119 protein-coding genes, 1 other RNA gene and 1 pseudogene (2 of these 121 only partly in view) are annotated in these 109,742 nt (G+C 65.3%); 52 read left to right on the top strand and 69 right to left on the bottom strand.

The genetic code is table 11. The features are described from left to right. The 5 genes from ACAH01_RS03800 to ACAH01_RS03780 form a co-directional block, all read right to left on the bottom strand. Positions 1-727: the 5' portion of an FG-GAP repeat domain-containing protein gene (locus ACAH01_RS03800; protein WP_372480282.1), read on the bottom strand. It extends 542 nt beyond the left edge of the window; 727 of the gene's 1,269 nt are visible here — the first part of the coding sequence; its start codon is at positions 725-727; the stop codon falls past the left edge of the window. A gap of 60 nt (positions 728-787) precedes the next feature. Then, complete coding sequence (locus tag ACAH01_RS03795) at positions 788-1,786, bottom strand: TIGR00269 family protein (RefSeq protein ID WP_372480281.1); 999 nt, start codon at positions 1,784-1,786, stop codon at positions 788-790. 41 nt (positions 1,787-1,827) lie between these two features. After that, complete coding sequence (locus tag ACAH01_RS03790) at positions 1,828-2,529, bottom strand: alpha/beta fold hydrolase (protein ID WP_372480280.1); 702 nt, start codon at positions 2,527-2,529, stop codon at positions 1,828-1,830. 66 nt (positions 2,530-2,595) lie between these two features. Next, entirely contained in the window at positions 2,596-3,654 is a 1,059-nt protein-coding gene (locus ACAH01_RS03785) for a DUF2332 domain-containing protein (RefSeq protein ID WP_372480279.1), read from the bottom strand. A 61-nt stretch (positions 3,655-3,715) separates the two neighbouring features. Further along, on the bottom strand, positions 3,716-5,335 hold the full coding sequence (locus tag ACAH01_RS03780) for a cache domain-containing protein (protein ID WP_372480278.1): 1,620 nt from the start codon (positions 5,333-5,335) through the stop codon (positions 3,716-3,718). Between the two features lie 82 nt (positions 5,336-5,417). Between ACAH01_RS03780 and ACAH01_RS03775 the strand changes: the two genes are divergently transcribed. From ACAH01_RS03775 to ACAH01_RS03765, 3 genes are all read left to right on the top strand, one after another. Continuing rightward, positions 5,418-6,071, top strand: a complete 654-nt coding sequence (locus tag ACAH01_RS03775) for a hypothetical protein (protein WP_372480277.1) — start codon at positions 5,418-5,420, stop codon at positions 6,069-6,071. Between the two features lie 130 nt (positions 6,072-6,201). Continuing rightward, a complete protein-coding gene (locus ACAH01_RS03770; protein ID WP_372480276.1) occupies positions 6,202-6,618 on the top strand; it encodes a CopD family protein in 417 nt (138 codons plus the stop codon). Next, on the top strand, positions 6,611-7,135 hold the full coding sequence (locus ACAH01_RS03765; protein WP_170092502.1) for a hypothetical protein: 525 nt from the start codon (positions 6,611-6,613) through the stop codon (positions 7,133-7,135). Before ACAH01_RS03770 ends, ACAH01_RS03765 begins: the two co-directional genes overlap by 8 nt. Here ACAH01_RS03765 and ACAH01_RS03760 read toward each other — a convergent pair. Further along, positions 7,110-7,901, bottom strand: a complete 792-nt coding sequence (locus tag ACAH01_RS03760; RefSeq protein ID WP_372480275.1) for a class I SAM-dependent methyltransferase — start codon at positions 7,899-7,901, stop codon at positions 7,110-7,112. The two genes, ACAH01_RS03765 and ACAH01_RS03760, sit on opposite strands and share 26 nt — an antisense overlap. A 37-nt stretch (positions 7,902-7,938) precedes the next feature. Further along, entirely contained in the window at positions 7,939-8,682 is a 744-nt protein-coding gene (locus tag ACAH01_RS03755; protein ID WP_372480274.1) for a TrmB family transcriptional regulator sugar-binding domain-containing protein, read from the bottom strand. A gap of 92 nt (positions 8,683-8,774) precedes the next feature. Between ACAH01_RS03755 and ACAH01_RS03750 the strand changes: the two genes are divergently transcribed. Next, the gene (locus ACAH01_RS03750; RefSeq protein ID WP_372480273.1) at positions 8,775-10,310 is read left to right on the top strand and encodes an ATP-binding protein; all 1,536 of its coding nucleotides are present in this window, start codon (positions 8,775-8,777) and stop codon (positions 10,308-10,310) included. A 39-nt stretch (positions 10,311-10,349) separates the two neighbouring features. Here ACAH01_RS03750 and ACAH01_RS03745 read toward each other — a convergent pair whose 3' ends face one another. Continuing rightward, positions 10,350-11,180: a deoxyribonuclease IV gene (locus tag ACAH01_RS03745; RefSeq protein ID WP_170092506.1), complete on the bottom strand. Its 831-nt coding sequence runs from the start codon at positions 11,178-11,180 to the stop codon at positions 10,350-10,352. An 80-nt stretch (positions 11,181-11,260) separates the two neighbouring features. Here ACAH01_RS03745 and ACAH01_RS03740 point away from each other — a divergent pair, with 80 nt between their 5' ends. Beyond that, positions 11,261-11,551, top strand: coding sequence for a hypothetical protein (locus ACAH01_RS03740; RefSeq protein WP_372480272.1), 291 nt, complete (start codon positions 11,261-11,263; stop codon positions 11,549-11,551). 12 nt (positions 11,552-11,563) lie between these two features. On the opposite strand, the gene ACAH01_RS03735 is transcribed toward ACAH01_RS03740, so the two are convergent. Continuing rightward, positions 11,564-12,394, bottom strand: a complete 831-nt coding sequence (locus ACAH01_RS03735; RefSeq protein ID WP_372480271.1) for a biotin/lipoate A/B protein ligase family protein — start codon at positions 12,392-12,394, stop codon at positions 11,564-11,566. A 116-nt stretch (positions 12,395-12,510) separates the two neighbouring features. On the opposite strand from ACAH01_RS03735, the gene ACAH01_RS03730 reads away from it, so the two are divergent. The 3 genes from ACAH01_RS03730 (at position 12,511) to ACAH01_RS03720 (ending at position 15,214) form a co-directional block, all read left to right on the top strand. Continuing rightward, a complete protein-coding gene (locus tag ACAH01_RS03730) occupies positions 12,511-14,142 on the top strand; it encodes an NADH-quinone oxidoreductase subunit D (protein ID WP_372480270.1) in 1,632 nt (543 codons plus the stop codon). A 122-nt stretch (positions 14,143-14,264) separates the two neighbouring features. Continuing rightward, positions 14,265-14,795, top strand: a complete 531-nt coding sequence (msrA, locus tag ACAH01_RS03725) for a peptide-methionine (S)-S-oxide reductase MsrA (protein WP_372480269.1) — start codon at positions 14,265-14,267, stop codon at positions 14,793-14,795. Next, positions 14,792-15,214 (top strand): thioesterase family protein, encoded by a 423-nt coding sequence (locus ACAH01_RS03720; RefSeq protein WP_012807721.1) that lies wholly within the window; start codon positions 14,792-14,794, stop codon positions 15,212-15,214. The genes msrA and ACAH01_RS03720 overlap by 4 nt, the downstream gene beginning before the upstream one ends. On the opposite strand, the gene ACAH01_RS03715 is transcribed toward ACAH01_RS03720, so the two are convergent. Continuing rightward, complete coding sequence (locus ACAH01_RS03715) at positions 15,211-15,564, bottom strand: hypothetical protein (protein WP_372480268.1); 354 nt, start codon at positions 15,562-15,564, stop codon at positions 15,211-15,213. The two genes, ACAH01_RS03720 and ACAH01_RS03715, sit on opposite strands and share 4 nt — an antisense overlap. A gap of 55 nt (positions 15,565-15,619) precedes the next feature. Here ACAH01_RS03715 and ACAH01_RS03710 point away from each other — a divergent pair, with 55 nt between their 5' ends. Further along, a complete protein-coding gene (locus ACAH01_RS03710; RefSeq protein ID WP_372480267.1) occupies positions 15,620-16,291 on the top strand; it encodes a hypothetical protein in 672 nt (223 codons plus the stop codon). A gap of 195 nt (positions 16,292-16,486) precedes the next feature. Further along, entirely contained in the window at positions 16,487-17,392 is a 906-nt protein-coding gene (locus ACAH01_RS03705) for an RIO1 family regulatory kinase/ATPase (protein WP_372480266.1), read from the top strand. Between the two features lie 543 nt (positions 17,393-17,935). Here the strand turns inward: ACAH01_RS03705 and ACAH01_RS03700 are convergent. Then, positions 17,936-19,545: pseudogene (locus tag ACAH01_RS03700) on the bottom strand (transposase). Positions 19,546-19,788: 243 nt separating this feature from the next. Here ACAH01_RS03700 and ACAH01_RS03695 point away from each other — a divergent pair. The 4 genes from ACAH01_RS03695 to ACAH01_RS03680 all read left to right on the top strand — a co-directional run bounded on the left by ACAH01_RS03695 (position 19,789) and on the right by ACAH01_RS03680 (position 24,385). After that, entirely contained in the window at positions 19,789-20,904 is a 1,116-nt protein-coding gene (locus ACAH01_RS03695; RefSeq protein ID WP_372480265.1) for a FecCD family ABC transporter permease, read from the top strand. Further along, positions 20,904-21,809, top strand: a complete 906-nt coding sequence (locus ACAH01_RS03690; protein ID WP_372480264.1) for an ABC transporter ATP-binding protein — start codon at positions 20,904-20,906, stop codon at positions 21,807-21,809. The genes ACAH01_RS03695 and ACAH01_RS03690 overlap by 1 nt, the downstream gene beginning before the upstream one ends. A 219-nt stretch (positions 21,810-22,028) precedes the next feature. Next, a complete protein-coding gene (locus ACAH01_RS03685; RefSeq protein WP_372480263.1) occupies positions 22,029-23,288 on the top strand; it encodes an ABC transporter substrate-binding protein in 1,260 nt (419 codons plus the stop codon). Positions 23,289-23,440: 152 nt separating this feature from the next. Then, positions 23,441-24,385 carry an NAD-dependent epimerase/dehydratase family protein gene (locus ACAH01_RS03680; protein ID WP_372480262.1) on the top strand — a complete coding sequence of 315 codons (945 nt, stop codon included), beginning with the start codon at positions 23,441-23,443 and terminating at the stop codon, positions 24,383-24,385. Positions 24,386-24,401: 16 nt separating this feature from the next. Here the strand turns inward: ACAH01_RS03680 and ACAH01_RS03675 are convergent, their stop codons facing one another. The 5 genes from ACAH01_RS03675 to ACAH01_RS03655 form a co-directional block, all read right to left on the bottom strand. Further along, on the bottom strand, positions 24,402-25,286 hold the full coding sequence (locus tag ACAH01_RS03675) for a DUF4350 domain-containing protein (RefSeq protein ID WP_170092515.1): 885 nt from the start codon (positions 25,284-25,286) through the stop codon (positions 24,402-24,404). Then, positions 25,273-26,196, bottom strand: coding sequence for a S49 family peptidase (locus tag ACAH01_RS03670; protein ID WP_170092516.1), 924 nt, complete (start codon positions 26,194-26,196; stop codon positions 25,273-25,275). The genes ACAH01_RS03675 and ACAH01_RS03670 overlap by 14 nt, the downstream gene beginning before the upstream one ends. A gap of 51 nt (positions 26,197-26,247) precedes the next feature. Next, a complete protein-coding gene (locus ACAH01_RS03665) occupies positions 26,248-27,213 on the bottom strand; it encodes a C-terminal binding protein (protein WP_372480261.1) in 966 nt (321 codons plus the stop codon). Between the two features lie 146 nt (positions 27,214-27,359). Next, positions 27,360-28,691, bottom strand: coding sequence for an Hvo_1808 family surface protein (locus tag ACAH01_RS03660; protein WP_372480260.1), 1,332 nt, complete (start codon positions 28,689-28,691; stop codon positions 27,360-27,362). Further along, entirely contained in the window at positions 28,684-30,129 is a 1,446-nt protein-coding gene (locus ACAH01_RS03655; protein ID WP_372480259.1) for an Hvo_1808 family surface protein, read from the bottom strand. The genes ACAH01_RS03660 and ACAH01_RS03655 overlap by 8 nt, the downstream gene beginning before the upstream one ends. A gap of 84 nt (positions 30,130-30,213) precedes the next feature. On the opposite strand from ACAH01_RS03655, the gene ACAH01_RS03650 reads away from it, so the two are divergent. Beyond that, complete coding sequence (locus ACAH01_RS03650; RefSeq protein WP_372480258.1) at positions 30,214-30,786, top strand: cysteine hydrolase family protein; 573 nt, start codon at positions 30,214-30,216, stop codon at positions 30,784-30,786. Here the strand turns inward: ACAH01_RS03650 and ACAH01_RS03645 are convergent, their stop codons facing one another. Continuing rightward, on the bottom strand, positions 30,787-31,629 hold the full coding sequence (locus ACAH01_RS03645; RefSeq protein WP_372480788.1) for a hypothetical protein: 843 nt from the start codon (positions 31,627-31,629) through the stop codon (positions 30,787-30,789). A 193-nt stretch (positions 31,630-31,822) separates the two neighbouring features. Between ACAH01_RS03645 and ACAH01_RS03640 the strand changes: the two genes are divergently transcribed. Together ACAH01_RS03640 and ACAH01_RS03635 are read left to right on the top strand one after the other, a co-directional pair. Then, entirely contained in the window at positions 31,823-32,524 is a 702-nt protein-coding gene (locus ACAH01_RS03640) for a lipoate--protein ligase family protein (protein WP_170092521.1), read from the top strand. Between the two features lie 24 nt (positions 32,525-32,548). Further along, complete coding sequence (locus ACAH01_RS03635) at positions 32,549-33,820, top strand: dihydroorotase (protein WP_372480257.1); 1,272 nt, start codon at positions 32,549-32,551, stop codon at positions 33,818-33,820. On the opposite strand, the gene ACAH01_RS03630 is transcribed toward ACAH01_RS03635, so the two are convergent. Further along, the gene (locus ACAH01_RS03630; RefSeq protein WP_372480256.1) at positions 33,821-34,147 is read right to left on the bottom strand and encodes a hypothetical protein; all 327 of its coding nucleotides are present in this window, start codon (positions 34,145-34,147) and stop codon (positions 33,821-33,823) included. 100 nt (positions 34,148-34,247) lie between these two features. Between ACAH01_RS03630 and ACAH01_RS03625 the strand changes: the two genes are divergently transcribed. Then, positions 34,248-35,078 (top strand): IS5 family transposase, encoded by an 831-nt coding sequence (locus tag ACAH01_RS03625; RefSeq protein ID WP_372480255.1) that lies wholly within the window; start codon positions 34,248-34,250, stop codon positions 35,076-35,078. A gap of 242 nt (positions 35,079-35,320) precedes the next feature. Here the strand turns inward: ACAH01_RS03625 and ACAH01_RS03620 are convergent, their stop codons facing one another. Then, positions 35,321-35,983 carry a DUF5806 family protein gene (locus ACAH01_RS03620; protein WP_372480254.1) on the bottom strand — a complete coding sequence of 221 codons (663 nt, stop codon included), beginning with the start codon at positions 35,981-35,983 and terminating at the stop codon, positions 35,321-35,323. Between the two features lie 129 nt (positions 35,984-36,112). On the opposite strand from ACAH01_RS03620, the gene ACAH01_RS03615 reads away from it, so the two are divergent. Together ACAH01_RS03615 and ACAH01_RS03610 are read left to right on the top strand one after the other, a co-directional pair. Next, positions 36,113-36,481 (top strand): universal stress protein, encoded by a 369-nt coding sequence (locus ACAH01_RS03615; RefSeq protein ID WP_153554377.1) that lies wholly within the window; start codon positions 36,113-36,115, stop codon positions 36,479-36,481. Beyond that, entirely contained in the window at positions 36,478-37,002 is a 525-nt protein-coding gene (locus ACAH01_RS03610) for a GNAT family N-acetyltransferase (protein ID WP_170092531.1), read from the top strand. The genes ACAH01_RS03615 and ACAH01_RS03610 overlap by 4 nt, the downstream gene beginning before the upstream one ends. Positions 37,003-37,199: 197 nt before the next feature. Here the strand turns inward: ACAH01_RS03610 and ACAH01_RS03605 are convergent, their stop codons facing one another. Beyond that, complete coding sequence (locus ACAH01_RS03605) at positions 37,200-37,646, bottom strand: universal stress protein (RefSeq protein ID WP_153554379.1); 447 nt, start codon at positions 37,644-37,646, stop codon at positions 37,200-37,202. A gap of 67 nt (positions 37,647-37,713) precedes the next feature. Between ACAH01_RS03605 and ACAH01_RS03600 the strand changes: the two genes are divergently transcribed. The 4 genes from ACAH01_RS03600 (at position 37,714) to ACAH01_RS03585 (ending at position 40,952) form a co-directional block, all read left to right on the top strand. After that, entirely contained in the window at positions 37,714-38,175 is a 462-nt protein-coding gene (locus ACAH01_RS03600; RefSeq protein WP_170092532.1) for a universal stress protein, read from the top strand. Between the two features lie 5 nt (positions 38,176-38,180). Beyond that, positions 38,181-39,212: a hypothetical protein gene (locus ACAH01_RS03595; protein ID WP_372480253.1), complete on the top strand. Its 1,032-nt coding sequence runs from the start codon at positions 38,181-38,183 to the stop codon at positions 39,210-39,212. Positions 39,213-39,350: 138 nt separating this feature from the next. Next, positions 39,351-40,433 carry a DHH family phosphoesterase gene (locus ACAH01_RS03590; protein ID WP_372480252.1) on the top strand — a complete coding sequence of 361 codons (1,083 nt, stop codon included), beginning with the start codon at positions 39,351-39,353 and terminating at the stop codon, positions 40,431-40,433. Positions 40,434-40,496: 63 nt separating this feature from the next. Further along, positions 40,497-40,952, top strand: coding sequence for a hypothetical protein (locus ACAH01_RS03585; RefSeq protein WP_372480251.1), 456 nt, complete (start codon positions 40,497-40,499; stop codon positions 40,950-40,952). A 7-nt stretch (positions 40,953-40,959) separates the two neighbouring features. Here ACAH01_RS03585 and ACAH01_RS03580 read toward each other — a convergent pair whose 3' ends face one another. Continuing rightward, a complete protein-coding gene (locus ACAH01_RS03580) occupies positions 40,960-41,391 on the bottom strand; it encodes a DUF5807 family protein (protein WP_372480250.1) in 432 nt (143 codons plus the stop codon). 90 nt (positions 41,392-41,481) lie between these two features. Between ACAH01_RS03580 and ACAH01_RS03575 the strand changes: the two genes are divergently transcribed. Further along, a complete protein-coding gene (locus tag ACAH01_RS03575; RefSeq protein WP_170092536.1) occupies positions 41,482-41,658 on the top strand; it encodes a hypothetical protein in 177 nt (58 codons plus the stop codon). 431 nt (positions 41,659-42,089) lie between these two features. Here the strand turns inward: ACAH01_RS03575 and flaJ are convergent, their stop codons facing one another. From flaJ to ACAH01_RS03485, 18 genes are all read right to left on the bottom strand, one after another. After that, complete coding sequence (flaJ, locus tag ACAH01_RS03570) at positions 42,090-43,838, bottom strand: archaellar assembly protein FlaJ (RefSeq protein WP_372480249.1); 1,749 nt, start codon at positions 43,836-43,838, stop codon at positions 42,090-42,092. After that, the gene (locus ACAH01_RS03565) at positions 43,838-45,511 is read right to left on the bottom strand and encodes a type II/IV secretion system ATPase subunit (protein WP_170092538.1); all 1,674 of its coding nucleotides are present in this window, start codon (positions 45,509-45,511) and stop codon (positions 43,838-43,840) included. Before ACAH01_RS03565 ends, flaJ begins: the two co-directional genes overlap by 1 nt. Then, the gene (locus tag ACAH01_RS03560) at positions 45,511-46,272 is read right to left on the bottom strand and encodes an ATPase domain-containing protein (protein ID WP_153554388.1); all 762 of its coding nucleotides are present in this window, start codon (positions 46,270-46,272) and stop codon (positions 45,511-45,513) included. The genes ACAH01_RS03565 and ACAH01_RS03560 overlap by 1 nt, the downstream gene beginning before the upstream one ends. Continuing rightward, a complete protein-coding gene (locus ACAH01_RS03555) occupies positions 46,269-46,721 on the bottom strand; it encodes a flagellar protein G (RefSeq protein WP_153554389.1) in 453 nt (150 codons plus the stop codon). Before ACAH01_RS03555 ends, ACAH01_RS03560 begins: the two co-directional genes overlap by 4 nt. Position 46,722: 1 nt before the next feature. Next, positions 46,723-47,166, bottom strand: a complete 444-nt coding sequence (locus ACAH01_RS03550; protein ID WP_170092540.1) for a flagellin — start codon at positions 47,164-47,166, stop codon at positions 46,723-46,725. Further along, positions 47,150-48,805: a FlaD/FlaE family flagellar protein gene (locus tag ACAH01_RS03545; RefSeq protein ID WP_372480248.1), complete on the bottom strand. Its 1,656-nt coding sequence runs from the start codon at positions 48,803-48,805 to the stop codon at positions 47,150-47,152. Before ACAH01_RS03545 ends, ACAH01_RS03550 begins: the two co-directional genes overlap by 17 nt. A gap of 245 nt (positions 48,806-49,050) precedes the next feature. Further along, positions 49,051-49,569, bottom strand: a complete 519-nt coding sequence (locus ACAH01_RS03540; protein ID WP_170092542.1) for a chemotaxis protein CheD — start codon at positions 49,567-49,569, stop codon at positions 49,051-49,053. 2 nt (positions 49,570-49,571) lie between these two features. Continuing rightward, positions 49,572-50,783 (bottom strand): chemotaxis protein CheC, encoded by a 1,212-nt coding sequence (locus ACAH01_RS03535; RefSeq protein ID WP_208627153.1) that lies wholly within the window; start codon positions 50,781-50,783, stop codon positions 49,572-49,574. A 1-nt stretch (position 50,784) separates the two neighbouring features. Next, a complete protein-coding gene (gene cheY / locus ACAH01_RS03530) occupies positions 50,785-51,144 on the bottom strand; it encodes a chemotaxis protein CheY (RefSeq protein WP_012807767.1) in 360 nt (119 codons plus the stop codon). A 108-nt stretch (positions 51,145-51,252) separates the two neighbouring features. Then, complete coding sequence (locus tag ACAH01_RS03525) at positions 51,253-53,277, bottom strand: hypothetical protein (protein ID WP_372480247.1); 2,025 nt, start codon at positions 53,275-53,277, stop codon at positions 51,253-51,255. After that, positions 53,274-53,759, bottom strand: coding sequence for a hypothetical protein (locus ACAH01_RS03520; protein WP_170092545.1), 486 nt, complete (start codon positions 53,757-53,759; stop codon positions 53,274-53,276). The genes ACAH01_RS03525 and ACAH01_RS03520 overlap by 4 nt, the downstream gene beginning before the upstream one ends. Positions 53,760-53,805: 46 nt before the next feature. Beyond that, a complete protein-coding gene (locus ACAH01_RS03515; protein WP_372480246.1) occupies positions 53,806-54,366 on the bottom strand; it encodes a hypothetical protein in 561 nt (186 codons plus the stop codon). A 90-nt stretch (positions 54,367-54,456) separates the two neighbouring features. Next, positions 54,457-55,119, bottom strand: coding sequence for an archaellin/type IV pilin N-terminal domain-containing protein (locus tag ACAH01_RS03510; protein ID WP_372480245.1), 663 nt, complete (start codon positions 55,117-55,119; stop codon positions 54,457-54,459). Positions 55,120-55,439: 320 nt separating this feature from the next. Beyond that, complete coding sequence (locus tag ACAH01_RS03505) at positions 55,440-56,102, bottom strand: archaellin/type IV pilin N-terminal domain-containing protein (protein ID WP_208627157.1); 663 nt, start codon at positions 56,100-56,102, stop codon at positions 55,440-55,442. Between the two features lie 213 nt (positions 56,103-56,315). Continuing rightward, positions 56,316-56,594: a hypothetical protein gene (locus ACAH01_RS03500; protein ID WP_012807774.1), complete on the bottom strand. Its 279-nt coding sequence runs from the start codon at positions 56,592-56,594 to the stop codon at positions 56,316-56,318. A 107-nt stretch (positions 56,595-56,701) separates the two neighbouring features. Continuing rightward, positions 56,702-57,037, bottom strand: coding sequence for a helix-turn-helix domain-containing protein (locus tag ACAH01_RS03495; RefSeq protein WP_153554399.1), 336 nt, complete (start codon positions 57,035-57,037; stop codon positions 56,702-56,704). A gap of 148 nt (positions 57,038-57,185) precedes the next feature. Next, on the bottom strand, positions 57,186-57,911 hold the full coding sequence (locus tag ACAH01_RS03490) for an ATPase domain-containing protein (protein WP_153554400.1): 726 nt from the start codon (positions 57,909-57,911) through the stop codon (positions 57,186-57,188). A gap of 72 nt (positions 57,912-57,983) precedes the next feature. Continuing rightward, positions 57,984-58,409: a chemotaxis protein CheW gene (locus ACAH01_RS03485; protein ID WP_170092549.1), complete on the bottom strand. Its 426-nt coding sequence runs from the start codon at positions 58,407-58,409 to the stop codon at positions 57,984-57,986. 179 nt (positions 58,410-58,588) lie between these two features. On the opposite strand from ACAH01_RS03485, the gene ACAH01_RS03480 reads away from it, so the two are divergent. The 5 genes from ACAH01_RS03480 (at position 58,589) to ACAH01_RS03460 (ending at position 64,596) form a co-directional block, all read left to right on the top strand. Beyond that, entirely contained in the window at positions 58,589-59,665 is a 1,077-nt protein-coding gene (locus ACAH01_RS03480) for a chemotaxis response regulator protein-glutamate methylesterase (protein WP_170092550.1), read from the top strand. 1 nt (position 59,666) lies between these two features. Beyond that, positions 59,667-61,616 (top strand): chemotaxis protein CheA, encoded by a 1,950-nt coding sequence (gene cheA, locus ACAH01_RS03475; protein WP_372480244.1) that lies wholly within the window; start codon positions 59,667-59,669, stop codon positions 61,614-61,616. Positions 61,617-61,629: 13 nt separating this feature from the next. Next, positions 61,630-62,439, top strand: coding sequence for a protein-glutamate O-methyltransferase CheR (locus ACAH01_RS03470; RefSeq protein ID WP_153554404.1), 810 nt, complete (start codon positions 61,630-61,632; stop codon positions 62,437-62,439). Further along, positions 62,436-63,662, top strand: a complete 1,227-nt coding sequence (locus tag ACAH01_RS03465; RefSeq protein ID WP_170092553.1) for a HEAT repeat domain-containing protein — start codon at positions 62,436-62,438, stop codon at positions 63,660-63,662. The genes ACAH01_RS03470 and ACAH01_RS03465 overlap by 4 nt, the downstream gene beginning before the upstream one ends. A gap of 70 nt (positions 63,663-63,732) precedes the next feature. After that, a complete protein-coding gene (locus ACAH01_RS03460; protein ID WP_170092554.1) occupies positions 63,733-64,596 on the top strand; it encodes a CheF family chemotaxis protein in 864 nt (287 codons plus the stop codon). Between the two features lie 12 nt (positions 64,597-64,608). Here ACAH01_RS03460 and ACAH01_RS03455 read toward each other — a convergent pair whose 3' ends face one another. The 7 genes from ACAH01_RS03455 to ACAH01_RS03425 form a co-directional block, all read right to left on the bottom strand. Then, positions 64,609-65,487, bottom strand: a complete 879-nt coding sequence (locus ACAH01_RS03455) for a CheF family chemotaxis protein (protein ID WP_372480243.1) — start codon at positions 65,485-65,487, stop codon at positions 64,609-64,611. 89 nt (positions 65,488-65,576) lie between these two features. Next, positions 65,577-66,005, bottom strand: a complete 429-nt coding sequence (locus ACAH01_RS03450; protein WP_170092555.1) for a hypothetical protein — start codon at positions 66,003-66,005, stop codon at positions 65,577-65,579. Position 66,006: 1 nt separating this feature from the next. Further along, positions 66,007-66,399 carry a 30S ribosomal protein S6e gene (locus tag ACAH01_RS03445; RefSeq protein WP_153554409.1) on the bottom strand — a complete coding sequence of 131 codons (393 nt, stop codon included), beginning with the start codon at positions 66,397-66,399 and terminating at the stop codon, positions 66,007-66,009. A 132-nt stretch (positions 66,400-66,531) separates the two neighbouring features. Then, positions 66,532-66,948, bottom strand: a complete 417-nt coding sequence (locus tag ACAH01_RS03440; protein WP_372480242.1) for a dCTP deaminase — start codon at positions 66,946-66,948, stop codon at positions 66,532-66,534. 41 nt (positions 66,949-66,989) lie between these two features. Continuing rightward, the gene (locus tag ACAH01_RS03435; protein ID WP_372480241.1) at positions 66,990-68,069 is read right to left on the bottom strand and encodes an aminopeptidase; all 1,080 of its coding nucleotides are present in this window, start codon (positions 68,067-68,069) and stop codon (positions 66,990-66,992) included. A 250-nt stretch (positions 68,070-68,319) separates the two neighbouring features. Further along, positions 68,320-68,544: a hypothetical protein gene (locus tag ACAH01_RS03430; protein ID WP_372480240.1), complete on the bottom strand. Its 225-nt coding sequence runs from the start codon at positions 68,542-68,544 to the stop codon at positions 68,320-68,322. Positions 68,545-68,626: 82 nt separating this feature from the next. After that, positions 68,627-69,610, bottom strand: coding sequence for a Gfo/Idh/MocA family protein (locus ACAH01_RS03425; RefSeq protein WP_372480239.1), 984 nt, complete (start codon positions 69,608-69,610; stop codon positions 68,627-68,629). 204 nt (positions 69,611-69,814) lie between these two features. On the opposite strand from ACAH01_RS03425, the gene ACAH01_RS03420 reads away from it, so the two are divergent. The 6 genes from ACAH01_RS03420 (at position 69,815) to ACAH01_RS03395 (ending at position 75,852) form a co-directional block, all read left to right on the top strand. Beyond that, positions 69,815-70,078 carry a HalOD1 output domain-containing protein gene (locus ACAH01_RS03420; RefSeq protein WP_372480238.1) on the top strand — a complete coding sequence of 88 codons (264 nt, stop codon included), beginning with the start codon at positions 69,815-69,817 and terminating at the stop codon, positions 70,076-70,078. A 260-nt stretch (positions 70,079-70,338) separates the two neighbouring features. Next, complete coding sequence (locus ACAH01_RS03415) at positions 70,339-73,533, top strand: methyl-accepting chemotaxis protein (RefSeq protein ID WP_372480237.1); 3,195 nt, start codon at positions 70,339-70,341, stop codon at positions 73,531-73,533. 84 nt (positions 73,534-73,617) lie between these two features. Next, positions 73,618-74,787, top strand: coding sequence for a nicotinate phosphoribosyltransferase (locus tag ACAH01_RS03410; RefSeq protein ID WP_372480236.1), 1,170 nt, complete (start codon positions 73,618-73,620; stop codon positions 74,785-74,787). 25 nt (positions 74,788-74,812) lie between these two features. Further along, positions 74,813-75,189, top strand: an RNA gene (gene rnpB, locus ACAH01_RS03405) — RNase P RNA component. Positions 75,190-75,268: 79 nt separating this feature from the next. After that, complete coding sequence (locus ACAH01_RS03400) at positions 75,269-75,463, top strand: hypothetical protein (protein WP_372480235.1); 195 nt, start codon at positions 75,269-75,271, stop codon at positions 75,461-75,463. A gap of 95 nt (positions 75,464-75,558) precedes the next feature. Further along, positions 75,559-75,852, top strand: coding sequence for a hypothetical protein (locus tag ACAH01_RS03395; protein ID WP_153554417.1), 294 nt, complete (start codon positions 75,559-75,561; stop codon positions 75,850-75,852). A 64-nt stretch (positions 75,853-75,916) separates the two neighbouring features. On the opposite strand, the gene ACAH01_RS03390 is transcribed toward ACAH01_RS03395, so the two are convergent. The 3 genes from ACAH01_RS03390 to ACAH01_RS03380 all read right to left on the bottom strand — a co-directional run bounded on the left by ACAH01_RS03390 (position 75,917) and on the right by ACAH01_RS03380 (position 78,157). After that, complete coding sequence (locus tag ACAH01_RS03390; RefSeq protein ID WP_018256486.1) at positions 75,917-76,039, bottom strand: hypothetical protein; 123 nt, start codon at positions 76,037-76,039, stop codon at positions 75,917-75,919. Between the two features lie 98 nt (positions 76,040-76,137). Continuing rightward, the gene (locus ACAH01_RS03385; protein WP_372480234.1) at positions 76,138-76,983 is read right to left on the bottom strand and encodes an aldo/keto reductase; all 846 of its coding nucleotides are present in this window, start codon (positions 76,981-76,983) and stop codon (positions 76,138-76,140) included. A 202-nt stretch (positions 76,984-77,185) separates the two neighbouring features. Continuing rightward, positions 77,186-78,157, bottom strand: coding sequence for a hypothetical protein (locus ACAH01_RS03380; RefSeq protein WP_372480233.1), 972 nt, complete (start codon positions 78,155-78,157; stop codon positions 77,186-77,188). Between the two features lie 272 nt (positions 78,158-78,429). Here ACAH01_RS03380 and ACAH01_RS03375 point away from each other — a divergent pair, with 272 nt between their 5' ends. Together ACAH01_RS03375 and ACAH01_RS03370 are read left to right on the top strand one after the other, a co-directional pair. Continuing rightward, on the top strand, positions 78,430-79,659 hold the full coding sequence (locus tag ACAH01_RS03375; RefSeq protein WP_372480232.1) for a PGF-CTERM sorting domain-containing protein: 1,230 nt from the start codon (positions 78,430-78,432) through the stop codon (positions 79,657-79,659). 47 nt (positions 79,660-79,706) lie between these two features. After that, positions 79,707-80,795 (top strand): aminomethyltransferase family protein, encoded by a 1,089-nt coding sequence (locus ACAH01_RS03370; RefSeq protein ID WP_372480231.1) that lies wholly within the window; start codon positions 79,707-79,709, stop codon positions 80,793-80,795. 30 nt (positions 80,796-80,825) lie between these two features. Here ACAH01_RS03370 and ACAH01_RS03365 read toward each other — a convergent pair whose 3' ends face one another. The 3 genes from ACAH01_RS03365 to ACAH01_RS03355 form a co-directional block, all read right to left on the bottom strand. After that, on the bottom strand, positions 80,826-81,209 hold the full coding sequence (locus ACAH01_RS03365; protein WP_372480230.1) for a type II toxin-antitoxin system VapC family toxin: 384 nt from the start codon (positions 81,207-81,209) through the stop codon (positions 80,826-80,828). Further along, positions 81,206-81,430 carry an antitoxin VapB family protein gene (locus ACAH01_RS03360; RefSeq protein ID WP_012807798.1) on the bottom strand — a complete coding sequence of 75 codons (225 nt, stop codon included), beginning with the start codon at positions 81,428-81,430 and terminating at the stop codon, positions 81,206-81,208. Before ACAH01_RS03360 ends, ACAH01_RS03365 begins: the two co-directional genes overlap by 4 nt. A 93-nt stretch (positions 81,431-81,523) precedes the next feature. Beyond that, positions 81,524-82,609: a geranylgeranyl reductase family protein gene (locus tag ACAH01_RS03355; protein WP_372480229.1), complete on the bottom strand. Its 1,086-nt coding sequence runs from the start codon at positions 82,607-82,609 to the stop codon at positions 81,524-81,526. Between the two features lie 73 nt (positions 82,610-82,682). On the opposite strand from ACAH01_RS03355, the gene ACAH01_RS03350 reads away from it, so the two are divergent. The 3 genes from ACAH01_RS03350 (at position 82,683) to ACAH01_RS03340 (ending at position 85,241) form a co-directional block, all read left to right on the top strand. After that, the gene (locus ACAH01_RS03350; RefSeq protein ID WP_170092567.1) at positions 82,683-83,069 is read left to right on the top strand and encodes a hypothetical protein; all 387 of its coding nucleotides are present in this window, start codon (positions 82,683-82,685) and stop codon (positions 83,067-83,069) included. A 74-nt stretch (positions 83,070-83,143) separates the two neighbouring features. Further along, positions 83,144-83,419: a hypothetical protein gene (locus ACAH01_RS03345; RefSeq protein WP_372480228.1), complete on the top strand. Its 276-nt coding sequence runs from the start codon at positions 83,144-83,146 to the stop codon at positions 83,417-83,419. Positions 83,420-83,927: 508 nt separating this feature from the next. After that, the gene (locus tag ACAH01_RS03340; protein ID WP_170092568.1) at positions 83,928-85,241 is read left to right on the top strand and encodes a ribonuclease R family protein; all 1,314 of its coding nucleotides are present in this window, start codon (positions 83,928-83,930) and stop codon (positions 85,239-85,241) included. A gap of 227 nt (positions 85,242-85,468) precedes the next feature. Here ACAH01_RS03340 and ACAH01_RS03335 read toward each other — a convergent pair whose 3' ends face one another. Beyond that, entirely contained in the window at positions 85,469-85,834 is a 366-nt protein-coding gene (locus tag ACAH01_RS03335) for a helix-turn-helix domain-containing protein (protein WP_208627175.1), read from the bottom strand. Between the two features lie 283 nt (positions 85,835-86,117). Here ACAH01_RS03335 and ACAH01_RS03330 point away from each other — a divergent pair, with 283 nt between their 5' ends. Next, positions 86,118-86,291, top strand: a complete 174-nt coding sequence (locus ACAH01_RS03330; RefSeq protein ID WP_170092570.1) for a hypothetical protein — start codon at positions 86,118-86,120, stop codon at positions 86,289-86,291. Between the two features lie 254 nt (positions 86,292-86,545). Then, positions 86,546-87,511: a phytoene/squalene synthase family protein gene (locus tag ACAH01_RS03325; protein WP_372480227.1), complete on the top strand. Its 966-nt coding sequence runs from the start codon at positions 86,546-86,548 to the stop codon at positions 87,509-87,511. Between the two features lie 137 nt (positions 87,512-87,648). Here the strand turns inward: ACAH01_RS03325 and ACAH01_RS03320 are convergent, their stop codons facing one another. Continuing rightward, positions 87,649-88,239, bottom strand: a complete 591-nt coding sequence (locus tag ACAH01_RS03320; protein WP_170092572.1) for a 50S ribosomal protein L15e — start codon at positions 88,237-88,239, stop codon at positions 87,649-87,651. Positions 88,240-88,466: 227 nt separating this feature from the next. On the opposite strand from ACAH01_RS03320, the gene ACAH01_RS03315 reads away from it, so the two are divergent. Then, on the top strand, positions 88,467-89,375 hold the full coding sequence (locus ACAH01_RS03315) for a cobalamin-binding protein (RefSeq protein ID WP_372480226.1): 909 nt from the start codon (positions 88,467-88,469) through the stop codon (positions 89,373-89,375). A gap of 33 nt (positions 89,376-89,408) precedes the next feature. On the opposite strand, the gene moeB is transcribed toward ACAH01_RS03315, so the two are convergent. The 3 genes from moeB to ACAH01_RS03300 form a co-directional block, all read right to left on the bottom strand. Next, positions 89,409-90,230 carry a molybdopterin-synthase adenylyltransferase MoeB gene (gene moeB / locus ACAH01_RS03310; RefSeq protein WP_372480225.1) on the bottom strand — a complete coding sequence of 274 codons (822 nt, stop codon included), beginning with the start codon at positions 90,228-90,230 and terminating at the stop codon, positions 89,409-89,411. A gap of 36 nt (positions 90,231-90,266) precedes the next feature. Further along, positions 90,267-91,256, bottom strand: a complete 990-nt coding sequence (locus tag ACAH01_RS03305) for a methyl-accepting chemotaxis protein (RefSeq protein WP_372480224.1) — start codon at positions 91,254-91,256, stop codon at positions 90,267-90,269. Between the two features lie 81 nt (positions 91,257-91,337). Continuing rightward, entirely contained in the window at positions 91,338-92,855 is a 1,518-nt protein-coding gene (locus ACAH01_RS03300) for a carboxypeptidase M32 (protein ID WP_372480223.1), read from the bottom strand. Positions 92,856-93,207: 352 nt separating this feature from the next. On the opposite strand from ACAH01_RS03300, the gene ACAH01_RS03295 reads away from it, so the two are divergent. Then, positions 93,208-94,323, top strand: coding sequence for a hypothetical protein (locus tag ACAH01_RS03295; protein ID WP_372480222.1), 1,116 nt, complete (start codon positions 93,208-93,210; stop codon positions 94,321-94,323). A 454-nt stretch (positions 94,324-94,777) separates the two neighbouring features. After that, positions 94,778-95,731, top strand: coding sequence for a M48 family metallopeptidase (locus tag ACAH01_RS03290; RefSeq protein ID WP_372480221.1), 954 nt, complete (start codon positions 94,778-94,780; stop codon positions 95,729-95,731). Between the two features lie 87 nt (positions 95,732-95,818). On the opposite strand, the gene ACAH01_RS03285 is transcribed toward ACAH01_RS03290, so the two are convergent. Next, positions 95,819-96,349 (bottom strand): hypothetical protein, encoded by a 531-nt coding sequence (locus tag ACAH01_RS03285; RefSeq protein ID WP_372480220.1) that lies wholly within the window; start codon positions 96,347-96,349, stop codon positions 95,819-95,821. Between the two features lie 108 nt (positions 96,350-96,457). Here ACAH01_RS03285 and ACAH01_RS03280 point away from each other — a divergent pair, with 108 nt between their 5' ends. The 3 genes from ACAH01_RS03280 (at position 96,458) to ACAH01_RS03270 (ending at position 99,568) form a co-directional block, all read left to right on the top strand. Next, positions 96,458-96,844 (top strand): RidA family protein, encoded by a 387-nt coding sequence (locus ACAH01_RS03280; protein ID WP_372480219.1) that lies wholly within the window; start codon positions 96,458-96,460, stop codon positions 96,842-96,844. 125 nt (positions 96,845-96,969) lie between these two features. Next, on the top strand, positions 96,970-98,757 hold the full coding sequence (locus ACAH01_RS03275) for a PAS domain S-box protein (RefSeq protein ID WP_372480218.1): 1,788 nt from the start codon (positions 96,970-96,972) through the stop codon (positions 98,755-98,757). 49 nt (positions 98,758-98,806) lie between these two features. Continuing rightward, positions 98,807-99,568, top strand: coding sequence for a response regulator receiver protein (locus ACAH01_RS03270; protein ID WP_372480217.1), 762 nt, complete (start codon positions 98,807-98,809; stop codon positions 99,566-99,568). Between the two features lie 36 nt (positions 99,569-99,604). Here the strand turns inward: ACAH01_RS03270 and ACAH01_RS03265 are convergent, their stop codons facing one another. After that, the gene (locus tag ACAH01_RS03265; RefSeq protein ID WP_372480216.1) at positions 99,605-100,732 is read right to left on the bottom strand and encodes a M20 family metallopeptidase; all 1,128 of its coding nucleotides are present in this window, start codon (positions 100,730-100,732) and stop codon (positions 99,605-99,607) included. 92 nt (positions 100,733-100,824) lie between these two features. Between ACAH01_RS03265 and ACAH01_RS03260 the strand changes: the two genes are divergently transcribed. Both ACAH01_RS03260 and ACAH01_RS03255 read left to right on the top strand, forming a co-directional pair. Further along, positions 100,825-101,826, top strand: coding sequence for a DUF368 domain-containing protein (locus ACAH01_RS03260; protein ID WP_372480215.1), 1,002 nt, complete (start codon positions 100,825-100,827; stop codon positions 101,824-101,826). A 132-nt stretch (positions 101,827-101,958) separates the two neighbouring features. Further along, positions 101,959-102,105: a hypothetical protein gene (locus tag ACAH01_RS03255; RefSeq protein ID WP_208627186.1), complete on the top strand. Its 147-nt coding sequence runs from the start codon at positions 101,959-101,961 to the stop codon at positions 102,103-102,105. Between the two features lie 99 nt (positions 102,106-102,204). On the opposite strand, the gene ACAH01_RS03250 is transcribed toward ACAH01_RS03255, so the two are convergent. The 10 genes from ACAH01_RS03250 to ACAH01_RS03205 all read right to left on the bottom strand — a co-directional run bounded on the left by ACAH01_RS03250 (position 102,205) and on the right by ACAH01_RS03205 (position 109,434). Then, the gene (locus tag ACAH01_RS03250) at positions 102,205-103,467 is read right to left on the bottom strand and encodes an MFS transporter (protein ID WP_372480214.1); all 1,263 of its coding nucleotides are present in this window, start codon (positions 103,465-103,467) and stop codon (positions 102,205-102,207) included. Next, positions 103,467-103,862, bottom strand: coding sequence for a PIN domain-containing protein (locus tag ACAH01_RS03245; protein ID WP_170092584.1), 396 nt, complete (start codon positions 103,860-103,862; stop codon positions 103,467-103,469). The genes ACAH01_RS03250 and ACAH01_RS03245 overlap by 1 nt, the downstream gene beginning before the upstream one ends. After that, positions 103,859-104,092 carry a hypothetical protein gene (locus tag ACAH01_RS03240; protein WP_170092585.1) on the bottom strand — a complete coding sequence of 78 codons (234 nt, stop codon included), beginning with the start codon at positions 104,090-104,092 and terminating at the stop codon, positions 103,859-103,861. Before ACAH01_RS03240 ends, ACAH01_RS03245 begins: the two co-directional genes overlap by 4 nt. An 88-nt stretch (positions 104,093-104,180) precedes the next feature. Further along, positions 104,181-105,776 carry a gamma-glutamyltransferase gene (gene ggt, locus ACAH01_RS03235; protein WP_170092586.1) on the bottom strand — a complete coding sequence of 532 codons (1,596 nt, stop codon included), beginning with the start codon at positions 105,774-105,776 and terminating at the stop codon, positions 104,181-104,183. Positions 105,777-105,862: 86 nt separating this feature from the next. After that, positions 105,863-106,237, bottom strand: a complete 375-nt coding sequence (locus ACAH01_RS03230; protein WP_372480213.1) for a VOC family protein — start codon at positions 106,235-106,237, stop codon at positions 105,863-105,865. 145 nt (positions 106,238-106,382) lie between these two features. Continuing rightward, positions 106,383-106,790: a hypothetical protein gene (locus tag ACAH01_RS03225; RefSeq protein WP_372480212.1), complete on the bottom strand. Its 408-nt coding sequence runs from the start codon at positions 106,788-106,790 to the stop codon at positions 106,383-106,385. Between the two features lie 97 nt (positions 106,791-106,887). Then, positions 106,888-107,694 carry an energy-coupling factor ABC transporter ATP-binding protein gene (locus tag ACAH01_RS03220; protein ID WP_346775204.1) on the bottom strand — a complete coding sequence of 269 codons (807 nt, stop codon included), beginning with the start codon at positions 107,692-107,694 and terminating at the stop codon, positions 106,888-106,890. Beyond that, positions 107,691-108,488, bottom strand: coding sequence for a cobalt ECF transporter T component CbiQ (gene cbiQ, locus ACAH01_RS03215; RefSeq protein ID WP_372480211.1), 798 nt, complete (start codon positions 108,486-108,488; stop codon positions 107,691-107,693). The genes ACAH01_RS03220 and cbiQ overlap by 4 nt, the downstream gene beginning before the upstream one ends. Next, positions 108,488-108,796: a PDGLE domain-containing protein gene (locus tag ACAH01_RS03210; RefSeq protein WP_372480210.1), complete on the bottom strand. Its 309-nt coding sequence runs from the start codon at positions 108,794-108,796 to the stop codon at positions 108,488-108,490. Before ACAH01_RS03210 ends, cbiQ begins: the two co-directional genes overlap by 1 nt. Next, on the bottom strand, positions 108,793-109,434 hold the full coding sequence (locus ACAH01_RS03205) for an energy-coupling factor ABC transporter permease (RefSeq protein WP_170092591.1): 642 nt from the start codon (positions 109,432-109,434) through the stop codon (positions 108,793-108,795). Before ACAH01_RS03205 ends, ACAH01_RS03210 begins: the two co-directional genes overlap by 4 nt. A 106-nt stretch (positions 109,435-109,540) precedes the next feature. Here ACAH01_RS03205 and nikR point away from each other — a divergent pair, with 106 nt between their 5' ends. Then, positions 109,541-109,742, top strand: partial view of a nickel-responsive transcriptional regulator NikR gene (gene nikR / locus ACAH01_RS03200; protein ID WP_012807829.1) — the 5' portion only. The gene runs 209 nt beyond the window's last position; 202 of the gene's 411 nt are visible here — the first part of the coding sequence; it begins with the start codon at positions 109,541-109,543; the stop codon falls past the right edge of the window.

Below are 109,742 nucleotides of genomic sequence, written 5' to 3'. Positions count from 1 at the left end.
CGAAGAAGACCGACCGCGGCTGTCCGTCCCAGCGACCCGTGGCCAGCCGCGTCTTGCTGGTCTCGATGGAGCCGCCGATGTCGCTGCTGGAGGCGAGTTCCGTCACTTCACCCTCGGCGTCGACGACTCCCACCGTCTCGCTGCCGTCGACGTATGGGATGTCTTCGGTACCGTCACCGGACACGTCGGGCCCGATCGCGCCGATCGCTTCGACGGTGTCCGTGTTCGGAATCGTCGTCACACTGCCGCCGTCACCCTCGACAGCACGGACGCCGGCAGTACTGCCGGTAAAGACCGTGCCGTCGCCCAGCCCTTCGACGACGGCTCCAGGATCGAGGTCGAACTCGGCGAGGATGTACGATGAGGGGTCGTCCGAGCCGTCCTGCCAGACGAGACGGATCGTCTCGCGTCTGGGCAACAGCGGAACGTCGGTCCCAGCGACCAACTCCTCGCCGGCCAGTGTGTCGGGGTCGTCGACGCCACGGACGGTGACACGGGTGCCGTCGATCCGGTCGCCCGAGTGGTGAACGAGGGCGTACTGTTCGCTGTCCGCGATCGGTTCGAGCGAGAGTTTCGCCGTCGGCGCGGGAGTCTGTTGGTCGGCCAGACCGAACACGAACGTCCCCGCCGCCGCGACAAGCAGGACGACGATCGCGACCAGCAGGACGACACCGACGACCGGCGAGACGCTTCGATCACCGAGCCCAGAGAGTCGTGGACCGCCCATTTCGTACAGGGTAGAGACTCGAACGACAAAGAAGCCAGTGTCGGCTCTTCGAGAGAGCGATCAGACAGCTTCGAGTGCGTCGAGCAGATTGCACTTGCGACAGCGGTCTCGACCCGTTGGAGCCCCGCACCGCTCGCACTCGCCGAAGTCGGCGTCGCGGTCGTCCTCGCTGCGGTAGGCCTCGGCGGCCAGTGCGGCGAGTTTCTCGTAGCCGGCCATGATCGAGTGGCGCGTGCCGGGGTGGTTCTCTTCGAGGCCGAGCATGAGGTCCTGGATCTCGCCGCGATAGGCCTCCTCGGCGTGGGGACACTCGGTGATGTGGGCCGGCAGCTCCTCGAAGCGAGCGTACAGAGCGACCTCCTTTTCGGGGATGTCACGGAGTGGCTTGGCCCGCGGGATGTGCTGATCTGTCTCGGGGCGCTCCCGGTCGGCGGGGCCGTCGCCGTCGGCGTCGAACGGCCCCAGCGACGAGTCGAAGTGCTGGGCGATCTGGGTCACGTCGCCTTCGAGGAAGTTCATCAGCGCAGTCTCGGCCTCGTCGTCGAGGTTGTGACCCGTCAGCAGCTTGTCGGCGTCGAGTTCGTCGGCGTACTTCGAGAGCAAGTCCCGGCGAAAGACGCCACAGTAGGCACAGGCGGCCATCCCCTCGGGGTCGTCCTCGACGACCTCGTCCATGCGAACGTCGAACTCCTCGTCGTAGCTGACGACCTCGTGCCGGATCCCGAGCTCGTCGGTCAGCGCCACGGAGGCGTCGAGGCTCTCGTCGCGGTACCCCTCGATCCCCTCGTGGATCGACAGCGCGACGAGTTCGATCCGGGGGTCCTCGGCGAACACGTCCTGTAGGATCTGGGTGAGGACGACGCTGTCTTTGCCTCCCGAGAGCCCGATCACCCACGTCTCCGGGTCCTCCGGCGTGGCATCGCGAGGCACCAGTCCGTCCTCGCGGATGCGGCGACGCACGCGCTTCTCGACGGTCCGGCAAAAGTGCTCTTCGCACATGTGCAGCCCCGAGTAGGCCGCGTGCATCACCGCCGGCGCGCCACACTTGTCACACTCCATCGCCTGCCCGTAGCGGACGTGGGAGGGTCAGGGTTTCGTTCTCAGACGACCGCGTCGGCACCCCGATCGAGCGCCGACAGCAGCGTCGGCACGTGCTCGTCGCGAGAACGCGAGGAGAACAGTTCGTGGCCGCCGTCGTACAGCACCGTCCGGGCCGCGGGCATCCGCTCACCGATCGCGCGTGTCGAGACCACGCGATCGGTCAGCGAGCAGAAGACCACCGCCTCGTCGTCGATCTCGGGGAGCGTTCCGTGGGCTCGCTTCGTCGCCCGGAGGAAGGCCGGCGAGACGCGATCCGGACCGTCGGCCAACTGCTCGTCGGTCGCGTGCTCGCCGATGAGCGATCGGTCGCTGACCCCGCTGGGGAGGAGCTTGGCGTTGCCGGGAATCGCGGCGAAGAGACCGACGATCGGTCCCTGTCGGGACGGCGGGTCGCCCCACCACGGACTGAGGTACGTCGTCGTCGCCGCGTCGAGGTCGGCGTGGGCGACGGTGAGGCCACCGGCACTGTGGGCCAGTACGGCCGGCTCGTCGAGATCCGCGGCGTAGGACTCGACCGGTCGGACCCACTGCTCGGACACGTCGGTGACGTGTGGCGGCAGGGTCGCGGTGTGGACTCGCCAGCCGTCGGCGGCGATTCGATCGATCAGCCAGCGGACCGGTTCGTGTTCGGGACGGTTCCCCCACCCGAGGACGAACAGACAGTCTGGGGCAGACGGCTCCCCGAAGGTGCGAAACTCCATAGCCCGACGAGGGCCGCCACGCTCAAAAACCCGGCTGGACCCCACGACGAGAGCGTTGTCGCCCGTTCACGGCTCGTCGGCGTGCCACTCGATCCACGCCCCGTGAGGGTGAAACCGTGCCAGCCGGTCCGACCTGAACGTTCCCTCGACCGAGCGGTGCCAGTGGAGATCGAGCCCGTCACCGGGCTCGTCGAAGGCACCGCTGCCAGTGAGCCAGTGAATCGGGCGCTCCTGGGCGCGCGTGGCGATCAGGTCCCGGAGCGCCGCTCTGAGGTCGTCTGGCACCTGATACAGAACGAGCGTGCTGTAGACGACGACTGGCACGTCCGCCGGGATTCCATCGAGAATCCCGGGGAGTTCGTCGAGTACGTCCCCCTCGACCAGCCGTGGCGGATCCCGTCGAGCGACCGTGACGGCGTCGGCGAGGACCGCCCGGCGCTGGTCGTGTTCGGGCCAGGTCAGTGCCCCGAGCCACTCGACGTCTGCGTCGTCGGTCACGTCCAGCGGATTCAGGTCGATGCCAACGCGAGAGTGGACGGCGGGCGGTGTCGTAGGCAGTGGCGGCGACCCGTTGTCCACGGACGACCGAATCGTCACGGCCGCGTCAGAGGGGCCGACCCGGCGAACGTCGCCGTCGGACGCCGTCTCACGGAACTCGTAGCCGTACTGATCCCACGAGAGGTTCAGCCCCGCGCTCGGGCCGATCTCGACGAGCGCGATCGGATCGGCCGTCCGTGCTGTGACGTGTGCGAACGCGGGATAGAGGACTGCGGAGCGGCGCACCTCGTTCGTCTGCGTTCGACGGTCTGTGAGAAGTGGACGCAGGTCCGCCGCGTAGACCTCGCAGAAGTCGACCAGCGTCGATTCGAGGTCCGCGTCGGGCGGTCGCGGCTCGTCGGTCACGTTCGGGTAGTAGTCCGCGAGCGGATGATCGACACCGCGACGGACGACACAGTGGACAGCGGCGAGAAAGACGTTCGCGACGGCACGGTCCGCGGGGACGGCCTCGGCGACGGCGAGCAGTTCGGGAGAGTCGGCGACGATCCGACAGAGACGTTCGTACAGCGGAGAGGTGTCAGCGGCCCACTCGGCCAGGTCGAGAAACGACTCCCGAATGGCGGTCATACGGGCCGTTCCAGTGGGACCGACAAGACGCTTACCGTCGAATGAGGTGTGGCCACACGCGTCACTCCTCGTGGACCTGTGGGAGCGTGATCGTGACGGTCGTCCCGTCGTCGAGGGCGACGTCGATCGAGCCGTCGAGCCACTCGACGACCCACTTGACGACCCACAGCCCCAGACCGGAGCCGTGTTCCGTCGGCGTCTCGACGAACGACTCGGTGAGCAGTCGTCGCTCCACGTCGGGCAATCCGGGGCCGTCGTCGTCGACCGTGATCGAGACCGTCTCGGGCGTCGTGGTCACGTCGATCGACACCGTCGGCTCCGCGCAGCCGTGGATGATCGCGTTGCGGATCAGTTCGTCGACGACGACGGCGACGAGGTCGCCGTCGGGAACGAGGGCGCTTTCGGACGACCACTCCGTCGCGACGGTTGCGTCGGGGTACTCGGCCCGGAGGTCTGCAACCGTCTCCTCGACCAGCGGTCCGATCGGTCTGGGCGGCGACTCCGAGCGGTCCGTCCGGAGCGACGTCTCGACGATCCGTGCGTGATCTGCGAGCTTCAGCAGCGACTCGCCGCGACGTTTGATGAGGCTCGCGTCCTCGATCAGACGCTCCTCTTGTGCGGACTCTTCGATACGAGCGGCCGTCCCGGAGACGACCGTCATCGCGTTCCGGAGGTTGTGTCGGAGCACGCGGTTGAGGACGGTCACCTCGACGCGGCGGCGAGCCAGCGTCTCGCTGAGTTCGTTGAAGTGTTCGGCGACGTTGGTCCACTCGGTCGGCCCCGACAGGGAGACCGTCGTGCCGTACTCGCCGGCCACCAGCGCGTTCAGCCCGCCCTGGAGACGCTCGAAGTTGGCGACGTACTCGCGATAGAGCCACCACCCGAACACCGACAGCGACGCGAGGACGAGCCCCAGCGTCCCGAGGCCCAGCAGCGTGATCGACTGGAGGTCCGACCGAACGGCACTCTCGGTCCGTGTCGTCGACACGGTCCAGCCGGTCCGGTCGACGGTCGCGTTGGCGACGGCGACCGCCCCATCGTCGCTTGGCTGGGGGCCCTGCTGGTACAGCGTCGTGCCGTTGGCCGCGACGAGGACACCGCCCGCGGTGCTTTGCTCCTGGCGGATCGGCGCGAGGAAGTCACCCCGACGAACGTGAAACGCCGCGTTGAACGTCCCGACGATCGACCCACCGGAGTGGATCGGGGCACTGATCGTGACGATCCGGTTGCCACTCTCCGCGGAGACCGGTTGGCTGACGTACGTCTCGCCGGCCATCGCCCGCTGGAAGTACTCCCGATCGCCGAACTGCTGGCCGACGAGCGCGCGCGACTGAGCCGGCGCGGTTCCCTCGGAGTACAGTGCCGTCATCGTCCCGTTGGCGGCGATGACGGACGCGCCGCTAAAAGAGGTCGACAGGACGAACGAACGGACCGACTCGGCCTGTCGCTGTGAGTGGTGGTCGGCCAGTGCCGGCGTCTCGGTCCACAGGCCGACTGTCTGGCCCTTCTCGGTGAGCAGTACGTCGAGCTGGGAAGCCATCGTCTCGCTGACTCGTTCGAGAGCGGCCTCATCCTGTGCGATCGTCGCATCGCGATACAGCGTGAAGCCGGCCAGCGAGAGCACCGAGAGCACCACCGTCAACACCAGGAACGCGACGAGGAAGCGTCGCCGAAGTCGCATTGTCGGCAGTTTCGCCACGGAACACATAAAGAGTGGGGGCACGACGGCAGACATATTTTCCTGTGACCGGTAGAGTCGGGCGATGAGCGAACTCGCGCGCGAGGCGGCGATCGATCGAGCCGTCGAAATCGTCGACGCCGTCGCCGAGCAGACCATGCCGGTACCGGTACGAGAGGTCTGGGTGTACGGCGACGTGGCACTCGGACTCGATCCGATCGACCGACTCGACGTGTATCTGACGAAGGACATCCTGCTGCGCGACGACGCAGACCGAGAGTCGGAGTTTCGCGAGCGGCTGGGGGTCGAGGGCGTCGGCAAGACCGTCCGGGCGGCGTGGGCCGACGAGTACCCCGAGTACGTCCGTGCGAACGCCTCGGGCCACGCCGCGCCCGAGCAGTGTCTGGCCGCACACCTGTTAGAAGAGTCCGAACCGATCCACCTCGAAGTGTGCAACGCCTCCTTCGAGGACAACGTCACCCAGCGCCTGAAGGGAGCCCGCGCACGCGGAAACTACGAACAACTGCTGGATCCCCGCGGAGTCTGTCTGTGGGCCGAGGGCCAGCGCAGCGACTCGGCCGTCCGCAAACTCCGGGAGAGCGAACTCGCATTTCCCACGCTGTCTGGCGCACTCGAAACGCTGGGTATGGACCCGACGGAAGCCGGCGAGGCCGCCGACGCCGTCCGAGAGTACCGGGAGCGACAGAGCGGAACGACGGTCCGGGGCGACGTGGTCTGAGATCGGAACTGGAGCCACGGACGCGTGCTTGCGACCGCTGGTGCGTGCTTGCGATCGCAGCCGGACGCGCGCTGGCTGCGAGTGACCTCGACGCCGTAGCTATTTTGCGCCGGGCCGTGAATCGCCGACGATGAGTCAGTCCCTCCACCTCGCGATCCGAACCGTCCACGTCCTCGCGATGGCGCTGCTGGTCGGCGGCGCGGCCGGGCTCTGGGCCGCGGCCCGGCGGCGCGTCGACGACCTCCACGTGCTGGCGAGACGCTACGAGTGGCTCTTCTGGGCCGCGCTGGGCGGACTGGTCCTCACGGGGATCGGCAACCTCGGCGCGCTCGGTGCGCCCGGCCCCGGCACTCGCTGGGGGCAGACGCTGCTCGCGAAGCTCGTGGTCGTCGCGCTGTTCGTCCTCGGCTCGGCCGTCAGAACGCTGGCCGTCACCCGGACCGACCGCTCGACGCCACTCGCCGCCTGGAGTCGGCGGGCGTACGGGCTGACGACGGCGACACTGCTTGGACTCGTCGTCCTGGCGGAGGTGCTGGCCCATGGCTGAGACCGCGGCCGCGTCCCGGACAACACGCGAGACGGTCGGACGACCGACGACGACACTCACCGCGTGGACGCTCGCGACCACGAACACGGTGGGGTTCGTCCTCGCCGTACTGGTCCCCGCCTACGCCAGCGGCGGGCTCTCGGACGTGTTGCCCTCGCTGAACACGGCGGTCGGCGTCGTAGCGTTTCTCGCCCTCTGGCTGGTCGTCGGCGTGACGACCCACTGGGTGCTGGCCCACGTCGACCCGTCCAGTGACTCGGCGGTTCGGCTGACGCTGTGGGCCGGGAGCTGCGGGGCTCTCGCCGGCGTCGTCTTCCTGGTCGGGATCGTCGTCGGGCTCGGCGTCCCGGCGGCAGTCGTCGGCTCGTTCGGACTGCGGACGGTCGTCCTGCTGGCGGCCGTCGGGACGCCGATCGCCGCCATCGTGGGAGCCGTCGTCGGCGTCGCGGCGGGACTGCTCGACGTGGTCTTGCTCCGGATCGCCGACCGCGTCACTCCCCGATCAGACCGACGGTGACGAAGAAGGGGACCGTCTCGGTCCGCTCGTACTCGCCGGCACCCATCTGATCGATCACGTCTCGGCCCATCGACCGCCAGGCTTCCCGGAGCCGGTCGAACTCGTCGTCGGGGACCGACGCGGCCAGCACGTCGGCCCGGTCGGCCAGCCCCGCGCCCGTCGCCTTGCGCTGTGCCGCGGTGAGTGCGGCCTCCGAGTACGGCGGCGTGACGGTGAGTCGCTGATCGTACCGCCGCGTCGAGACCACGTCCAGCCCGGCGTCAGGAAAGAGATCGGCCGCGCGCGCTCCAAGTGCCACGTCGGTGTCGACGCCGTCGAGGTAGAGCCGGCGCGCCCGTCGGGCCAGCGTCGGTTCGGCGTCGACGGTCGACTCGACGCTGACGGCGCTGTTGTCCGGTTCGATGACGGCGACGCGGTCGCTGGCGACTCTGGCGAACTCCGCGAGTGCCGCCGCGGGCTCCGGGAGGTTGATCAGGAGCGCCTGACACACCACGAGGTCGACGGCGTCGTCCGCGAAGGGCAGTCGCGTGGCGTCGCCACGAACGACCGGCTGGCGAACGGTCGACAGCAACGCCTCGTCGGCGTCGACGCCGATCACGTCGCCGGGCGACTCCTCGCGGAGCACCGCGGTGAGTTCGCCGCTGCCACAGCCGACGTCGAGCACTCGCTGGGCGGTGTCGAGTTCGAGATCGGCGAGCGCCTCGCGGGAGTCGCCCCACATCCCCCGGCGCGTGCGTTCGAGGTAGTCGGCGTCGAATCTGCGCACGACCGGGGTTGTCGTGCGACCGGCAAAAGGAGCCCGGTCACGCGCGTCGGAGCAGTAGCCGGTCGGCAGCCAGATCCTCCAAGACGGCGTGGGGGCCGCCGATCCAGTGACGACCGTCGTCTTCGACGAGGATCGAGTTCTCGATGGGCAGTGAGGAAGACGCGGGGTACACCATCCGCTGGTGGACGTTCAGGACGCGACCGTCGACGGTGCGTTCGGCCCCGGTCTCCGGATCGTGGCCGGTCGCGCGGCATCGGATCGGCACGTCGTCGCGGAGACACAGCGCGACGTTCGTCACCGCCTGTCGGATGCCGTCGTACGTCGCGGGCAGGTCGGGCACGTCAGCGGCGTGGACCTCCGACGCGAACATCCAGAAGTTCGTGACGAAGTCCCGGTAGAATCCGTGTGCGATCTCCTGGAAGTCGAAGGTGCCGACGACGTCGTCCGGGCTGTCGCCGGTGATCGACGATCCGTTGCCGATCAGGCCCCGCTCGTTGTCGACACAGCAGAACACGGGCGCGATGTCCTCCGATCTGCGTGCGACCGTCGAACAGTTCGCCAGCGACGGCAGTTCGCGTTTCGAGCGCTCGTCGTGTGGCGGGTCCCAGACCAACACGAGGACGAGCAGCCCACGATCGACGGCCGCCGAGAGCGTCGCTTCGAGCTCCGGCAACGCCGTGTGTGGCACCGAGAGAGCGACTTCCGACGCCGCACCGTCGACCAGGGCTCGAATCCGGTCGAGGATGGCGTCGCGCTCGATCACCTCGGTGTCGACAGTCATCACCGACAACAGGTACCAGATGCCGATAAAACCACCTATCACCGAGGGTGATAGAGCACACGTTTTTATCGCTTGGATTCGGCAGTTCCCGCATGGACGAGGGGACGACGGTGCTGTACGTGGGGGGATACGGTAGCACCGAGCCACGAGACCACCTCGAAGCCGCGGGGTTCGAGGTCGAGAGCGTCGTCGGAGCGGCCGACGCGCGGGCTGCCCTCCGAGAGAACCGATCGATCGAGGTCTGTGTCACCAGATACGAGGTCCCGCGCGCCGACGGGATCGAGTTCCAGGGCGGGCTCGCGGTCGTCGACGTCGTCGAGGCCGAACGGCCATCGCTCCCGGTGATCCTCTTTACCCGGATGGCCAACCGAGACGTGGCACGCGAGGTTTCGGGGCGGGACCTGTTCGACTACATCCCGATCCAGTCGGGCGACGCGCCCTACGACCGACTGGTCCGGCGCACTCGAACGGCCGCGCGTCGGTACCGAACCGACCGGCGCGTCGAACAGCTGTCGCGGATCAACGAGATCGTCCGGGACGTGAACCGCGAACTCGTCCGTGCCGACGACCGCGAAGCCGTCGAGCGAGCGGTCTGTGAGGAACTCACACAGCGGGGTGCCTACGAGTTCGCCCGGTTCGAAGGTGGCGACGGGACCACGGCCCACGGGGACGAGGCCGACGGCGGGACGATCGACCCGGACGCCCTCGCGAGCCACCTCGGGGAGAGCGGGCCGGGCGTCGTCGATCTGGACGAACGCTGGCAGCCCTACACCGCAGGCATCGTCGTCCCGGTCGCCATAGACGGGGTCGAATACGGCCGAGTGTTGCTGTGTACGACCCGTCCGGACGCCCTCGACGAGACCGAGCAGGAGGTGCTCGGAGAGCTGGGCGAGACGATCGCCGACGCGCTCGACGCCATCGAGACCCAGCAACAACTGGCCGTCCGCGAGCGAGAGCTGGCAGAGCAGAACCGCCGGCTCGAACGCTTCGCCTCGATCGCCAGCCACGACCTCCGGAACCCCCTCCAGGTCGCCGACGGCTACGTCCAGCAGCTCCGCGAAGAGTCCGACGACGAGCGCCTCGACGAGATCAGCCAGGCGCTGGGACGCATCGGCACCATCATCGACGACGTGCTCGCGCTGGCCCGGAGCGGCGACGGTGCGATGACGAAGACGGCCGTCGACCTGACGGCGGCCGTCGAGCGGGCCTGGGAGACGGTCGACACCGGCGACGCGACCCTGGAGTGTGCGGTGTCGGGGACGGTCCAGGCCGACGAGGACCGCCTCGCGCGGCTCTTCGAGAACCTGTTTCGCAACGCCATGGAACACGGGTTCACGGCGTCGGCGACCCGGGACAGGCGAGCCGGCGGAACGGACACGGATCTGACCGTCCGCGTGGTCCCGGCCGAGAACGGCTTCGCGGTCGAGGACGACGGCGTCGGCATCCCGCGAGAGAAACGAGAGTCCGTCGTCGAGCTGGGCCACTCGGAGGGCGGCGGGACGGGTCTCGGACTGGCGATCGTCGCCCGAATCGCCGAGGCACACGACTGGACGGTCACCGTCGAGGAGAGCGACGCCGGTGGTGCCCGGTTCGTCTTCGCCGTCGGCGAGCCGGTGTCCGACGCGTAGGTGTCGACCCGGCGCGCGCCGTCGCGGTTCGCTCCGCTGTCAGGCGTTGCCCAGTTCTCTGGCCCGTTCGATGTTCCACTCGAAACCCCGGCCGTCTTCGGTCGGGGTCTCCAGGACGAAAGGCACGTCTTCGAGGGCGTCGTGGGTCAACAGCGCGGCCATCCCCTCCTCGCCGATGTAGCCCTCGCCGAGGTGAGCGTGTTCGTCCTTGTTGGTGCCACACTCGTGTTTCGAGTCGTTGAGGTGGATGCAAGCGAGGTTGTCGAGTCCGACCACGTCGTCGAACTCGGCGACGGTCTCGGCGACGCCGTCGGCCGTCGAGATGTCGTAGCCCGCGGCGAATGCGTGGGCCGTGTCGACACAGACTTCGAGGTCCTGCTCGGAGCGGTCCAGCACCTCGGCGAGGTGTTCGAACTCGCCGCCGAGTTTCGTCCCGCTGCCGGCGTCGGACTCGACGAGCACCGTGACGCCGTCGGGAATCGTCAGTTCGTCCAGGGCGCTGGCGGCGTTGTCGAGCCCGCCCTCGACGCCGGCCCCCGTGTGAGCACCGAGGTGGACGTTGACGTACTCGACGCCGAGTTTGTCGGCGGCGTCGACCTCCTTTTGCATCGAGTCGATCGACTTCGCCCGGAGGTCGTCTTTGGGGGTACAGAGGTTGACGAGGTACGACGAGTGGATGACCCACGGCCCGACGCCGTGTTCGTCGCTGCGTTCGCGGAACTGTTCGGCCTCCTCGTCCTCGATGTTCGGGTCCTGCCAGACCTGTGGCGAGTGGCTGAAGATCTGGCCGCAGTTTCCACCGTAGTCGACCTGTTCGTCGACGGCGTTGTACGCTCCGCCAGCGATCGAGGTGTGTGCTCCGACGCGCATACCGGTGGATACGGTCGGTCGATCAAAGCACTTCCGAAGGCACCGCCGGGAGTTTTGGCCCCGCGGACCCAAGGTCGAGTGTGCCAGCAGACGCGCTCCCGCCGGACGTGTACGCCGTCCTCGACCAGTTGCTCACCGAGGCCGGTCGGGCGGTCGCCAGGGGCGACCACGAGACCGCTTCCAGCGCCGTCGACAGCGCGGCGACGGTGACCGAGAACAAGGTGCCGCCCGGGCCACAGCTGCGACTGCTCGAACACTGCTGTGAGACGGTGACCGACCTGCTCGAAGCCGAGGACACCGACGCGGCGCTGATCCGAGAGTACCTGCGAGCGACGAGCGAGCGACTCGTCGTCGAGGGTGGCAGCTCCTGATACTGCCGGCTGTCAGGCCGTCGGATCCGTCCGCTCGCGGGTCCAGGCCTCCGTCCCGAACTTCTCGCTCACGCGCTCGCGCGCACGCGAAGTGATTTCGTCTGGCCACGACGTTTCCGTGACGGTCCCACCGAGCGTCGTCTCGACCCACTCGCGGAGTGTGTCACGGAGCGTCGCGACGGCTTCCGAGCGAGAACAGTCGACGTACTCCTCGATGCCGCCGACCCGATCGGCGAACGCGTCCGGTTCCGGATCGCCGGTGAAACAAGCACAGTGGCGCGCCGGGGTCGTCTCGAAGGTGAGCGAGCCGTGTTGCACGACGGCGTCGCGCTGTCGGTACTGTGCGTTGCCGCTGATCTTGCGGCCGTCCGGACCGACCACGTCGTGTGCCGGGTGCAACGCCCGGAGGTAACACGCGGGCTGGTACACGGCCGGTCGCTCGTCGCTCGCGAAGGTCGCGTCGACCCCCATTCCCTCGAAGGCATCGAGGATCGGCTCACAGAGCAGTTCGTAACACGCCAACAGGTCGCCCGGAACGGCGTCGCCCGGTACGACGATCGAGTACGAGATGTCGCCGTCGGTATCGTGGTAGATCGCACCCCCGCCCGTGGGTCGGCGCGTGACGGTGATCGCCTCGCGCTCGCAGTAGTCCCAGTCGATCGTCGCCGGATCCTGGTTGTAGCCAAGCGAGAGCGTGCTGGGCTCCCAGCAGTAGAGTCGAACCGTCGCCAGGCCGCCGTCGGCGACCGTCTCGGCGGTGACCTCGTCCAGCGCCATGTTCGTCGGCCCGTCGTGTGCGCGTTCGTCGACGAACCGCCACGACAGGTCCCCCAGATCGGTCATGGGACGGCCTACGGCCGGAGCCCCGAAAGCGGTTGCGGGCGGCGTCGGGGACGTACATAAATCGGCCTCGCAATCGAGGCACAACGCCGAGGCCCGTCCCCGGCGTACCGCCCGACATGCAACAGGCCACGAGAGCATCCACAGAGCCGCTGTCGCTGCTTCCCGAGACGGCCGTCGTCGGGACCGAGGACCACCAGAACGCGCCCGCGATCGTCGTCCGTGCGGACGCCGTCGAGTCGGTCCTCTCGACGCTGAAAGCGGAGGCGGGCTACGACCACTGTGCCTGCGTCACGGCACAGGAGTACGGCGATCGCTTCGAGACGATCTATCACCTCCGGAAGTACGACGACCCGACCGACGAACTCTCGGTGGTCGTCCCGACGTTGCACGACGATCCCCACTCCGAGAGCGGATCGGGCGTCTACGAGACGGCGGCGTGGCACGAGCGCGAAGCGTACGACCTGCTCGGCATTACCTACGAAGGACATCCAGATCTGCGACGGATTTTGCTGCCCGAGACCTGGCAGGGCCATCCGCTCCGGGCGTCGTACAACCAGGACAAACCACAGATCGTCCCGTTTCGCGAACACGAGCGCATCCTGGAGGATCGCCGTTCCGGACCGGACACGATGCACCTCAATATGGGGCCACACCACCCCTCGACCCACGGCGTCTTGCACCTGCGCGTGACGCTCGACGGCGAGACCGTCGCAGACGTGACCCCCGAGATCGGGTTCATCCACCGCTGTGAGGAGCAGCTGTGTCAGCAGGGGACCTACCGTCACCAGATCATGCCCTACCCCGACCGGTGGGACTGGAGCGGTGGCGGCCTGCTCAACGAGTGGGCCTACGCGCGCGCCGCGGAGGACCTGATCGGCGTCGACGTGCCCGAGTACGCACAGGTGATCCGGACGATGAGCGCGGAGTTGTCGCGGATCCTCTCGCACTTCCTGGCGATCGCGGCCTACGGGCTGGACGTGATCTCGGAGTTCACCGCCGTGTTCCAGTACGGCATCCGCGACCGGGAGATCGTCCAGGACATCCTGGAAGACCTCACCGGCCAGCGGCTGATGTTCAACTACTTCCGGCTGGGCGGGGTCGCCTGGGACCTGCCCGAGCCTCGCGAGACGTTCTTCGAGAACGTCCGGTCGTTCCTCGATGACCTGCCTCAGAAGCTCGAAGAGTACCACGACCTGCTCACCGGCAACGAGATCCTCCAGTTGCGAACCGTCGACACCGGCGTGCTCCCCCCGTCGGTCGCCAAGGAGTACGGCTGTACGGGACCGGTCGCGCGTGGCTCCGGCGTCGACTACGATCTGCGACGGGACGATCCCTACGGCTACTACGACGAACTCGACTGGAACGTGGTCACCGAGGACGGCTGTGACAACTTCTCTCGCGTCCTCGTTCGCCTGCGCGAGATCGAGGAGTCGGCCAGGATCGTCGATCAGTGCGTCGATCTCCTCGAAGGCTGGCCCGAAGACGAGCGAACGATCCAGGGCAACGTTCCCAGAACCGTCCGCCCCGACCGCGACGCCGAGATCTACCGGGCAGTCGAGGCCGCGAAAGGAGAGCTGGGAATCTACATCCGCTCGGACGGCACCGACACGCCGGCGCGGTTCAAGATCCGGGGGCCGTCGTTCTCGAACCTCCAGTCGCTGCCGGCGATGGCCGAAGGCGAGACGATCCCCGACCTGGTCGCCGCGATCGGCAGCCTCGACACGATCATGGGCGAGGTCGACCGATAGGCCCAACCGTTGGCAGCCGACCCCACACCACCGTGTTGGGTGTGGCTGAGCCGACAGTTCGGTGCTGGAACGGTGAACGGCCGGCGAGGCTGTTTTGTGTTCCTGGCACGTACCGTTGAGCGATGAGTGAACCACAGACCGCCACGGTCGCCGGTGGCTGTTTCTGGTGTACCGAAGCCGTGTTCAAACAGATCGAGGGCGTCGAGTCCGTCACCTCCGGTTACGCCGGTGGACACGTCGCGGACCCGAGCTACGACGCCGTCTGTTCCGGCGACACCGGTCACGCGGAGTGCGTTCAGGTCGAGTACGACCCGGACGTGATCGACTACGAGGACGTGCTGACCGTCTTCTTCGCGACACACAACCCGACCACGGAGAACCGACAGGGGCCGGACGTGGGCAGTCAGTACCGCTCGGCAGTCTTCTACCACGACGAGGCCCAGCGCGAGACCGTCGAAGCGACGATCGACGACCTCGGCGAACAGTACTCGGACCCGATCGTCACGGAGGTCGAGCCTCTGGAGACGTTCTACCCCGCAGCGGAGTACCACCAGGACTACTACGAGCGCAACCCCGATCAGGGGTACTGCGCGGTCAACATCGATCCGAAGCTCAAAAAGCTCAACGAACAGTTCCGGGAGCTGCTGGCATGAGCTTCGAGTTTACGACGACGGTCGACGTGCGGTACAACGACCTCGACACGTACGGCCACGTCAACAACGCGCTCTATGGAACCTACGTCGAGGAGGCCCGCGTCGACTACCTCGAAACCGTCGTCGGGGGCGCGGCGGCCGACATCACCGGCAGCGGCGAGGAGACCGGGATGGTCGTCGCGAACCTCCAGCTGGACTTCGAGCGCCCGATCCGACTGGCCGACGAGGTCACGGTCGGCGTCCGCGTCCCGCGCCTCGGCGAGAAGAGCTTCCCCTTCGAGTACGAGATCCGGACCGCCGACGGCGAGGTGGCCGCGACCGGGGAGACGACGATGGTCGCCTACGATCGCGGGCAGGGTTCGTCGGTCCCGATCCCCGACAGCTGGCGCGAATCGATCGGCGAGTTCGAGGGCCTCTAGGGTTCGAGGACGCGCTCGGTGCCGTCCGTCCCGTGGATGGTCACCGCGTGGTTCGTGTGTCTGACGTGGGTGTGGGCCCACCGCTTTGCCCCACCCTCTTCGATCCGTTCGACCGTCTCCGGACAGTGGCGACACTCGACGCGCCACGTGGCGACGCCGTCGGGGAAGTGGCCGGTGTGACGCCGGTGGTCCAGCGCGAACTGCTCGAAGGCCTGGTTGCCGACGGCGTCCAGCTCCTCGCCGAGGTCCCACTCGCGGCCACACCGCCGACAGCTGATCGTCGGGTCGTTCGACGGCGGTTCGGTGTCGTCGGGTCCGTTCACGGATCGCCGTTGGGCGGGTAGCGTCATCAACCCCCCGCTCCGGGACCGACGGGGACATGGGGCCGGAGTGCGTTGTCGGCGTATGGACGAGCGGTCGAGTCGCTTTCGGGTCTATCGGGTCGTCGAGGCGGTCCCCCACGTCAACCTCTTCGACACCGACGGGACGCGACTCTACACGACCTACCAGCAGGGATACGGGGAACGACAGCCCGCGATCGACGGGCTCGAAACGGGCGACCTGATCGAGGGGACGGTCGCCGGAGATCCCACGGACGAGGAGGAGGCCTGGACGCTGCGCGAGTTCGACCGGGTCGGCGGCGTCGACATGGGGTTCGCTACCGACGTGGAACTCCCCGAGATCGCCAGAGAGACCTGGGACGAACAGACCAGTGGCCCGGCACACAGCGTGATCGAAGCGGACGGCCAGCCGGTCGGGGAGTGCTGGGTCCAGCCCCGGGCTCCGCTGCCGGGCGGGAGTTTCGTCCCGTCGGTCCTGGCCGGGCTGCTCCCGATGGAACCGAAGCTGACGACCATCGCGAGCGCCGACGCGCCGACGACCGACGCCGTCTTCCTCGACCCCGATCCGGTCGACGCCGCGTCGTTCAGCCAGCCCTACGGCGTCTTGCTCCTGTTCTCCGAGCGCGCGGACGAGACGCGCCGTCGCTACCGCGAGCGGTTCGACTGCCCGCGCGGCGTCGACAGCCGTCCCGACTACGATCCCTACGAACTCTCTTCGGGCGGCTTCGGCCCGTAGCCGGCCACTGTCGAGTCGCGTTCGATCACCTCGACAGCGCCGCGACCGGCGTCGTCCCCACGACGCCAAAGAGGCAATCGAAGCGTCCGACCACGCAGTCTGACCACCCAGCTTCTATATAGCGGTATCCGATTTATTGTCGGCGACACGCCAGACGCGCCGAACTTATACGAGTCGGGCGACTACGGCCCGCTAATGGTCCAAACCGTCGCACGCGAGATGGCAGATCTCGAACCCGAGGACTTCCATCTCCTCTCGGGCGTCGAGCAAGGGATGCGCTTCTCGGAGTACGTCGACCGCGAGAAGCTCCCGCAGTTCTCGCGGCTGACGGCCGAAGACGTCGACTACCGGCTGGACCGGTGTGAAGACCGGGGCTTCCTGGAGCGCAAGACCATGCAGTACGAGGGATTCAAGCTCACGTTCGAGGGGTACGACGCCCTCGCGCTGCACGCGCTGGTCGAGCGGGGGACCATCGAGGGATTCGGTGCCCCCCTCGGAGTCGGCAAAGAGAGCGACGTGTTCGAAGTCCGCTCGTACAAACCCATGGCCCTGAAGTTCCACCGCGAGGGGTACACCCAGTTCCGGGAAGTCAACAAGGAACGGGAGTACACCGCCGACCGCGATCACGTCTCCTGGCAGTACACCGCCCGGAAGGCCGCCGAGCGCGAGTACGACGCACTGGAGACGCTGTACCCGGAGGTTCGGGTCCCCCAGCCCATCGACACCAACCGCCACGCGATCGTCATGGAGAAGATCGACGGCGTCGAGCTCTCCCGGACAAAGCTCGACGACCAGCAGGTACGGCCAGTCCTGGAGTTGGTCCTCACGGAGATGGGGACAGCCTACGACGCCGGGTACGTCCACGCGGACATGAGCGAGTACAACGTGTTCGTCGGCTCCGACGGTATCACGATCTTCGACTGGCCCCAGGCCGTGCCCACCGACCACGCGAACGCCGACGAGTTGCTGGCCCGCGACGTGGAGAACATCCTCGGGTACTTCCAGCGGAAGTACCCCCGGTTCGTCGACGACGTCGAGATCGACACCGTCACCGAGGCGTTGCTCGCCGGTGAGTTCGAGTCACTGTCGAACCACGACTGATACTGCCGGCTGTAACTTCGTGAAGATCTTCGCCACCCCGGGGTGGCGAAATCATTCACAGACTTACAGCCGGTAGTATGAGACGGACGGTTGGAGACGTGTACCCAGATCTCCAGCGTTCCGTATGAGACGGCGGTGATCGTCTCCCCCGTGGCGACGATCGCCGGTCAGCACCTCCGAGATCCGTGTAAGACTGTCAGCAGCACTGTTTCGAGGGATTTCCGACTGTCGCGAGTGACGCCACAGATCGGGGTCACAGTCCCACATGACCGAGAATGTCCCGAGCAGCGGGTGAGGTAATCGGCCCGTATAAATTATATATCGCTATACCAAATCCTCCGTCGGTGCCAAACACACAGTTTCGGAGGATAGGCCAGTCTGAGTTGAATCTCCGTCGGTTTGTGTCCTATCTCCCAATGAAGTGCTCGATTTCCACCCGTTCTGAACAAGATAGCCGAGTGAGTATGAGATATTGCGCTGATTATGATGCTATTACAGAGCGTTGCCACTCCTAGTCGGCGAACCTGATCGGGAATCAGTCGTTTAGTCAGGTGGGATCAATGTCGAAACGAACATTTCGACACACTCACCCGCGGTCAACACTGGTGCATAGTTATCTCGCCGTCAACGCCCGCTTTCAGCAGGAAATCAGTGAGTCGCCAGATGTTGTAGAGCAAGACCGCGAACACGAAGTAGAACAGCCTCACTCTGTAGTCTTTTGAGGAGGTCTTCGCGAGGAAGTCGCTCTTGATACTCTTGTACTCGTTTTCGATCTGCCAGCGACGGCTGTAGCGCCGGCAGAACGACTCGGCTTCCTCCGGGCCGACTCGTAAATTTGTGGCGAAGACGGTTGTGCTCTCACCATTCGTCGACGGCACGTACAGGAACTGCATCGAGTGACTGCCCGATTCGACGTGAACGGATGCCGATTCTACCGCGACAGTTTGTCCGTCAGCCTCCATCGTCTCAATCGCCTCCCGCTCAGAGCTAGTGATCCGTTTCGGGATGAGATAGTTCACTCCGAGGTTCGATAGCGTCTGATAAACTCGCTGGGAATCGAACTCGCGGTCACAGAGTACCGTCTCGATGGGGACGTGCCCCTTCGCTCGCCGCACTAATCGTCGGACGACACGGTGAATCTGGTTCGGCGGGTTCTCGTCCCACGCTGAACTCTCTCGGACAGGTTCGACGGCCAAAATGAGTGGGATGTTCAGCCCAACCATCGACAGGGTAGCGAATTTGAACGCTCGCTCTTTATGATTGAGTCCACTGACCATCGCCATTCCCTCGACATCGCCGTAATAGGGGACGGTCGTGATATCGATTGCTACAGTTACTGGACGTCGAAACGACGCCTCCTCAGCGATGGTAGATAGCAAGCGGTCGCTAGCATGGTCGAACCCCTCAACGAGTTCATTGGGTTCGAATTGCTTGACCGCCCGCAGGTGCGTATCGCCATGTGGGCCATACGCCTTCCCCCGTCGGAACTGAAAGCGAGCGGCTCCTTGGGCGGTCCCACAGCCCACCATGCCCATGAATGTCTGTAACTCAAAGAACTGCATATCCTCGTAGGAGGCGTTCTGCGCCCGCCCAGAGTCGAACCCACCGAAGCCATGATTGCGAGCAAGGCGCGTCGTTCGCTGGATCTGTTCGTCCGAAAACGCACGGCCATCCTCTTCATCGTCTACGGGTGAGTCGTCATCTGACTCGATGACGTCCTCTTTCGGTCGAACCGCAGAGACGGCGGGACCGCGGTCATGAATTTCTTTGACGACGAAGTGAGCGGCGACGGTCACGTATTCGCGGACCCCATCATCGAAGCGCTTGCGCCAGGTGCGTGAGAGGACGGATTCGTCGGGCATGTGCTCTAATCCGAATGGTTCAGCGAGTTCCTGATATGTTTCGAGCGTTCGGTAACTGTCGCCAGTGATCTCTCGATAGGTTAACAGGCGAATCATTCCAAGAAACGAGTACGATGCTGGGTGCCACCCAGGATACGAGTCTTCGAGTCGGTCTGTGCGTAGCAATACCTCACTCACCGACTCTCGGAGACACGCTCCGTCTCGCAGAGAGTCCACAATTTCGATTCCAACTTTGTACGCGTCAGTCATCTGTCCGGCCCGTTCCGAGAGTGGATCAAGACTGTTCTGCATAATGTGTCGATTTGAACAATAACTCTCAAATTAATCTAACGACGACGAAGGTTGTCTCTCACTACGGACTGGACATCTTCGATCAGAAGTTGCCAATGTGTACGCCTTGCGGCGCGTCGGGTATGAGCCACCATGTGTTTTGCTGGCCTAAATCCGCAAGGCATATCAATTATTTAGGCCACCCTAAAGATATGGCGTGTAATATCATCCAGGTGGTTTCGTGCCCGAGAAAGAGGTGTCGTCATGGCTACTGAAACTTCAACTGGGTCAGGTGCAACCAGTCGCCGGGAGTGGTGGCTCTGGTGGGCAGACGGTAAATTATTCACCCTCTGTCTCGGCAGTATCGCCATCGTCATCGCCGCTGGACTCATCCAAGTCAGTTTCGGCGCGTACTCGATGACTATCGCCCAGACGTGGCAGGCAGTATTCAACCCCGAGGTGATATTCAATCGCCAAGCGTGGGAGGCGTTCATTCTCGGTGCCGAAGTTCCGGAGATGGGCACACGTAGTCTCATCGTCTGGAATGTCCGCCTGCCTCGGGTATTTGTTGCCTGTCTGGTCGGGATGAACCTTGCCGTTTCGGGAGCGATTTTTCAGGCGATCACTAGGAACGAGCTGGCAAGTCCATTCATCCTCGGCGTCTCCTCTGGGGCAGGATTGACCGTTCTCCTCGTACTGGTCGTGTTCCCTACACTTGCAGCGGTCCTGCCGCTACTCGCCGCCATCGGAGGGGGATTCGCATTTCTCCTCGTTTATGCCATTGCATGGAAGAATGGGACTTCCCCCGTCCGGCTCGTTCTCGCGGGTGTCATCGTTGGAACTATCTTCGGCTCAGTCCAGACTGGGATATTCTTTTTCGCAGACGACATCGGCGTCGTCCAGTCCGCGATCTCTTGGACTACGGGGTCTCTGACCGGGACAGACTGGGAGCAGGTACGGCTTGCACTTCCGTGGACAGTCGCTCCACTCGTCCTATCACTGGTCTGTGCCCGTCAGCTGAACGTACTTCTACTTGGCGAGAGCACCGCAAGTTCGTTGGGGATGAATGTTGAGCGTGTTCGCTTCGCCATGGCAGGTATTGCTGTGCTGTCGGCGGCAGCAAGCATCTCCGTTGCAGGTATGGTTGGATTTGTCGGACTGATCGTCCCACATATCGTCCGCAACACCGTTGGTGCCGAATACAAGAAAATGATCTTCGGCTGTATATTCGCCGGTCCAGCGATGATGGTTCTCGCTGACGTTGGCGCACGCCTCGCGTTGAATCCAACTCAGATTCCCGTCGGTATCGTGACCGGGTTGATCGGTGGACCGTACTTCCTGTATCTGATGCGCAAACAAGAAAAGATGGGTGAGATCTGATGAGTGACAAAAACACAGCACTGTATGACGCTGGATCAGCAGTAGATGTTGAGCGACATAGCCCCCTTCAGGACGGACAAGACGAGTCAGTTAGCGACTCCACTGACTCAGCCAGCGAGTTCACCGGTGAGGAACTGGTAATTAGTTATCCCTCATCGGATGAACCGGTAATCGACGGAGAGTCGATCCGCGTCGAACCAGGAGAGGTCACAGCACTTGTCGGCCCGAACGGGTCGGGGAAGAGTACAATGTTAAAAGGGCTTGCCAATCAACTCAAAATCGACAGTGGTTCTGTCCTACTTGATGGGAGAGACATCCACACACTGGAAAAGAAGGAGCTAGCCCAAAATCTTGGTCTTCTGTCCCAAGAGAACGTCTCACCGAATTCTATCTCGGTCGAAGACCTCGTCGGCCATGGGCGGTATCCTCACCGTGGCTTCTTCGAATCGATGACTGAAGAGGACCAAGCTGCCATCGACGAGGCCATTTCGCTGGCAGGAATCGAGAACCTCCGTGACCGCGAACTCGGAAGCCTGAGCGGTGGACAGAAACAACTCGTGTGGATTGCGATGGTGCTCGCCCAAGAGACGAATGTCCTGCTGCTTGACGAGCCGACTACGTTCCTCGACCTACATCATCAGCTCGAAGTGATGGAGATAGTCGAGACGCTTCGAGACAAAAGCGACATCACAGTTGTTCTTGTCTTACATGATATCTCGCAGGCGGCGCGATACGCCGACAGAATGGTCGCGCTCAAAGACGGGTCGGTCTATGCCTGCGGGACGCCCGACGAGGTACTCACCGAGGAGTTACTTGCTGATGTCTTCGGGGTTAAGGCAGACGTTGTGCCGTCGAGGCACGGTCCACAGATTACACCGTTACAGCCGATTAACGAATCCAGCTGACGTGGGATGGTCCCATATTGAAACGGACCCAGATAGATCTGTACGCTGAATCCGAAGAACCTGTTCGGGTCCAGGCGAAGCCGAAATGTCTCAGTCGATTTCAAAATCTGGTTCGATTGACCGATACGGATCAGTATCAGTTGAACAGCGAACAATCTCTTCGGATTTGGTCTGGCTAAAACCAAAGTCTTTAAGATATTTTAGGTCTGCCTAAAACACATGTCGGGCGAAAATTGTAGTAAGGACAAACTGACGCGACGAGACTGCGTAAAGTACGGCAGTACAGTTGTTGGTGGCGGATTGTTCGCCGGATGCACCGGCAATCAGAACTCGGGTGAGGTAGGTACAGGGACAACGACAGCGGATAATAATTCGGCCTCAACAGAAACCGCCGAGGGCACTGCTACCTCCGAAACTGATGTTCCTTATACAGTGACGATGGAACCAGTAGGTGAAGTCACGTTTGAGAAGATTCCCACCAGCTGGCTCAGTACAGACTCGGATTTGACCGACATAGCGTTCTGTCTCGGTCAGATCGATGGATGGATTCCGACACCATTACGAAGTTTCAACTACTTCGAACATCTCGGTATCGATCTTCGCAGTCGTTACCCTAATTCGGACCCATACACGTGGAAAGAAGAAGAAGCCGACTACGATGGAAAAGAGTACGTATACGAAGTTAATCCCGATCTCCTGATGTTCTTTCCGGAGCGACGCCTAAAGTATAACAAAGCTTGGAAAGAAGGAGATTTAAAGGAGATTACGGAGAACGTAGCCCCGATTTTCGGCGCGAACATCTATCGGAACAGCATGAATTACGACCAACCATCCATCTACGAGGCCTTTGAAAAGTTCGCTCAGGTTTTCAAGGAAGAAGCCAGATACGAGGCGTTCGTCGAGGTTCACGACCAGATGGTCCAGATGGTAAAGTCGAAACTACCACCCGAAGAGAAACGACCGACTATCGCATATCTTAGCGATGCGAGTGATCTCAACAGAGGAAAGATTTATCCAGTCAGCTTCGAGGGAGAATTAGGACAGTCAAAGCACTTCCAAGACCTGGAGGCCGTCAATGCCTTTGAGAATTCCGAGCAGACCGATTACGAAGGACTTCTGAGCGTTGATCCCGACGTAATCATTATTCAAGGGGCTCTAGAATATACTGGGAACCTGGTCTCCGACGAGAACGGTGAATCGACCTTCAATCACAACCAGTTCCTTGAGAACTATGTTCAACCAATGGAAGATGATCCGATCGGTCAGAAAGTAACTGCTATTCAGGAAGGTCAGATCGGACCCGGGGGAGTGAGTCGGCAAGGACCGTTGACGAATCTCTACAATACCGAAATTCTTGCCCAGCAGGTTTATCCCGAGCAGTTTGGAGAGTTTGATCCAGAAAACCCGTTCGACAGTGCTGAAGAACACCGATTGTTTGACCGGGAGCGCGTCCGAGACATCATCACCGGCGACTTCTAACTGCGGACTCCACCCGGACTTCACAACAGGTTTCTAAGCACCATATTTGTTCTAACTATTCTGGAATTAAGACACGCATCAAAACCATCCTCCGAGGTTGTGGCCAAACAGAGATAGACAGAACCATATTCGATCCAGTCGAGAGCGGCCGTATGAAAGTGTTCGTCGCCGGTGCGACCGGTGATCTGGGCAAGCGACTGGTCGAGCAGTTCGTCGCACGCGGCCACACCGTGGTCGGACTGACCCGAGACGAGCGGGGCGACGAGATCGTGCGGGATCGTGGCGGGGAGCCCCACCGCGGAGATCTGTTCGACGTGTCGTCGCTGGTCGAGGGGGCGAGAGGCACAGACGTGGTGATCCACGCCGCCAGCGCGATCCCGACGGCGACGAAACCGAGCGCGGAAGACTGGGAACGGAACGATCGGCTCCGGCGTGGGGGCGTCGAGAACCTCACCACCGCAGCCACGCGCGTCGGCGCGGACCAGTACATCCAGCAGAGCGTCGTCTGGGTCGCCCGTCGGCCCGACGGCTCGCCGTTCGACGAGTCCGCACCGCGAAACACCGACCGCACGACCGAATCGGCCGCCGACGCGGAGCGCATCGCGGAGACTGCGGCGGAAGAGGGGTCGTTCGACGCCACGATCCTCCGGTGTGGGTGGTTTTACGCCGCCGACTCCGAGCAGACGACGACGATCGCCGAGAACCTCGAAACCGGCGACATGCCGATCGTCGGCGGTGGATTGCTCGGACGGAGCGACGCCGTCGTCTCACCGATACACGTAGACGACGCCGCGAGCGCGTTCGTCGCAGCCGCACAGGAGGGCGTCGAGGAGACCTACCACGTCGTCGACGACCAGCCGGTGACGGTAGCCGACTTTCTCGAAACGTTCGCAGCGTATCTCGACGCCGACGATCCCAGTCGGATTCCTGGCTGGCTCGCCCGGCTGTTCGTGGGCAAAGACAACGTCCGGTTTTTCACGAGCTCCATGCCCACGTCGAACGCGGCCTTCCACGAGGCAACCGGCTGGGAACCCGAATACCCGACGTACGAAGACGGGCTCGCTGCCGTCGCCGCCGGTGTCGACAGAGAGCGATAGACACCGTGGACGGCCGCTACCGCGAGCCCGACACCAGGAACTCGAGCAGGTTCCCGACCAGGACCTCGTTGTCGGCGGTGTAGGCGTAGTCCGTGCCGAGCAGCGAGCGATCGCCCAGCGCGACGGCGTTGCCCTGGCGAGCGAGCACGGAGTAGCGGGCCTGCCGGCGAGTCGTCGAGAGTCTGGTCGACTCGTTGGTGACCAGCAGTGGAGAGCCACCGACGACCGGCCGGGCGGTGTAGGTCGTGACGCGGTCGACGCCGTCGGTCAGGGCCGTCTCGCCGGCCGGCGTCGCGTAGACGGCTCGGTGGTTCGTGTCGTACTCGGCGAGATCGTAGAGGTAACCGCTGTCGAACCCGAGCCCGAAGGCCCCGGCGAGGTTGGTCATCGGGGTCGACGCGGTGGCCCCGCGAGCGGCCTGTCGCGGGGGTTCGTTGACCAGCAAGACGCGACCACCGTCGTCGGCGAAGGCCGCGATTCGACGCCGCTCGCTCGTGTCGTACTGGTCGTCGGGGGCGATCACCACGAACGCGTCGGCGCTCGAAAGCGTCTCGTCGAGCGACTGCTGGCTGGCCATCCGGTCGGTGTAGAACTGCACGTCGTGGCCGGCCTCGGTCAGCGCCGTGACCAGCGGACTGATCTCCTCGGGCGAGACGCTGTTGTTGTGGCTCTGATCGATCACGACCGTCTTCTGGGTCCCACTGGCGTCCAGTTCGATCTCGCCGGTCTCGGCCGACTCGTCGGCCAGGATCGCCTCGGGCTGGTGACTGTCGACGGTCAGCGGGGCGGTCTCGTTGCCCTCGACCGGGACGGGGATCGACCCGAGCCCGGTCAGGGTGGCGACGACCAGGAACACGGCGACGAAGACGCCACCCTTGAGCGCCGCGTCACGCAGCTCCACTGGCACGCACCTCCCGAGCAGACGTGTTGAGGTCGCCCCAGAGCATCAGGTACTGAGGGCGTTCGATGCCACGCGTCGTCAACAGCGACGCGCGGTCGACCTGTCCGGCGTCGGTGCTGTTGGCCTCCGACCCGAGCAGCAAAGAGAGCACGCCGGGCGTCGTCGAGCGGTACACCACCTCGTAGGAGTCGAGGCCCGCCTTCTCCGCCGCGGCGGCGATGGCCGTCTCCAGCCCGCCGATCTCGTCGACGAGTCCGTTGTCGACGGCGGCCGCGCCGGAGTACACCTTCGCGTTCGTCAGCTCCGTCCGCGACAGCGCGAGTCGGTCGCCGCGTTCGGCGTACACCGAATCGACGAACGAGCGCTTGAGGGTCTCGACCTGGCCACGGATGTCGTCACCAGTGAGTCCGCCGGCCTTGTCGGGACCGGTCGTCACGGACCGGGGGACGCCGTCGGGCTGGGGGATCAGGGCGCGCACCCCGACACTGCCGACCAGTCCGCCCGGCGTCGCGTAGATCTCGTCGCTGGGTAGCGCCGTGTAGTACGCACCCGAGGCCGCGACGCCCCGGACGCTCGTGACAACCGGTTTCTCGCGGGCGAGTCGCTTGACCGCCCGGTACTGTGCTTCACTCGCCGCGACGCTCCCACCGCCGCTGTCGATGCGCAGGACCACGGCGTCGATCGAATCGTCCTTCCGGAGCGTTCGGAGTTGCCGGGTCACCTCGTCGGCGGTCGGGCCACTGATCGGTCCCTGGATGGTCACCGCGGCGATCGTTCCCTCGTCGTCGCTCTGGAACAGCGCCGACGAGACGGCGGGGCCGACCGTGGCACCGATCAGGAGGGCGACGACGATGATGACCGTGTAGGAGGTCAACAGCGTCTTGACGTGTTTGTCGATCGGATTCGCCATTCGCTAGGGTCGTTGGCGTGCTCGGATAAAAAGCCACGACGACGAGGACGATCAGAGCCAGTCGAGGTCGGGGTCGATGCGGTTGGGCGGCGTCTCGCCGTCCAGCGCGGCCGCGACGTTGCGAGCGACGGTCTCGTTGAGCTCCTCGCGGGCCTCGACGGAGTACCAGCCGGCGTGTGGCGTCAGGAGGCAGTTGTCGAGCGCGCGCAGCGGGCTGTCGTCGGCCGGGGGCTCGCGGCGGGACACGTCGAGGCCGGCGGCACCGATCTCGCCGTCGGCGAGTGCGTCGGCCAGTGCCGCCTCGTCGATCAGACCGCCACGGGCCGTGTTGACGACGATCGCGTGGCCCTGCATGGCTCCGAGCGCGTCGGCGTCGATCAGTCCCTCGGTCTCGTCGGTCAGGGGCGCGTGCAGGGAGACGTGATCGGCCCGCGCGAGCAGTTCCTCGAAGGAGACCCGCTCGACGCCGGCCTCGGCCATCTCCTCGGGGTCGACGTAGGGATCGTACGCGATCACGTCGAGGTCGAACCCGCGAACGCGCTCGCGGAGTCGGCGTGCGATCGGGCCGAAGGAGACGAGCCCGAGCGTCGTGTCGGGGAACCGGTGGACCGGCCGCCCCTCCTCCCAGGCCCACCCGCCGGCCGCGGTCGCGCGGTCGTACTCGGCGATCTTTCGCACGCAGTCCAACAGGAGCGCCAGCCCGTGGGTCGCGACCTCGTCGGTACAGTACTCCGGGACGTTGGTGACGACCACGTCGTGTTCGGCCGCGGCCTTCACGTCGACGTTCTCGAAGCCGACGCCCGCGCGGGCGACGATCTGGAGTGCCGGCAGTTGCTCGAAGACGCTCGCAGGCACCGGCGTGTTCACGTCGACCACCAGCGCCGCGGCGTCGCTGCCGGCCGCGACGATCGCGCGCTCGTCGGGCAGCGGTTCGGTTCGGATCGTCGCGTCGGGCAACGCCCGGGCGATCACGTCGGGATCGAGCATCGGATCGTCGCTGACGAGGATTTCGCTCATAGGGGCACTGAGGCCGAAGCAAGCTAAAAAACCCCGATCGCGTTCCGGGAGCGCGATAACGCCCGCCGGTGAGTGTGACTGGCGAGGCATAAATCAGTGGACGCGATATCGAATCGCGGGTCGGGCGCGTCCCCAGAGAGACGGCGCTACGACGGCCGGTCGTGTACGTCGTCGAGATCGTCGACCGTCGGAGCGTTGACGATGCGGACCCGACTTCCAGCGCGGGTCACGCGGAAGGCGTCCCCGAAGGCGTCGGCGTCGGGAACCCGGTAGACGGTCTCGCTCGGTCGCGTCGCGCCCTTGTCGTCGAGAATCGACGTGTAAGCCGTCTCGAACGCCCTGGCGTCGCCCGGCGAGTCCCACTCGATGGTCCAGACGTAGCCGTAGCCACCAGAGCCGTTGCGGTAGGGGACGATCGAGTCCCCGCCCCAGCCCTCGGAGGCGTCGCTGCGGTACCGGAACCACTGCTCGGGTTCGACGGCGTCGTTGGTGTACAGCATCGCGAAGATCGAGGCCTCCCCGGCGGTGTCGGCGACGGGGTCGTGGTCGAACCGCTCCCACTCGTCGCTACTGCGGTCGGGAACGGTCACGTTCACCGGCTCCTCGTCGGGGTACCGGTCCGGGTGGATCACCTGCTCGGTGCTGTCGGGCGGGTTCTCGTACAGTCGTTCGACGCCGTCCCAGCGGTTCCGGCCGTACTGCTGGTCGATCAGTCCCGGCCCGGTCGCGTAGGGCTGGTAGATCGTCACGAAGACGCCGTCGGTCGGCGCGCCGCCGCTGGAGCTGTCGCCGCTGCCGTCGCCGCCGGGCGCAGAGAGACACTGCCAGCGGTTCTCACAGCGGTCCTCGTAGGTCCACTGGACGTAGTTGGCCTCGCCCTCGGTGACGCTTTGCTGGGCGAGCTGGCGGTCCTGGGTCTCCGGAGACGACTCCAGGTTGTCGTACTGGTCTTGCAAGGCGTGGACCAGTTCGTGAGACAGCGTCGAGCGGTCGATAGTCGGCGTCGGCGAGTCGCTGACGATCGTGATGTTGTCCGAGGCCGGACTGTAGTACCCCTGGACCGAAGAGTTGTAGGTCTCACCCATGGCCTCGCTGGTGCCCGAGTCCTCGCCGACCAGAAGCAGTGCTTCCCACACCTGATCGTTCCAGGGATCGTCGGGGCCGGTCCCGCCGGGACCACGCGACTGGTTGCGGTACTCGGCGCGGCTGATCACCTCGACGCTGACGTTGCCGTCGAACTCCCGGTCGCGGATCCGCTCGACGCGGGCCTTGCTCCGGGCCAGGACCGCCGCCCGTTCGCTGGCGTTGAGACCGTCCTCGGTGGTCACCGACACGCTGTCGTCGTACCAGTAGCCGTCTTCCCAGCCGATCGGGTCCTCGTCGGCCGGACGGTCACGGTCGGCGGGGTTCAGGTCGTTCACGGCTCCGAGACAGCCCGCGAGGACGACTAGCACGGCGAGGGCTGCGACCCTACGCATCGTGTACCCCCTCCAGTGCCGCCGCGTCGGGCGCGTTGACGACCGTCACCGTCGCGCCGGAGCGGTCGATCCTGACGGCGTCGGTGAAGGGACTGTCCTCGCCGATCGTCCAGACGTTCTCGCCGGTTTCCTCGCCGCCCCAGTGGCGGACGACCGCGCTCCAGGTGCTGGCGAACTCGGCAGCCTCGCTCTCGTTGGTCCAGCGGGTCCGCCAGACGTAGCCCGATCGGTCGCCGTTCTCGTAGACGGACAGTTTGCCGCCGGCCCAGCCGCGGGCGGCCGGCACGTCGTAGTTGTAGGGGTCGTTCCCGTCGATCTCGTTGCCCTCGAAGTTGAGCACGTCGTCGGCCGCCACCACACTGGCGTCCTCGTAGTCGTCGGTGACGGTGTAGGCAAGCGACGCCGCGATGGCGGACTGGCCGACGACGGCGTAGTCGGAGCGTCCCGGCGGTCGGACCCGCTCCCACTCGTCGTTGCTGCGGTCCGGCAGGGAAACGGTCGCCGGCTCCCACTCGGGGTACTGTTCGGGGTAGATCACTTCCGTCGCACCGTCGGGCCGGTCCGCGAACGCGGCGTCGACGGCCGCCCAGCCGCCGGCCTCGTACCGGTGCTCGACGAAGCCGGGGCCGTCGCTGTAGGGGAAGAACTGGAGGAAGTTCAGCCCGAAGTGACTGTCACCACCGCCGCTCTGGGTGCTGTCGGCCGAGTCGAGACAGGACCAGCTCTCGCCGCAGTTGGCCGTGTAGCGCCGCTCGACGAAGGAGGCGTCGCCCTCGACGATTCCGTTGCGGCCCTGATAGGCGTCGCGAGTCGTCACGGTCCCGTTGGTCAGGTCGAACTGCTGGTCTTGCAGGGCGTGGACCAGCTCGTGGGCCAGCGTCGCCTCGCCGTCGAGCTGTGGCGTCTCGCTGTCAGCGACGATGACGATTTCGTCCCGGACCGGGCTGTAGTAACCGAGCACGCTCTGGCTCAGCGCGGCGTTCTGTGCCTCCAGCGCGTCCCTGTCCTCGCCGATCAGGAACAGCGCCTCGAACTTGCCGTTGTCGAAGCGCGCGCTCGTCGCGTTGGCCGCGGTGGTAGAGCGGTTCTGGTACGTCGACCGGTCGATCACGCTGACCGGGACCGTCTCGTCGAACTCGCGTTCTCGGACCCACTCGACGCGGGCCATCGAGCGAGCGACGACGGCCTCTCGTTCGCTCTCGTTGAGGCCGTCGCTGTTGGTCACGGCCAGCGATTCGTTGTGCCAGTAGCCGTTCTCCCAGCCGAGCCGGTCGGTCTCGGGATCGGGCAAAGCGTCCGCAGAGGCGGGCGTGGCCGTCGGCTCGGGAGCGTCGGTCCCCGTCGTCTCGTTGACGGGGGACGCCGCCGACGGGCCGGCCGACGGAGCCTGACAGCCAGCCAGAACGAGCAGCGCAGCGAGCAGGGCGGCGCGATACATGTACCGGAAGCAGGGGCCGCGGCGTGAAAAATGACGCGCAGTACGGGCCACAACGCTTTGGGCCGGCCGGTCGTAGCTCTCGCCATGGAGTTCGAACCAGCACGAACCGCACTCGTCGTCGTCGACATGCAAAACGGCTTCTGTCACCCGGACGGGGCGCTGTACGCGCCCGACAGCGAGGCGGCCATCGAGCCCTGCCGGGAGCTGGTCGAGCGCGCACGCGAGTCCGGTGCCAGCGTCGTCTTCACCCGCGACGTACACCCGCCCGAACAGTTCGAAGACGCACACTACTACGACGAGTTCGACCGCTGGGGCGAGCACGTCGTCGAGGGGTCCTGGGAGACACAGCTGGTCACACAGCTCGAACCGGCCGAAGACGACCTCGTCGTCGTCAAACACACCTACGACGCCTTTTACGAGACCCAGCTTGAGGGGTGGCTCGACGCCCACGGAATCGACGATCTCGTCATCTGTGGGACGCTCGCGAACGTCTGCGTGTTGCACACGGCCTCCAGCGCCGGCCTGCGCGACTTCCGCCCGGTGCTGGTCGAAGACGCCATCGGCGCGATCGAGGACGACCACCGCGAGTACGCACTGGAGCACGCAGACTGGCTGTTCGGCGACGTGACCGAGCGCGGCGAGATCACCTTCGCGTGATCACCGGAACGCGACGGTCACGTCCTCGCCCTCTCGGAAGTCGACGCCTTCGCCGACGAGTTTGACGCCGAACCGGTCGCGGGCACAGAACAGCGCCAGCCCGGTGATCGGGTCGCCGTTGGCAAGCACAGTCACGTCGTCCCACGCGACCGTTCGGCCGGTCGCCGTCCCGACCGGCGCGCCAGCCACGGAGACCGCCGTCCGGGCGTCCGCGGACGGCGCGGACCCGAGCAGTCCGCCCGCGTCGTAGTGGGCCAGCCCCCCGTCGACGACGCCCGCGGTTCCGTCCTCGGAGCCGCCGTTGGCCAGCCCGACGAACCGTTCGCCGGGCGCTGGGTGGGCCGGTTCGTCGAGTCGAGCCCACGTCGCCCCGGTGTCGACGACGGTGCCGGTGCCGTCCCAGGGGAGTGGCTCGACCTCGACGGCGACGGCGAGGGGCTCCGAGCCGTCTGCCCGGTAAGGGTTGGCCTCGTGGTCGCGATACTCCAGGTGAACGTGATCGGGCACCCACGGCGCGAAAAAGCCCGCTCGCACCGTCTCGCCCAGCGGATCGCCGACGCTCACCTCGTCGCCGGGCGCGACGGACGGCTCCACGTGCAGCAGGCGAGCCATCCACTCGCCCGTGTCGATCAGGAGGAGATAATCGTGCTCGGCGGCGTAGGGCTGGGGCGGCGCGCGCACCTGCTTCGTCTCGACGACGGTGCCCGCGACCGGCGACGGTGCGACCGCGCCGGAGGGGTAGAGATCGATCGCGCGGCCGTCGTCGTGGGCCACGAACGGGGAGTTGTACAGCGAGAAGCGGTGGTACTGCGCGAGTACGTCCGACGACAGCGTGACGACCATCACCAGCCAGTTGGCTGGCAGCGACATGTGTCTGTCGCCGAGGTTGAAGTGGGACGGCGAGTCAGCGGTGCCCGTGATCTAACCACCGCCGCGGCGGGTACAGCGAGAGCGCGACACGGCCCGCCGCGAGCAGCGAGTGTCGCCTGTTCGCCAGCGCCCGGAGAGTTATTTCCGTCCAGCCCCTCTGAGCGGTATGCGCGTACTGCGTGGGCGGGCCGCCGACCACGAGAGCGACCACGAGCGAACGCGCCGACTGACCGCGGCCGTCGCCGAGAGCGAAGAGCCGGGGCTGCGCGTCTGGCAGCCCCACAGACAGGTCGCGTTCGGCCGTCGTGACGCCCGCGAGGACGGGTACGAGCGCGCCCGCCGCATCGCTCACGAGCGGGGGTACGAAGTCCTCGAACGCGCGGTCGGCGGGCGAGCGGTCGCGTACACCGGCCGGACCGTCGCCGTCGCGTTCGCGAGACCGGTCACCGACGAACGGACCGGCATTCGACAGCGGTACGCCGCCGCCAGCGACCGGTTCCGGGAGGCTCTCGACACGCTCGGTGTCGACGCCAGCGAAGGAGAGCCACCGGAATCGTTCTGTCCCGGCTCTCACTCCCTGCAAGCGGCGGGGAAAGTCGTCGGCATCGCCCAGCGGGTCCGCCAGCGCGTCGCCGTCGTCGCGGCGATCGTCCTCGTCGCCGACCACCGCGAGGTCGCCGACGTGCTCGCGCCGGTCTACGACGCGCTCGACGTGGCGTTCGATCCAGACAGCGTCGGCAGCGTCGCCCGTGCAGGCGGACCGAGCGATCCGGCCACGGTGATCGACGCCGTCGTCGAGACGTTCGCGGACGGCCACGACACCACCGTCGAGCGCGTGGACACGGCGGGCGGACTCCGAGACACTTAGGGACGGCCACAGCGCAGAGTGGGTATGCTCATTCGGAACGCGACGCTCGCGGACGGACGGACTCGGGACGTGCGCGTCCGCGGACAGACGATCGACGCCGTGGGCGAGGACCTCGACCCGGCGGACGAAGACACCGTCGACGCGGCGGACAGACTGCTCTTGCCCGGAGCGATCGACGCCCACGTCCACTTCCGCCAGCCAGGCTACGGCCACAAGGAGACCTGGGCCAGCGGTTCGCGGTCGGCCGCGGCCGGCGGCGTCACGACCGTCGTCGACCAGCCGAACACGGAGCCGCCGACAGTCGACGGGACGGCCTTCGATCAGAAGGTCGAACTTGCCGGCGAGTCGCTCGTCGACTTCGGCATCAACGGCGGCGTCACGGACGACTGGGAGCCCGCGGAACTGCTGGAGCGGCCCCTGTTCGCACTCGGGGAGGTCTTCCTCGCGGACTCGACCGGCGACATGGGGATCGACGCCGACCTGTTCGAGGACGCACTGGTCGCGGCGGCCCAGCGGGACGTGACCGTCACCGTCCACGCCGAGGACGCCTCGCTGTTCAACCGGGCGGCGAGAGATCGCGACGACGCCGACGCCTGGAGCGCGTTCCGCACCGCCCGCGCGGAAGCCGCCGCCGTCGAGCGGGCCTGCGAGGTCGCGACCGAACACGACGCACGGATCCACATCGCCCACACCTCTACGCCGGAGGGGATCGACACCGCCAGCGACGCCGGGATGACGACCGAGGTCACGCCACATCACCTCCTGCTCTCGCGGTCGGACCTCGACGAACTGGGCACGCACGGCCGGATGAACCCGCCGCTGCGCAGCGAGAAACGCCGCCGAGCGGTGTACGACCGCGTCGTCGACGGCACCGTCGACATGATCGCGACGGACCACGCGCCCCACACCCGCGAGGAAAAAGACGCCTCGATCTGGGACGCCCCCTCCGGGGTGCCCGGCGTCGAGACGATGCTCCCGCTCTTGCTGGCCGAGGCCCGCACCGGCGACCTGACCTACGAGCGCGTCCGGGACCTCGTCGCCGCGAACCCCGCCGACGTGTTCGATCTGCCTGACAAGGGCCGGATCGAGGCGGGCAACGACGCCGACCTCGTGCTGGTCGACACCGACGACGTGCGCGAGATCACCGGCGAAGGGCTCCACTCGAACTGCGGGTGGACGCCATTCGAGGGCTTCGAGGGCGTCTTCCCGAAGTGGACGATGGTCCGTGGCACCGTCGTCTACGACAGCGCAGAAGACACCTTCTGGGACCAGCAGGGCGAGAACGTTCGGGCCTGATCAGACCCCGCGCTCTCGTGTTCGCTCGATCCGGCGCTCGGGAATCGGCCGAACGAGGCCGAACACCACTCTGTTCGTCAGGATGCCGCTGCCGACTCCGAACTGCAGTGCCGCGACCGTCGTGACTGGCGGGTTGACGACGAGTACGGCTAGGAGACTCACCGCCACAATCGCGACGAGTACGAGCAAGAAACCCCACGCAGCGTCGTCCGGTATGTAACCACGATCTCCGGCGGTGACGAATCCGGCCGTCCCCAGTGCAGCAGCGACCACGAGTCCCCAGTGTTCGACAAGCGTCCCCGATCCTGAGAGTACCAGCGCCGTCACAATCTGCACGACTCCGAGAAAGCGGCTCCATTGAATCACTAGACGGCGTCGGTATAGGTCGGTAAATCAAAGGAGTTGAAGCGGGTGAGTGGCAGTTTGGATGAACATCACTACCCGCTTCACCGAGGAAATGGTGTCGCTGGCAAAAAGTTATTGCGACGATCCCGACGAAGCTGCCGCCCCGGAAGGCGGCGGCAGCTTCGCGGAGTACGCGATGATTTCCCTCCACGGGCTGCGGATTTTCCTCGACGAGACCTACGAGATGATCATCGACCGGCTGGAAGTGATGCCGCCAATTCTGGAGATCGTCGGCCTTGAGCCCGACGATCTCCCGCATCCATCGACGGTGAATAAGTGGCTTGATAAGATCGTGATGCAGGTCTGGCGAGTGCTGCTGCGCCACTCGGCGCAGCTGCACGACCCATCGCCCCATGTGGCTGTTGACGCAACGTACTACGAACGGTCACCGGCGAGCAAGCACTACTGCGACCGCACGAACTACCGCGTTCGGACGGTCGAAGCGACGAAACTCGTCGATACAGAGACGCAAGCGATCTTAGACGTGCATTGTACGACCACGCGGGAAGGAAGCGACGCAGACGTGTGTGCGCAACTCGCCCGCCGCTACGCGGGCGAGTTGCAAACTCTCGCTGCGGATAGAGGCTACGACAGCCAGCCACTCCGTGAGACCCTCCGAGACATGGGAATACGTCCGCTCGTGAAACATCGTGTCTTCGCTCCGTACGACCACGCACACAACGCACGAATCGAGGACGATCTCTACAATCAACGCTCAATGACCGAGACAGTGAACTCCTCAGTCAAGCGCTCGTACGGCTCTGCCGTCCGAGCGCGTGAATGGTACCGTGAGTTCCGCGAGATTGTCTTGATGTGTCTCGTCTACAACATCAAACAGTACGTGACCCGCTGATTCCAACGCCCTATGGCGATTCAATGGAGCCGAGAAAGCCGTCCAGCAGTACGACTTCCGTCCGAGCGTCCATGGACGACGTTCCAGCGGGCCGGTATTAATTGTGCGGGAGCGTGGCTCCCGCGACCGCCGCTGTCGAGGTGTCGCTGTATCGCTTCGACGCCACTCAGTCTCGTGACGGGATAGAATGCCCGAGAAGACTATCGAACAGAAGCATCTTGCGACGAACGTCTATCGTTCTGCTACCCTTCGCCGTCCAGCGCCTCCCCACAGTGGGGACACTCGTCGTGGCGCAAGGCCGTGGAGTGTTCGCGAACGTCGCGCATCACCTCCGAGATCTGGTCTTCGGTCTCCAGTTCCTCCTCGACGCTCAGTTCGACGCCTTCGACCTCCAGCAGGAACTTCGCCACCTCCGTGGCCTCGTACATCACGTCGTCGAGTTCCTCGGCGGTGAAGAAGTCACACATCGCGCCGTAGAGGAAGGTCGCGCCGGCCTTGCGGACCTTTTCCTCGAAGGACGCACGGGCCTGGTTGACGGCCTGTGGCGAGTAGGTGTCGGTCATGAACGGGACCAGTTCGGGGAGGTTCTCGCCGATCTTGGTCATCTCGACGCCGGTCTCGGTCCGGAAGTCCGCACAGAGGCGGGCGATCGCCCACTCGCGGGCGGTGACGTAGGTCCGTTCCCGCAGGAACTCGTTGGCCCGGTCGTAGGTTCCGCCGTCGATCTTCTTGAAGCGGTCGTACTTGCGTACGTCGGCCGGAACGTCCGACTCGTCGGAGACACCGTCGGCAGCGTCGAGGGACTCGTCGGCCGATTCGTCCTCGTCCGGGTCCGACTCGGTCGACGACGGCCCGGCTCGTGAGCGGTGTTCGTCGGTCTCGTCGGGGGACGCGCCGTCTGTCATGCCCCACCCTCTGTGCCGGCGGTGAAAAAGTCTGCCGGCGTCCGTCCGGGCCGCGTGGAGCCGACGCCGAGCCAGGCATCGCCACCGCGGGGAGGTGGCTTTTTCACGAGTGCCCGCATTGGCCCGTCTATGCACGTCCTACTCGGTGTCGGGGGCAGCGATCTCTCCTATCAGGCCCTCGACGAGACGATCGAGCGCGCACGCGAGGCCGGCGACGAGGTGACCGTCGCCGTCTTCGACGGCCACGAGACAGACGCGGGCGAAGACGAAGTCCAGGAGCGGGTCCGCGAACGGCTCGACGAGACCGGCTTCGAGGCCGAGATCCGACGGCTCAGCGGCGATCCGGGGAGTCGACTCGTCGACGTCGCCGAGAGCGAGGGCTTCGACCGGATCGTCCTCGGCAGTGGCGAGCGGTCGACGCTTGGCAAGATCCAGCTCGGTTCGATCGCCGAGTTCGTCCTGTTGAACGCACAGACCCCGGTGACGCTGATCCGATGACGCGGCGCTATCCAGAGGAGCCGGCTGGCACGTTCCCGGCACCGCCGCGTCAGGTGACCGACCGCGAGGACCGATCGATCCAGTTGCGGTGTGCAGACGGGACCGACCGGACGGCGCTGATCGAGATGTACAAGCAGTTCGATCCCGCCGACCGCGCCCAGGGCATCCCGCCGGCCCGCGAGACGGCCATCGAGCGGTGGCTGGAGAACATCCTCGATACGGACCGGTACAACGTCGTCGCGAGCCACGAGGGCGATCTGATCGGCCACGCGACGCTGGTCCCCGACGAGGACGACGGGTACGAGCTGGCGATTTTCGTCCTCTCGGCGTACCAGAATGCGGGAATCGGGACCGAACTCGTCGAGACGCTGCTGGGCCACGGCCAGTCCGAGGGGATCGAGCAGGTCTGGCTCACCGTCGAACGGTGGAACGACCCCGCGATCGCGCTCTACCGGAAAGTCGGCTTCGAGACGTCGAACAGCGAGCGTTTCGAGCAAGAGATGTCGATCCGGCTCGCTTGACCCACGCCGGATCGGGAGAGATGTCGATCCGGCTCGCTTGACCCACGCCGGATCGGGAGAGATGTCGATCCGGCTCGCTTGACCCACGCCGGATCGGGAGAGATGTCGATCCGGCTCGCTTGACCCACGCCGGATCGGGAGAGATGGCGATCCGGCTCGCTTGACTCACGTCGCCCAGAGCAGCGACAGCCGCAGAATCAGACCGAGAGCACGGGTTGGCTGGCGTACTCGATGACGTACAGCGCGGCGCGGCCGATCGCGTCGACGGAATCCTCACTGCCCGGCTCGCGGGGGACGACGATGAAGTCGGCGTCGAGGTCTTCTGCCACGTCGAGGATCACGCTCCCGGGCGACTGTCGGAGCCGCGTCGGCGAGAAGCCGGCGGCAGTCGAGTGGTTCAGCCCGGCGTCGTGGCCGCGTTCCTCGAGCCGTGACTGCATCTCCGCGGCGAAGGCCTGATGCTGGTCGGCGATCGCGTCGGCGTCGACCTCGTCGGCCTCGATCGCCCGGATCAGCGTCTCGTCGAGGACGAACAGCAGGTGGATCTCGGCGTCGTAGGCGTCGGCGATCGCCAGCGCGTACTCGACGGCCGCCTCGGACTGGTTGGAGCCGTCCACCGGCGCGAGCACGAGGTCGATGTCCATATCGACAGGTGCCACCGGACCAGCAAAAAGCCCGCGGCTTTTTGACGCCCCCCGCGGTAGTAGAGGTATGTTCGACACCGTCGTCATCGCGACGGACGGCTCCGCAACGGCCGAGCGGGCCGTCACCGCCGCGCTCGACCTCGCCGGCCAGTTCGACGCGATCGTCCACGCGCTGTACGTCGTCGACTCGGGAGAGGTCGCCGGCTCTCCGGAGGCCGTCCGACAGGACTTCGAGCAGGCGCTCGCGACCACTGGCGGCAAGGCGCTGACGTTCGTCCGTGAAACCGCCGAGACGGTCGATCCCGACGAAGAGGACACCGTCGTCACGGCCGTTCGAGAGGGCGATCCGGCCAAGGAGATCTGCCACTACGCCGAAGAGATCGACGCCGACGTGATCGCGACCGGGACCCGGGGCCGCCACGGCGAACACGGCTACCTGCTGGGCAGCGTCGCCGAGGGGGTCGTCCGCCACGCCGAAATGCCCGTGCTGACCGTCAGACAACTCGAAGAAGCGGCGACGGGACTGTAGACCTGATGCCTTCCACAACTCGCAGAGCACTCCTCGCGACAGTCGCGACCGGCACGGTCGGTGCCGTCGCCGGCTGTCAGTCACTCACCGACGACCGGGCGTCGCTCGGACGGCCCAGCGTCACCGGCCTCTCGACGGCGACGCTGTGGGTCGGCGACGACGTGTCGCTCCCGCCGTCGACGACCGTCGAGACGGTTTCCGATCCGACCGACGCCGACCTCGCCGTGTACCCCGCCGTCGACGGGAGTGTCGACGCCGCGATCGAGACCCTCGCCGCCGACGTGCCGGTCGCCGTCGCCGGCGACGACGCACTGGGAACACTGCTGGCGATCTGTGACGGTGCCGACCGCCCTTACGGGTTCGCCAGCAACGGGTGGAACTCCCGGACCGACGTTGCCGGCGTGGTGCCGTCGTCTGGCGCGCTCGATACACACGTCTTCGTCACGGCCGACTATCCCGACGACCTCCCGTGGGCGCTCGGCGAACTCCGCCAGCCGCCGAGCTACGAGAGTGCCGTGCCGATCGAACACGTCCCGCTCCCGGAGAACGTCCGAGAACTGGGAACCGCACGCGTCCGGGGGTACAACGCCGGTGGCGAGTTCGACCGCCGCGACCGGGTTCTCGTTCGCCCGGGTAGCGATCCGACGCCAGTGTTCGTCGACATCGAGGCGACCATCGTCGCCGGCCGTCGTGACGGCCCGACCGGCCCGTACCGCACCGATCGCGTCGAGACGGTCGCTCACTTCGATCAGCAGTTCACTGACGTGGGTCCCAGCGGCCAGACGACCGACGCGCTGCGCGTTCAGAACGTGAGCGACGCCACGGAGAACGCCGCCAACACCGTGTTCACTCCCCGGAACAGCGAGACAAGATCGTCGTTTACCGCCTGCCAGCGCGCTCGAGTGGTCCTCGACGATCTCTCGGAACCGTTCCGCTACACGGGTAACGTCCGCTTTCGCTGGACCGATCCCCAACTGCTGGAAGACGACGCGTTCGTCCATCACACGCCCGGATCGGCGGTGTGGTACCCTCGTTGAAACCGGACGCTGCGCCGTGTGCTCGTTCGACCGCACGGCAGTGTGGGGTCGATCCGGAGTCTACGACGTTCCGTGTGCCGGAGACCGCGACGTTTCACGAACCGGACCCTTCATTGGCCAGCAGTTGCTGAACGCGGTATGGACGACTGGCTCATCGACGACGAGCGGCTCTCGCTGGAACGGAAATCGATCCTCCCGGGGGAGGGGTTCTTCCTCCCGGACTCGATCGAAGAGGAAGAGCAGGAACGCGAGGCCGCCGAGCGGATGGCGTCCTCGGAGGTCGTCGTCATCGCCGACCCGGACGCCGACGGGCTGGCCTGCGTCGCGCTCGTTCGCGAGGCGCTGGGCGAGGGATCGCTGGTCCCGGCCGGGCCCCACGAACTCGACGAAGCGCTGTCCTGGGCCGCCGAGTACGTCGAGGCCGACGCCACGCTGGTGATCTGTGATCTCTGTCCCGACAGCGAGAGCGATATCGCCGCCCTCGGCGACCTGACCGCTCGCGTCGACGACGTTCGCTGGTACGACCACCACCAGTGGGACGACGACCTCGGCGCGGCGGTCGACGACAGCGGCGTCGAACGCACCGTCGGCGACTCCGACGAGGTCTGTACCGCCGACGTGGCCCTCGCACAGTTAGAGTACGACTTCGACGACCGCTTCGCCGAACTGGCCGCCGTCACGCGAGACCACGACCTCTGGATCCGCGACGACGAGCGCAGCGACGACCTCGCGGACCTCTCTTACTGGCTCGAACCCGAGGAGTACATCGAGGTCGTCCTCGAACACGGCCCGGACCTCTCGCCGGAGTGGCACGAGTACCTCGCCGAGAAACGCGTCGAGAAGGAGGCCCTCATCGAGAAGGCCGTCGAGCGCGCCCAACTGCGCGACGTGGGCGAGTGGACAGTCGGCGTCACCTACGGCCGCTGCTCTCAGAACGAGGTCGCCGAGGAACTGCGAGAACAGGGAGCCGACGCCGCCGTCATCGTCAAGCCCGCCGGCTCCGCCTCGATCCGCGGCACCGAGACCTTCGAACGCTGCCACGAGGTCGCCGCCCAGGTCAACGGCGGCGGCCACCCCCGTGCCGCGGGGTGCAAGCCCGACGTGTACGAGGACATGCTCGACTACGCCCACCACTGGAGTACGCGGGGCGCGGTGGCGAAGCAGGCCATCGTCGACGCGTTCAAGCGGCTGCCCGAAGAGCCTGAAGCGGCTGAGGAGTAGCATACCGCGAGCGACGCCGACAACGGTTAGTTTGAAGCGACCGGCGAACGGACCGACGATAGCATGTCACCTGCCCTCCTCGCGTGGCTTCCAGACCGTCAGGCTGTCACCGATTCGCTCACGAGAGCGATTTTCGTCGGTGGAACGCTGTACGTCGTCGAGGGGTCGCCGTCGTACGCCGCCACCGCCGGGCTCGCCTTTTTCGCTTTGCAGTTGCTGGCCGACGCCGCCGAGAACGTCGTCGGCGACTACGCCGACAACGTAGTCCTCGGGACGCTTATTCTGGCAGCGACTGGCTACGTGGCCGTGCTGGGCTCACCGTGGGGCATTCTCGTCGGCGGCGTCGTCGCTGGCGGGTGGTTCCTCGCAGACGGCGTCCAGCACCTCCGGCACGGTGTCACGCGAGCGGCGGTCGGAACGCCGTACACACACGAGGGCAGTGCCCTCACCGGACTCCCGAAGGCGCTCGCGGCGCGGCTCGCGGAGCCGATATTGCTCGAAACGCGCGACCAGCAGTAGGGCGGCGCTACTCGTCGACGACCCACTTCTCGGAGTACTTCTCGCCGCAGGGACAGACCGCGTAGGCGTGAATCACGTCCCCCTCCTCGTAGATGCCGCCGACCTCCTCGTTCTGCTCTTCGGCGAAGGCGAAGACGAACTTGGCGGTGTGGTTCTGGTCGGGCTCTTCGTCCTCGTTCGGGCAGACGCCGCCGGTCAGGTCGTCGGCGATCTCGCCGTCGGTGGCCATCGCCTCGCGGGCCAGCCCCATCGGGTCGATCCCCGTCGCCGACTGGAAGGCACTCCGACCCTGATCGCCGTCGATGACCAGCACCATCCCGTCTTCGACCTGTTCGGCGTACTCCGTGAGGGCGTCGGCGTTGCCGACCGCGTCCTCGTGGAGGAAGAAGGCCACGTCCTCGACGCGCTCGCCCGCCAGAAACTCGGTTCGCTTGCTCATACACGGTGTGTGACCGCTTGCGGGGAAAAGCCTCGCGGCTCGCGTCCGGAAACGACAGCACCTATTGTGTCACCGCTGGCACCACTGTGTATGGAACTCGGACTCGTCTTTGGCTTCCTCGGCCTCGTCGTCGCGTCGTACATCGGAACGACGCTGGCGCTACGGGGATACTTCGACGCGGTGTCGTTCGAAGCGGTCCAGCGGCGAGAGGCGCGGGAGCGTCGCGAGAGCGAGTCGGGAACGGACGGCTCGTCGGCCGAAGACTGATTCGGAGGGCAGCCACAGTAGGAGCTGAAGTGATACTACCGGCTGTACATCTGTGACCGATTTCGCCACCCCGGGGTGGCGAAGCTCTTCACGAAGTTACAGCCGGCAGTATGAGCATCCGGGCGACCGAGCGGTCCGAAGGACCCGGCAGGTCGCCGGCAGACTCGCTTCGCTCGACTCCCGAGCTCTGCACTCGCTTTGCTCGCGTGTCGCTTCGCTCCCGCTCGCATCGTGGTTCTCACTTCGTTCCGAACCACGCCCCGCTCGTGCAGAACGCCCGGTTCGCCGTCAGAGCAAGCTCTGACGAGCAGTGCGTTCGCGGTGCTCACGCACAACGCCGCAAGCGCGGCCGAAGGCCGCGACTTGCGGTTTTTTCGCCCACGTTTTTGCGCGAGCGGTGCGCGAAGCGCACCCGAAGCGGAAAAAGGTGGTTAGATCCCGATAAACTGCGTCACCAGCCACTTGGTGGCGATCGAGGTGACGCTGCCGATCCAGGCGAGCAGGACGAAGTGCATGTAGGTGTTGCCCTTGTGGCCGCCGTCGACCGTCCGGACCATCAGCGCCGACAGCATCGCGCCGAACATGATGATGATGATCAGCAGGAACTCGATCAGCGGGATGTTGTAGACGCCGGTGTTGATGAGCGTGCTGGCGTCGAACCCGGCGTTCGAGGAGAGGTTCAGCGACATCGACGAGAGGATGTTGACGACCTGCAGGCCGATGAAGAAGGCGAACGTCGAGGCCGCGGTGATACCGTACAGCAGGCCGATCAGCGTCGTGGCGGCCTGGTTGCGCTGGGTGCGCAGCGCCTGGATCTCGTTCATGTTGGCCGCGATGAGTTCGCCCAGCAGTTTTGGCGAGCCACCCATCTCGCGGCCGATGAGATACATCTCCGAGAACGTCTGAATCAGGTAGGACCGACAGTCGGCGGTGAAGTAGCGCCAGGCCTCGGCGGGCTCGATGCGCATGTTGAGCCGCTTGTAGAGGTCGTCGACGTTGGGCGACAGCGCGCCGAAGTCCTTCTTGCGGAGCGTCCGCAGGACCATCGACGTGGTCGACTGCTTCGCGCCTTCGGTCGCGCCGAGCGCGCGGATGAAACTCGGGAACTGATCGTCGCGGCCCTTGACCTGCTGTTCTTCCTGTCGGATGACGATGCCGGGGATCAGGAGCGGCGTGATCGGGACGACGGCGTACATCGAGAGGGGAACGCTGTCCAGGAAAAAGAGAAGGTCATCCATCGTGATCGGCGAGACGCCGAACATCCCGCCCAGCGAGATGAAGACGAGGACGGCGGTGAGAGCGACCCCGACGTAGGTCGACTTCTCGATGCGGTTCTCGACCTCGGAGGGGTACTCCTCGGGGTGGAACCACACCGGATCGTACGGTGCCATCGAGCGGATCGCGAGGTAGAACCCCGACTGGACGAAGATGTACATGACGATGACGGCGCTGACGGTCATGGTCGGGTCGGTCCCGGTCAACACCGGCAGGACGACGGCGAACACGAGCGCGAACGTCATCGAGAGGACCATCGATAGGTAGAGGTCCTTCATGACTTCGAGGTTGTCCAGCGTTCCCTCGTACACCGTCGTGTAGTTCTGGATGATCTGCTCCTGTTCGCTGAGGAGGTAGTCCTCCAGCGACTGGCCGGCACCGAGCGTGTACGCGAGTCGGTCGAGGAAGTCAGAGACCGCCGCCGAGGGGACTTCCTTGGCACGTCGTCGGCAGGCGTCGTCGAGGCTCTGGTTCCAGGTGTCGACCAGTTCGACGATCCGGTGCATCTCGTTTGCGAGTTCGCCGTACTCCTCTTCCTGAGCCAGCGTCCGAAACACCTCCATGCGGTCGATCTTCGTCGTCGCCAGCACCGTCATGTGCGTGACCAGCAGGTGAAAACGGTTGTTGAGCTGGCTGCGACGCTGTGAGATCAGGATCTTGGGGTAGAAGATCGCCGCGGTCATCGCCAGGAACCCCAGCATCGGGATCGGGGCCCGAATCATCATCGGCAGATCGAGCAACAGCGCGGCGACGGCGCTCAGCAGGAAGAAGGCGATCGCCGGCAGCAAGATCAAAAGGAGGTACCGCTGCAGCGGGATGTGCATCTGCCGGTACGCGTCCAGCAGGTCGTCGAAGATCTCGGACAGCGTCAGGTTCAGGGAGTTCTCCGCTTCGTTGGATGCCATCAGTCGGGGCGTGCGATCGTGAAGGGAAGTCCTTCCACGCCGTCACGCTGGAAGTCCTCGATCAGTTGGTTCACTTCGTGGTAGCCGACGATGTTCTCTTGGATCGCCCGGCGGATGATGTTGGCCCGGAACTCCAGTTCGTCGTAGATCTCGCGGGTGTCCTCGTAGCCAAGCAGCGTCGCGATCTGCTCTTCGAGGACGTAGGAGTTGTTCATCGCCTGGAAGGTGATCTCGTCTTCGACGGGGTCCCAGTTGAACGCCTGTCGGGTGACGACGCCGTCCATCTCCTTCGAGTAGCCTTCGATCTCCTGGACCGAGGTGACGCGGCGAAGCACCTGGTCGCCCTGCTTGACGCGGTTCTGGAACAGTGCGATGTCTGCCACGTCCATGAACGTCTCCGGGACGTTGATGGGTTCGCCGGTAAAGCGCTGGATCATCGAGACGATGTCGCTGGCGTGGAACGTCAGCATGACGGGGTGGCCGGTCTGTGCGGCCTGGAACGCCATCCGACCCTCCTCGCCACGGACCTCGCCCACGATGATGTAGTCGGGGCGAGAACGCAGCGCGGCCGCCACGAGGTCGAACATGTCGACGCTGGTACCCTCGTCTTCGCCCTCACGCGTGAGCAGTTTCTGCCAGGTGTCGTGGGGCGGCAGCACCTCGGCGGTGTCCTCCGCGGTGTAGATCTTCGAGTCGCGGGGAATGAACGACATGATGGAGTTCAGCGTCGTCGTCTTCCCCGACGCCGTCTCCCCGACGACGAAGACCGTCTGCTCGTTTTCCAGCGCGAGCCAGAGGTACGCCGACAGCTCCGGGCTGAGCGTGTTCCACTTGGTAATCTGGAAGATCGACAGCGGCGTCTCGGTCCCCTGGCGGATCGTGAGCGAGGGCCCCTTCGCGCTCACGTCGTCGGAGTAGATCAGGTTCAGACGCGACCCGTCCGGCAGCGTCGAGTCGACGATCGGGTCGGAGTCAGAGACCGGATCGCCCATCCGCTCGCCCATGTTTCGCAGCCACTGGTCGAAGGCCGCCTCGGACTCCCACTCGACGGTGGTTTCGAGCATGCCGTAGACCTCGTGGTCGACGTGACACTCCTGGCGGCCGATGACGTGGATGTCCTCGTTTGCCGGGTCACGCATCACCGGTTCGAGCGGTCCGAGGCCGACGATGTCGCGGTTGAGCCGGTAGAGGATGTTCTCGTACGTGCTCTCGGTCACCTCGACCTGTCCGACGCTGCCGAGGTTGGCGATGCGAGTCAGGACACCGTCGTTGCCGTCCTCGTCGCGGATCTTGGTCGACTCCTGGAGCAGTTCCTCGATCCGGTCGTCGTACTCGTTTTCGTTCTGTGGCGCAGGCTTGTTGACGGACTTCTGGAGGAGCTTGTTCCGAACTTTGCTGAAGACGACCGACTCGTCTTCGTCGAGTTCTGGCTCGATGGCGTAGTACTTCATGTCCTGTCCGATGTCGCCGTAGACGTGACAGAAGATCGGGCCACCGACGGGGTAGAGGACGTTTGGCCGGTTCGACTCGTAGTCGTCGTCGGCCTCCTCGATGAACTCGGGGAACTCGCCAGTGATCTGCTTGAACTTCTTCAAGTGGTCCCGCAGGTGTGGTCGTCGTGCCGCTACTTGTCGAAGTTCGTCGGATGGTTTGGGTCGTCCGTGGTCTGTCATTAGGCAACACTCCTGGATTCGATGACGATGCCGGTCCCCGACCGCACCGAGAACCCGATAGTGTCACCGACCTGTTCGCCCATCCCGGCGAAGCGTTTGACGCTGACCTGCCGGCGCACGTCGTTGCCGACCTCGACCATCTCCAGTTCGATGAACACGTCGGCGATCGCGCGGAAGGGACCGATCGCTTCTTCGGCCAGCGTCGAGGGGTCGACGGTCAGCATGATGCACTTGCCCCGAGAGATCACGTCCCGGAAGAAGGAGATGATCTCCAGGGCGGCCTGTCGCTCCTCGTTCTGGCGGACCAGTGCCTCGAACTTCGGGTCGTTACGCAGGATGGCGTCGAACGTGTCGATGATGATTACGTCCGACTCCCACATCACCTCGGCTTCCATCAGCCGACGGAGCAGTTCCTTGCGGTCTTGCTCCTCCTCGTTGCCCGAGAAGGTGTTCCCGTCGCCGATGTCCGCGTGCAAGAACAGCAGGTTCTCGTCGAGGATGTGATCGACCACGTCGTACGACAGCGAGTGCATCTGGTCGAGGAAGCTCCCGACTGTCAGCTCCGTCGACAGCATCGTCACGTCGTTGTCCTCCTCACAGAGGCCGTAGCTGAACCGCTGGCTCATGGCCGACTTCCCCGCCCCGTAGTCGCCCTCGACGAGGATGATACTGCCCGGGGGGATTCCCCCGCCCAGCTCCTTGTTCAGTCGATCGTGATCGTCCAGTCCCAGCGAGTACAGATCGTTACGTGCGATACTCATGTTCGGAATTCGAACACCTCCTCGTCGCCGTTGACGACGATCTTCACCCGGTGGTCGCCGGGATCGAGCGGTTCCGAGATGTCCACGCGGACCACGTCACCAGCGCCCCAGACCTCGGCTCCGCCCACCAGTGTCACCTCCGCGTCCGTCTGGTAGGCACCGTCGACGAAGATGTCGAGCCGGTCGGCTCTAGCCGGCAACTGTAACGTGCCGGTGTTCTTGACGTGGAGCGTGATGTTCTCGTTGCCGTCGGCGTTGTAGATCGCGTCGCTACCGCTGTCGGAGATGATCTCGATGTCGCTGCGAACGTCGGAGCTCACGTCGACGCCTTGTTCGCTGATAGCGTCGCTGAGCTGGCCGACGCTGTCGGTGAACACCCCGACGACGCTGGCGGCGACCATCATGCTCGCGATGAAGATGATCAGGTGGGACGCAGAGACGCCTGCCATCTCAGGCCACCTCCGTCGTCGTCGCCGTGTCGGCGACGCCGGTTCCGGAGACGACCTTGACGCGCCCCGGATCGTCGTTGATCTCCGTCACGGTGATCGTCAGCTGCTCCTGTGAGAGCCACAGATCGGTGTCACGGTCGCCGTCGACCGACGTGTTGTACCCCGACTGGTAGCTGTTGTTGGCCAGCAAGTCGACGTCGCTGACCGCCAGCGACTCCGCGCCGGTGTTGTTGACCGTGACCGTCAGCGTCCGACTGGTGGTGTTCCAGGTCGCGCTGGTCACGTCGATGGCCGTGTTCTGCTGGGCCAGGGTCCGGTCGGTCCGGTCCTCCTGGGCCTCGGAGACGCGCTCAAAGCCGTTGGTCGTCGCCGTGTGGAACATGCCGAAGGCGATGAACATCCCGGCGAAGACGATCGCCGCCGAGCCACTAACGCTGAAGCCCATCGGAACCACCTCCGCGAACCAGCTTCGACAGGGCCACTGCATCGGCCCCGCTGTCCTCGTCGAGCTGACTGATGTAGTGGAGACTCCGCGTGTGGTGGTCGATCGTCAGCCCGCCCTGACCGCCGGACTCGTCGAAGCCACGGAGGACCTCGTGGAGGTCGTCGGCGACGGCCTCGTCGATCCAGTCGATCCGCTCGTAGTAGTCGATGGCGCGTGCGGCTTCCCGGTAGCTCGCCTGTTCGAGGAGGTATTCGAGCCACTCGACGACGATCAGGTCGCTGGCGAAGCCGCCGGGAAGCTCCGAGAGGTACGGCTTGCCGCCGTCTGCTGCCGACGCGTTGGTCGTCTGCTCCGGCTCTGGCTCGGGTTCGGGCTCCGCCGTCGTGGCCGGCTCTGGTTCCGGTTCGGGTTCCGGCTCCGCCGTCGTCGTCGGCTCTGGCTCGGGTTCTGGCTCCGCCGTCGTGGCCGGCTCTGGTTCCGGTTCGGGTTCTGGCTCTGTCTCTGACTCCGGTTCGGTCGCGTCCGCCTCGGCCGCGAGCTCCTCGTCGTCGTCCTCGATGACGTCGTCGAACAGGTCGTCGTCCGCGAGACCGTCGAGATCGTCGTCGTCCTCCTCCTCGACGCCCGAGGAGAGTTCGTCGTCTTCGAGGGCCATCTCGTCGTCACCGTCCTCGTCGAGAGCCATGTCGCCGCCGGGACTGTCCTCTTCTGCCCACTCGGCGTCGCCGGAGTCGTACTCGTCTTTGAGCTCCTGAAATGATTTGCCGCCCTCCCCGTCGCCACCGTCGTCCATGTCCATGCTCATGTCGTCGTCCTCCTCGTCGAAGTCGCCGAGGTCGTCGCCCCCATCGTCGAAGTCGTCGAAGTCGTCGTCGAAACTGCCGCCGTCGTCCTCGAAACCGCCGTCGTCACTACCATCGTCTGAAAACACGTCGTCGACGCTGTCACCGCCGCCGCCGAGGTCGTCGCCGTCGTCCTCGACCAGATCCTCGTCGAAGAATCCCTCGGCGTCCGCGTTGGCGATGTCCTCGTCGATGTCCTCTTCTGCTTCCTCGTCGCCGTCGTCGAAGAGGCCGAAACCGCCGCCTCCGCCGCCCATGCCGCCACCACCGCCCATACCGGCGTCGATGTCGTCCGCGAAGGGGTTGACGCCACGGGTGACCATCTCGTAGATGTCCAGCAGCTTGCGGACGTTCTCTTCGACTTCCTCGACGGACTCGCTGATCTGCTCGTTTTCCGTCCGGACCGTGTTGACCGTCGACGACAGCGACCCGACCTCGTTTTCGAGTTCGTCGAGCCGGTGTTCGAGTTCGTCGGTGTCCTGGCCCGCATCGTCCATGTCGCCGAACTCGTCGCCACCGAACCCGTCCATGTCGTCGCCGCCACCCATGCCGCCGAGGTCCCCGAACTCGTCGTCACCGCCGTCGTCGGCCATGAGCCCCCCGCCGTCGGCGAGTTCGTCGCCGTCGTCACCACCCGCGTCGTCCGACTCCTCGTCGTCCGAGAGAATGGAGTCGAACATGTTCTTGATGCTCATCCCGACGAGCCCGCCAGTGAGGAGAACGACGAGAGCGGGCGCGAAGATCGATCCCTCCGGGATCGCCACCTGAAGCGTCGGGAAGAGCGCAATGCTACTCATCGTACCTAAAACTGGATGTTCATACCCTTCAATATTCCGTCTACCCTATCATATCTGATAACAGATCTGTTGGTTACTGGAATGAGAGGTGAAATAAACGGTGGAGTAGCTGGTGAGATCGTCAGCCAGATCCTTCCGGCACGCAATCGTGGGAAGGATCGTCAGACGAACGGTATCGACCGCGCCCCCGTCCGTCGCGTGTCTGGCATGCGTCAGACGCAGTGGCCGACGGTACCTCGCGCGGGCTACAGCGTCGCGGTGCCCTGACTCGCACTCTTGACGATCAGGTCGCCAGTCGCAGCTTTGAGACGAAGCGAGCGGCCGTAATCGCCGCCGACGTCCTCGCCGAGGATCGGGATGTCGTTGGCCGCGAGCGTCTCGCGGACGGTGGCGGCGTTGCGAGAGCCGATGCTGGAGCCGTTCTCCGAGAAGTCGAGCATGTCGCTCCCGCCCGCGATCTTCGCCTCCATGGAGTGACGCTGCGCGCCGGCCTGTTCCATCTCTTCGAGTAACACCTCGACGCCGGTGTCGGCGAACTTCGCACGAGCGCCCTCGCCCTCGTCGTGTCGTGGCAACATCACGTGAACGAGACCCGCGGTGTTCGAGTCCGGGTCGTACAGTGCGACCCCGATACAGGATCCCAGCCCGCTGGTGGTCAACACCGCCTCGTCCGTCGTCACCGCGTACTCGGCGATCCCGACCTTCTTGCGCTCGGGCTGCCCGACCGACTCCTGTTCCGTCTGGCTCCCGTCGTACACTTTCATTGTCAGAATATCTGTTCTACGTCGGCGTCAGTCTGGTCGGCCCTGTCCACTTCGAGTTCCTCGAGGGCCTGACGGAGCTCTTTCTCGTCGGGGAGGGCGTGGATCTCGCTGCTGAACTCGATCTCGTCGGTCCGCATCTCCGACTCGATGATGAACGAGTGTTCCTGGTGCTGGCCGACCTGTGCCGCGAGCGGATCGACGATCGCCTGCCCGATGTCGTGGACGAGCTGTGGCGGAGTGTGATCGACCGACGTCTGGAGGACGTTCGCCCAGCCGTCGACGAAGCCACTGGTCATGATGTTTCCCAGCTCCTCGATCGCGGCCTTGTGTTGGTCGGTGAGCCCCTCGCCGTCCGGTTCGGTCGGCATCAGCGCTTCGGCGACGTTCTGGGCCGAGACCTCGTCGAACAACACCAGGAGGTAGCCACTGGGGACGCCAGTGAACTCCACGACCGTGCCGACGTAGGTGTCGTCGCCGACCTGTTTGGGCACGTCTTCGATGGGTGCGAAGCTGATCTGAGTCACTTCCGCCTCCGTCGGGATGCCGGTCATCATCTCGACGTTCTCGGCCGCCTGTTCGGTCCCACTGGTCGTCATCTCGTTGAACACGCTCAGCTTGTCGATCGGGATGGCGTCGCCGCCCGGCTCTGCGTGGTCGGTCATCAGCTCCGCGAGCGTGTCGTACTCGGGGAGCATGTAGATGTAGAAGTTGAGCGACTCGCCGACCCACTCGATCTGGGACTTGAAGACGAACACCTGCGGCTGGTCGGCCACCGTCGGCGCTGGCGGGAGTACGTCGGCGCCGGTCGCCTCGATGTACTCGGGCGGACTGTGCTCGATGGTGGTCCCGAGGTAGTCGGCCCACCCGTCGATGAAGCCGCTCATCATGATGTTGCCGATCTCCTCGACGCTGCTCTGTGCCATCTCGCCGTCCGCACCGCCGGGCACCAGCGCTTCCGTGATCGGACCGACCGAGTCCGACTCGAAGACCAGCACGGTGTCGCCGTCGAGTGCGCCCTCGAAGTCGAACTGCACACCGACGAAGTCCTGACCGGCGAGTTCCTCGCCGACGTCGTCCCGGTTCAACAGCGTGATCTTCGTCACGTCGACGACCGCGTCGATGCCGGTCATCTGGGCCAGCGACTGGGTCGCCTGTTCGGCCCCCTCGTGTGCGAGCTGGTTGAACGTACCGAGCGACTGAATGTCGACTTTCATCTTACGAGGGGACGACGTCCTCGATGGCCTCCATCACGCTGGGTTTCTGGAACGGCTTGGTGATGTATCCGTCAGCACCGGCCTTGACGGCCTCTTTCATCTTCTCTTCCTGGCCGACGCTCGTACACATGATGACGTTGGCGTCGGGGTTGGACGTCTTGATCTCGTCGGTCGCCTCGATCCCGTCCCGGATCGGCATCACGATGTCCATCATCACCAGATCCGGTGTCTGTTCTTTGTACACCTCGACAGCCTCGACGCCGTTTTCGACCTCCCCCACGATGTTGTGATCCTCTTCGAGGATCTCGCGCAGGAGGTTGCGCATAAACTCCGAGTCGTCGGCAATCAGTACGTCTGGCATACCTATCACTGCAACTGTACCGTGAATAGCTAAATAAACCCTTGCACGGAATTATCGGGCTTGATATTCGCTCGACGGCAGCCAGGTTCCGGACGCTCGAGGAGGCGATCACAGAATCGGCACAAGACGGGCGATCAGCTCGACGGCGTCGAACGCGAACGGGCCGTACGCGAAGTATTCCACCGACGCCAGTGAGAGGTAGACGGTCGTCGCGCCACCGGCCAGCGCCATCCCGACGGCGACGGATCGGGGCGAGACGCGAGCGGGAACGAGGGTCCGACCGACGACGAGGACGGCCGCGACAGCCGCGATACAGAGCCCGAGCAGCGCGTGGAACTGGATCGCTTCCCCGAGTGCCGGATCGAGGACGCCGAGAACGACCGCGACCAGAGCCGACCCGGCCAGGACCGTGCCGGCGTAGACACCAGCGGTCGTCCGGGGTGCCCCGGTGATCGCCTCCCGAACCGCAGGGAGACGGAAGGGACAGTACGACGCCAGTGCGATCACCGGCAACAGGTACCGGACGGTGAGCTGGCTGAACAGCGGAAGTCGGGGGAGATAGACGAGCGTGAGGACGACGGCGTAGCTCGCGACGAGCAGATCCGTCTGGCGTCGCGGTCCCAGCCGAGCGGCGGCGACGCCGTGACGCCGGAGGCGGACGACGGCGACCGCCGGGAGCGCGAGGAGCGTCCCCACGATCGGCGTCGACTCGACGACCGAGAGATCGATCGGCTCGTAGTCGTTGACCCCAGACAGGGACGCCGAGTGGCCGCGCCGGACGAAGATCTCCCAGAGCCGTTCGTGTTCGCCCGCGGCTGCGACGCCGTCTGAAACCGCCGAGACGGCGTAGGTGCCGATGAATGCGAGTTGCGTCAGGACTGTCTCGGCGAGCGTCACGAGCACGAAAAGCGGCGACAGGAGTCCGAGGAGTTCGTCGAGGAGTGTCCGCTGTGTCCCGTCACCACCAGTCGAGTCGGCGTCCACGCCGTCACCAGTCGGGTCAGCGCCCACGTCGCCACCGGCCGTTCCCGAACCCGTGTCCCCGCCACTGGACTCGGGTCCACCGGTCGGTGCGAGTTCGACGCTCTCGGGCCCGACGCCCGGGAGGAGTCGCGGCGGACGGAGCGGATTTCCGTTGATGAGCACGTTCGTGACGGCCATCGGGAGCACGGAGAGCGCGAAGATACCCCCAACAACGGCGAGACGGCGGCGGCTCTTCCGGGGTTCGGTGAGGAAGTCGACGGCGAACAGCGCGGCGGTGAGGAAGAACCCCTCGAAGGCGTGGGTCCACGCGACCAGCCCGAGCGCACCGTACGCGAGGCCGTGTGCCACGTAGCTCGCTCGGCCGTCCAGTTGCCGGCTCCGCGCGAACGCGAACACGGAGCCGAAGACGAGCGCCGTGACCAGCACGTGACGCTTCGGAATCGTCGCCCAGAAGCCGACCGGCGTCGCGAGCGCGAGGGCGACCCCCGCGGCGACGGCCACCCGCCGGTCGTGGAACGTACCGACGAGCCGGTAGCACGACACCGCCACCAGTCCAGCGGCCGCGAGCGTACTGAGCTGGAGCGCGACCAGCGGCAGCTGAGATCGGTCGAGCGCGGTCGCGAACACGACCGCAACGGCGAACCAGGCGCTCGCGACGACGACGGCGACGAGACGGAGCCACTGTCGATCGAAGTGGGCGGCCAGCCGTCGCCCGAGGCCAACGACGCCGAGCGCCCACCCACCGGCGAGCACGAGCCGGGGCGGCGCGACGGCGCTGGCCCCCTCAAGGAGCCAGAGGAAGGGCAGCGCGGCCACGACCTGTCCGTAGTTGCGGGCGTAGAACCGACCCCCGTACTCGTGGAGGCCGGGCTGGGTGCCAAGCGTCAGCGAGTACTGGAAGTCCGTCGGTGTCATCGCGAGGCGGCCGTCCCCAAGATTCGCGACGGCGTTGGCGATGGGGTACGTGTCCGTGATGAAGAAGCCGACCCGCCAGGACAGCGCCAGCACCAACACGACAGCGAGCCACACCGTCACGCCGACGCCGTCGCCGAAGACGAACCGGCCGGCACGATTCCCGTACCGGGAGAGACCGTCCGACCAGACCGAACGGAACTGGGCCTCGACGCCGCTCGGACGATCACCGCTCATGGACGAACCTCGACGGTTTCGTCGGTCTCGAACACCGTCTGGTCGTACTCGAAGCTCTGGACGCGAACGGTGATCGTGGCCCGGTACCGCTGTTCGGTGACGCTGTCGGGATCGAGGCCACGATCGCGCATCCCGAGACGGACGGTCCCGGACTGTCCGCCGGAGAGCAGTTTGGTCGTGGTGCGATCGACGCCGAGTTCGGGCACCGACACCCGGTAGACGAGCCGTGGCCGCCCCTCGATGTCGGAGACTGCGACGGTCGCGTCGGGGATCCGAAGATAGTCGACGCCCGTGCCGAACCGGCCGCCCTCGACGAGCAGCCCGCTCGTGTCGAGCCGTTCGACCGTGGCGTTGGCCCGCCCGTCGCCGACGGTCGTCGGATTCCGTGCGGTCGCGTCGACGACCCCGAACGGACCGGTCAGAAGGAGCGTGACCGCGACGACGGCGACGGCGAGCCGTTCGAGGCGGGCCACGGAGACCATACTACCAGAGCTACTGCCACGACCGACATTAAATGATTCGCACCACCTACAGCTGGACGCCGTCCTCGCCTTCGACGGCCGCCAGCAGCTCCGCGATAGAGTCGTCCGGGGAACAGCCGCTCGTCTTGACGAGCTCTCGCAGACTCTCTGGGGGGTAGCGGACGGGAACGTTCGACTCGCTCAGGAGAATACCGAGCACCTCCTCGACCGGCGTCGAGCCGTCGACCTGACGGGCGTACCACAGCATGAGGCTCTCGAAGACGGTGATGATGTCGTTCGAGACCATCCGCTGTTGGCTCACGGTGCCGTCGAACTTGGCCGTCACGTCGAAGCCGTAGCGGGAGTTCCCCTCGTCCATGTTCTCCGCGAGCCACTCGTGGACGGTCGCGTCGTCCAGCGTCGGCTCGGGCTCTGGCGTCGGCTCGGGCTCTGGCGTCGGATCCGGTGTGGGACGAGATGGTGTCGTCGAATCGGTCCGAACGTCGGGCGAGACGACGTACCTGCCCTCGTCGATCTGCTCGACGTGGTCGTCGTCGGAGATGTCGAGCTCTTCGGGCGAGAGGATCTTCCCGTCTTCCGGATTGGGCTCGTCGGGCCCCTCAGACATGTGTAACAGTGTGACACACTCAAATATAAGTCCGTCGCCCCGCAGCGGCGCTGGCCAGTGAGGTGAAAAACAGAGAAGCGTCGGCGTCAGTTAGAGGCTGACCGCAGATTTCCCGGAGAGGGATTCGGGCACGACCAGCGTCGCCGTCGTCTCGCCGCCGGCCTGCGTGTTCAGCTTGATCGTCGCGGTCGACCCTTCGTCGAGGTCGGCCTGCACGAGGTCAGCGTTGTCGAGGTTCCCGTCTTGATTGTTCGTCGAGTCGGTCTGGAACTTCATCGTCGCGCGGTCGGCCGGGTCGTTCAGGACGTTACTGTTGCCGATCGAGCTGTCGTCGTCCTGGAACGTCGAGGTGACGAACGCCGCGTCACCGGACGTGCCGCCGCCTTCGGTCAGTGCTTGCTTACTCACCACGTCGAAGGTCCCGTCGGAGGAGACCCACTGTGCCGTCGTCGTCGTCAAGTCCACGTTGTCTGCACCGGGTGCCTTCTTGACGGTCAGTTCCACCGTCGTCACCTCGTCACCGTTGTCGTCGACGATGTCACTCCCGACGGCGTTGACCACTTGTAGTCGGTTCGTGACCTGCGCACTGGACTGTTCACCGCTCTCTTCTGCACTGGACTGCAGGAACCCGGCGGTGTTGATCAGCACACCGGCGGCGATCGCCGCGACCAGGACCATCGCGATGAACACGATCAGCGTCCCGATCCCGACCTGCCCGCGGTCGTTCTCGTCGTCGTCGAATAGTTCGATCATGGTTGTGTCGTGTCCCGAGTGCGAACACTCCGGACGCTACCAGAATGTGGTCACTACCCGGTAATAAGGCTAGGCCGCCAATTATCAACGAATGAATCGGCGATGTCGACGAGAGTCTCGGTTCTTGAAACTGAAAATCGGGATGCAAAGTCGAAGAACAGTCGATACGGACGGCACGATCGCCGGCATCTCTTCGAGAGAATTGACCACGGCCCGAGCGAAGACATCTTCCGACAGAGAACGTCGCGGCTCGATGCCACCGAGTGATCGCGAGCGTGTCGCTATCGGCTCTGGCAAAAACAGAGAAGTGTCGGCGTCAGTTAGAGGCTGACCGCAGATTTCCCGGAGAGGGATTCGGGCACGACCAGCGTCGCCGTCGTCTCGCCGCCGGCCTGCGTGTTCAGCTTGATCGACGCGGTCGACCCCTCGTAGAGGCTCGCACCAACGAGGTTGCCGGACAGATCAGAGTCGGGCGACGGGTTCGAGTCGGTCTGGAACTTCATCGTCGCGCGGTCGGCCGGGTCGTTCAGGACGTTACTGTTGGAAATCGAGTTGTCGTCGTCCTGGAACGTCGAGGTGACGAACGCCGCGTCACCGGACGTGCCGCCGCCTTCGGTCGTGGCGGTGTAACTGACGATGTCGAAGGTCCCGTCGGAGGAGACCCACTGTGCCGTCGTCGTCGTCAGGTCCACGTTGTCTGCACCGGGTGCCTTCTTGACGGTCAGCTCCACCGTCGTCACCTCGGAGCCTGCCTCGTCAGAGGTGATGTCGTTCCCCACTGCGTTGACCACTTGCAGTCGGTTCGTGACCTGCGCACTGGACTGTTCACCGCTCTCTTCTGCACTGGACTGCAGGAACCCGGCGGTGTTGATCAGCACACCGGCGGCGATCGCCGCGACCAGGACCATCGCGATGAACACGATCAGCGTCCCGATCCCGACCTGCCCGCGGTCGTTCTCGTCGTCGTCGAATAGTTCGATCATGGTTGTGTCGTGTCCCGAGTGCGAACACTCCGGACGCTACCAGAACGTGGTCACTACCCGGTAATAAGGCTAGGCCGCCAATTATCACAGTTGAAACGGATATCTCCAGACGAAACAGCTGGTTTCACGAGTGAGAAATTCGGAAAGGAACCGGATAGAACCGGCGTTTTCCGGATCGGTCCGGAAATCGAGCCGCGAGCCACGACAGAGCGGTCAGCTATCGTAGGCGACGAGACTGTACATCACGAACAGGAACCCGAACGTCGTCAGTCCACTGTTGACCAGCAGGAGCGACCGGACGCCCTCGAAGTCGTTGACGAACGCGCTGATCATCGTCGCGGCCGCACCGGCGACCGCCAGCGCGAACCCCAGCGAGAGGTGCAACATCGCGTCACGGGACGTCTGGACGTACGCACGCATAGCCATCCCGACCATCGTGAGTCCGGCGACGACGAAGACGAGCGTAGAGATAGCGTACAGGAGTTCTATCATCGGCACTAACGTACGCTATTCCGTTCCCGCTAATAAATCCACCCTCGAAAATATTGTTGCTGATAATCGAATGCGATCGTGATAACGGACCGGTCGCGCGTGCGTGACTATCCTTCCGAGAGGGTCCGCCAGGCCTCGTCGAGTTTGTTGGTCACTTCCGACCGGTCCTCGACGTGGACGGAGAGTTCGTCGTCGAAATCGACGGTGACTTCGTCGACAGAACGGCGATAGACCTTGATGCGGCGGCGGTCGTCAGAGAGAATGTTGTCGTGCAGTTCGAGCAGGTCGTGTTCGGTCAGCTCGTCGATCCGGCGGTAGCACGTCGCGATCGGGATTCCCAGCTCGTCGCTGAGTTCCTGGGCGGACGCGGGCTCGTCCGTGGCATCCAAGATCTCTGCGCTGTATTTGTTCCCCAGCGTTTGCAGAATATCCACTGAAGCCATCGGTTATCAAATAATATATTCTGTCGATTATAAAGCTATCGCCCGTGATACTGGCCGATATCGATCTGATTTCGCCGAGGCCCCGATCGCCGAGGATCGCGAAAAACCGTCGCCGTACTGCGTTTTTGTCGATAATAATAACGGCTGGTCAGATCGGCGAGTCCTCTTCGCTCATCATCGAGAACGCGCTGGCGTTTTCGTGGACCTTGATACCACCCCACGAGATCTCCATGGGGTAGATGTCCGTCTCGATGTCCTGTTTGCGCATCTTCGCGACCCAGACGTATCGGTTGACGCCGGTGTCGGTCGGCGTCTGGATCAGGTAGATGTTGCCGTCGGTGAGATAGTTCTCCAGGCCGATGTCCGTGTCCGGGAACACCGCACCCTGTTCGTTGGTCAGGAGGCTGGTCAGGTTGTTGTTGTTGAGGATGTCCGTGAACTTCAGCAGGTACGTGCGCTTTTCTTTCTCGTTTTCGAAGAACAGCTCGAACATCGTCAGCGAGTCGAGCACCAGCCGGTCGTACTTGTCGTCTTCGAGGTCGTCGAGGAGCAGTTCCAGAGAGGAAGAGAAGTCGTTCTCTCGAAGCAAGACCTGCTTGTCGTACACTTTGATGTCGCCGTTCTCGACGAATTCGGGCCACTTGTCGAAGCCGATCGACTCCGCGGCCTCTCTGAGGTCGGATTCGTTTTCTTCGAACGAGAGGTAGATCCCTTTCTCGTCGAACTGCTCGACGCCGTTGTAGATGTACTGGAGGCCGAGAATCGACTTCCCGGCACCGGGGTTCCCACTCACCAGCGTCGTCGAGTTCGTGACGATGCCACCGTTCAAGATTGCGTCGAGGCCGTCGATACCTGTCTTTGTGAGTTCGATCATTGTTGCTGTATCCGGAGATAGCGGTGCGGAATTGAGTTGAAATCTCGGGGCTGAGTAAAAAAGTCTTGCTCCCTAATTCGAGTGGACGACCCGGGGATCGACCCAGATGACGAAGTCGTCCTCGCGCTTGACGACGCCGCGGATCGACCCGTCGCTGTCGGCGGCCGGCGAGTCGTCGACCTGCTCGTCGGAGATCTGGACTACCTGGTCGACTTCGTCGACGAGCCAGCCGGCGGCGCTCTGGTCTTCGATGATCTCCGGATCGAAGACGATGATCCGCTGTTCGGCACCGCTATCGCCGATCCCGAACACCGACTTGGGGTTCACGATCGACGTGGTCCGCCCGCGCAGGTCCATCACCCCTTCGACGTGGCGGGGCGCGTTCGGGACTGTCGTCAGGTCGCCCACGTCGACGATCTCCGTGACGTAGTCGATGCTGACGCAGTACGTCTCTTCGCCCAGTTCGAATTCGAGTACCTGACCTTCTGTTGTTGACATACCTGACGACTCCCGGTTACGAGTACCGAGCCGATACGCCGACTTAAGCCTGCCCTCTGTGCTATCAAAGTTGATTACGTGGGCGGAGTCTTTATTTTGGTGCCACGCCCGCCTTTCAGGTAGCAATGGATCTGGCTCGACTGCGAACTATCGTCGACGTGCGCGGGCACGGGTGACCGATGGCCGGTAGTACACCCCGCGCCGTCGTCGCAGACGACTCTCACTTCATGCGTAGTGTCATCTCCGACATCCTGAACGAGGGTGGTGTCGACGTCGTCGCGGAGGCCAAAAACGGTCGCGAGGCGGTCGCGCTCGTCGACGAACACCGGCCGGACGTCGTGACCATGGACGTGGAAATGCCCGAGATGGACGGCATCAGTGCCGTCGAGCAGATCATGGAACAGTGCCCGACGCCGGTCCTGATGCTGTCGGCTCACACTGACGAGAACGCGGACGTGACCTTCGAGGCACTCGACGTGGGTGCGGTCGACTTCTTCACCAAACCCGGCGGAGAGGTCTCGATGGAGATGTCGCGGCTGAAAGATCAGCTCCTCGAGATGGTCCTGTCCGTGGCCGACGTGGACGTGTCGGGCACGTCGGGACGGACACCGACAGCGTCGCCGGATCGGTCGCCCACCAGTACGCCGGAGGCGGTCGCGGACGACTACGATGCGGACCCGACGCTGATCATCGGCTCCTCGACTGGCGGACCGAAGATGGTCGAGTCCGTCCTCTCGGAGTTGCCCCTGGCGGCGGACTTCCGGGTGCTGGTCGTCCAGCACATGCCCGGCGGTTTCACCGGACGGTTCGCGAAGCGAATCGACGCTCGGAGCGACTACGACGTACGGGAAGCCAAAGACGGTGACCGCATCGCGGGCGGCGAGGCGTTGATCGCGGCCGGCGATTACCACCTGCGGGTCAAGAACTACCGGAACGGCCGGCTGCGGGTCAAACTGTCTGACGACCCGCCGGTCAACAGCGTCCGACCGGCCGTCGACGTGACCATGGAGACGGCCGCGGACGTGATCGACGACCCGCTGGTGGGAGTGATCCTCACCGGGATGGGCAACGACGGTGCAGCGGGTATCGAGCGGATCAAAGCGGCCGGCGGGCGGACCATCGCACAGGACGAGGCCACGTCGGCGGTCTACGGAATGCCACAGCGAGCGGCCGAGACGGGCTGTGTCGACAGCATCCTGCCGATCGAGGAGATCCCGGCAGGTATCGTCGAGACGATCAAACGAGAGGTGACATAACATGAACGATCAGTACCTCGATGCGTTTATTCGAGAGAGCGAAGAGGCGATCACGGAACTGAACAACTCCCTGCTGGATCTGGAGTCGGATCCGGAGGACACGGAAGCGATGGAGTCCATCTTCCGGACGGCACACACGCTGAAGGGGAACTTCGGCGCGATGGGGTTCGACGACGCGTCGTCGCTGGCCCACGCTATCGAGGACCTCCTGGACGAGATGCGGGACGGCAACATGCCCGTCACGCCGGACGTGATGGACCTGATCTTCGCGGGCGTGGACAAGATAGAGGCCATCGTCAGCGAGATCGAAGAACACGGCGAGTCCCAGACCGACGTAGACGAGATCGTCGACGACCTCCGAACGGTCCTCGAAGAGGGCGTCGAAGCCGCCGAGAGCCCGGCCGACGACACGGGCGGTTCGGACGAGACTGTGGACGACCAGACCGACACGGACTCGTCCGGAGACGAAGACGTTCCCGTCGAGACGAACATCAGTCCCGACACGGCCGACGACAACGTCATCGCCGCGGAGATCGACATCGGCGACTCCGACATGCTGGGCGTCGACGCGATGCTGGCGATCGAGGCCGTCGAGGACTACTTCGAGGTGCTCGATGCCGCTCCGCAGCGCGAAGCCGTCGAAGACGGGGAGTTCAGCGACACGTTCATCCTCTACCTCGACGCCGAAGACCCCGGGACCGTCGACAACACGCTCTCCGGGATCGGCAAGATCGAGAGCGCGGAGACGGCGGACGTGACCGACGCGCTCAGCGAAAAAAGCGGGAGCACCAGCGACGAGACCGAACACAAGGTCGACGAGATCAAGTCCGTCCGCGTCGACGTCGACCAGCTCGACGACCTCCACGGACTGGTCGAGCAGCTGGTGACCAGCCGGATCAAACTCCGCCGTGCCGTCGAACAGGACGACCTCGACGGGGCCGGCGAGAACCTCAACGAGCTGGACAAGATCACGGCGAACCTCCAGAACACCGTGATGGACATGCGCCTGATCCCGCTGAAGAAGGTCGTCGGGAAGTTCCCGCGACTGGTTCGGGACCTCTCGCGGGATCTGGGCAAGGAGGTCGACTTCGAGATCGAGGGCGAAGACATCGAACTCGACCGGACGATCCTCACGGAGATCTCCGACCCGCTGATGCACATCCTGCGCAACTCCGTCGACCACGGGATCGAGCCCCCGGAAGTCCGCGAGGAGAAGGGCAAGCCACGCACGGGCTCGGTCGAGCTCAGGGCCTCCCGCGAGCGCGATCACGTCATCATCCAGGTCGAGGACGACGGGGCCGGTCTCGACGTCGAGGCGATCAGAGACAAGGCCATCGAGAAGGGCGTCCGTTCGCCCGAAGAGCTAGAGGCGATGGACGACTCCTCGATCTACGACCTGGTCTTTCACCCCGGCTTCTCGACGGCCGACCAGGTCACCGACACGAGCGGCCGCGGCGTCGGCATGGACGTGGTCCACGACACCGTCACACAGCTGGACGGCTCGGTCAACGTCGAGTCGACGCCGGGCGAGGGGACGACGGTGTCGCTTCGCCTGCCGGTGACGATGGCGATCGTCAAGGTGCTGTTCGTCGAGGTCGGCGACGAGGAGTACGGGATCCCGCTGAAGAACGTCGACGAGATCACCCGGGCCGACGACCGCAAGCAGGTCAACGGCAAGGACGTGATCAAGCACAACGACGAGATCTACCCGATCATTCAGCTGGGCGAGACGTTCGACGTACCCGGTGAGACCGCCAACGGCGACGGGATGCTCGTCCGCGTCCGGGAGTCCGAGCGCCAGGTCGCGTTGCACTGTGACTCGGTCAACAGCCAGGAGGAGGTCGTCGTCAAACCGCTGGAGGGGATCCTCAGCGGGACGCCCGGCCTGTCGGGGACCGCAGTGCTCGGCGACGGAAACATCGTCCACATCCTCGACGTGGTGACGCTATGACGAGGGCAGTTCGATGAGCCAGGGCGACCAGCGGCAGTTTCAGGAGCTACTGGAGTTCATCGGTGCCGAGATGGACTTCGAGTCGGGGTTCTACAACGACGCGTACCTCGATCGCCGCATCACGGCTCGGATGCGCCGGACAGACATCGACAGCTACCGCGAGTACCAGCGGCGACTGGAGCGAGACGACGACGAGCGAGCGGCGCTGCTCGACTCGCTGTCGATCAACGTCACGGGTTTCTTCCGCAACCCAGAAGCCTGGGAGAGTCTCCGGAGCGTCCTCCGAGATCTGACCGACCAGCACCGCCGCGTGAACCTCTGGAGTGCACCCTGTGCCGACGGTCGAGAGCCGTACTCCGCGGCGATGCTCGCGCTGGACGACCCGCAGGTCGACGACCGGTCGATCTCGATACTGGGGACCGACATCAACGAGGACATCCTCCGGGCGGCACGCGAGGGCACCTACGAGACCTCACACACCACGGACATCGCAGACGAACTCGCCCCCCTCGACGACTACAGCGAGTACATCGAGCGCGAGGGCGACTCGTTTCGCATCCGGAAGCCCGTCAGCGACATGGTCGAGTTCGAGCAACACGACCTCATCCGCGGTGCGTCGAAGCGGGACTTCGACCTCGTGTTCTGTCGGAACCTCCTGATCTACATCGACGGCGAGTACAAGGTGCCGATCTTCGAGACGATCGAGGAATCGCTGCGTGAGGGTGGCTACCTGATGATCGGGATGACAGAGACGCTGCCGACCGCCTGCCGAGACAGCTTCGAGGCGGTCGACAAGCAACACCGCATCTACCGGAAGGTATGAGCCTCTACCAGCTGGAACGGGACGGCGAGGTACAGGAGATCATCCGGACACTCCGGGAGTCGGACAACCCGAAGGTCAGAGCGCGGGCGGCGGAGCTACTCGGGAACTTCCCGAACCACGACGACCGGCGGGACGTGGTCAACGCCCTCGTCGAGGCGGCCCAGGGCGAGGACAGTCGGATCGCCGCGACGGCCGTCGACTCGCTGGACGAGCTGGGCGGAGATGCGATCGAGCAGCTGATCGCCGACATGGCCGGCGTCGACTTCGGCGACGACGGAGCCGAGTGGGTCCGCGCGAAGGCGTTCACGCAGGCCCTCGACGCGGACGTGCCCGAACTCAGGATGGCGGCGGCCAACGGCCTCGGACAGCTCGAACAGGCGGATACGGTCGGTCCGCTGTCGAACTGCTTCGACGACGACGATCCGCGCGTTCGGGCGCGGGCCGCGCGGGCCTGCGGGAAGATCGGCGATCCACGGGCGGTCGACCCACTGGAATCCCTGCTCCGGGATCCGAAGGCGGCCGTCCGCAGGGAGGCCGCCGACGCGCTGGGCTCGATCGGGAACCGGCAGGCCCTCCAGGCGCTGCTCCCGCTGTACGAGGACGACAACGAGCGCGTCCGGCGGATCGCCGTCGGAGCCTTCGGCAACTTCGGCAACGACCGGCCCGTCGACTACCTCGTCGAGTCGCTCACCGACGACTCGTCCGGCGTCCGCCAGACCGCCGTCTACTCGCTGATCGAACTGCTCTCGAACGTCCCGACCGAGCAGAGCCACGAGATCCGGGACACCGTCGTCGAGCGACTCTCCTCGACCGACGACCGCAGCGTGGTCGTGCCGCTGGTCGAGATCCTCGAAGAGAGCACACAGAGCGCCCAGCGGCGCAACACCGCGTGGCTGCTGGGCCGGGTCACCGGCGAGCAAGAGCGCGTGCGCGTCATCGAATCCCTGATCGACGCGCTACACGAGGACGATCAGATGCTCCGGCAGTTCGCCGCGACCAGCCTGGCCGAGATCGACGGCGACGACGTGGAGCGGCGGCTCCTGTCGGTCGTCGAGGACGAGCAGGTCGACCCCGACGTGCGCGCACAGGCGATCTTTACGCTCGGGAAGGTCGGGAGCGAGCGCTCGCGCAAGACCCTGGACCGCATCATCGACCAGACCGAGAACGAGACGATCCGCAAGCGAGCGTTCTCGGCAATCTCCAAGCTCGGCGGCCGACGATGAACGCGAGGGCATCGTCTCGAACGCGGAGATCGACAGACCGATACTGGCCGAAGACGACGGGAGAGACGGGATGAGCGACGGCGAACAGAAGCTGGCCGACGCCAACGGGAAGTTCGTCCAGGTCGTCAAGGACGGCCGCAAGCGCAACGACATCGACTGGCGAGCAGGCCGGATCATCCTCTCGAACAAACGGCTGGTACTCGTCAGCAACGAGGGCAAGCGGACCATCCCGCTCTCGAAGATCACCTCGATCACGGGCCGCGACAACGTCAACAAGGCCATCGCGAAGGTGTCGGGCTATCTCTCCTTGCAGGTCGGACCGAACGTCACGCTGATCGCCCCACAGGACATCGAAGCGTTCGAGGCGAAGCTGTACAGCGCGCTGCTGGACCAGACCGTCGTCCTGGTGAAGCACCCGGCCGTCGAGGGCGGCGTCGTCCAGGACACGGAGTGGGAGAAAGGACGGCTCAAGATCGACGGCGACAGCGTCGATCTCGCGATCGCGTCGGGATCGTTCGTCGAGCTGGAAGTCGAAGACGTGGGCAGCGCCGAACTGGAGACGAAGACGGTGATGGACAGCCAGCGCCGCGTCGCCGAGATCGAACACACGATCGAGGGGACCAGCGTCGAGACCCACGTCTCGGGCTCGAAGAGCGATGTCTCCGTGCTCGCCTCGTTCGTGCGACGGGGCGAGCAGGCCGGCGAGGTCGACGTGGAGCTCAGCAAGGAGGAAAACGAGGTCCTGATGGCGCTGTACACCGGCGTCTCCCCGTTCCAGATCCCCGACTTCGTCGGCATGGAGATCGAACAGGTCGAGGAGATTTACGACCGACTCATCGAGTACGGTATTCTGGAGCCGGTTCGGACTCGCCGCGAGGTCCAGCTAGAGGCCCGTGGCCGCTCGATCGCTGGCGAAGCCGTCGACGATCAGTGAGAGCCGACAGTATCAGGAGTTCACGTCTTCGAGGTGTCGGCTCGCGACGACCTCGCCTTTGGGGGTGAGCGTCGGACCGTCGGACGAGTCCTGGACGAGCCCGTCTTCTTCGAGGTCCCGCAACAGCATCGTCACCGCGGAGCTGTCGGTACCGACGATGTCGGCCAGTGGCATCCCGTCCATGTCGCCCGTCGAGTAGATGGCGACGAGGATCTCGGTCTTGTCGTCGGTGAGTTCGATGTCTTGCAGCTCTTCCATGAGGTCGCTGTACTCGATCCGGAGGTACCGACCCAGGATCGACATCTTGCGTGGCGACGCCATCGCGGCCATGGTCGTGACGGCAGTACCCTCCATCATGTGGCGGAAGGTCAACGTCGGGCGGTCGGAGCCGGCGATCTCGCGGGTCGTCCGCTGGAAGTCGGTGACGGTGGCCAGATCGACGGCGAAAGTGCCAGAAGACGAACGGAACTCGACCGATCCGTCCGAGACGAACAGCTTCGCCGTCGAGAACGCGTCGTCGGTGACGCGCCCACCGACGCGTGCCCGCTCTTTGACGGTCGTCTCGGTGCCGTTGAGAATCGCCTTGAACAACACCGTCGAGAACTTCGAGATCTTGTCGTCGTCGCCCTCGACGACGGCGACGTGTCGACTGTCGTTTCGTTCGAAAGCGACGGTGACCGTCGAGTCGAAGAAGTCCCCCAGATCCGGCGGCACGTGCCCGACAGCGACGTCGAAGATCGACGACAGCGGAATCGTAAACTTGTTGTTCTCGTTGGCCGCCAACACCAGTCGCTTCTGGCTCAGCAACACCCGCCCCTTGACCGGCTCGGTCGTCGCCATCACCTCCGCGTTGAAGTTGCCGACGAAATCAGCGATGACGGATTCCGACATTGATCACTCATCGAGTGGTACTGCGGGCAGAATCTTATGGGTTTCGAGCGAATATCATTCGAGAGAACGGAGAATCGCCCCGCTGGCGGTCACTCGCCGAGATCGTCCGCGATACTGGCCAGGGAGTCGTCCGGGGAGTCCGTCGCCGTGTAGACGACCCGAGAGCCCGGTGTCCGCAGGCCGTAGGTGTATCCCGCAGTCACGATATCGAGGTGGACCGAGCCACCGATCGTGCAGTCGCTGTCGGCGAACCACTCGACGAGTCGGTTCTCGCCGTCGCCCTCGCGGGCCAGTCGCCGATTGTCCGCGGCGTGCTGGAGCATCGGCTCGCCGTCCAGCGTCGTCTCGACGCGCGCGTGGTACTGCTCGCCGTCAAGCACGCACTCGATCACGTCGCCCGCGGCCACGTCGAGGTCCGCCGGCAACTCGATCCGTGGGCGGTCGGTGCGGCCGACGGAAGCGACCTCGACGCGGCGAGTCTCGACGGCCTCGTGGTCGCTCGGGAGGCGATCTGCCACGTTACTCGTCGTCGCTCTCGCCCAGCAGGTCCGCGACGTCACCGCTGCCCTGTTCGGTGATCTTGGCGTTGATCTGGGCGGTCTCCTCGCTGACCTCGCGGCCGCGGATGGTGATGCGCTTGCGCTCGCCGTCGCGAGTGGGCTTGTAGCCGACGCCGCCGTCGGTGAGGATCGACTTCGTGCCGACGCCGCGCACGTCCGCTCGCATCGGTCGGCCGGCCGTGTCGGAGCCGCCGGTCAGTTCGAGCGTGAAGCCGTCGAGACCGACCGCACTGCCCTCGACTTCGTCGCCGAGTTCGCGGCCCATGAAGCGGTTCGCGTCCTGTCCGTCGACGTCTAGCTGGTAGGTCGTGCCTGTCTCCGGGTCCGAGAGCGCAACGGTGAATTCTGCCATACCCACCGATATTCGACGGCGCTTAAAAAGCGCGTCGGAACCGACTTTCGACTGGGATGGCGCGCGACACGCGTGGGAGAAAGCTCACACTGTGTGCCGGGGACGGCGTGACACTCTGACTGCCCGGCGATATCACGCCTCGGCGTCGACGATCGTACTCACGCGCGCGTTCTCCTTGATCGCGACGCCGGCACCGCCGACGGTGATCGGAACGCGAGGGAGAGCGTCGACGTGCAGCGTCGGATGACTGAGCCCGCGTTCCAGCAGCTCGGTGCGTGGCTGGAGCGTGACCGTCGCCGTCCCGGTCAGCGACTCGTTGTACTCGATCAGGTACTGGCCCGCTCGTAGTGTCCACCACTCGTAGTCGTCCTCGGGGTCGCGCTTGGCCGACGCGTGCGGCGTCGTCTGGGCCGGTTCGAGTTCCCCACCCCCGAAGTCGACCCGACCCGGCGCGCCGATCTCGAAGACGTTCGCGACGGTGAGATCGAACCCCGAGTCGGCTGTCTGGGTCGGTTCGTGGACGGCGTCGTCGACGTACTGCTCGTACATACGCGAGCCCTCGGAAGCCGGACACAAAAGCGTCGGCCGTCTCAGCGCTCCCAGCGGAAGCGACCGTCTTCGAGGACCGTCTCGCCGTCGATCACCAGTCGGCCGTCCTCGCGGAGATCGGTGATGAGGTCGACGTGGATCGCGCTGTCGTTGCCGGTGTCGGGAACGCAGGCGTCGTAGGCCCGGCCGAGCGCGAGGTGGACCGTCCCGCCCATCTTCTCGTCGAAGAGGATGTTGTCCGTGATCCGGTCGATCCCGCGGTTCATCCCGATCCCCAGCTCGCCCAGCCGGCGAGCGCCCGCGTCGGTCGCCAGCAGTTCGCCGATCGTCGACTCGCCCTGAGCGGCGCTGTAGTCGACGACCTCGCCGTCCTCGAAGACGAGCCGCACGTCTCGCACGCGCGCCCCGTCGACGGTCATGGGCACGTCGAAGGTGACCGTCCCCTCGGTGGCGGTCGGTGCGGTGAACACCTCGCCGGAGGGGAGGTTGTGCGAGTCGTAGGCCACGGAGGCCGCGGAGTTGACGGCCACGCGGTCGGCGATCGACATCGTAAGATCTGTCCCCTCGCCCAGGAGGTGGACCTCGCTGCCCTCGTCCAGCAGCGTCTTGAGCTGGCTCATTTCCTCGGCCAGCGCTTCCCAGTCTCGCAGCGTCGCGTCGTAGACGAAGTCACGGTAGGCCTCGTAGGAGAGGCCGGCCTGCTGGGCCATCGCGCGGGTCGGGTGCTGGGTGGAGACCCAGTCGGTGTCCATCCGGGCCGCTCTGATTTCGGTGCGAGCCCGGCGGTAAGACTGCCGGCGGTCCCCCGGTACGTCGCTGGCCGCGGCGGTGTTGCGCGATCCGCCCAGCGAGAGGACGCTGTCGGCCCGCTCGTAGAGCGCGCGCTCGAAGTCGGGATCGGCGTCGAAGTCGCCGTCGTGGGCCCGCAGGTAGGCTCGCGTCATCTCGTCGGAGCCGTAGGTCGCGAGCAGATTCGCTCCGCGCTCGCCAAGCGCCGCCGCGATGGCCACCCCGAGGTCGTGCGCGCCCTCGTCGACCTGAACGATCACGTCGTCGCCCGCTTCGATCTGTGCGCTCCAGTCGACCAGTACGTCGGCGTGTTCGCGAACTCGGTCGTCCATACCGGACGGTGGTCTGGCCCGGATAAAACGTCACTGCCACTGGTCGGGGCGGGGGTCGTCGGAGTCACGACGAGTGATCAGTGCGAGAATTCGACGAATCGCTCGTCGTCCGGGGCCAGAGGGCATCGTTCGACAGTGTGATTCTCACAGAAGGCGATATCTGAAAGAGAGATACACTGTCAGTGTGCCTCTGTGTCGATATCGGGACGGTCGAGTGGCGGATCGCTCGAAGCAGTTGCAGTCGATCGGCTCAGAAATACGCTGCCCTGATGATAGACAGCAGCCAGGCGGTCGGTACGAAGACGAGGAGCACGCCCACGACGCCGATCAGATACTCCCCGTCCAGGAGCCCCCTCGCCAGTCCCGCTCCGAGCCTCACGACGAAGAGGAAGAGGACGGACAGGATGGCATTCCGGAGCGAAAACGCCAGCCCTTCGCTACTGTAATCGACTGGTGCCATTTCGTAGTACTCCACGCCGCCTCGTGAAAAGAATGCTTCCCAGACGACCACACCGGTCGAGTGGCTGGGGTCACTTGCCGACGATCCAGGTACCGGCCTAGACGCTGTCGACGGCCGCGGGCTCGCCCGTCTCGGCGCTCTCGTAGAGGGCGTCGATGACGGCCATGTTGTTGACCGTCTCCGTCCGGTCGACGGGCGGCGTCTCGTCGGCCGCGACGGCGTCGGCGAAGCGCTCGACCTGGCGGCGGTAGTGGTCGACACCGTCGATGGTCTCAGTGTGTTCCTCGCCGTCGACCTGGTAGGTGAGCGACACCGACTGGTCGGGAGCCACGTCGAAGGCTTCGGGGACGTGGAGCCAGCCGTCTGTCGTCATGATCCGGTACTCGTGGGTCATCGGCGTGTCGAAGCTGCTGGTGACCTGCGCCGTCACGCCGTCGTCGTAGGTCAGCAGGCCCGAGAGCTGGGAGTCGACGCCGGCATCGTAGGTGTCGGCGGCGTGGGCGAACGCGCGGTTCGGCTCGCCCAGCACGTTCCGGACCGCGCTGACGGCGTAACAGCCGATGTCCATGAGCGAGCCGCCGTCCAGTTCCGGATCGAGCCGGATGTCGTCGGTCCGATCGCCCAGTCCGAAGGTGAACGTCGCCTCGACGTGGCGCACCGCGCCGAGTTCCTCGCGGACGATCTCGCGGGCGCGCTCGGTGCGGGGATGGAAGTGGTACATGAACGCCTCCATCAGGGCGACGCCCTGCTGGTCGCAGTAGTCGAACAGCGCGCGGGCGCGCTCGGCGTCGGGCGTCAGCGGTTTCTCACAGAGGACGTGGAGTCCGTGGTCGGCGGCGCGGCGTGTCCACTCGGCGTGGAGGCCGTTGGGAAGGGGATTGTACACGGCGTCGATCCCCTCGTCGGCCAGCAGCGCCTCGTAGCTGCCGTAGGACCGATCGATGCCGAGTTCGTCGGCGACCGACCGGGCGCGCTCGGCGTCGCGTGAAGCGATCGCACCGACAGCGTGTTCGCTGGCCTGGATCGCCGGGATCACGTCTTCGCGGCCGATCGCCGCCGTACTGAGCACTCCAAATTCCATGCGTGAGCGTGCGGTCGGGACGGGCATAAACGCTGAGTTCCGCGGCGACGAAGGGGACGCCGGCCGGGAGAGTTCACGTGTGTGCAAGACCCGGTCGTCGACGGGGTGCCATCGCTTCGAGATGGTCGGTACAGGAGAGCGAAGTATTAGTAAGAGAGATGTAGTGGTAACAACTATTTTTATACTTGTGTCCGGATAGACGACATGGTTGAGAATTCTCTTTATGAACCAAAGGAAGGCGAATTACTGAGTATGGCTGTTGTGAGGGCAGTTGCGCTGGCACATCACGAGGGTGTGCTTGAACAGGATTGGATCATACACAACGACATCAACCCCGATGCGCTTGACAAGTTGTTTCAGGACAGACACCCGAATATGACCCTCCGATTCGAGGCAGATGCAACAACAGTCACGGTCAACGCTGACGGACATGGCAATCCTGTGATTGAAATTAAGTCACACCGCTAAGTTCGCACGCACACCGACCAATCGATTCTGCCCGTTGTCGCTGAAAGAGTCCTCGTGGAACGGCTTCTGTCACACGGTCAACGGAGAATCTGTAAACGACCTCGCCAGGACAGACCGGAGACGCTTCACGAAGTGACGGCCGCCGGGATCAGCCGCGGCGAGCGATCGATCGGAGCGGGCTATTTGGTTAGGTCGTCGCGCTATCAAAACAAAAAACGCGGCACGTGGAGTTAAGAGCAGAAGTTCTGGTACGTATGAGTATGGACCTGAAGGTAAAGTTGGTCGTGCTGATGTTGGCGATCTCGCTGTTGCCGCTTGGCAGTGTCGGAGCCCTGGCGACACAGAACATGGGGTCGCTCAATCAGGACGCCCAGGACCGGAGCGCCCAGGAGTTGCGCGGGGCGATGACCGACAACCTGAACAACAGCGTACAGGCACGGCAGTCGTCGCTACAGAACCAGTTCGACCAGCGGGAGGTCGACATGCGCTCGCTCGCCCAGTCGGGCGCGATGGACAACTACCAGGCCGCTCGACAGGGAGAGATGCAACTCGTCCAGGAGGCCAGCCAGCGACAGGTCGGCTACACGGCCCTGGAGATGCGCAACGCCATCGAGAGCACGACTCAGACCGTGCTTGACACCCAGTACGACGGGCGCGAGTGGGAGGAACTGTCCCCCAGCGAGCAGCGCGCGGTCAAGGAGCGCGTCGAGCGGATCATCGCGGGCACTGCCGGCGACGGGACGACCGCCGACGGGACGATGAACGAGACGTTCCAGCCCGGCTACATCGGCGAGACCGGCTACGCTTACGTGACCGACCTGGACTCGAACGTCGTGATCCACCACCGTCTGGAAGACGGGCACAACTTCGCCGACGACTCCGGCGGGAGCCTGACCGTCTTCGACGACATCAAAGCGAACATCGAGTCGACGCCCGCGCTGCGCAACGGCGAGACGTGGGGCGTCGCCGAGTACGAGTGGGAGGACACGACACAGGACGGCAACCCCACGGAGACCCAGCTGGTCGCCTACACCTACTACGAGCCCTTCGACTGGATCGTCGCACCCAGCGTGTACTACTACGAACTCCAGGAGCGAGCCGTCGCTGACAGCGAGGCACGGCTGGCCGATTCCTTCGAGCGATACCTCGAGACGCGGACCGTCAGCGTCGACAGGCAAGAGCGCTACGCCTACGACGAGATCATCTTCGTCGACAAGCGAGGCCGCGAGGTCGTCAGGGCGACTCGCGAAGGCGAACGGGCGGTGACCGAGCGCGACGGTTCGGGGTGGTACGCCGACAAGAGCTGGTTCACCAGTGCCGGCTCCGTCGCCAACGGCGAAGTCGCGTTCAACCGAATCGAGGAGGAAAACGGTAGTCAGCGGATGTACGTCTCGACGCCGGTGTACCAGGACGGGCGGTTCCAGGGCGTCGTCGTGGCCCAGTTCAACTACTCGATCGTCACGGAGATCACGAACGGCGTGTCGGTCGGCGAGACCGGCAGCCTCTACGTCGTCAACGACCGTGGCGAGATGGTGAGCCACCCCAACGAGACGAAGGTGGCACAGCGTGTCGACGTGGCTGAGGGTGAGTACGGCGAGGAGCTCGGCAACATCACCACCGAGCAGATGCTGGCCGCCCAGTCGGGCATGGCCACGCACACGCGAACGGTCGGCGGCGAAGCGACCACCCGATACGTCGTGTACGCACCCTTGCAGGTCGGAGACAGGCAGTTCTCGCTCGTCGGCACCGTTCCCGAGAGCGACATCGAAGGACCGATCACGGCGCTGGGAGACGCGCTCCAGCAACGCACCGACGACGCCCGCAACCTCATCCTGTTACTGTCGGGCATCGCGGCGCTGGTCGTCGTCGCCGCGGGCTACGCCGTCGCGCGTTACGTCGCCAGTCCGATCGAACAGATGCGCGACCGGGCCGCAGAGATGGCACAGGGACGGTTCGACGGCGAACTCGACGTGGACGACCGCGACGACGAGATCGGGGAGATGGTCGAGGCCTTCGAGGAGATGGAGGCGAACCTGACCCGCCAGATAACGGAGATCGAGGCCGTCTCGGCGTCGCTCAGCGAGGGCGAGATCGACGACGACCTCCACACGGATCTGCCGGGCTCGTTCGGCGACATCATGACCGACCTCCAGGAGGGCATGACACAGCTACGGACGAGCTTCGCCCAGATCAGCCGGGCCAGCGAGAACGTCCGGACCGGCGAACTCGATCAGGAGATCGACAGCGACCTCCCCGGAGAGTACGGCGCGGTGATGGACGAACTCGACGCGGGACTCCAGCAACTCTCAGAGAGCTTCGACCGGCTCCGGACGGCGAGTACGGCGCTCAGCGAGCGACGGCTCGACGAAGACCTCGACACCGACCTGCCCGGCGCGTACGGCGACGTGATGGCCAACATCGACGCGGGCCTCGACGCCGTCGAGGAGAGCATCGCACGAGTGCAGTCGATCGCACGCGAGGTGAGTTCGGCCACGGACGACGCCGCGGCCAGCGCACAGGAGGTCGAGCGCGCCAGTCAGGAGGTCGCCGAGTCCGTCCAGGAGATCTCTCACGGCGCGGACCGCCAGTCCGAACAGCTCCAGGAGGCCGCCGCGGAGATGAACGACATGTCTGCGACGGTCGAGGAGGTCGCCTCCTCCGCGGTCGACGTGGCCAACACGTCGGAACGTGCCGCAGACCGCGCCGAGGCCGGGAGCGAGCGGGCGAGCGAGGCTTCCCGCGAGATCGAGGGGATCGAAGCGGAGACCGAGCAGGCGGTCGAACAGGTCGCGGCGCTCGAATCCGAGATCGACGAGATCAGCGAGATCGTGAGTATGATCACCGACATCGCCGAGCAGACGAACATGCTGGCGCTCAACGCCTCCATCGAGGCCGCTCGGGCCGGTGAGGCCGGCGAGGGCTTCGCCGTCGTCGCCGACGAGATCAAGGGGCTGGCCGGCGAGGCCGCCGCGGCGACCGAGGAGATCGACGATCTCATCACCGAACTACAGGCGACGACCGGGGAGACCGTCGACGACATCGAGTCGATGCGCGACCGCGTCGAGAGCGGTGCCGACACGATCGAGGACGCGATCGCCATGTTCGACGAGATCGCCGAGAGCGCCACCGAGGCCGAGCACGGCGTCCGAGAGATCACCGAGGCGACCGACGACCAGGCCGCCTCGACCGAGGAGGTCGTCGCGATGGTCGACGAGGTCAGCAGCGTCAGCCAGCAGGCCGCGGCCGAGGCGACCAGCGTCTCCTCTGCGGCGGAAGAACAGGCCGCCTCGGTCAACAACATCTCCCAGAACGTCCGCTCGGTCGCCGACATGGCCGACGACCTCGAAGCACTGGTCGACGCCTTCGAGGTCCAGCAGTCCGCGGCCGACGGCGACGCGAGCGCAGCGGGAGCCAGCGCCGACGGCGGCTGGTCGCCCGACGACGGCGCGGAGTGACGGCGCGGAGCCGCCAGGACGCTGTCGACGGCGGACAACGCGGACACGGGTAGCTTTTTTCGCGGGGCTCCCGAACGTCGGCCAATGACAGAGTCGTTCGATATCGTCTCGCCCGAGCAGATTCGCTCGGGTCGGGCGACCGATGCCTACTTCGACCGGACGATCGAGGCGCTAGACCACGCCGGCAAGAACCCACACGTCGTGGCGGAGGTGACCGCAGACCAGTTCCCGACCGGCGAGTGGGAGCTCCTCGCCGGGCTGAAAGACGCGGCCCACCTCTTCGAGGGACGGGGCGTCGACGTGGACGCGATTCCGGAGGGGCGGCTGTTCGACGGCGGCCCGGTCGCGCGGATCGAGGGGCCGTACCGAGAGTTCTGTCGCCTGGAGACGGCGCTCCTCGGATTCCTCTCTCACGCGACCGGCGTCGCCACGCGGGCGCTGGAGGCCCGCCGTGCGGCCCCCGACTCGCAGGTCCTCTCCTTTGGCTCTCGGCACGTCCACCCCTCGATCGGTGCGATGGTCGAGCGGTCGGCGCTGCTGGCCGGCCTCGACGGCATCTCGAACGTCGCCGCTGGCGAGGTGCTGGGCCGGGCAGCCGGCGGGACGATGCCCCACGCGCTGGTGATCTGCTTCGGCCGGGGCAACCAGGAGGAGGCGTGGCGGGCCTTCGACGAGGGCGTCGACGCCGACGTACCGCGGATCACGCTGTGTGACACCTACAGCGACGAGGTCGACGAGTCGCTGCGCGCGGCCGCTGCCGTCGACGACCTAGAGAGCGTCCGCATCGACACGACCGGCTCCCGGCGCGGGGACTTCGAGCACATCCTGAAGGAGGTTCGCTGGACGCTCGACGCCCACGGCCACGAGGACGTGGGCATCTTCGCCAGCGGCGGCCTCGGACCGAGGGAGCTGGCGCGGCTGTCCGGCGTCGTCGAGGGGTTCGGCGTCGGCGGGTACGTCAGCAACGCCGATCCCGTCGACTTCGCGCTGGACATCGTCGAGGTAGAGGGCGAGCCGGCCGCCAAGCGAGGGAAGCTCACGGGCACGAAGCAGGTGTACCGGACGCCCGACGGCAGCCACCACGTGGGCCTGGCCGACCGCGACGGGCCGGCTGGCGGGGAGGCCCTGCTCGAACCGCTCGTGCGCGACGGGACCGTCGTCCGCGAGTTCGAGCTGGACGCCGCTGCCCAGCGGGCGGCCGACGACGCCGACGCCGTCGGGTTCGAGCCCGTCGACGGCGGGACGAAGGCTTAATCACGCCCACCGGCTAGGTTCCGGTGGCAGAGGGAGACCGGCTTCCGTGAGCGCACATCGTGCGCGCATGAGGAAAGTCCCCCCACCCGCTGGGCGGGTGACCGGGCGCAAGCCCGGGGCGGGAGACCGTCGGCGCTGGAACAGAAACGAGACCCCTCCACCCGACCGATGAGGCGTGCGAACCCGGACCGACGCGGCGCGAGCCGATAAGGAATGGGGAGTCGACCCGCCGAGGGAGGTGCCATCCCGTCAGGGATGGCCGACGGTGGAGAACGGATGGAACGGCGAATCCTCACCGGTGCAAGTCCGTGCCGACAGGTAGCCCGGTACCGCGCGAACGCGCTGGGTACGGACGCTGAGCCGAATGCCGAGAGAACAGAAGGGGGCTTACTCCCCTCAGCCACGAACTCGCCAGCGACGCCACCGGTCACCAATCTGTTAGCCAGATGTCTTATCTGCCAGTAGTTTGTTACCACACGGCATGAAAGGGTTGCTCAACGAGTCGACGGCGACGGTCCACAAGTACGAGCCACAGCGTGGCCGGGGCGTCGCCGAGTGCGGTGCGACGACGACCGTCACTCACGATCAGCTCCGAGTGCTCCCGGTCGAACGGGCCCTCGACGAGCGAGACGCGAGCAAGTGCGGTCGCTGCTTCGGCGACGGCGGCGGCTACTGACGGTGTGGACCGACCGAGTGTCTGGACACGCGGGTCGTCGGGAGCCGAACGAGGACCGCCAGTACGTTCAAGAGAGTCCAGGCTAGAGGGTCGGTGTGGACAGACAGGCACTCGACGAGGCGCTGGCCGATCGCTACGACGCCGACGAGCGGAGCCGGCGGATCGTCTCGCGGCAGGCCCAGGATCTCGCGGACTCGTGTCGCATCGCGCGGGATCTGGGCTACCCGCTCTCCGTCGAGGACGTGCTGGCGAACCTCGACGACGCGCCCGACGGGCACACGCTCGTCGAGCGGTGGAACTGGTGGCTCGGGGCACTGGACCTCTCGCACGGCGGCTACGAGCGGTTCCGCGTCCGCCCGGACGTTGCCGGGCTCGATCAGTCCGAGTGAGACGCCGTCTGGCGGCGTCGCTCGTCGATTCGGCGTCGAAAAAACGGTATCGCTGCCAGCGACCTCAGAATACCGAGAGGCCGTGTGCTTCTCGCGCGTGTTCGAGAAGCGCGTCCGTGCTGTCGAACTGCTCGCCACAGCTGCACGTGTGATACGTCGGCGTCGTGGTCGACTGGCGTGTCGCCATACCTACCCAATGGGGCGTATCCATAATGAATGTTTATGGAGAATGTGTAACATACGCACGGGTGGCGGTACGTCGACACACGCCGGTCGCCCGCCCGTTCACTCGGTCAGGCGATTGTACTCGTCGGTCGTCAGCTCGATCGTCGAGGCGGCGACGTTCTGTTCGAGGTGGTCGACGCTCGACGTGCCGGGAATCGGGAGCGTCACGTCGGAGTGAGCCAGCAGCCACGCCAGCGCGATCTGGTACGGCGTCGCGTCGTGGGCGTGGGCCACGTCCTCGACGACCGAGCGCTTCTCGCCGAGGTCGCCGGCCCCGAGCGGGAACCACGGAACGAAACCGACGCCCTTCTCCTCGCAGGCTTCGAGGACCGCCTCGTCCTCGCGGTTGGCGACGTTGTACTCGTTTTGGACTGTCGCGATCTCGACCATCTCCTCGGCAGTTTCGAGTTGCTCGACGGTGACGTTCGAGAGCCCGACGTGGTCGATCAGTCCCTCGTCCTTGCACTCTGCGAGTGCCGCCACGGACTCCTCGAACGCCACGTCGGGGTCGGGCCGGTGGAGCTGGTAGAGGTCGATCCGGTCGGTGCCGAGCCGATCGCGGCTACAGAGCACGGCGTTTCGCAGGTAGTCCGGGTCGCCGTGTGGGAGCCAGTCGCCGTCGGTGTTGCGCAACAGGCCGCCCTTCGTCGCGACGACGAGGTCGTCCCGGTCGACGTGCAGGGCCTCGCCGATCAGACGCTCGCTGACCCCGGGGCCGTAGGAGTCGGCCGTGTCGACGAAGTCGACGCCGATCTCGTCGGCGTGTTCGAGCACGTCCCGAGCCGCGTCCTCGTCGGCCGGCGGGCCGACGATGTCCTCGCCGGTCAGTCGCATCGCGCCGTACCCGAGCCGGTTGACCGTCAGTTCGCCGCCGATGTCGAACGTGTCGCTCTCGTTGTAGGCCATCGTGTGAACGGTCGGGGGCGAGCCGTTTGAGGGTTCGTCCCGTGACACCCATGTTTTGCACCCGAAGCGCGCGAACACAACACCGACCAGCGGCGAAGGGATCGTCCGTGCCGCCCGGCAGTCATACTGCCGGCGGGACCTTCGTGACGAGCTTCGCCACCCCGGAGTGGCGAAATCGGTCACAGATGTACAGCCGGTCGTATCAGTCGGCCGAGTTCACGTACACGTCGAAGCTGTAAAATCGGCCGTCGTACTTCAGGTAGATACCGGTCTCGAACCGCGAGCGCTGGCGTTCGGGGTCGGCGTCCAGCAGGTCGTGGCGCTCCAGTCTCTGGAGCAGGCCGCGGTACTCCTCGGACAGCGGTGTCGTCTCCTCGTACTCGCCCGCGGCGGCCCGCTGGAACAGCCGCCGCTGGTCGTCCGGGAGCGGTTCGTCGACGCGAACGTCGACCAGCGCGCCGTCGAGGGCCCGCTCGAAGGCGGCCTCCGAGTCGGCGACTTCGAGGGCCATCGCCGCGTAGACCGGTTCCTCGAGTCGCACCTGTGTGACCGACACTTCGAGGATCGTGTCGTGGACCACGACGTGCTGGTGGTCCGGGTCGGGGGCCAGCTCGCTGTCGCCGTCGTCGAGGAACCGGTAGACGGAGCCACCCTCCTCGACGATGTCGTGGGGGTATCCGCCGCCGTACTCGCGAGCGCGGGCGACCACGTACGCCGGGAACACGGCGCGGGCGTCGATCGGCGGGAGGTCCTCGCGCTCGATCGCCGCGGGCGGGTCGTCGAGTTCGTCGCGCCGGCCGACCCACTCCAGTCGCAGGACCGACCGCTCGATCTCGCGCAGGCCGGTCGTCGTCGAGTGGAGTTCGTAGTAGGTGCCATCGTGTTCGACGTAGGTCTGCTCGTCGGGAACCAGATCGTAGCCGACAGTGGTGTATCGCTCCCCATCGAGGACCGCGTCGTAGAGGCGGCGTTGCTCGGCTGCCCAGGGCGCGTCGCCGTCGTCGGGCGACCAGCCGACCCTGTCGAGCAGCGTCTCGCCGATCTCGTCGACCGAGAGCGTGTAGGACAACTGTGGTTCGTCGACGGTCGATTCGAGCGCGGAACAGCCGGCCAGCGAGCCGACGCCAGCGAGACCGACGGCTGTCAGGAGGGAACGCCGGGACCAATCGGACATACACAGTGGTGACACGCCGTCCGGCAAATGTATTGTGACCGACCGGTCCCGGCTGGCGGGGACGGACTCGTCACTGGGGGCAGTCGGCAGCATTAGCGAGACGATACGGGCCGACGTTCGCGAGGCGCGTCGGTGTTCTGTCTGTGGGTTGGGACGCACGGCGGGGACTCGACCGCACGACAGCACAGTGGCGCTCCGTCGGCGTCAGTCGCGAGATCACACCCCGTGGTAAGTTCTCAATACTGATGTGGCGGTCTGTCGTGTACCGTCACATGTCCGGAACTCGCAGTACGCTCGCTCTGCTGTGTGTGGGGCTACTCGTGTCTGCAGGCGCGGTGGGTACCGCTGGGGGCCAGTCGACAGAGCAGGAGACGTTGACGGTCACCGTCGTCGACCGCGACGACGAATCGCTGGGAGGTATCGACCTGACGATATCGTGGGAAGCGGCTGGAGGGGGCTCGATCAACGAGACGACCCGTGCGAACGGACAGGTCCTGGTCGACGTACCTGCGGGGGCAGACGTGACGATCACAGTCCACGACGATCGGTACGTGCGCAACGAGCCGTTCACCGTCGAGAACGCGACGACTGAAGCTGTGACGGTGCCGGCCACCGCGGCCGGAACCGCTGCGATCGAGGTCGTCGACGCCGACGGGCCGGTCGACGACGCAGTCGTGGGGCTCTCCCGCTCTGGCACCACCGTGATGGATACCCGCACGAACGACAGCGGAACGGCCACGTCTCAGATGATCGAACAGGGGACATACACGCTGATCGTCCGGAAGGACGGCTATCTCCGTAACCGGACGCGACTGACCGTGGACGGTGACGTGACCCGTCGGGTGGAGATAAAGCAGGCGTCCCGGCTGGTGACGTTCGCCGTCGTCGACGACCACTTCGAGGAACCACGTGCGGTCATCGACGCCCAGATTACCGTCGCCGGGAACACCGTCACCACGCTCTCGGACGGCGAAGCGACGATCCAGCTTCCGGTCAACAGCGACTACGAGGTCGAAGTCACGAAGGACGGCTACGAGACGGTTTCCCGGTCGCTGACGGTCCGGGAGTCGACGGTCCGACAGAACGTCTCGCTCCAGCGCATCGACTCGATCTCGGTCGAGCCAGACCAGACACAGGTCGTCGTGGGACAGTCGGTACGCGTGACGGTCACCGACGAGTACGGTGCCGCCGTCGAGAATGCGAGCATCGCGGTCGGCGACGACACCGTCGGCCAGACGGACGAGAACGGCGAGGTCACCGTTCCCGTGAACAGTGCGGGCGAGACAGTGATCGAAGCGACCAGCGGTGATCTTGGGGCGACAGCGACCGTCGAGGGCGTCGATCCGAACGCCGACGCCGAGACGACGACGGCAGGCGACACGGCGACCGCCACCGAACAGACGACCACGGAGCCGACCAGCCTCACCGGGCCTGGCTTTACTGGGCTCGGAGCGTTGTTGGCCGGACTGGTCGGGATCGCACTGCTCGCACGCCGACTGTAGCCCGGAGTGCGCCACCCTTAATTCGCCGAGGCACCCACTCCTGGGCAATGACTGTCATCGAGGGCGTTCACGAGGATCGCGGCGCGACGTTCCGGACGATGGGCGGGAACCGCGTCGTCGCCAACTACGGTCGCCCCGAACGAGTCCACCGGGCGGTCCGGCAGGTCGTCGGCGTGATCGAGATGGGGTACGGCGTCGTCACGGTCACCGGCGACGACCGGATCGACTTCGTCGACAACGCCGTCTCGAACCGCGTCCCGACGACCGACGGCGAGGGTAGCTACTCGCTGCTGCTCGACCCGCAGGGCCACGTCGAGACCGAGCTCTACGTCTACAACGCGGGCGAGCGACTGCTGCTTTTCGTCCCGCCGGCCCGCGCCGAGCCGCTCGTCGAGGACTGGCGCGAGAAGACGTTCATCCAGGACGTGACGATCACCGACGCGACCGACGAGTTCGCGGTCTTCGGGGTCCACGGCCCCAAGGCGACGGAGAAGATCGCGAGCGTCCTCAACAAGACCGCGACGCCCGAAACGCCGCTCTCGTTCGTCCGCGGGTCGATGGTCGACGCCGGTGTGACCGTCGTTCGCAGCGACGGACTGGTCGGCGAGGAGGGGTTCGAGGTCGTCTGCAGCGCCGACGTGGCCCGCGACGTGTACGACACGCTGGAGAACCGCGGGCTCAACGCCGCCCCCTTCGGATACGACACGTGGGACGCGCTGACGCTGGAAGCGGGGACGCCGCTGTTCGACACCGAGATCGAGGGCCAGATTCCGAACGTCGTCGGCCTCGACAACGGCGTCGACTACGAGAAAGGCTGTTTCGTCGGACAGGAGGTCGTCTCCCGGGTCCACAACCGGGGGCGGCCCTCGAAGCGACTCGTCGGACTCACCTGTGGTGTCGTCCCCGCGTCGGGTGCCGCGGTCTTCGTCGACGACGCCAGCGTCGGCGCGGTGACGCGGGCCGTCGAGAGCCCGACCCGCGAGGAACCGATCGCCCTCGCAAGCGTCGACTACGAGCTGCCAGACGGGACGCTGTCGGTCCGGGTCGACGGCGAGGAAGTCGAGGCTGCGGTCGCCGACCTGCCCTTCGTCACCGGTTCGGACGAGTCCGCGCGGCTTCCGCGGTACGCCGAATAGGACAACGGCCGACCGGTCGGAGAGCGTCGATCAGTACGACTCGGTTTCGAGGGCAGAGACCCGCTCGAAGTGTTCGTCTCGCGTGACGAGCGACGCGCCATTGTGTCGGCAGACGGCGGCGATGAGCGTGTCGCCGAGATTGATTCGCTCTCCGGCATCGAGGAGTTCGGCTTCGATCAGAGCGGCTTCTCTCGTCACTGGTTCGGACAACGGGAGTGGCTCGAGCCAGTCGAGCGCGGATGCAACGCGCTCGATCCCGTCGACACCGTCGGTCCGAGCGGCCCCGCGATACACCTCGAAGAGCGCCAGCGACGGCGTGAAAAGGGGCTTGTCTTCGTGGGCTTCGAGGTACGCCCCAGCAGCGTCGACGCCGTCGAGGTAATCCAGGAGAAAACAGGTGTCGAACGCGATCATCGTTCGGATCGTTCTCGGAGGTCGCCATCCAGATCGTCACGCGTCGCCGTGACGGCTTCCCGAAAGCCGTCGACGCCGCTCATCGCTCCGAATCCTTTCATCACGTCGCGGTCGCTCCCGGTGAGACGGTTGATCACGTCGGTGAAGCTCTCGTCTTCGCGTTTGTGTTCCCGTAATCGCTCGTACGCTTCGTCCGTGATCGTGAGACTCTTCGTGCCCATAGATGTACGTGTAGGTGTATACTCAGTTATAGCTTCTGCGCTCGCACGGCTGGGCAGGCGACGAAAACAGCGGCTGCCCGTCACGGAGCGCCTTCAGGACCGACCCAGTAGCGCTTTCAGTTGCTCGCGAGAGAACAGCGTCGACGGGCGGTCCATGTGGACGCCGATCTCACCCTCGAAGGCTCGCATGCCCGCTTTCTGGACCACACCGGGCAGCGAGTAGCCGGCACGCACGAGGTGGCCCAGTCGGATGTCGGTCCGGAGGTCGTCGCGCCAGGCTCGCTCGTAGTCGCCCAACGTCCCCGGCCTGTCGGGATCGATCTCGTGGGCCGCGTGGTCGGCGGCGGTCATGCCATAGAGGATGCCCCCGCCGGTGAACGGCTTCGTCTGGGCCGCGGCGTCGCCGATCAGGAACGAGCGGCGGCCGGTGACGCGCTTCGGTGGCCCGATCGGGATGAGCCCCGAGCAGCGCCGGTCCGTGTCGACACCGTACTCCGCGGTGAACGACTCGAAGCGCTCGCTCACGTCGTGGCCGGGCGGCGTCGCCAGTCCGTACTCGACGCCAGCTTCGCCGCGGGGAATGCGCCACGCGAAGAACCGTGGCACGGAGAGGTGTACGTCGACGAAGTGCTGGCGGTCGACCGTCTCGGTGAAGCCGAGCACCCCGTGGAGGAGTTCACCGGGTTCGGGCAGGTCGAGCGCGCGCCGGACGCGAGACTGCGGGCCGTCACACCCCGCGACCATCCGCGCGTCGTGAGTCGCCGTCCCGTCGGGACCGCGGACCTCGACGGTGACGCGATCGGTGTGTTCGGTCACGTCGAGCACCGTGTGGTCCTCCCGCAGATCGACGCCGGCCTCGCGAGCGCAGTCGGCCAGCCGCCGGTCCAGCCCCACGCGGTCGATGACGTTCGAGATCACCTCGTCCTTGTAGAAGCGGTGGGCCTCGCTGTCGGGGCCGCCGCGATGGAACCGGGCACCGCGAATCTCGTTCTGGAAGAGTTCGTCGCGGGCGTCGTCGGGGACGAACTCCCAGATATCGGTGCTGACGTGGCCCGAGCAGGCGAGTGGCTCGCCGACGGTGCCCTGTTCGAAGGCGAGCACGTCGTGGCCGGCCTCACTCGCCCGCCGGGCGAACCGCGCGCCCGCCGGCCCGCAGCCAACGACGACGAAATCGTGCATACCGACGAGTCGGCCAGCCGAGACAAATACCTTGTCAGTTGCCCTTTTGCCGGTCGACTCCCGAAGGCCACACATGGCAGGCTACCAGCCAGGCGTCTGTAACATCGGACGAGACGAACGACGCAAGCGACGCGTCGCCGGGATCGCCGGCTTCCTCGGCGCGGCGGCCTACGTCGCGGCGGTGCTGTGGTTCGGGCTCCCAGAGCGGTACCTGCTGGGCAGTTTCGCCTTCCTCTTTGGCGGCTTCGTCGGCGTCTTCCAGGACTACGTTCGCTTCTGTGTCGCCTTCGGAGCCCTGGCACGGTACGACCTCTCCGGGTCGGCCGACGATGCCGGCAGCGTCACCGACGCCGAAGCCGTCGCACGCGACCGCAAACGCGCAGTGCAGATTCTCGCTGCCGCCGCCGTCTCGGCCGCCGTCGTCACCGGGATCGTCTACGGCGTCGTCGCCGTCCTGTAGCGATCGTCGGTGTGATAGGAGTGCCTCACTAGCGGGGCAGATACTATAAGTGGGATGGCGTACAACCCGAATATATGCTCGGTTCCCGGAGTTCCCGGGACGTCGTCACCTGCATCGCCTGCGGGGAGTCGGTCTCCCAGTCCGACGCGCGCGAGTACGACAAACACGGCGACCGCTGGGACCGCACGGACAAGGAGTTCGAGTACCTGTGCAAGCCCTGTCACAGTGACCTGACCCACCAGCCACGACCCGGGCTGGAAGACCTCCTCGAAACGGTCGAAGCAGACGCCGACGATCGGGACTCGTTCCTCCAGCGGTACGTCGAACTGGCCGAAGAGAAACGCCGCTAACGGCGGTCGTCTTTTCGAGGCGCTCCTTGCTGTTCGCGAGTCGCCGCTCTGCACCGCACAGCTCCGCTGCTCACGGTTCACGCCGTTCACCGCTCGCATTTCCGAGGGCCGCGGTTCACTGCGTTCACCGCGCTCCTTGCTGTTCGCGGACTGCCGCTCTGCACCGCACAGCTCCGCTGCTCACGGTTCACGCCGTTCACCGCTCGCATTTCCGAGGGCCGCGGTTCACTGCGTTCACCGCGCTCCTTGCTGTTCGCGGACTGCCGCTCTGCACCGCACAACTCCGCTGCTCACGGCTCACGCCGTTCACCGCTCGCATTTCCGAGGGCCGCGGTTCACTGCGTTCACCGCGCACCTTGCTGTTCGCGAGTCGCCGCTCTGCACCGCACAGCTCCGCTGCTCACGGCTCACTCCGTTCACCGCTCGCATTTCCGAGGGCCGCGGTTCACTGCGTTCACCGCGCCCCTCGCTCACAACGCATATCTGTCCACTCCCCGTACCCAGCGCCATGACAGACGAGGACGCGCAGGCCGAGGCCGGCACGCCGGAGGGGCAAGGCCCCGTCGAGATCGACGAGGAGATGGCCCGTCACATGGCCAACAAGCGCGAGGAGCTGTTCGAGAAGTTCGAGATCCGCGACGCGTTCCCGCCCGAGGTGATGGAGGAGGCCGAAGCGCGGACCACCGACGTGCAGGCCGAGATCGCCGACGAGGTCGACGAGCGCGAGGACCTGCGAGAGCTGACGACGTGGACCACGGACCCGATCGACGCACAGGACTTCGACGACGCCATCTCCGTCGAGGAGCGAGACGACGAGTACGTCCTGTGGGTCCACATCGCCGACGTGACCCACTACGTCAACCCGGATACGGCGATGTGGGAGGAGGCCGTCGAGCGGGGCAACACCGTCTACCTGCCCGGCTACACCATCCACATGCTGCCGCCGATGCTGGCCGAGACGGTCTGTTCGCTCGTCCCCAACGAGGATCGGCTGGCCCACACCGTCGAGATGCACCTCGACAAGGACGACCTGGGCTACGAGGAGATCGACATCTACAAGTCGGTGATCCGCAGCGACGCCCGGCTCACCTACACCGAGGCCGAGCGCCTGCTCGACGAACCCGAGACGGCCGCGGACCTGCTCGAAGACCAGCGCGTCGACCTGGCCGAAAAGACCGAACTCATCTGGAACCTCGCGGACGCGATGCACGAGCAGCGCAAGGAGGAGGGATCGCTCGTGCTCAACCCCGCCCGAGACCGCGCCCACACCATCATCGAGGAGTGCATGCTCAAGGCCAACAAGGCCGTCACGCACGAGCTGATGTGGGATCGCGGCGTCGAGGCGATGTATCGGGTCCACCCCCAGCCCAGCCCCGAAGAGTGGGACGAGGCCCTCGTCGAGATCCAGGAACTCGACGGCGTCTCGATCCCCGGCGACGCCTGGGACGACCCACGGAAGGCCGTCAACGCGACGCTGGAGCAGGCACCGGGCCGACAGCTGGACAAGATCCAGTGGGCCGTCATGAAGGTGATGCCCCGCGCGAAGTACATGAACGACCCCTTCGGCGGCCACCACGCCCTGAACTTCGAGATCTACGGGCACTTCACCTCGCCGATCCGACGGCTCTCGGACCTGATCAACCACTGGATCGTCTACACGAACGACGTGCCAGAGGACCTGATCGCGCTGTGTGACCGCGCCAGCGACAAGCAGAAGGCGGCCGAGACCTGCGAGCGCGAGTACAAGCAGTTCCTCGAAGAGATCGGTCTCGATCCCTCTGCGGTGAACAATCGCGGGCTGGAAGTAGTGGACGAGGACTGATCGACCCAGCGAGCAGTCCGTTCTGTGAGTCGTCGATCAGTGCGAGTGAGGACTGATCGACCCAGCGAGCAGTCCGTTCTGTAAGTCGTCGATCAGTGCGAGTGAGGACTGATCGACCCAGCGAGCAGTCCGTTCTGTAAGTCGTCGATCAGTGCGAGTGAGGACTGATCGACCCAGCGAGCAGTCCGTTCTGTGAGTCGTCGATCAGTGCGATTGCAGACGACGACTCACTCCCCAGAATCGTCGGTGCGGTCGAGATATCGCGTGCCCCACTCGTCCATCGCAGTGACCACTTGCTCCAGCTCTTCGCCCCACTCCGTCAGCGAGTACTCCACCCGGACCGGCTTGTCGTCGATGACGGTCCGGTGGACGATATCGCGTTCCTGTAGGTCGTCGAGGCTCTCGGAGAGGACCTTGTCCGAGATCCCGTCCACGCTCTCTTTCAGGTCGTTGAAACCGAGCGGTCCGTCGCGCAGCAACTCGACGACGATGCGTGGGTGCCACTTTTTCCCCACGATCGCCGCCGCCGCAGTCAGTGGGCCCATGTCGTGTCCCCCGTTTCCCACCGAGTACTCGTCCCCCGTTCTGTCCATGCAGTGTACGGCGGGCCCCCGCCAAATAAATACTGCAGTTCCCGGAGAGTATTTTTCGCGAGTCGATGTGTGGAACGGCCGTCGGTGAATGAGCGCGGGTCGAATAATATTGAAATTATACGAGAGCTATTCGAGAGTGTGTCGAGTGACCACGTGGTGTGTTCGGAGCGGTTTATCGGCGTGGGATTTTAGTGAGAATCGCACGTAGAGACACACGAGGAGGTGAATAGTGATGACTGCCAGTACGAAACGGAGACTGCCTCGGAACAGTAATCGAACTGCGTTGTCGCGGTACGACCTCGTGCTGGCCGTCATTCCGACGGCCTTCGTCGTCGCGCTGCTGTCGAACGTCCTCTTTGGCATCCCGCTCCGAACGGTGTTGCCGGCCAGTTCGCTGGTCGGCGTCCTCGCGCTCGCCGACACGCTGTACTTCAATCCGCCGATCGACGGGACCTGAGACGGACGGGCGAGCAACCTCTGTGCGTCGGAACCGCTGGTGATCGGTGCATCGAAGCGGTGGGGACAGACCGCGAGCGAGTGCAGACGGCGGGATCTCGCCAACCTGGTTGGGCACACGTTTTATGAGTCTGGTTACCGTATATAACAGTCACGTGACCATCTCACTCTCGTCGGTCGACCGTTTCAATCCCGACGAGGCAACCGGATTCGACGACTGGCACCGCCTGTAGATCCCGACAAAATGCACTTCCAATGGTAGACACTGACGATATCAAGACGAGTAAATCGATTCAACAGCGCACTGGCCGGACCTTCCACCTGGCGACCCGCGTGCTCCCCAAGCGGATCCGCCACGCCACGTACGTCCTCTACGCGTTCTTCCGGGTGGCCGACGACGTGGTCGACCAGCCCGACGGTCCGGGGGCGGCGGTCCAGCACGAGCGCCTCGAAGAGATCCGAGAGGCCGCCCTCGGCCACGCCTCGGCGACGGGCGAGGACGCGGCGGTGCTGGAAGCGTTCGCGGAGTTGCGCGAACGTCACGACATCCCCGACGAGGAGGTCAACGTCTTCATCGACGCGATGGAGATGGACATCGCCCAGGCTCGCTACGAGACGTTCGAGGACCTCGTGGAGTACATGCGCGGGTCGGCCGTCGCCGTCGGCAACATGATGATGGACGTGATGGACGTCGAACAGCAGGAGACGGCGCGGCCACACGCCGCGGCGCTGGCCGAGGCGTTCCAGCTGACGAACTTCCTCCGAGACGTGCGCGAAGACATCCACGAGTACGGTCGGGTCTACCTGCCCCAGGCGACGCTTGCGGAACACGGCGTCACCGAGGACGACCTCGCCGAGGCGAACGTCACCGACGACTTTCGGGCAGTGATGCAGACGGAGCTGGCCCGGACAGAACAGCTGTACCACGAGGGTGTCGCCGGGATCAGGTACCTCCCCGAAGACAGCCAGTTCGCCGTGCTCCTGTCGGCGGTGCTGTACGCCGAACACCACCGACTCATCAGAGCACGGGGCTACGACGTGCTCGCCGAGACGCCCGAACTCACCCGCCGTCGACGACTCTGGCTGCTGGCCCGGACCTGGTGGCACTGGCGTCGCCACCACGATCCCGAGGCCGCGTTCTACGCGGTCAGTGCGATCTCCGAGCCGTCGCCCGCCGCGGAGACGCCGGTCGGCGTCCGAGATTCGAGCCAGCCGGCCTGACGCTTCCAGTCTGTAGCGCCGGTCCGGAGTTGCGACCCTCCCGTTTTACTGGCCGCAAGCAGCGTGAGCGGGCGCTCCTCGTCGGTGGGTTCGGCGGCTGACGGACGAGTGAACGAAAAACGAAAAACGAGCGAGCGTTACTTCCCGCGGCCGCGGTTGCTACGGAGGCTCGGGCGGATGTGTTCGGCACCCTTGCCGCGCGTGTCCAGTCCGCGGTTGCGCTTGCCGGCACCGGTCAGGCCGCGCAGCGCGCGGTCGGTGTGGTCGTCGTCTGCGATCCAGCCCAGGTCGTCGTCGTTCTGGATCGCGGGGTGTTCGGGGTCGACGAGGATGATCTCGTGCCACTTCTGGCGGCCGTCTTCCCCGACCCAGTAGCTGTTGAGCACGCGGAGGTTCGGGTACGTGCGAGTGGCCCGTTCCTCGGCGACGCGCTGGATGTCCTTGCGGCGCGTGATGCGGGTGACGCCCTGGCGCTTCGAGCGTCGACCGGCCGTGAATCGCTCCTTGCGAGCGCCGCCCTTGCGGACGGACGTTCGCACGACGACGACGCCCTGCTTTGCCTTGTAGCCCTGCGAGCGGGCCTTGTCGAGGCGGGTCGGGCGTTCGATGCGCTCGATAGCGCCCTCTTCGCGCCAGTCCTGCTGTCGCTGCCACTGGAGTTCGGCGAGCTTGCCGTCGTCCGGGTTCTGCCACGCTTCTCGAATGTAGGAGTACGAACTTCGTGCCATGTGTGTATCACCACGGGCGTTGCGTGGTTCAACGCCGGAATCGTCCGGAGTCACATCCCGACCTGTACGACCCGTCGATCGGTCCATGCAGGTGCCCGCTGGTGCCCGTCGTCCAGCGAGTTACCCACTGCTTCCCGGCTTGCGCCCTTAAGCCATTCGAAGCTGATCGAGACGGACCCCCGTGTGACCACCAACACGCTGATTGCTGGTCGGTCGCAACGGGTGGTATGCGCGTCGTCACGCTGTTGCCGTCGGCGACCGAGATCGTCTACGCCCTCGGCGTCGAGCCGGTCGGCGTCTCCCACGAGTGCGACTATCCCCCGGCTGCCGGCGAGCAGCCGTCGGTGAACCGCTCGCGGGTCGATCCGACGGCCGCGAGCGGCGAGATCAACGAGCAGGTCGCCGCCGCGGAGGACGAGGGAGTCTACGCCATCGAACGAGAGACCCTGGCCGCGCTCGACCCCGACCTGATCGTCACGCAGGGCGTCTGTGACGTGTGTGCCGTCGACCACGTCGTCGTCGAAGACGCGGTCGTGGAGCTCGGTCTCGACGCGGAGGTGCTGACACTCGACGTGCACACGCTCGACGACCTCTTCGAGTCGATCCAGCACATCGGAGACGTACTCGGCCGTGGCGAGCGGGCGAACGAGCTGGTCGGCGACTTGCGCTCGCGGGTGGCCGCGGTCGAGACGACGGCCGCACGAGCCGAGGCGACGCCGAGCGTCGCCGTCCTCGACTGGACGGAGCCGGTCATGGTCGCCGGCCACTGGGTGCCCGAGATGGTCGCCACTGCCGGTGGCGAGTACGGGCTGGAGTCGGCGGGCGCACACTCGCGGCCCCGCGAGTGGGACGAGATCAGAGCGTACGATCCCGAGCGGCTGATCGTCTCGCCCTGTGGGTTCGACCTCGCGCAGATCCGCGAGAACCTCGCAGACCTGACCGAGCGGCCGGGGTGGGCAGAGCTGTCGGCAGTCCGGAACGGGCACGTCACGCTCGTCGACGGCCACCACTACGTCAACCGGTCGGGACCGCGCCTCGTCGACACGCTGGAGTTCCTCGGCTGGGCGATCCACCCGGCTCTGTTCGACCGACCGCCGAGAGACGCCGTCAGCGAACTGGAAGCGGTCCAGCATTGAGACCGGACCGCCCGGCGAACGACGAGCGCGCTGTCAGTCGCCGACAGAGTCCGAGAGCGAGCAGCGACCGTCGTACTCCGCGTCGGTAACCGAGGACAGCACCGGCTCCGACCCACAGACCGGGCAGTCCGGGTTCGGCGCGATCGGCACCTCATCGACGCTCATCTCGCTCGCGTCGTACACGAGCAACCGTCCGTCGAGGCTCTCGCCCTCGTCGAGGAACCACTTGACGACCTCCGTCGCCTGGAAACAGCCGATCGTCCCCGGCAACACGCCCAACACGCCGGCAGTCGCACAGTCGGGGACGGCCCCCTCCGGCGGTGCCGACGGGAACAGGCAGCGATAGCAGGGCCCCTCGCCCGAGAACGTCGTCACCTGTCCCTCGAAGCGATAGATCGCGCCGTGTGACACCGGCGTTCCGGCCAGCGTGCAGGCGTCGTTGACCAGGTACCGGGTCCCGAAGTTGTCGGAGGCGTCGACGACGAGGTCGTAGTCGGCGATCAGCTCGTCGGCGTTGTCCCGCGTGAGTCGCGTCTCGTAGGTGTCGACGGTCACGTCGGGGTTGCGGTCGGCGACGAATTCACGGGCGCTGTCGACCTTCGATCGGCCCACGTCGTCGTCGGTGTGGAGCACCTGCCGCTGGAGGTTCGACCGTTCGACCACGTCGTCGTCGACGATGCCCAGCCGTCCGATGCCCGCGGCCGCGAGGTACTGGAGCACCGGCGAGCCCAGGCCACCGGCACCGACGACGAGGACGCTGGCGTCCAGCAGTGCCGCCTGGCCGGACGGCCCGACATCGTCCATGATGACGTGGCGCGAGTATCGGTCGAGCTGCTCGGGATCGAGATCGACCATAGCGAAAGTGGACTGCCGAGAACAATAAGCCGTGCGCTACCGCTGTCCCTGCCAGTCGGCGACGAGTTCGTCGACGGCGCGGTTGATGTCTGCGATCTGTTCGGTCTGGTCGTCGGCTTCGTCGGCGATTGCGGCGGTCGACTCGGCGATCTCCTCGGCGGCGGCCGTCGCCTGGTCGACCATGCTCGCGACCTCCTCGGTGGAGGCGGCCTGCTGGTCGGTCGCACTCGCGACCTCCGCGATCCCGTCGTTGACCTCCCGAACCGCGTCGCCGATCTCGTCTAAGATCTCGACGGACTCCTCGACGGATTCGATCCCCTCGTCGATCTCGGCGTTGGACGTTTCGAGGCTGTCGACGGCGTTTTCCGTGTTGCCCTGGATGCGACCGACCATCTGCTCGATCTCGCTGGCTTCCGACTGGGCCTGCTCGGCGAGTGACTTGACTTCGTCGGCGACGACGGCGAAGCCTTCACCGGCTTCACCGGCACGCGCGGCCTCGATGGAGGCGTTGAGTGCCAGCATGTTCGTCTGGTCGGCGATGTCGTTGATCACCTCGACGATCTCGTCGATCTCCGCGACGCTTTGCTGGATGGTTCGGACGTCTTCGGTCACGCTGTCGGCGGCTCCCTGTATTCGCTCCATCGCGCCGTACACGTTCTGTGCGTTCTCCTGGCCCCGATCGGCCAGCGCCGTCGCTTCCTGTGTCGCCGTCGAGACCTGTTCTGAGGAGGAGGCGATCTCCTCGACGGCCGCGCTGAGGTTCGACACCTCTTCGGCGATCTGGCTCATCCCCTCGTGCTGTTCGGCGGCTCGGCCGCGGATGTCGTCGACTTCCGTCGCGATGTCTTCGGACGACGCCTGTAGTTCGGCGATCGATGTCTGGATATCGCTGGCAGCCGCGTTGTCGTAGCCCGCCTGTCGGTCGACTCGCTGCTCGATCTGATCGTCGATGTCCGTATCGAGGTCCTCGTCGATGTCACTGGCTGCCGAGAGTTCCGGCTCCGCCTGGGGCTCGGTGTCTGACATTGGTAGCCGTTTGCCGCAGTTCGGTTAAAAATGGTGTGCCCAACAGAATCAAAAGAGAGAATGGTCGATGCCGTCGGAGGTTCAGCAGTCGTACAGGTCGCGGTACTTCGACTCGGCGTACTCGAGGAAGTAGTCGGCGGTGAAGGGTTCGCCGGTCGCTTCCTCGATGAGGTCGTCGGTCTCGTAGCGTGCGCCGTGGCTGTGGACGTTGTCCGTGAGCCACTCGTGGAGGTCGTCGAACTCGCCGTCGCGGAGCTGTCCGTCCAGATCGCCGATGTCGTCTTCGGCGGCGGCAAACAGCTGTGCGGCGAGCACCGACCCCAGCGAGTACGTCGGGAAGTAGCCAAAGGAGCCGTGGCTCCAGTGGATGTCCTGCAGGCACCCCTCGGCGTCGGTCTCGGGCCGGACTCCGAGGTACTCCTCCATCTTGTCGTTCCAGACCTGCGGTACCTCGGACACGTCGAGGTCGCCGTGGATCAGGTCCCGCTCGATCTCGAAGCGCAGGACGATGTGCATGTGGTAGGTCAGTTCGTCGGCCTCGACGCGGATGAGGTTGTCCGGGTGGACCGTGTTGGCCGCCTCGTAGTACTCACGGGGCGTGGCCGACGTACCGAGGTGGTCCTCGACGGTCGGCGCGAAGCCCTCCCAGAACGGCTGGGAACGCCCGACGTGGTTCTCCCAGAGTCGAGACTGGGACTCGTGGACCGAGAGATCTCGGGACTCGCCCAGCGGCGTCCCGTAGTGTTCGTCGGGGAGCCCGAGCGTGTACGTCGCGTGGCCGAACTCGTGGATCGTCGAACTGAGCGCCCCGAGCGGGTCCGCCGGATCGAACCGCGTGGTCACGCGGGCATCGAACTGCGTCCCAGTCGAGAAGGGATGGGGAGCGGTGTCGAGTCGCCCGCGGTCCCAGTCGTAGCCGAGATAGTCCAGGGCCGACCGGACCAGTTCCTCCTGTGAGGCCTCGTCGTAGCTCCCCTCGAAAGGATCGGCCAGCGTCACGTCGCTGTCTTCGATGTCGTCGATCAGTGGGACGAGCGTGTCGCGGAGGTCTTCGAGTGCCGCCTCGGCGGTGTCGAGGCCGAGGTACGGCTCGTACTCCTCGAACAGCACCGCGTAGGGGTCGCGGTCGGGGTCGATCGCCTCGGCGTACTCGCGCTTGAGCTGGACCAGCTCTTCGAGCGTGTCGGCGTAGATCTCGAAGTCGTCCTCGGCCCTGGCCTCCTCCCAGACCGGGAGCGCGTTCGAGGTCGCCTCCGAGATCTGCTGAACGAGGTCGCTCGGCACCTTCACGGCGCGGTCGTGCTGCCGACGGACTTCCCGAATGACGGCCTCCTGTTCGGGATCGAGGTCCGATCCCTCGAGTTCGTCCAGCCACTCCGCCACGTCGTCGTCGGTCAGGAGGTCGTGCGAGAGGGTCGACAGCGCCGCCGACTGCTTCGAACGGGCGGGTGTCCCCTCGTCGGGCATCATCACTTCCTGGTCCCACTGCAGGACGCCGGCGGCGTCGCCGACGTAGGTCAACTGCTCCACGTGGGCCCGGAACTGCTCGTAGGTGTCTGGCGTCTCCGCCTCGGCGTCAGGGTCGGCTTCCGTTGCCATACGCTCGCATAACGGCGGCGACCCTATAGACCCGACGCTCCCGTCACTCTCTCACTCAGGAGCAGTCGTGGAGAATATGGATCCTATAGACGATTTTCGAGTGGATGGTGTCCTCAATTTCACGACGGCAGCAATATCAGTGGGCCCTGCTGAACGAGTCTATCTATACGAATGTGCGTTTTATTATCATCAGTTCTGTCCTCAGGTGAGTATACCGAGAATAAGATGTGGAAACCCCTCAAAGTGAATTCAGACCTGTCTGTTTGGGGGATTCACATGCCCCCATTTCTATTAATATTATCAGTTTTAAATTGATATATTTATATTGATCCTAATTCCATCTGCTACTGTAATGTCGGATGATAATGGAGTCAATGGAGTCGACATGAATAAACGTGAGTTATTGAAAGCCATTGGATCGGTGGGTGCAACTGGTGGTTTCTTATCAACCACGGCATCAGCAGGACAAATCGGAGAAGAAGAGATTGATTTGGATGAGTTTGAAACAAAACCGATATATGAATTGGCCGTTGATGTAGCTGAGCATCCTGAACAGTCAATGCTGGCTTTCACTACGCCAGTAATTGATGAAAACCTTGGACTTTATATTGCCACGGACGTATCCAAGCCAAAGAATTCGTATCTCCCTCGAGAAGGGACTCCACCAGGTCGGCGTGCCACGGAGGTAATCAAGGTAGCGGAAGCCAAGACCGGCGCAATAATGCAACTCGAATGGCACAGCAAGACCGAAATTAGCTACTGGGAAGCTGGCGAGATAATTGCTGCTGATATCTCAGATATAACCAATGTATTAAATGGAAAAAAGAATGGACGACGGTCACATCGGAACAATTCCAAAGGCCCATCAGTGGAAATTCAGTCTCAGCCTTCGGATCGAAAAAAGAGAGTTATAAATAGGCAGACTGCTCCAGACTCTCTTCAAGGTCTTATAGAAACAAAATCCAAGACACCATCTACTCAAATAACCACGCAAGATTTTGATCCATCCCGTTGTAATATCCCAAAGCTACCACAGGTCGGTGTTGAAGAGTGCCATGATGCTGGTGGATTCGGTGAATACTGTGCAAAAACCAGCTCAATAGGCTGTATGAGAAAGCAATGCAGTTGGGGTAAGACTCCACCGCTACTTTCAGCCCCTGTGACAATTGCTAAAGGAGATGTTGGAGATGCAACAGTATTTTTAGATATGTGGGTTGGATTAGAAATTACAGATTCAGGAAAATATTGCGTCTGGCTCGGAAGTGAAGCTGCTGGGGCTTGCGTAACAGACTGTTACCAAGAACGACCTGATACGGCTGAAGCAACTAAGCTTGCAGAGGATTTCGTTCCTGAAATAGATCTTTGGGGGGCTGCGAAATTTGTTGTTGAAGTTATTGTCACACTGATAGCACTAATTATAATCGCCATCGTTGCAGCGGTCGCAGGGATAACCGGTGTAGGCGCATAGAGAACGTAGACAATATTATTGATTGCAGATCAAACAAACACACAGTACATTCCAGAATGATGAGAAAGCTCCTGCTGCTCGCTTTTGCGCATATTGTAATCATACTGACCATTTGGTTCCCGGAAAATTTTTCAAATGATGTGTTTCAAACCTGGCTGGTGGTCGTGGGTCACACCATTTCTCCAGTTTTAATTTCAGCTATTCTGTGGGATTTGAGTCGAACTGAATGGAAATTCGCCCGTTCAAACATTCATCTCCCTATAGTCTTACTTATACTTACTGCTATAATAAATGTAGTTTTTCTTTTAACTATCCCATTTCAGATGGCTGAATTGTTAATCCTTCTCGCTATTCTTCTCTCACTTCTTGTTGAAGCACGAAGTCTTTTTTACGTTTATAGCCAACTGTCGAAGAAGGATTGATTACTATCAGCGACATCCGGCTTCCAGTCAGCATGGTCCTCGCCCTCGTCTTCGTCGTGCTCGCCCCAGTCGTTCTCACCGCCACAGTCTACGGGATCGCGCTGGCCGTTCTGGGGGAACCGCTCCTCGCCGGCACCGTCGCACTCGTCTGTGGTGCTCTGCTCCTCAGTACGGAACTCCTGTTCGGCGAGCACCTCATTGAGCGTATCGCGAACGCCTCGAGGGAGAGAAGCGGCGACGAGCAGTTGGAACGAGTCATCCAGCGCTTCTCTCAGCAACTGGGTATCGTTCCGCCGACGTTGGTCGTCGAGGCAGGGGACGTCCCGACCGCGTACACGATAGACGGCCCCCTCCGGAAGCCCCAAGTCGTCGTCACCGAGGAACTGGTGGAATTGCTGGACGACGACGAACTGGCGGCCGTGCTCGCCCACGAGTGTGCCCACGTCGCGAACCGCGACGCGACGGTACTCACGATGGCTACTGTCCTGCCGACACTCCTCGGAACGGCCGCTTCTGTGGCGAATTTCCACCAGCGTGATATGCGCCGGACTCCGATTCCCTACTTCTATCCACTCATCTGCGTCTTTGCCGTCCTGTTCGGCCTGCTGACGATCGTGTGGGGGGTGACGCACGCGGTCGTCACCGTCCTCAGCCGACAGCGAGAGTATGCCGCCGACGCTGTCGCTGCCCAACTGTGCGGGGGTCCAGACACTCTTGCGAGCGCCCTCACGAAGATGCAATCCGACGTGGCGACCAGACCGGTCGAGGACCTCCGAACCCGGGTCGACAGACAGTCGTTCCAGATACTCCCGCTCGCTGAGTCCGGACGGCGTCCAGACGACCTCGCGGGGTTCGAGCCGCTCCACCCGTTGCTGATGGCCGCTTCCATCGACAACTCGTACGTCCAGCGCCTTCTGGCGACACATCCACCCACGAAGCGGCGTCTCGACAGGCTGGAACGCGACCTCGTCCGACAATCCGCGTGATCACGCGGTTTCCTGGAGGATGTCGGTGGTCGCTGACGTCGGCCGACGCGACGTTCGACCGGGCCGGCTCGTCCGCTCGGGACGCCGTCAGGAGCAGTCGTACGAGCGTGTCCCGTTCTCGACGGGGAGACGACGTGTCGTGTCCAGCAAGGACGCTCCCTCGGAGCGGACTCGAATCTGGAGGCGTGCGTCGTCGCCGACGGCGAGCGTCTCGGTGTCCTCGACGGTCCAGGACAGCAAGACACGCTCCACGCCAGTCTCTTCGAGAGTGTGTGTCGTCGACTCGTCGCGGTGGCCGAGGCTCACGTTCACCTCGAACGGCCCCGGCCCGTACCCCGACGGGACATCGACGCTCAACGGTCCGACGACGCCGACGCTGTCCGGGGGCGGTCCGGTGGAGACACACGTCTGGACACCGTCGCCAGACGGCAGCGTGAGTTCGTCGTTCAGCGTGACCCGGACCTCGCTCGCGTCGACAGTCACGTTCTCCTCGGGCGGCTGGTCAGTGACACCGCTCACCAGGGCCAGCGCCCCGAGCACGAGTGCCGTCACGACGACCAACCTGACCCCGAGGGCGAACGGGAGGCGACGCCCGAACAGCCACGAGTGGCGTTTCATTGTCGGGTGATCGACAGCGGATGAAACAAATCTTGTCATCCGGGTGACGGCGTGGAGTGACCGACGGGGAGTGAAGGTTTTACGACCGCGGTTGGAGAGGGCACAGTCATGGAACGTCAGCATATTTCGAGCGGCACCGAGTGGGAAGCCGAAGTCGGCTACTCCCGAGCGGTTCGGGTCGGGGATCGAATCGAGGTGTCGGGGACGACCGCCACCGACGAAGACGGCGCGGTCGTCGGCGTCGACGATCCGTACGCACAGGCCACGCAGGCGATCGAGAACGTCGAGAGCGCGCTCGTCGAGGCCGGCGCGACACTCGACGAGGTGGTCAGGACGCGCGTGTTCGTGACGGATATCGACTGTTACGAGGCAGTCGGTCGCGCCCATCGCGAGGCGTTCGGTGACGTGGGGCCAGCGACGAGCATGTACGAGATCGAGCGCCTCGTCGATCCGGACCTGCTCGTCGAGATCGAAGCCGTCGCGATCAGGGAGTGAACGGGCCAGTCACGTGACGACGGCCCGAGCGAAGCGAGCCCGCTCGACGGCGGTGTCGGACCCCAGTTTCACGACCGATAACGAGGGGAGCAGTACTATAACCAATCACCTGATTGGTACTAGCCATGGCACCGAGTCACACAGATCCCTCGCGGCTGCTCCACGTCGGCGAACGCGAGGCGTTGCTCCGGGAGGCGAGCGGTGCAGTCGACGCCGTGCGAGGCGAGGTGTCGGTGACGACCGTCGGCAGTGTCGAGGCGGCCGGCGAGCAGATCGACCACGGCGATGTCGACTGTATCGTCTACGAACACGGTGCCAGCGGGGACGAACCGGAGTCGCTCCGGAAACTGGCCGATCAAGCGACGGCGACTCCGTGGCTGTTCCTGACGAGCGACGAGACGGCCGTCGACGACGCCTTGCGGGCCGGTGCGAGCGACGTGGTCGTCCTGCGTGAAGACACCGGCCGACGGCTGCTGTCTCGGCGACTGGAACAGATCCTCGCCCGAGGGCGGTCCGACGAGCGCGATACACGGGAGACGGGATCGATAGGCACCGAAGCGTTGCGGTCGGACCAAGCTGCGACCGATCTCCTGCTGGACACGCTCGACGACGTGTTCTACCTCGTCGGCACCGATGGGACGCTCGAACGGTGGAACGAGACCCTCAAGACCGTCACCGGCTACTCGGACGCGGAGCTGGCGGAGATGAACGCGATCGATCTCTTCGAGAAGTCGGACAGAGAGCGGGTCGACGAGGCCGTCGCCGAGACGCTCGAAGACGGCGCAGCGAGCGTCGAGGCGTCGTTCGTGACCACGGACGGAGAGACGATCCCCTACGAGTTCACCGGCGCGAGACTCGTCGACGACGGCGACGTGCGAGGGCTCGTCGGAATCGGACGCGACATCTCGGAGCGGAAGGCCCTCGAAGCGGAACTCCGACGAAAAGCGAGCCTGCTGGATCACATCTTCGACCAGGTACCGACCGCGCTGTACGTCAAGGACACCGAGGCCCGTCACGTCCGGATGAGCGAGTTTCACTCGGACGCCGAGGGAACCCTCGGGAAGACGGACCCGGAGGTCTACGGAGAGACGGAGTACACCGAGTCGACGTACGCCGACGACATGCGCGTCATCGAGGAGGGCGATCGGATCATCAACCAGGAGGAGTACAATCCCAGAACCGGCGAGTGGTCGCTCACGTCGAAAGTCCCCTGGCGAACGGAGGACGGCGAGATCCAGGGACTGATCGGCGTCACCCGGAACATCACGGAGAAAAAGGAGTACGAACAGAAGCTGAACCTCCGGAACCGGGCGATAGCGGAAGCACCGATCGGAATCACGATCCACGACGCGATGGAGCCACCGGGCCGAATCGTCTACGCGAACGACAGCTTCCAGTCGCTGACGGGCTACGACGAGTCGGCGCTGGACGGGGAGGACCTCACGATACTGGCCGGTGCGGAGACGGAGCCCAGCCAGCTCGATCGACTCGACACCGCGTTCCACGACAGCGAGTCGAGATCGCTCGTCGCACTCCTCTACCAGAGAGACGGAACGCCGTTCTGGGGCCGTGTCACCGTCGCTCCGGTGACCGACGACGACGGCGAGGTGACACACTTCGTCGGGTTCCTCCAGGACGTGACAGAGACCAAAGAGCGGGCAGAAGAGATCGAGCGACGACTCGACGAGTTCGGCGAACTCATCGCGGAGGAGCTACGGACACCGCTACAGCGCGCCGAACAGTCCGTCGCGGCGATCGCCGACCCCAGTCAGCAGGCTGCCGTCGAGAACGCAGTCGAGTCGATTCGGCGGGCCGACAAGCTCGTCGACGACTTGGCGACGGTCCACTCGTTCTCGGTCAAGTCACGCGACGTGTTCGAGGCGGCATCGACGAGTCAAAGTGAGGATCAATGAGACCGCACGGTTCCCGGAAGACAGCCACAGACACCTGAGAGAACGACCGATGGACTTCCCGGCAAACAGCGTCGTCGTCTTCGAGGAAAACAGGACGCGCGGAGAGCTGTATTCGCTCTGGCTCGACGAGTACGACGTGGACGTGGCCGCGACCAAACAGGAGGCTGATACGGCATTGGACGGTGCGGTCGTCGTCGCCGTCCTGAATCAGGGGTTCGCGGACGGTGCCGCCTCGAAGCTGCTGGAGATCGTCCGAGCGCGCGCACCGCTCTGTCGCGTCGTCGCGACACGGGAGCGGTCGGACCCGTTCCCCGACCTCAACGTGGACCACCAGCTCGTCAAGCCGGTGTTCGAGGAAGAGCTGGTCGATCTCGTCGAGACGCTCCTCTGCCGGGCGAACTACCACCTCGCACTGAGCCGGTACTACCAGACGAACGCCGATCTGTCCTCCTTCGAGATCCACGACGGCGACCACCCGCCGGACAGAACGCAGTACGACGAACTCCAGCAGCGGGCCTCCAAGCTACAGAAGTTCATCGCCCGCCTGACCAAGCAGATGGAACAGGAGGACATCCGCGCCGTCAAGCGCGACATCCTCCTGGAGCGCGACATCGAGGAGACAGACAGTACAGAGAAAATCGACAGCAAGTACCGACCCGGGAAGTGTACGAACTGCGGTCAGCGGTGGGACGGCGACGCCGACGGAGAACCCGCGGTCACACAGCTCGGTGCGTACGTCTGGCGGTGTGGGGACTGTGGCCACGTCCAGATGGCGGCAGATCCCAGCCACCAGCACGTCAACCGCTGGTAGCGGGCGACACGCGAGCGACGAGCCGGCAACGGGCCGCTACCCCGCGATCTCACTCGCCACGTCGCGATAGATCGCCACACAGCGCTCCAACACGCCGATCGAGACGGACTCGTCTGCGGTGTGGGCCTCGCCGGGCTGGGCCGGCCCGACGACGACGCAGTCGGTCCCAGCGCCCGCGAGGTTGCCGGCGTCGGTCGCGTGGGGCTTGACGACGTGTTCGGGCGCGCCGTCCTGTGTCGCGGTGGCCGCGTCCAGCACGAGGTCGGCGAAGGCCCCGTCGTCACAGGCCATCGGCGGCAGGTCCTGGTCGACGGTCCACTCGACGCCGTCGATCGCCTCGACGCGTTCGATGGGAGCCCGCTCTCCGGGCACCGTCCGCTCGTCGACGGTCACCGCACACGATTCGGGGATGACGTTCCACGCGCTCCCGCCGTCGATCTCCGTGACGGCGACGCTCCCGCGGACCTCCCGGCCCATCACCGTCGTCGACGGGAACTGGAGGTCCCGCACCACGTCGACCGCGTCGCTGGCCCGGTAGATAGCGTTCTCGCCGCTCTCGACCTCGCTGGCGTGGGCAGCTCTGCCGGTGGCCGTGATCGTACTGCCACGGCGGCCCTTGTGGGCGACGGCGACGTCGGTGACGCCTTCGGCGGAGTAGCCCGTCGAGCCCTCGCCGACGACGGCGTAGTCGGGCGCGAACCCATCGTCGACCGCGGCCGCCGAGCCCAGACAGCCCGACTCCTCGGCGACGAACGAGACGAAGACGAGTTCGGCGTCGAGATCGGGCGCGCCGACCGACTCGAACGCCAGCATGGCGGCGGCGACCGCACCCTTCATGTCTGCGGTTCCGCGGCCGTAGAGGCGGCCGTCGCGTTGTTCGACGCGGTAGGCACCGCCGTCGGTGACCTGTGACTCGTCGGGCGGCACCACGTCGTGGTGGCCCGCCAGCGCGAGCGACGTACCGCCCGCGCCGTCGCGGGCCTGGCGGTCCTCCTCGGGGTCGACGCCCGGCCCTTTGCGCGCGAAGACGTTGCCGTGCTCGTCGCGGAAGACGGCACTGTCGGTGCGCTCGCGGAGCCACTCCTCGACGAATTCGCCCGCGGTGGTCTCGTCCTCGTGGCTGGGAATCGAGACCAGGTCGCGGGTGAGTTCGGCGACGTGCATACCCGAACAGAGAGGGGCAGACACAAAAGGCTGTAGCGACCGGCGTGGAGAGTCCACAAGAGCCATTGTGTACACGGGTGAACAGGCGTCCAATGACGACCTCGTCGGACGAGGCGACCGAGCCCGTCTTCAGTTCGGTGCCGCCCCTGCGTCGCTGGCTCAAGACGTTCGTGGTCGGCCTGTGTATGGGTTCTGCCGACGCGACGCCGGGCATCTCCGGTGGCACCGTCGCGCTGATTATGGGCATCTACGAGCGCCTGATCGCCGCGATCACGGCGATCACGCCCGAGCGGGCGATGCGGTTTCTCCGCGCGCTCTCGCCCGGCGGCGGCGTCTCGATCCGAGAGGCCGTCGCCGTCCTCGAAGAGGTCGACGTGTGGTTCCTGCTGGCGCTGGTCGGCGGCGTCGGCACCGCCGTCGTGATCGTCGCCAGGATCGTCCACGTCGCCAGCGAGGAGACGCCAGTCTTGCTGTACGGCGTGCTGTTCGGCCTGATCGGCGCGTCCGCCCTGATCTTGCTGCGAGCGCTCAGCATCGAGACCGCGACTCACGCGGTCGCCGCCGTGTCGGGGTTCGTCCTCGCGTTCGTCCTGTCCGGTCCGGCCTCCCCGCTGGGGACCGACGGACTGCTGGTCGTCTTTGTCGGCGGTGCCGTCTCGGTGAGCGCGATGATCCTGCCCGGCATCTCCGGCTCGCTCCTGCTGGTCGTGCTCGGGCAGTACGAGCGACTGTCCGGCGCGTTGACGACGTTCGTCGACGGCCTGCTGGCCGTCCTCACCGGGCGACCGGCGGCGGGACTGGTCGACGCCGGGACGGTCGTCGTCACGTTCATCCTCGGCGGGCTGGTGGGCCTGTTCACGATCTCGCGAGTGATCCGGCGAGCGCTGGACAGGAACCGGGGGGCGACGCTGGCCTTCCTCGTCGCGCTCGTCGTGGGCGCGTTGCGAGCGCCGATCACCGAACTGTCGAGCCGAGATGCAGTCACCTGGACGACCGAGACGATCGGCGTCTTCGCCGCCGTCGCGGCCGTCGGCGCAGTGGTCGTCCTCGTGCTGGACTGGTACGCCGTCGACCTCGACTTCGAGGCGGTGTGAGACCGCGACCACCCACATCGTCAACCTGAGGACGTCATTATAGGACAGAGACGCAAATATCACGGACACTACCTCGGAGATCGCCACATTACGAGAGGAATAATTAAGAGTGTCGGGACGAATGGGGTATCCATGGCGGATCGTTTCAGCTACCGGGAGATTCGCGCGATGGAACGCGAGTACTGCCGCGAGAACGACAACATCGTCGGGTTCTTCGGCGGTACCGACGACAGCGGGACGGAGCGACCGTCGAACGACGACGAGCAGCGAAGCCGCTGATACTGTCGCGTACGTCTGTGAACGATTTCGTCACCCAAGAGTGGCGAGTCGCTACACGAAGTGACAGCCAACAGTACGAAGCAGGGCACCGCCGCAGTGTCAGGCAGGTTCTCGTCGGGTGCCGACTCGTGACAGTGCCACGGCCAGCGCCGCGCCGAGTACCGGGAAGGCCGCCAGCGCGAGGAAGGTCCCGTCGGTGCCGACCGCCGAGAGGAGGATGCCGGACAGCGCCGCACCGCCCGCACCGACGCCGAAGTTCGCCAGGTAGGTGAACCCGTAGGACAGCCCCCGGTCGTCTGGCGGGCTGTACTCGGCGATAGTCGCCTGGTAGAGGGGCTGGATGGCAAAGAGGACGAAACCGAGCACCGCGCTGACGGCGAGCAGCGGCCCGATACCGGCCCGGGCGGCCGGGACGAAAAGCACCGCGACGACCGCGAGGGCGGCGAAGACCCCGATCAGGCCCGTCGTCACCGAGATTCGGTCCGTGAGCTTCCCGCCAGCGTACTGGCCGGCGATCCCGACGGTCAGCAACCCGGCGTAGACGTAGGAGGCGAGGTCGAACTCCTCGGCCATCGGACTGCCGGGCTCGAAGAGGCGAACGTAGTCGGTGATCGGCGGGAGAAAGCCGCCGAGCACGTCCGGCAGGAAGGTGAGGACGCCGCGGTAGAACACGCCGTTCATCAGCACGACGCAGATCGCCAGCGCGAAGCCCGCGGTAAACAGCGTCCGCGTGCCGGTGACGAACTCGCCGAGCGAGGACGGCCCACCGTCACGACCCTCGTCCTCGCCGCCGTCCGTGCTGACGGCCGCCATCTCGTCGAACTCGGCTGTCACCGCGTAGCCGACCGCCAGCACCGCGGGGATCGAGAGCAGGCCCGCGACGGTCCGCCAGTCGAAGGCCAGCAAGAGCAACGCGGTCGCCAGCGGTCCGAACGCGATCCCGACGTTGCCGGCCATCCCGTGGTAGGCGAAGCCGGTGCCACGCTCTGACACGCCCGTCGAGAGCAAGGAGAGTCCGGCCGGGTGGTAGACGCTGGCGGCGACGCCCCACAGCCCCAGCGCGAGGGCGATCGTCGGGATGCCCGGCGCGAACCCGAGCAAGAGGAACGAGCCGCCCATCCCGAGCAGACAGCCGATCACGACGGTGCGGGCGCTCAGCAGGTCGGCGAGCACGCCACCCGGGAGCGCGCCGATGCCGAAGAGGGCGTAGCCGACGGCGACGATCGTCCCGAGCAGCGCCGTCGTCGTCGAGAACTGCTGGAGCCAGACGACGACGAAGATGGGGATCGACAGCTCGTAGGTGTGGACCGTCGCGTGTGCGAGCATCGCGAAGCCGACGATCGAGCGGTCGTTGTCGTTCATCAGTAGGTCCCGACGGGGACGCCGAGTGTCTCGAAGTCGCCCGGATTTGCTGTGAGGACTGGCTCGTCGAGAATAGCTGCGACGGCACCGATGTACGCGTCGTTCGTCTCGACACCGCTGTTCTCACCGGCATCGCGATCAGCGTCGGCGAGCAGTCGGCTCGCAGTCCGGGCAATCTCCTCGTCGACATCGACTCGGGGATAGCCCAGGAGCGCGTTCTGTACCTGTCGACGTTCTTCTTCGCTCGCCGTGTGGGTGACCCCGTAGTAGACCTCGGCGACGACGGGCGTCGGGAGCCACTGGACTTCCCCGCTGTCGGTCAGTTCCCTCCCGCGATCGATAGCTGTACGCTCGCCGTCCATCAGATCGAACACGTACGACGAATCGAGAATCACTCGTCGAATGCCTCCCGCGCCCGCTCCAGTCGGTCCTCGTCACGGCCGCCAAACCGCTCGGCAGCTGCCCGCGCTTCGTCGACTTGCTCCGACGAAAGAATCCCGGCGAGAGCTTCCGGTTCGGGTTCGCGAGTCAACCGTCTGAGCGTCTCGAACATCGTCTCGTCGTCCCGGTTGTGGGCTTTGACCCACGCGTGGTACTCGTCCGGAACCCGGATCATCTTGCTCATGGTGTAAATCCAGATTTACAGAGTGAAAAATCTGCTGCAGCGCCACCCCGGAGTGGGGAAATCAGTCACAGATGTACAGCCGGCAGTATCAGAACCCGACGCTGCTCCCGTCCTTGCGCGGTTCGGTCGCGCCCGACAGCGTCCCGTCGGGCTCGCGGCGCGCGATCTGGCCGCCGCCGAACTGCCGGGGCGGGAGGACGGCCACGTCGTGTTCCCGTCGGGCGAGATCGGCACCGATCTCGCCGGCCAGCCGTTCCTCCAGCGCGAGGCGACCGTCCTCCATGTAGCGCCAGCGCGGCGCGTCGAAGGCCCGCTGGAGGGGCATCTCGTCGTCGACGAGGTTGCTGAGGACCTGGACGTGACCCTGTGGTTGCATGTACCCGCCCATGACGCCGAAGGCGGCCCAGTCCTCGTCGTCGAGTTCGACGAGGCCGGGGATCAGCGTGTGGAACGGCTTCTTGCCGGGTTCGAGCGTGTTCGGGTGGTCCGGGTCGAGCGAGAACGACGCGCCGCGATTCTGGAGGACGATCCCCGTGTCGGGGACGACGACGCCGCTGCCGAAGCCGTTGTACAGCGAGTTGATGAAGGAGACGACGTTGCCCGCCTCGTCGGCGACGGTCAGCAAGACCGTGTCGCTGTCCTCGTCGGGGAGTCCCGGCCCGCCGACGCTGACCTCTCCGGCGGTGTCCCCGACCGTCGCCGCCCGCTCGCTCGCGTACGCCGGGTCGTGGAGGTCCGGAACGGACTCGAAGTCGGGGTCGGTGATGTAGTGGTGGCCGTCGTGGAAGGCCCGCTTCATCGCCTCGGCGAAGTAGTGGACGCGCTCGGGCGAGCCCGCCGGGTGGTCTCCAGCGCCCAGTTCCGCGGCAATGTTGAGCGCCTCCAGCGCGATGAGTCCCTGGTTGTTCGGCGGCAGCTCGTAGACGGTCGCGCCGCCGTACGTCGTCGAGACGGGATCGACCACGTCGGGGGTAAAGCCCGCGAGGTCGTCGGCCGAGAGGAGACCGCCCTCGGCCTGCACGGCGTCGCCGATCTGCTCCGCGATCGCGCCCTCGTAGAAGGCGTCGGCTCCCTCGCGGGCGACGGTCTCGAACGTCTCGCCCAGCCCCGGCAGCGTGACAGTCTGGCCCACGGCGGGTGCCTCGCCGCCCGGCAGGTACGCCTCGCGGCCGGCGTCACTGACGAACCGCTGGGCACAGGCGGCCCAGGCGTCGGCGATGATCTCGCTGACGGGGTACCCCTCCGTCGCGTACTCGATGGCGGGCTGGAGCACCTCATCGAAGGCGAGCCGACCGTGTTCCTCGACGGTGTGCTCCCAGCCCCGCGCCGCGCCCGGAACCGTGATCGCCAGCGGCCCGAAGTCGGGCATCTCGCCGTCGTCGACGCGGTCCCGGACGGCCTCGCGTGTCGCCCGCTCGGGTGCGCCCCCACAGCTCCGGAGCGCCCCCACCTCCCCGTCGGCCGTGCGATACAGCGCGAAGGCGTCCCCGCCGATACCGGTGCTCATGGGCTCGACGACGTTCAGCGCCGCCGCCGTGGCGACGGCCGCGTCGAAGGCGTTGCCGCCCGCACGGAGGAGCCTGATGCCCGCCTGTGCGGCCAGTGGCTGGCTCGTCGAGACGACACCGCGGTTCGCGTAGACGGTCGAACGACGCGAGTCGAACCGATCGAGGTCTGGGTCCATACTGCTGGCAAACGGGGACACGGGCAAAAACGTTGGTCCAGACCCCCATACTGCCGGAACTGCGGCGACGGTCCTGCTGGCTCGGACTATCGGGAGTCGACGCTGGAGCCGACCGGCGGCGTTTCGTGCTGAAACGCCTGGACTTCGACCGTCCGGCCGTCCGGGTCGGTCGCGAAGAACTGGTAGATCCCGAAGTCGTCGTTGGCCTCGGGCCGACCGGTGGCCACGTCGGCGAGGTCGGCGTGGCAGTCGTCGACGGCGGCCTCGTCTCCGAGGACGACGGTGACGATCCCGTCGGTTTCCGTCTCGGTCCCGTCGCAGAAACCCACGAGGAGGTTGTCGTACGAGAGGATCGTACAGCCCCCCTCCTGTTCGAGCCACACGTCGAAGCCGAGTCGATCGGTGTAAAACGAGACGGTCTCGGCACGGTTCTCGGTCCGGAAGAAGACGATCCCAGACATACCGCCACCGAGACGCGCCAGCCACGTGAGCGTGCCGGCGTCCGACCGTAAGCGGATTCGATCGCTGCCAGTGAACCAGAGACGGGATCGTGTGCAGGTGGACAGAAGCCCAGAGAATGCGAGACGACACCGCTCGACTGGACCGTCAACAACTGATGTCTACGTTTTGCAGGAACGCCGGTTTCTCGCCGCTACATCTGAAGGTGACGCGGAGACACGTCTCGCGCACCTCGCGCTCGTTACTGGTGAGAAGATCGCCGCGTGCCGTCTGGTCATCGACAACACCGTGGATTCCCACGGGCTCGAAGTTCTCGTCTGACGCTGTGACGACGGTCTCGCTGGTGTGTGACGAGACCTCGTGTGAGTGCCACGCGCGGAGTCTCTCGGCCGTCTCGACGGCGAAGTGAAACACCTGGTCTTCCCCCGTTCGGTTGTCGAGCGTAACCGCTAGCTTGGCGATGCGTGACTCGCTGGCAGTCGGTGCCGTACAGCCAGAGAGGAGCGCGACCACGGCACCGGTTCCGGTGAGAAAGCTGCGTCGAGTGGAGGGCACGTTTGTCTCGGACGGATCGTTCGGGTTAGATTTTTGAATATGTGTCGACCGGGCGAGGCCGGTCCCGGTCGTCACTGATGCTGGGAACTGGACGGTATCAGTCCCGGTCCAGCCGTTCGACCGCTTCCTCGACGCGGACCGGGAGGTCCTCGAAGCCCGCCCGGTCGAACAGCTCGACGACGGTCGGGGGCGCGAGGCCGGCCTCGCGGAGTCGGTCGACGTCGGTCAGCACCTCGCGGGTCGATCCCGTCGCGACGACGCGCCCGTCGCGGCCGAGCAGGACGACTCGGTCGGCCACCGCCGCGACGAGGTCGGTGTCCGGTGTCGACGTGACGATCGTCACGCCGTCGGCAGCGAGATCGTCGAGCAGCGCCAGCAGTGCGGCCTCGTTGTCGCCGTCGACGTTCGACAGCGGTTCGTCCAGGAGGAGGACCTCCGGGTCGACCGAGAGGACGCTGGCGATGGCGGCGCGGCGCTGCTCCCCGCCGCTCAGCCGGAACGGGGGGCGATCGAGGAGGTGTTCGAGGTCGAACCGCCGGGCGAGCTCGGCGACCCGCCGGTCGGCTTCGGCGGCCGACAGCCCCAGCTGGGAGGGGCCGTACTCGATGTCTTCGCGCACGGTCGGGTTGAACAGGTACTCACCGGGGTCCTGAGTGAGCACGCCCAGCCGGTCGCGAACGGCGTCGGCCGGCTGGTCCGTCCCGAAGTAGCGAACAGCGCCCTCGTCGGGCGCTAACAGCCCGCCAAGCAAGAGCAAGAGCGTAGACTTGCCCGCGCCGTTGGGGCCGAGCAGCGCGACCCGTTCGCCGGCCTCGATCGTCAGGTCGACGCCGTCGACGGCGGTCGTCCCGTCCTCGTACCGGTAGGCCAGTCCCGACGCTTCGATCACCGGGGCCGCCGTCACGCGGCGATCACCCGAACCACGACGGCAGCGACGAGCAACAGCGTGAACGCGGCGTCGGCACGGCCCAGCGACCCCGACCGGTCGTACGGTCGCATGCGCGTGCCACCGCGAGCGCGAGCGGCCCGCTGGACCCGTTCGCCGCGGTCGAGCGAGCGCAGGAGGAAGGTGCCCAGAAACGAGCCCGACCGTGCCCAGCGACCCTGGAGCGAGCCACGCGAGAACGTGCGGCTCCGGCGAGCGTGGGCCATCCGTTCGAGTTCCCGGAAGAACAACAGTAGCGACCGGTACGTGACCGCGAGGAGGGTGATCGCCAGCGGCGGGACCCGAAGACGACGAAGGGCCGTCACCAGCGGGCCGAAGCCGGTCGTCAGCAACAGCACGGACAGCAGTGCGAGCGAGGCCGTCACACGGACCAGGAAGACCGCGACGTAGGTCACTCCCGTCGCCGAGAGCGAGAGCGGGCCGAGCGCCGCGACGGTCGGTCCCGGCTGGAGGACAGCCTGTGGCGCGACGACGGCGGCCGAGGCCAGCACTGGCAGTGCGATCCGTCGGCCGAGCGTCAGGGGCGCGATCCGCGAGCCGATCGCCAGTCCCAGCGGGAGGGCGGCCAGCCCACAGAGGATCGCGAGGTCGTCGGTCACGACCGCGATCACGAGAAGCGAGAGGACGCCGACCAGCTTCAGCGCCGGGTCGACGGCCTGCATGAAGCCGTCGCGTCGCGGCGTCCGGGTCGTCACGAGAAAGGACTGGGCCTCGTCGCTGACCGCCGCGACGGTGCGGTCGAGTGCGTCCATCAGTCGGCGAGCAGCCGTGCGATCGCCGTGGCGACGACGAGGGTCAGCGCCGTCCCGACGACCGCCGAGACGAACGTCCCCACCAGCGGGTCGACGCCGGGGATCGTGTAGTCCGGCAGCAGTCCGGGGTTGTACGTCACCTCGTGTGCCATCGCTCCCGTGCGCTCTGCGGCGTTCTCCAGTGGTTCTGCGTAGCCGACTCGGCCGGCCGCCCAGGCGAACAGCGGCGAGACCGCGACGAGTGCGCCGATCGCGAGCAGGCTCCGGCGAACCCACGAACGGTCGCAGGCGTCGCTGGCGACGCTCACGCGGCCACCTCCGTCGTCGTCGCGGTCGGGAACAGATCCGGTCGGGCGTCGGCGACGTAGCGGTAGACGACGGCCGTGATCCCGCCCTCGATCAGCCCCAGGAGGAGGTGACCGACCCCCATGATGGAGACGGTCGTCACCAGCTCGTAGGCGAACGCCGAGGAGGCACCGAGCTGGAGCGCGGCGGCCACGGCACCGGCCGTGATCCCCAGCCAGCCCGCGACGAAGGCGGCCACGAACTCGTTGTGGCCGGCCAGCAGCCGGTAGAGACCGTAGCCGACGTACACCTCGACGACGGCCATGTTCAGGACGTTCGCGCCGAGGACGACGAGCCCCCCGTCACCAAACACGAGCGCCTGGATCGTCACGACGGTGGCGACACAGAGCGCACCGAGGTGGGGACCGAGCAAGATCGCGGCGAACGCGCCGCCGACGAAGTGAGCGCTGGTGCCGCCGGGAATCGGCCAGTTGAGCAGCTGTGCAGCGAACAGGCCGGCGGCGACGATACCGAGCACCGGCGCAGTGGTGTCCGTGAGGTCGCCGTCGGCACGCCGTGCGGCGACGACGAGCGTCCCGCCAGCGAGGACGGCACAGACGACGGCGATCCACAGATCGAGAAATCCGTCCGGAATGTGCATACGCTCCGGTCCGAGCGCGAACAAATAATACTTTCTCATTGCTCAGTAATACTCGGTGGGAGCGCAGTTGGACACGCTCTTGGCCGCCCCCGTCGTAGCCGGGGTCATGAGCGACGATCTGGACCGGATCAGTCTCACGCTCCCGGCAGAGATGACCACGCGACTCGACGACATCGTCGACGACTGGGAGTACGACAGCCGTTCGGAGGCGATCAGAGACGCTCTGCGTGACTTCTTCGGTGCCTACGAGTGGGAGTCGGCCGACGACACCGTCCACCACGGCACCGTCGTCGTCGTCCACGACCACC

Source organism: Halomicrobium sp. HM KBTZ05 (assembly GCF_041530035.1).
Lineage (GTDB): Archaea > Halobacteriota > Halobacteria > Halobacteriales > Haloarculaceae > Halomicrobium.
Note: the sequence above shows the minus strand (reverse complement) of the source record. Positions and strands in the feature narration are given on the sequence as shown.

What these genes read in the sequence shown, in the direction of transcription:
- ACAH01_RS03280 (WP_372480219.1), top strand. Translation starts at nt 96,458, where the DNA reads ATGGAACGTCAGCATATTTCGAGCGGCACCGAGTGGGAAGCCGAAGTC.
- ACAH01_RS03780 (WP_372480278.1), bottom strand. Translation starts at nt 5,335, where the DNA reads ATGCGACTTCGGCGACGCTTCCTCGTCGCGTTCCTGGTGTTGACGGTG.
- ACAH01_RS03735 (WP_372480271.1), bottom strand. Translation starts at nt 12,394, where the DNA reads ATGACCGATCTGGGGGACCTGTCGTGGCGGTTCGTCGACGAACGCGCA.
- ACAH01_RS03355 (WP_372480229.1), bottom strand. Translation starts at nt 82,609, where the DNA reads ATGCACGATTTCGTCGTCGTTGGCTGCGGGCCGGCGGGCGCGCGGTTC.
- ACAH01_RS03785 (WP_372480279.1), bottom strand. Translation starts at nt 3,654, where the DNA reads ATGACCGCCATTCGGGAGTCGTTTCTCGACCTGGCCGAGTGGGCCGCT.
- ACAH01_RS03300 (WP_372480223.1), bottom strand. Translation starts at nt 92,855, where the DNA reads ATGGCAACGGAAGCCGACCCTGACGCCGAGGCGGAGACGCCAGACACC.
- ACAH01_RS03420 (WP_372480238.1), top strand. Translation starts at nt 69,815, where the DNA reads ATGGTTGAGAATTCTCTTTATGAACCAAAGGAAGGCGAATTACTGAGT.
- ACAH01_RS03485 (WP_170092549.1), bottom strand. Translation starts at nt 58,409, where the DNA reads ATGTCAACAACAGAAGGTCAGGTACTCGAATTCGAACTGGGCGAAGAG.
- ACAH01_RS03265 (WP_372480216.1), bottom strand. Translation starts at nt 100,732, where the DNA reads ATGCACGTCGCCGAACTCACCCGCGACCTGGTCTCGATTCCCAGCCAC.
- ACAH01_RS03515 (WP_372480246.1), bottom strand. Translation starts at nt 54,366, where the DNA reads ATGTCTGAGGGGCCCGACGAGCCCAATCCGGAAGACGGGAAGATCCTC.
- ACAH01_RS03260 (WP_372480215.1), top strand. Translation starts at nt 100,825, where the DNA reads ATGACGACCTCGTCGGACGAGGCGACCGAGCCCGTCTTCAGTTCGGTG.
- moeB (WP_372480225.1), bottom strand. Translation starts at nt 90,230, where the DNA reads ATGGTCGATCTCGATCCCGAGCAGCTCGACCGATACTCGCGCCACGTC.
- ACAH01_RS03545 (WP_372480248.1), bottom strand. Translation starts at nt 48,805, where the DNA reads ATGAGTAGCATTGCGCTCTTCCCGACGCTTCAGGTGGCGATCCCGGAG.
- ACAH01_RS03685 (WP_372480263.1), top strand. Translation starts at nt 22,029, where the DNA reads ATGTCGGGCGAAAATTGTAGTAAGGACAAACTGACGCGACGAGACTGC.
- ACAH01_RS03270 (WP_372480217.1), top strand. Translation starts at nt 98,807, where the DNA reads ATGGACTTCCCGGCAAACAGCGTCGTCGTCTTCGAGGAAAACAGGACG.
- ACAH01_RS03730 (WP_372480270.1), top strand. Translation starts at nt 12,511, where the DNA reads ATGCAACAGGCCACGAGAGCATCCACAGAGCCGCTGTCGCTGCTTCCC.
- ACAH01_RS03390 (WP_018256486.1), bottom strand. Translation starts at nt 76,039, where the DNA reads ATGGCGACACGCCAGTCGACCACGACGCCGACGTATCACACGTGCAGC.
- ACAH01_RS03620 (WP_372480254.1), bottom strand. Translation starts at nt 35,983, where the DNA reads ATGACAGACGGCGCGTCCCCCGACGAGACCGACGAACACCGCTCACGA.
- ACAH01_RS03540 (WP_170092542.1), bottom strand. Translation starts at nt 49,569, where the DNA reads ATGAAAGTGTACGACGGGAGCCAGACGGAACAGGAGTCGGTCGGGCAG.
- ACAH01_RS03665 (WP_372480261.1), bottom strand. Translation starts at nt 27,213, where the DNA reads ATGAGCGAAATCCTCGTCAGCGACGATCCGATGCTCGATCCCGACGTG.
- ACAH01_RS03465 (WP_170092553.1), top strand. Translation starts at nt 62,436, where the DNA reads ATGAGCCTCTACCAGCTGGAACGGGACGGCGAGGTACAGGAGATCATC.
- ACAH01_RS03535 (WP_208627153.1), bottom strand. Translation starts at nt 50,783, where the DNA reads ATGAAAGTCGACATTCAGTCGCTCGGTACGTTCAACCAGCTCGCACAC.
- ACAH01_RS03615 (WP_153554377.1), top strand. Translation starts at nt 36,113, where the DNA reads ATGCACGTCCTACTCGGTGTCGGGGGCAGCGATCTCTCCTATCAGGCC.
- ACAH01_RS03345 (WP_372480228.1), top strand. Translation starts at nt 83,144, where the DNA reads ATGCTCGGTTCCCGGAGTTCCCGGGACGTCGTCACCTGCATCGCCTGC.
- ACAH01_RS03340 (WP_170092568.1), top strand. Translation starts at nt 83,928, where the DNA reads ATGACAGACGAGGACGCGCAGGCCGAGGCCGGCACGCCGGAGGGGCAA.
- ACAH01_RS03350 (WP_170092567.1), top strand. Translation starts at nt 82,683, where the DNA reads ATGGCAGGCTACCAGCCAGGCGTCTGTAACATCGGACGAGACGAACGA.
- ACAH01_RS03445 (WP_153554409.1), bottom strand. Translation starts at nt 66,399, where the DNA reads ATGGCAGAATTCACCGTTGCGCTCTCGGACCCGGAGACAGGCACGACC.
- ACAH01_RS03790 (WP_372480280.1), bottom strand. Translation starts at nt 2,529, where the DNA reads ATGGAGTTTCGCACCTTCGGGGAGCCGTCTGCCCCAGACTGTCTGTTC.
- ACAH01_RS03770 (WP_372480276.1), top strand. Translation starts at nt 6,202, where the DNA reads ATGAGTCAGTCCCTCCACCTCGCGATCCGAACCGTCCACGTCCTCGCG.
- ACAH01_RS03435 (WP_372480241.1), bottom strand. Translation starts at nt 68,069, where the DNA reads ATGGACGACCGAGTTCGCGAACACGCCGACGTACTGGTCGACTGGAGC.
- ACAH01_RS03775 (WP_372480277.1), top strand. Translation starts at nt 5,418, where the DNA reads ATGAGCGAACTCGCGCGCGAGGCGGCGATCGATCGAGCCGTCGAAATC.
- ACAH01_RS03440 (WP_372480242.1), bottom strand. Translation starts at nt 66,948, where the DNA reads ATGTACGAGCAGTACGTCGACGACGCCGTCCACGAACCGACCCAGACA.
- ACAH01_RS03610 (WP_170092531.1), top strand. Translation starts at nt 36,478, where the DNA reads ATGACGCGGCGCTATCCAGAGGAGCCGGCTGGCACGTTCCCGGCACCG.
- ACAH01_RS03580 (WP_372480250.1), bottom strand. Translation starts at nt 41,391, where the DNA reads ATGAGCAAGCGAACCGAGTTTCTGGCGGGCGAGCGCGTCGAGGACGTG.
- ACAH01_RS03400 (WP_372480235.1), top strand. Translation starts at nt 75,269, where the DNA reads ATGAAAGGGTTGCTCAACGAGTCGACGGCGACGGTCCACAAGTACGAG.
- ACAH01_RS03550 (WP_170092540.1), bottom strand. Translation starts at nt 47,166, where the DNA reads ATGGGCTTCAGCGTTAGTGGCTCGGCGGCGATCGTCTTCGCCGGGATG.
- ACAH01_RS03385 (WP_372480234.1), bottom strand. Translation starts at nt 76,983, where the DNA reads ATGGCCTACAACGAGAGCGACACGTTCGACATCGGCGGCGAACTGACG.
- ACAH01_RS03520 (WP_170092545.1), bottom strand. Translation starts at nt 53,759, where the DNA reads ATGGTCTCCGTGGCCCGCCTCGAACGGCTCGCCGTCGCCGTCGTCGCG.
- ACAH01_RS03660 (WP_372480260.1), bottom strand. Translation starts at nt 28,691, where the DNA reads ATGCGTAGGGTCGCAGCCCTCGCCGTGCTAGTCGTCCTCGCGGGCTGT.
- ACAH01_RS03455 (WP_372480243.1), bottom strand. Translation starts at nt 65,487, where the DNA reads ATGTCGGAATCCGTCATCGCTGATTTCGTCGGCAACTTCAACGCGGAG.
- ACAH01_RS03670 (WP_170092516.1), bottom strand. Translation starts at nt 26,196, where the DNA reads ATGGCGAATCCGATCGACAAACACGTCAAGACGCTGTTGACCTCCTAC.
- ACAH01_RS03295 (WP_372480222.1), top strand. Translation starts at nt 93,208, where the DNA reads ATGTCGGATGATAATGGAGTCAATGGAGTCGACATGAATAAACGTGAG.
- ACAH01_RS03625 (WP_372480255.1), top strand. Translation starts at nt 34,248, where the DNA reads ATGAACATCACTACCCGCTTCACCGAGGAAATGGTGTCGCTGGCAAAA.
- ACAH01_RS03495 (WP_153554399.1), bottom strand. Translation starts at nt 57,037, where the DNA reads ATGGCTTCAGTGGATATTCTGCAAACGCTGGGGAACAAATACAGCGCA.
- cheA (WP_372480244.1), top strand. Translation starts at nt 59,667, where the DNA reads ATGAACGATCAGTACCTCGATGCGTTTATTCGAGAGAGCGAAGAGGCG.
- ACAH01_RS03375 (WP_372480232.1), top strand. Translation starts at nt 78,430, where the DNA reads ATGTCCGGAACTCGCAGTACGCTCGCTCTGCTGTGTGTGGGGCTACTC.
- ACAH01_RS03690 (WP_372480264.1), top strand. Translation starts at nt 20,904, where the DNA reads ATGAGTGACAAAAACACAGCACTGTATGACGCTGGATCAGCAGTAGAT.
- ACAH01_RS03640 (WP_170092521.1), top strand. Translation starts at nt 31,823, where the DNA reads ATGCGCGTACTGCGTGGGCGGGCCGCCGACCACGAGAGCGACCACGAG.
- flaJ (WP_372480249.1), bottom strand. Translation starts at nt 43,838, where the DNA reads ATGGCATCCAACGAAGCGGAGAACTCCCTGAACCTGACGCTGTCCGAG.
- cbiQ (WP_372480211.1), bottom strand. Translation starts at nt 108,488, where the DNA reads ATGGACGCACTCGACCGCACCGTCGCGGCGGTCAGCGACGAGGCCCAG.
- ACAH01_RS03585 (WP_372480251.1), top strand. Translation starts at nt 40,497, where the DNA reads ATGTCACCTGCCCTCCTCGCGTGGCTTCCAGACCGTCAGGCTGTCACC.
- ACAH01_RS03370 (WP_372480231.1), top strand. Translation starts at nt 79,707, where the DNA reads ATGACTGTCATCGAGGGCGTTCACGAGGATCGCGGCGCGACGTTCCGG.
- ACAH01_RS03335 (WP_208627175.1), bottom strand. Translation starts at nt 85,834, where the DNA reads ATGGACAGAACGGGGGACGAGTACTCGGTGGGAAACGGGGGACACGAC.
- ACAH01_RS03750 (WP_372480273.1), top strand. Translation starts at nt 8,775, where the DNA reads ATGGACGAGGGGACGACGGTGCTGTACGTGGGGGGATACGGTAGCACC.
- ACAH01_RS03500 (WP_012807774.1), bottom strand. Translation starts at nt 56,594, where the DNA reads ATGATAGAACTCCTGTACGCTATCTCTACGCTCGTCTTCGTCGTCGCC.
- ACAH01_RS03655 (WP_372480259.1), bottom strand. Translation starts at nt 30,129, where the DNA reads ATGTATCGCGCCGCCCTGCTCGCTGCGCTGCTCGTTCTGGCTGGCTGT.
- ACAH01_RS03555 (WP_153554389.1), bottom strand. Translation starts at nt 46,721, where the DNA reads ATGGCAGGCGTCTCTGCGTCCCACCTGATCATCTTCATCGCGAGCATG.
- ACAH01_RS03635 (WP_372480257.1), top strand. Translation starts at nt 32,549, where the DNA reads ATGCTCATTCGGAACGCGACGCTCGCGGACGGACGGACTCGGGACGTG.
- ACAH01_RS03525 (WP_372480247.1), bottom strand. Translation starts at nt 53,277, where the DNA reads ATGAGCGGTGATCGTCCGAGCGGCGTCGAGGCCCAGTTCCGTTCGGTC.
- msrA (WP_372480269.1), top strand. Translation starts at nt 14,265, where the DNA reads ATGAGTGAACCACAGACCGCCACGGTCGCCGGTGGCTGTTTCTGGTGT.
- ACAH01_RS03360 (WP_012807798.1), bottom strand. Translation starts at nt 81,430, where the DNA reads ATGGGCACGAAGAGTCTCACGATCACGGACGAAGCGTACGAGCGATTA.
- ggt (WP_170092586.1), bottom strand. Translation starts at nt 105,776, where the DNA reads ATGGACCCAGACCTCGATCGGTTCGACTCGCGTCGTTCGACCGTCTAC.
- ACAH01_RS03285 (WP_372480220.1), bottom strand. Translation starts at nt 96,349, where the DNA reads ATGAAACGCCACTCGTGGCTGTTCGGGCGTCGCCTCCCGTTCGCCCTC.
- ACAH01_RS03600 (WP_170092532.1), top strand. Translation starts at nt 37,714, where the DNA reads ATGTTCGACACCGTCGTCATCGCGACGGACGGCTCCGCAACGGCCGAG.
- ACAH01_RS03240 (WP_170092585.1), bottom strand. Translation starts at nt 104,092, where the DNA reads ATGAGCAAGATGATCCGGGTTCCGGACGAGTACCACGCGTGGGTCAAA.
- ACAH01_RS03415 (WP_372480237.1), top strand. Translation starts at nt 70,339, where the DNA reads ATGGACCTGAAGGTAAAGTTGGTCGTGCTGATGTTGGCGATCTCGCTG.
- ACAH01_RS03720 (WP_012807721.1), top strand. Translation starts at nt 14,792, where the DNA reads ATGAGCTTCGAGTTTACGACGACGGTCGACGTGCGGTACAACGACCTC.
- ACAH01_RS03325 (WP_372480227.1), top strand. Translation starts at nt 86,546, where the DNA reads ATGGTAGACACTGACGATATCAAGACGAGTAAATCGATTCAACAGCGC.
- ACAH01_RS03755 (WP_372480274.1), bottom strand. Translation starts at nt 8,682, where the DNA reads ATGACTGTCGACACCGAGGTGATCGAGCGCGACGCCATCCTCGACCGG.
- ACAH01_RS03320 (WP_170092572.1), bottom strand. Translation starts at nt 88,239, where the DNA reads ATGGCACGAAGTTCGTACTCCTACATTCGAGAAGCGTGGCAGAACCCG.
- ACAH01_RS03315 (WP_372480226.1), top strand. Translation starts at nt 88,467, where the DNA reads ATGCGCGTCGTCACGCTGTTGCCGTCGGCGACCGAGATCGTCTACGCC.
- ACAH01_RS03645 (WP_372480788.1), bottom strand. Translation starts at nt 31,629, where the DNA reads ATGGTCGTCACGCTGTCGTCGGACGTACTCGCGCAGTACCACCGCTTC.
- ACAH01_RS03680 (WP_372480262.1), top strand. Translation starts at nt 23,441, where the DNA reads ATGAAAGTGTTCGTCGCCGGTGCGACCGGTGATCTGGGCAAGCGACTG.
- ACAH01_RS03205 (WP_170092591.1), bottom strand. Translation starts at nt 109,434, where the DNA reads ATGCACATTCCGGACGGATTTCTCGATCTGTGGATCGCCGTCGTCTGT.
- ACAH01_RS03745 (WP_170092506.1), bottom strand. Translation starts at nt 11,180, where the DNA reads ATGCGCGTCGGAGCACACACCTCGATCGCTGGCGGAGCGTACAACGCC.
- ACAH01_RS03470 (WP_153554404.1), top strand. Translation starts at nt 61,630, where the DNA reads ATGAGCCAGGGCGACCAGCGGCAGTTTCAGGAGCTACTGGAGTTCATC.
- ACAH01_RS03425 (WP_372480239.1), bottom strand. Translation starts at nt 69,610, where the DNA reads ATGGAATTTGGAGTGCTCAGTACGGCGGCGATCGGCCGCGAAGACGTG.
- ACAH01_RS03650 (WP_372480258.1), top strand. Translation starts at nt 30,214, where the DNA reads ATGGAGTTCGAACCAGCACGAACCGCACTCGTCGTCGTCGACATGCAA.
- ACAH01_RS03305 (WP_372480224.1), bottom strand. Translation starts at nt 91,256, where the DNA reads ATGTCAGACACCGAGCCCCAGGCGGAGCCGGAACTCTCGGCAGCCAGT.
- ACAH01_RS03695 (WP_372480265.1), top strand. Translation starts at nt 19,789, where the DNA reads ATGGCTACTGAAACTTCAACTGGGTCAGGTGCAACCAGTCGCCGGGAG.
- ACAH01_RS03290 (WP_372480221.1), top strand. Translation starts at nt 94,778, where the DNA reads ATGGTCCTCGCCCTCGTCTTCGTCGTGCTCGCCCCAGTCGTTCTCACC.
- ACAH01_RS03490 (WP_153554400.1), bottom strand. Translation starts at nt 57,911, where the DNA reads ATGATCGAACTCACAAAGACAGGTATCGACGGCCTCGACGCAATCTTG.
- ACAH01_RS03715 (WP_372480268.1), bottom strand. Translation starts at nt 15,564, where the DNA reads ATGACGCTACCCGCCCAACGGCGATCCGTGAACGGACCCGACGACACC.
- ACAH01_RS03480 (WP_170092550.1), top strand. Translation starts at nt 58,589, where the DNA reads ATGGCCGGTAGTACACCCCGCGCCGTCGTCGCAGACGACTCTCACTTC.
- ACAH01_RS03710 (WP_372480267.1), top strand. Translation starts at nt 15,620, where the DNA reads ATGGACGAGCGGTCGAGTCGCTTTCGGGTCTATCGGGTCGTCGAGGCG.
- ACAH01_RS03410 (WP_372480236.1), top strand. Translation starts at nt 73,618, where the DNA reads ATGACAGAGTCGTTCGATATCGTCTCGCCCGAGCAGATTCGCTCGGGT.
- ACAH01_RS03605 (WP_153554379.1), bottom strand. Translation starts at nt 37,646, where the DNA reads ATGGACATCGACCTCGTGCTCGCGCCGGTGGACGGCTCCAACCAGTCC.
- ACAH01_RS03575 (WP_170092536.1), top strand. Translation starts at nt 41,482, where the DNA reads ATGGAACTCGGACTCGTCTTTGGCTTCCTCGGCCTCGTCGTCGCGTCG.
- ACAH01_RS03365 (WP_372480230.1), bottom strand. Translation starts at nt 81,209, where the DNA reads ATGATCGCGTTCGACACCTGTTTTCTCCTGGATTACCTCGACGGCGTC.
- ACAH01_RS03460 (WP_170092554.1), top strand. Translation starts at nt 63,733, where the DNA reads ATGAGCGACGGCGAACAGAAGCTGGCCGACGCCAACGGGAAGTTCGTC.
- ACAH01_RS03705 (WP_372480266.1), top strand. Translation starts at nt 16,487, where the DNA reads ATGGTCCAAACCGTCGCACGCGAGATGGCAGATCTCGAACCCGAGGAC.
- ACAH01_RS03230 (WP_372480213.1), bottom strand. Translation starts at nt 106,237, where the DNA reads ATGTCTGGGATCGTCTTCTTCCGGACCGAGAACCGTGCCGAGACCGTC.
- ACAH01_RS03795 (WP_372480281.1), bottom strand. Translation starts at nt 1,786, where the DNA reads ATGGAGTGTGACAAGTGTGGCGCGCCGGCGGTGATGCACGCGGCCTAC.
- ACAH01_RS03250 (WP_372480214.1), bottom strand. Translation starts at nt 103,467, where the DNA reads ATGAACGACAACGACCGCTCGATCGTCGGCTTCGCGATGCTCGCACAC.
- ACAH01_RS03380 (WP_372480233.1), bottom strand. Translation starts at nt 78,157, where the DNA reads ATGTCCGATTGGTCCCGGCGTTCCCTCCTGACAGCCGTCGGTCTCGCT.
- ACAH01_RS03565 (WP_170092538.1), bottom strand. Translation starts at nt 45,511, where the DNA reads ATGACAGACCACGGACGACCCAAACCATCCGACGAACTTCGACAAGTA.
- ACAH01_RS03255 (WP_208627186.1), top strand. Translation starts at nt 101,959, where the DNA reads ATGGCGGATCGTTTCAGCTACCGGGAGATTCGCGCGATGGAACGCGAG.
- ACAH01_RS03590 (WP_372480252.1), top strand. Translation starts at nt 39,351, where the DNA reads ATGGACGACTGGCTCATCGACGACGAGCGGCTCTCGCTGGAACGGAAA.
- ACAH01_RS03595 (WP_372480253.1), top strand. Translation starts at nt 38,181, where the DNA reads ATGCCTTCCACAACTCGCAGAGCACTCCTCGCGACAGTCGCGACCGGC.
- cheY (WP_012807767.1), bottom strand. Translation starts at nt 51,144, where the DNA reads ATGCCAGACGTACTGATTGCCGACGACTCGGAGTTTATGCGCAACCTC.
- ACAH01_RS03510 (WP_372480245.1), bottom strand. Translation starts at nt 55,119, where the DNA reads ATGATCGAACTATTCGACGACGACGAGAACGACCGCGGGCAGGTCGGG.
- ACAH01_RS03505 (WP_208627157.1), bottom strand. Translation starts at nt 56,102, where the DNA reads ATGATCGAACTATTCGACGACGACGAGAACGACCGCGGGCAGGTCGGG.
- ACAH01_RS03765 (WP_170092502.1), top strand. Translation starts at nt 6,611, where the DNA reads ATGGCTGAGACCGCGGCCGCGTCCCGGACAACACGCGAGACGGTCGGA.
- ACAH01_RS03275 (WP_372480218.1), top strand. Translation starts at nt 96,970, where the DNA reads ATGGCACCGAGTCACACAGATCCCTCGCGGCTGCTCCACGTCGGCGAA.
- ACAH01_RS03560 (WP_153554388.1), bottom strand. Translation starts at nt 46,272, where the DNA reads ATGAGTATCGCACGTAACGATCTGTACTCGCTGGGACTGGACGATCAC.